General features: G+C 72.5%; 99 protein-coding genes, 1 tRNA gene and 1 pseudogene (1 of these 101 cut by a window edge). 36 read left to right on the top strand and 65 right to left on the bottom strand.

The features are described from left to right. Positions 1-127: 127 nt before the first annotated feature. Entirely contained in the window at positions 128-1012 is an 885-nt protein-coding gene (locus tag ACJ6WD_RS18385) for a DUF4184 family protein (protein ID WP_407616195.1), read from the top strand. 55 nt (positions 1013-1067) lie between these two features. Here the strand turns inward: ACJ6WD_RS18385 and polA are convergent, their stop codons facing one another. After that, the gene (polA, locus tag ACJ6WD_RS18390) at positions 1068-3782 is read right to left on the bottom strand and encodes a DNA polymerase I (RefSeq protein ID WP_407616196.1); all 2715 of its coding nucleotides are present in this window, start codon (positions 3780-3782) and stop codon (positions 1068-1070) included. A gap of 255 nt (positions 3783-4037) precedes the next feature. On the opposite strand from polA, the gene ACJ6WD_RS18395 reads away from it, so the two are divergent. The 7 genes from ACJ6WD_RS18395 (at position 4038) to ACJ6WD_RS18425 (ending at position 13055) form a co-directional block, all read left to right on the top strand. Continuing rightward, positions 4038-6323: an FdhF/YdeP family oxidoreductase gene (locus tag ACJ6WD_RS18395; RefSeq protein WP_407616197.1), complete on the top strand. Its 2286-nt coding sequence runs from the start codon at positions 4038-4040 to the stop codon at positions 6321-6323. A 135-nt stretch (positions 6324-6458) separates the two neighbouring features. After that, a complete protein-coding gene (locus tag ACJ6WD_RS18400; RefSeq protein WP_016571173.1) occupies positions 6459-6932 on the top strand; it encodes a PaaI family thioesterase in 474 nt (157 codons plus the stop codon). A gap of 471 nt (positions 6933-7403) precedes the next feature. Then, positions 7404-8624 (top strand): branched-chain amino acid ABC transporter substrate-binding protein, encoded by a 1221-nt coding sequence (locus tag ACJ6WD_RS18405; protein WP_233658355.1) that lies wholly within the window; start codon positions 7404-7406, stop codon positions 8622-8624. Positions 8625-8730: 106 nt separating this feature from the next. Continuing rightward, positions 8731-9660, top strand: coding sequence for a branched-chain amino acid ABC transporter permease (locus tag ACJ6WD_RS18410; RefSeq protein WP_376441752.1), 930 nt, complete (start codon positions 8731-8733; stop codon positions 9658-9660). Between the two features lie 5 nt (positions 9661-9665). Beyond that, on the top strand, positions 9666-11480 hold the full coding sequence (locus ACJ6WD_RS18415) for a branched-chain amino acid ABC transporter permease (protein WP_407616198.1): 1815 nt from the start codon (positions 9666-9668) through the stop codon (positions 11478-11480). Between the two features lie 4 nt (positions 11481-11484). Then, positions 11485-12342 carry an ABC transporter ATP-binding protein gene (locus ACJ6WD_RS18420; RefSeq protein WP_376441758.1) on the top strand — a complete coding sequence of 286 codons (858 nt, stop codon included), beginning with the start codon at positions 11485-11487 and terminating at the stop codon, positions 12340-12342. After that, positions 12339-13055: an ABC transporter ATP-binding protein gene (locus ACJ6WD_RS18425; RefSeq protein WP_233658177.1), complete on the top strand. Its 717-nt coding sequence runs from the start codon at positions 12339-12341 to the stop codon at positions 13053-13055. Before ACJ6WD_RS18420 ends, ACJ6WD_RS18425 begins: the two co-directional genes overlap by 4 nt. Positions 13056-13150: 95 nt before the next feature. On the opposite strand, the gene ACJ6WD_RS18430 is transcribed toward ACJ6WD_RS18425, so the two are convergent. Beyond that, positions 13151-13840 (bottom strand): ANTAR domain-containing response regulator, encoded by a 690-nt coding sequence (locus ACJ6WD_RS18430; RefSeq protein WP_376554435.1) that lies wholly within the window; start codon positions 13838-13840, stop codon positions 13151-13153. 90 nt (positions 13841-13930) lie between these two features. On the opposite strand from ACJ6WD_RS18430, the gene ACJ6WD_RS18435 reads away from it, so the two are divergent. Both ACJ6WD_RS18435 and ACJ6WD_RS18440 read left to right on the top strand, forming a co-directional pair. Further along, a tRNA-Leu gene (locus ACJ6WD_RS18435) sits at positions 13931-14013 on the top strand. Between the two features lie 85 nt (positions 14014-14098). Further along, a complete protein-coding gene (locus ACJ6WD_RS18440) occupies positions 14099-14887 on the top strand; it encodes a helix-turn-helix domain-containing protein (RefSeq protein WP_407616199.1) in 789 nt (262 codons plus the stop codon). Between the two features lie 70 nt (positions 14888-14957). Here the strand turns inward: ACJ6WD_RS18440 and pyk are convergent, their stop codons facing one another. Then, entirely contained in the window at positions 14958-16400 is a 1443-nt protein-coding gene (pyk, locus tag ACJ6WD_RS18445; RefSeq protein WP_233658175.1) for a pyruvate kinase, read from the bottom strand. Between the two features lie 145 nt (positions 16401-16545). Further along, entirely contained in the window at positions 16546-17292 is a 747-nt protein-coding gene (locus ACJ6WD_RS18450) for an SIMPL domain-containing protein (protein WP_407616200.1), read from the bottom strand. Positions 17293-17520: 228 nt separating this feature from the next. Here ACJ6WD_RS18450 and ACJ6WD_RS18455 point away from each other — a divergent pair, with 228 nt between their 5' ends. Then, positions 17521-19347 (top strand): bifunctional metallophosphatase/5'-nucleotidase, encoded by a 1827-nt coding sequence (locus ACJ6WD_RS18455; protein WP_407616201.1) that lies wholly within the window; start codon positions 17521-17523, stop codon positions 19345-19347. 97 nt (positions 19348-19444) lie between these two features. Here the strand turns inward: ACJ6WD_RS18455 and ACJ6WD_RS18460 are convergent, their stop codons facing one another. From ACJ6WD_RS18460 to ACJ6WD_RS18475, 4 genes are all read right to left on the bottom strand, one after another. Continuing rightward, the gene (locus ACJ6WD_RS18460) at positions 19445-20881 is read right to left on the bottom strand and encodes a lysine N(6)-hydroxylase/L-ornithine N(5)-oxygenase family protein (RefSeq protein ID WP_233658173.1); all 1437 of its coding nucleotides are present in this window, start codon (positions 20879-20881) and stop codon (positions 19445-19447) included. Beyond that, positions 20878-22290, bottom strand: coding sequence for an aminotransferase class V-fold PLP-dependent enzyme (locus ACJ6WD_RS18465; protein ID WP_233658172.1), 1413 nt, complete (start codon positions 22288-22290; stop codon positions 20878-20880). Before ACJ6WD_RS18465 ends, ACJ6WD_RS18460 begins: the two co-directional genes overlap by 4 nt. A gap of 314 nt (positions 22291-22604) precedes the next feature. Next, complete coding sequence (gene pepN, locus ACJ6WD_RS18470; protein ID WP_407616202.1) at positions 22605-25172, bottom strand: aminopeptidase N; 2568 nt, start codon at positions 25170-25172, stop codon at positions 22605-22607. A gap of 79 nt (positions 25173-25251) precedes the next feature. After that, on the bottom strand, positions 25252-26127 hold the full coding sequence (locus ACJ6WD_RS18475; protein WP_233658351.1) for an AraC family transcriptional regulator: 876 nt from the start codon (positions 26125-26127) through the stop codon (positions 25252-25254). A 185-nt stretch (positions 26128-26312) separates the two neighbouring features. Between ACJ6WD_RS18475 and ACJ6WD_RS18480 the strand changes: the two genes are divergently transcribed. After that, positions 26313-28100 (top strand): beta-galactosidase, encoded by a 1788-nt coding sequence (locus tag ACJ6WD_RS18480; protein ID WP_407616203.1) that lies wholly within the window; start codon positions 26313-26315, stop codon positions 28098-28100. Between the two features lie 43 nt (positions 28101-28143). Here the strand turns inward: ACJ6WD_RS18480 and ACJ6WD_RS18485 are convergent, their stop codons facing one another. The 5 genes from ACJ6WD_RS18485 to ACJ6WD_RS18505 all read right to left on the bottom strand — a co-directional run bounded on the left by ACJ6WD_RS18485 (position 28144) and on the right by ACJ6WD_RS18505 (position 34991). Next, entirely contained in the window at positions 28144-31212 is a 3069-nt protein-coding gene (locus tag ACJ6WD_RS18485) for an endo-alpha-N-acetylgalactosaminidase family protein (RefSeq protein WP_407616204.1), read from the bottom strand. Positions 31213-31331: 119 nt separating this feature from the next. Further along, positions 31332-32480 (bottom strand): sensor histidine kinase, encoded by a 1149-nt coding sequence (locus ACJ6WD_RS18490; protein ID WP_407616217.1) that lies wholly within the window; start codon positions 32478-32480, stop codon positions 31332-31334. A 5-nt stretch (positions 32481-32485) separates the two neighbouring features. Next, positions 32486-33160 (bottom strand): response regulator transcription factor, encoded by a 675-nt coding sequence (locus ACJ6WD_RS18495; protein WP_016575689.1) that lies wholly within the window; start codon positions 33158-33160, stop codon positions 32486-32488. 154 nt (positions 33161-33314) lie between these two features. Continuing rightward, the gene (locus ACJ6WD_RS18500) at positions 33315-33791 is read right to left on the bottom strand and encodes a hypothetical protein (protein WP_376446912.1); all 477 of its coding nucleotides are present in this window, start codon (positions 33789-33791) and stop codon (positions 33315-33317) included. A 9-nt stretch (positions 33792-33800) separates the two neighbouring features. Beyond that, the gene (locus ACJ6WD_RS18505; RefSeq protein ID WP_407616205.1) at positions 33801-34991 is read right to left on the bottom strand and encodes a helix-turn-helix domain-containing protein; all 1191 of its coding nucleotides are present in this window, start codon (positions 34989-34991) and stop codon (positions 33801-33803) included. A 299-nt stretch (positions 34992-35290) separates the two neighbouring features. On the opposite strand from ACJ6WD_RS18505, the gene ACJ6WD_RS18510 reads away from it, so the two are divergent. Next, the gene (locus tag ACJ6WD_RS18510; RefSeq protein WP_376446914.1) at positions 35291-35665 is read left to right on the top strand and encodes a hypothetical protein; all 375 of its coding nucleotides are present in this window, start codon (positions 35291-35293) and stop codon (positions 35663-35665) included. Between the two features lie 113 nt (positions 35666-35778). On the opposite strand, the gene ACJ6WD_RS18515 is transcribed toward ACJ6WD_RS18510, so the two are convergent. Continuing rightward, complete coding sequence (locus ACJ6WD_RS18515) at positions 35779-36585, bottom strand: trypsin-like serine protease (protein WP_016575688.1); 807 nt, start codon at positions 36583-36585, stop codon at positions 35779-35781. Positions 36586-36851: 266 nt separating this feature from the next. Here ACJ6WD_RS18515 and ACJ6WD_RS18520 point away from each other — a divergent pair, with 266 nt between their 5' ends. Further along, a complete protein-coding gene (locus tag ACJ6WD_RS18520) occupies positions 36852-37763 on the top strand; it encodes a hypothetical protein (protein WP_376554448.1) in 912 nt (303 codons plus the stop codon). A gap of 54 nt (positions 37764-37817) precedes the next feature. Here the strand turns inward: ACJ6WD_RS18520 and ACJ6WD_RS18525 are convergent, their stop codons facing one another. Continuing rightward, positions 37818-38513 (bottom strand): alpha/beta fold hydrolase, encoded by a 696-nt coding sequence (locus ACJ6WD_RS18525; RefSeq protein WP_233658167.1) that lies wholly within the window; start codon positions 38511-38513, stop codon positions 37818-37820. Between the two features lie 179 nt (positions 38514-38692). On the opposite strand from ACJ6WD_RS18525, the gene ACJ6WD_RS18530 reads away from it, so the two are divergent. Continuing rightward, entirely contained in the window at positions 38693-39736 is a 1044-nt protein-coding gene (locus tag ACJ6WD_RS18530; protein ID WP_376446915.1) for a LacI family DNA-binding transcriptional regulator, read from the top strand. A 263-nt stretch (positions 39737-39999) separates the two neighbouring features. Here the strand turns inward: ACJ6WD_RS18530 and ACJ6WD_RS18535 are convergent. After that, a pseudogene (locus ACJ6WD_RS18535) lies at positions 40000-40401 on the bottom strand (MBL fold metallo-hydrolase); the annotation flags it as partial. 26 nt (positions 40402-40427) lie between these two features. Between ACJ6WD_RS18535 and ACJ6WD_RS18540 the strand changes: the two are divergent. After that, positions 40428-40925, top strand: coding sequence for a hypothetical protein (locus tag ACJ6WD_RS18540; protein ID WP_331248885.1), 498 nt, complete (start codon positions 40428-40430; stop codon positions 40923-40925). A gap of 84 nt (positions 40926-41009) precedes the next feature. After that, entirely contained in the window at positions 41010-41486 is a 477-nt protein-coding gene (locus ACJ6WD_RS18545) for a PPOX class F420-dependent oxidoreductase (protein WP_016573726.1), read from the top strand. A gap of 16 nt (positions 41487-41502) precedes the next feature. Here the strand turns inward: ACJ6WD_RS18545 and ACJ6WD_RS18550 are convergent, their stop codons facing one another. Then, a complete protein-coding gene (locus tag ACJ6WD_RS18550) occupies positions 41503-42225 on the bottom strand; it encodes an SDR family oxidoreductase (protein WP_331248884.1) in 723 nt (240 codons plus the stop codon). 103 nt (positions 42226-42328) lie between these two features. Here ACJ6WD_RS18550 and ACJ6WD_RS18555 point away from each other — a divergent pair, with 103 nt between their 5' ends. Next, the gene (locus ACJ6WD_RS18555) at positions 42329-42910 is read left to right on the top strand and encodes a MarR family winged helix-turn-helix transcriptional regulator (RefSeq protein WP_233658162.1); all 582 of its coding nucleotides are present in this window, start codon (positions 42329-42331) and stop codon (positions 42908-42910) included. Here ACJ6WD_RS18555 and ACJ6WD_RS18560 read toward each other — a convergent pair. Further along, positions 42888-43679, bottom strand: a complete 792-nt coding sequence (locus ACJ6WD_RS18560) for a winged helix-turn-helix domain-containing protein (RefSeq protein ID WP_233658161.1) — start codon at positions 43677-43679, stop codon at positions 42888-42890. The two genes, ACJ6WD_RS18555 and ACJ6WD_RS18560, sit on opposite strands and share 23 nt — an antisense overlap. A 67-nt stretch (positions 43680-43746) precedes the next feature. Between ACJ6WD_RS18560 and ACJ6WD_RS18565 the strand changes: the two genes are divergently transcribed. Continuing rightward, on the top strand, positions 43747-44313 hold the full coding sequence (locus tag ACJ6WD_RS18565; protein WP_233658160.1) for a hypothetical protein: 567 nt from the start codon (positions 43747-43749) through the stop codon (positions 44311-44313). A 160-nt stretch (positions 44314-44473) separates the two neighbouring features. Here the strand turns inward: ACJ6WD_RS18565 and ACJ6WD_RS18570 are convergent, their stop codons facing one another. From ACJ6WD_RS18570 to ACJ6WD_RS18580, 3 genes are all read right to left on the bottom strand, one after another. Continuing rightward, the gene (locus ACJ6WD_RS18570; RefSeq protein WP_233658159.1) at positions 44474-45934 is read right to left on the bottom strand and encodes a glutamate synthase subunit beta; all 1461 of its coding nucleotides are present in this window, start codon (positions 45932-45934) and stop codon (positions 44474-44476) included. Next, positions 45927-50537, bottom strand: coding sequence for a glutamate synthase large subunit (gene gltB / locus ACJ6WD_RS18575; RefSeq protein WP_407616206.1), 4611 nt, complete (start codon positions 50535-50537; stop codon positions 45927-45929). Before gltB ends, ACJ6WD_RS18570 begins: the two co-directional genes overlap by 8 nt. 299 nt (positions 50538-50836) lie before the next feature. Continuing rightward, positions 50837-51568, bottom strand: coding sequence for a VIT1/CCC1 transporter family protein (locus ACJ6WD_RS18580; RefSeq protein ID WP_233658348.1), 732 nt, complete (start codon positions 51566-51568; stop codon positions 50837-50839). A 372-nt stretch (positions 51569-51940) separates the two neighbouring features. Here ACJ6WD_RS18580 and ACJ6WD_RS18585 point away from each other — a divergent pair, with 372 nt between their 5' ends. After that, positions 51941-53227 (top strand): ADP-ribosylglycohydrolase family protein, encoded by a 1287-nt coding sequence (locus ACJ6WD_RS18585; protein WP_233658157.1) that lies wholly within the window; start codon positions 51941-51943, stop codon positions 53225-53227. Positions 53228-53347: 120 nt separating this feature from the next. Here the strand turns inward: ACJ6WD_RS18585 and lgt are convergent, their stop codons facing one another. The 11 genes from lgt to hisI form a co-directional block, all read right to left on the bottom strand. Beyond that, a complete protein-coding gene (gene lgt, locus ACJ6WD_RS18590; RefSeq protein WP_233658156.1) occupies positions 53348-54337 on the bottom strand; it encodes a prolipoprotein diacylglyceryl transferase in 990 nt (329 codons plus the stop codon). Positions 54338-54442: 105 nt separating this feature from the next. After that, positions 54443-55270, bottom strand: a complete 828-nt coding sequence (locus ACJ6WD_RS18595; protein ID WP_233658155.1) for a DsbA family protein — start codon at positions 55268-55270, stop codon at positions 54443-54445. A gap of 78 nt (positions 55271-55348) precedes the next feature. Continuing rightward, complete coding sequence (gene trpA, locus ACJ6WD_RS18600; RefSeq protein WP_331248882.1) at positions 55349-56218, bottom strand: tryptophan synthase subunit alpha; 870 nt, start codon at positions 56216-56218, stop codon at positions 55349-55351. Beyond that, entirely contained in the window at positions 56218-57489 is a 1272-nt protein-coding gene (gene trpB / locus ACJ6WD_RS18605) for a tryptophan synthase subunit beta (RefSeq protein WP_016573043.1), read from the bottom strand. The genes trpA and trpB overlap by 1 nt, the downstream gene beginning before the upstream one ends. Before the next feature lie 106 nt (positions 57490-57595). Beyond that, positions 57596-57766 (bottom strand): tryptophan biosynthesis modulator TrpM, encoded by a 171-nt coding sequence (gene trpM, locus ACJ6WD_RS18610; protein ID WP_233658153.1) that lies wholly within the window; start codon positions 57764-57766, stop codon positions 57596-57598. 30 nt (positions 57767-57796) lie between these two features. Further along, entirely contained in the window at positions 57797-58606 is an 810-nt protein-coding gene (gene trpC / locus ACJ6WD_RS18615) for an indole-3-glycerol phosphate synthase TrpC (RefSeq protein WP_331248881.1), read from the bottom strand. Between the two features lie 199 nt (positions 58607-58805). Beyond that, positions 58806-59252, bottom strand: a complete 447-nt coding sequence (locus ACJ6WD_RS18620) for a DUF2752 domain-containing protein (RefSeq protein WP_233658151.1) — start codon at positions 59250-59252, stop codon at positions 58806-58808. 112 nt (positions 59253-59364) lie between these two features. After that, the gene (locus tag ACJ6WD_RS18625; RefSeq protein ID WP_037632767.1) at positions 59365-59607 is read right to left on the bottom strand and encodes an HGxxPAAW family protein; all 243 of its coding nucleotides are present in this window, start codon (positions 59605-59607) and stop codon (positions 59365-59367) included. Between the two features lie 86 nt (positions 59608-59693). Then, the gene (locus ACJ6WD_RS18630; protein ID WP_233658149.1) at positions 59694-60347 is read right to left on the bottom strand and encodes a TIGR02234 family membrane protein; all 654 of its coding nucleotides are present in this window, start codon (positions 60345-60347) and stop codon (positions 59694-59696) included. 55 nt (positions 60348-60402) lie between these two features. Beyond that, positions 60403-61938 carry an anthranilate synthase component I gene (locus ACJ6WD_RS18635; RefSeq protein WP_233658148.1) on the bottom strand — a complete coding sequence of 512 codons (1536 nt, stop codon included), beginning with the start codon at positions 61936-61938 and terminating at the stop codon, positions 60403-60405. Between the two features lie 11 nt (positions 61939-61949). Beyond that, positions 61950-62330: a phosphoribosyl-AMP cyclohydrolase gene (gene hisI, locus ACJ6WD_RS18640; protein ID WP_233658147.1), complete on the bottom strand. Its 381-nt coding sequence runs from the start codon at positions 62328-62330 to the stop codon at positions 61950-61952. A 32-nt stretch (positions 62331-62362) separates the two neighbouring features. On the opposite strand from hisI, the gene ACJ6WD_RS18645 reads away from it, so the two are divergent. Beyond that, complete coding sequence (locus tag ACJ6WD_RS18645) at positions 62363-62533, top strand: hypothetical protein (RefSeq protein ID WP_233658146.1); 171 nt, start codon at positions 62363-62365, stop codon at positions 62531-62533. Positions 62534-62598: 65 nt separating this feature from the next. Continuing rightward, a complete protein-coding gene (locus ACJ6WD_RS18650) occupies positions 62599-63231 on the top strand; it encodes a TIGR03085 family metal-binding protein (protein WP_233658145.1) in 633 nt (210 codons plus the stop codon). Positions 63232-63271: 40 nt separating this feature from the next. Here ACJ6WD_RS18650 and ACJ6WD_RS18655 read toward each other — a convergent pair whose 3' ends face one another. Continuing rightward, positions 63272-64171, bottom strand: coding sequence for a LysR family transcriptional regulator (locus ACJ6WD_RS18655; RefSeq protein WP_233658144.1), 900 nt, complete (start codon positions 64169-64171; stop codon positions 63272-63274). 94 nt (positions 64172-64265) lie between these two features. On the opposite strand from ACJ6WD_RS18655, the gene ACJ6WD_RS18660 reads away from it, so the two are divergent. From ACJ6WD_RS18660 to ACJ6WD_RS18670, 3 genes are read left to right on the top strand one after another with little or no spacing between them, the layout of a single operon-like run. After that, positions 64266-65015, top strand: a complete 750-nt coding sequence (locus tag ACJ6WD_RS18660; RefSeq protein WP_267952695.1) for a succinate dehydrogenase — start codon at positions 64266-64268, stop codon at positions 65013-65015. Positions 65016-65017: 2 nt separating this feature from the next. After that, positions 65018-66964: a fumarate reductase/succinate dehydrogenase flavoprotein subunit gene (locus ACJ6WD_RS18665; protein ID WP_233658143.1), complete on the top strand. Its 1947-nt coding sequence runs from the start codon at positions 65018-65020 to the stop codon at positions 66962-66964. 29 nt (positions 66965-66993) lie between these two features. Continuing rightward, the gene (locus ACJ6WD_RS18670) at positions 66994-67737 is read left to right on the top strand and encodes a succinate dehydrogenase/fumarate reductase iron-sulfur subunit (protein WP_016573056.1); all 744 of its coding nucleotides are present in this window, start codon (positions 66994-66996) and stop codon (positions 67735-67737) included. A gap of 91 nt (positions 67738-67828) precedes the next feature. Here the strand turns inward: ACJ6WD_RS18670 and hisF are convergent, their stop codons facing one another. The 8 genes from hisF to hisD are packed head-to-tail and all read right to left on the bottom strand — an operon-like array spanning position 67829 to position 73703. Further along, positions 67829-68584 carry an imidazole glycerol phosphate synthase subunit HisF gene (gene hisF / locus ACJ6WD_RS18675; RefSeq protein ID WP_016573057.1) on the bottom strand — a complete coding sequence of 252 codons (756 nt, stop codon included), beginning with the start codon at positions 68582-68584 and terminating at the stop codon, positions 67829-67831. A 5-nt stretch (positions 68585-68589) separates the two neighbouring features. Then, a complete protein-coding gene (locus ACJ6WD_RS18680; protein ID WP_016573058.1) occupies positions 68590-69000 on the bottom strand; it encodes a Rid family hydrolase in 411 nt (136 codons plus the stop codon). Between the two features lie 37 nt (positions 69001-69037). Beyond that, the gene (gene priA / locus ACJ6WD_RS18685) at positions 69038-69760 is read right to left on the bottom strand and encodes a bifunctional 1-(5-phosphoribosyl)-5-((5-phosphoribosylamino)methylideneamino)imidazole-4-carboxamide isomerase/phosphoribosylanthranilate isomerase PriA (RefSeq protein WP_233658142.1); all 723 of its coding nucleotides are present in this window, start codon (positions 69758-69760) and stop codon (positions 69038-69040) included. Positions 69761-69783: 23 nt separating this feature from the next. Continuing rightward, on the bottom strand, positions 69784-70443 hold the full coding sequence (gene hisH, locus ACJ6WD_RS18690) for an imidazole glycerol phosphate synthase subunit HisH (protein WP_376446501.1): 660 nt from the start codon (positions 70441-70443) through the stop codon (positions 69784-69786). Continuing rightward, positions 70434-70598: a hypothetical protein gene (locus tag ACJ6WD_RS18695; protein WP_016573061.1), complete on the bottom strand. Its 165-nt coding sequence runs from the start codon at positions 70596-70598 to the stop codon at positions 70434-70436. Before ACJ6WD_RS18695 ends, hisH begins: the two co-directional genes overlap by 10 nt. Beyond that, positions 70598-71203: an imidazoleglycerol-phosphate dehydratase HisB gene (gene hisB / locus ACJ6WD_RS18700; protein WP_016573062.1), complete on the bottom strand. Its 606-nt coding sequence runs from the start codon at positions 71201-71203 to the stop codon at positions 70598-70600. Before hisB ends, ACJ6WD_RS18695 begins: the two co-directional genes overlap by 1 nt. After that, complete coding sequence (locus ACJ6WD_RS18705; protein ID WP_020929504.1) at positions 71200-72351, bottom strand: histidinol-phosphate transaminase; 1152 nt, start codon at positions 72349-72351, stop codon at positions 71200-71202. The genes hisB and ACJ6WD_RS18705 overlap by 4 nt, the downstream gene beginning before the upstream one ends. 8 nt (positions 72352-72359) lie before the next feature. After that, positions 72360-73703, bottom strand: a complete 1344-nt coding sequence (gene hisD, locus ACJ6WD_RS18710) for a histidinol dehydrogenase (protein WP_233658140.1) — start codon at positions 73701-73703, stop codon at positions 72360-72362. Positions 73704-74095: 392 nt separating this feature from the next. Between hisD and ACJ6WD_RS18715 the strand changes: the two genes are divergently transcribed. From ACJ6WD_RS18715 to ybaK, 3 genes are all read left to right on the top strand, one after another. Beyond that, a complete protein-coding gene (locus ACJ6WD_RS18715; RefSeq protein ID WP_233658139.1) occupies positions 74096-75697 on the top strand; it encodes an oxidoreductase in 1602 nt (533 codons plus the stop codon). A 50-nt stretch (positions 75698-75747) separates the two neighbouring features. Further along, positions 75748-76485, top strand: coding sequence for an LON peptidase substrate-binding domain-containing protein (locus tag ACJ6WD_RS18720; RefSeq protein ID WP_016578160.1), 738 nt, complete (start codon positions 75748-75750; stop codon positions 76483-76485). 69 nt (positions 76486-76554) lie between these two features. Further along, on the top strand, positions 76555-77070 hold the full coding sequence (gene ybaK, locus ACJ6WD_RS18725; RefSeq protein ID WP_233658138.1) for a Cys-tRNA(Pro) deacylase: 516 nt from the start codon (positions 76555-76557) through the stop codon (positions 77068-77070). A gap of 199 nt (positions 77071-77269) precedes the next feature. On the opposite strand, the gene ACJ6WD_RS18730 is transcribed toward ybaK, so the two are convergent. The 4 genes from ACJ6WD_RS18730 to ACJ6WD_RS18745 form a co-directional block, all read right to left on the bottom strand. Then, entirely contained in the window at positions 77270-77926 is a 657-nt protein-coding gene (locus tag ACJ6WD_RS18730) for an ABC transporter permease (RefSeq protein WP_376558316.1), read from the bottom strand. A gap of 68 nt (positions 77927-77994) precedes the next feature. Beyond that, positions 77995-78828, bottom strand: a complete 834-nt coding sequence (locus ACJ6WD_RS18735; protein WP_374206806.1) for an ABC transporter permease — start codon at positions 78826-78828, stop codon at positions 77995-77997. A 115-nt stretch (positions 78829-78943) separates the two neighbouring features. Continuing rightward, positions 78944-79933: an ABC transporter ATP-binding protein gene (locus ACJ6WD_RS18740; RefSeq protein ID WP_233658342.1), complete on the bottom strand. Its 990-nt coding sequence runs from the start codon at positions 79931-79933 to the stop codon at positions 78944-78946. Between the two features lie 116 nt (positions 79934-80049). Then, positions 80050-81318 (bottom strand): NYN domain-containing protein, encoded by a 1269-nt coding sequence (locus ACJ6WD_RS18745; protein WP_376447825.1) that lies wholly within the window; start codon positions 81316-81318, stop codon positions 80050-80052. 268 nt (positions 81319-81586) lie between these two features. Between ACJ6WD_RS18745 and ACJ6WD_RS18750 the strand changes: the two genes are divergently transcribed. Continuing rightward, complete coding sequence (locus ACJ6WD_RS18750) at positions 81587-81751, top strand: hypothetical protein (protein WP_233658135.1); 165 nt, start codon at positions 81587-81589, stop codon at positions 81749-81751. 134 nt (positions 81752-81885) lie between these two features. Here the strand turns inward: ACJ6WD_RS18750 and dnaE are convergent, their stop codons facing one another. After that, entirely contained in the window at positions 81886-85443 is a 3558-nt protein-coding gene (gene dnaE, locus ACJ6WD_RS18755; protein ID WP_233661277.1) for a DNA polymerase III subunit alpha, read from the bottom strand. Between the two features lie 328 nt (positions 85444-85771). On the opposite strand from dnaE, the gene ACJ6WD_RS18760 reads away from it, so the two are divergent. The 5 genes from ACJ6WD_RS18760 (at position 85772) to ACJ6WD_RS18780 (ending at position 90562) form a co-directional block, all read left to right on the top strand. After that, a complete protein-coding gene (locus ACJ6WD_RS18760; RefSeq protein WP_407616207.1) occupies positions 85772-87091 on the top strand; it encodes a DUF2252 family protein in 1320 nt (439 codons plus the stop codon). An 84-nt stretch (positions 87092-87175) separates the two neighbouring features. Next, positions 87176-87832: a hypothetical protein gene (locus ACJ6WD_RS18765; RefSeq protein WP_275465077.1), complete on the top strand. Its 657-nt coding sequence runs from the start codon at positions 87176-87178 to the stop codon at positions 87830-87832. Between the two features lie 106 nt (positions 87833-87938). Next, complete coding sequence (locus ACJ6WD_RS18770) at positions 87939-88784, top strand: thioredoxin domain-containing protein (RefSeq protein ID WP_233661279.1); 846 nt, start codon at positions 87939-87941, stop codon at positions 88782-88784. A gap of 122 nt (positions 88785-88906) precedes the next feature. Then, entirely contained in the window at positions 88907-89602 is a 696-nt protein-coding gene (locus ACJ6WD_RS18775; RefSeq protein WP_407616208.1) for a hypothetical protein, read from the top strand. A 51-nt stretch (positions 89603-89653) separates the two neighbouring features. After that, positions 89654-90562: a thioredoxin domain-containing protein gene (locus ACJ6WD_RS18780; protein WP_407616209.1), complete on the top strand. Its 909-nt coding sequence runs from the start codon at positions 89654-89656 to the stop codon at positions 90560-90562. Between the two features lie 94 nt (positions 90563-90656). On the opposite strand, the gene ACJ6WD_RS18785 is transcribed toward ACJ6WD_RS18780, so the two are convergent. Next, entirely contained in the window at positions 90657-91280 is a 624-nt protein-coding gene (locus tag ACJ6WD_RS18785; RefSeq protein WP_174505021.1) for a dienelactone hydrolase family protein, read from the bottom strand. A 96-nt stretch (positions 91281-91376) separates the two neighbouring features. Here ACJ6WD_RS18785 and ACJ6WD_RS18790 point away from each other — a divergent pair, with 96 nt between their 5' ends. Then, on the top strand, positions 91377-92504 hold the full coding sequence (locus ACJ6WD_RS18790) for a mechanosensitive ion channel family protein (protein WP_078487123.1): 1128 nt from the start codon (positions 91377-91379) through the stop codon (positions 92502-92504). Between the two features lie 32 nt (positions 92505-92536). On the opposite strand, the gene ACJ6WD_RS18795 is transcribed toward ACJ6WD_RS18790, so the two are convergent. From ACJ6WD_RS18795 to ACJ6WD_RS18810, 4 genes are all read right to left on the bottom strand, one after another. Further along, a complete protein-coding gene (locus tag ACJ6WD_RS18795; protein WP_016575135.1) occupies positions 92537-94129 on the bottom strand; it encodes a Na+/H+ antiporter in 1593 nt (530 codons plus the stop codon). Between the two features lie 139 nt (positions 94130-94268). After that, entirely contained in the window at positions 94269-95210 is a 942-nt protein-coding gene (locus ACJ6WD_RS18800) for an RluA family pseudouridine synthase (protein WP_331248556.1), read from the bottom strand. An 85-nt stretch (positions 95211-95295) separates the two neighbouring features. Beyond that, positions 95296-95898 carry a signal peptidase II gene (gene lspA, locus ACJ6WD_RS18805; RefSeq protein ID WP_016575133.1) on the bottom strand — a complete coding sequence of 201 codons (603 nt, stop codon included), beginning with the start codon at positions 95896-95898 and terminating at the stop codon, positions 95296-95298. A 134-nt stretch (positions 95899-96032) separates the two neighbouring features. Next, positions 96033-96836, bottom strand: a complete 804-nt coding sequence (locus tag ACJ6WD_RS18810) for a TraR/DksA C4-type zinc finger protein (RefSeq protein ID WP_233661284.1) — start codon at positions 96834-96836, stop codon at positions 96033-96035. A 577-nt stretch (positions 96837-97413) separates the two neighbouring features. On the opposite strand from ACJ6WD_RS18810, the gene ileS reads away from it, so the two are divergent. Further along, positions 97414-100557 carry an isoleucine--tRNA ligase gene (gene ileS, locus ACJ6WD_RS18815; protein WP_407616210.1) on the top strand — a complete coding sequence of 1048 codons (3144 nt, stop codon included), beginning with the start codon at positions 97414-97416 and terminating at the stop codon, positions 100555-100557. 220 nt (positions 100558-100777) lie between these two features. On the opposite strand, the gene ACJ6WD_RS18820 is transcribed toward ileS, so the two are convergent. The 14 genes from ACJ6WD_RS18820 to ACJ6WD_RS18885 all read right to left on the bottom strand — a co-directional run. Further along, on the bottom strand, positions 100778-101908 hold the full coding sequence (locus tag ACJ6WD_RS18820) for a DivIVA domain-containing protein (RefSeq protein ID WP_233661286.1): 1131 nt from the start codon (positions 101906-101908) through the stop codon (positions 100778-100780). 49 nt (positions 101909-101957) lie between these two features. Next, positions 101958-102251, bottom strand: a complete 294-nt coding sequence (locus tag ACJ6WD_RS18825; protein WP_016575128.1) for a YggT family protein — start codon at positions 102249-102251, stop codon at positions 101958-101960. A gap of 67 nt (positions 102252-102318) precedes the next feature. Next, complete coding sequence (locus ACJ6WD_RS18830; RefSeq protein ID WP_016575127.1) at positions 102319-102939, bottom strand: cell division protein SepF; 621 nt, start codon at positions 102937-102939, stop codon at positions 102319-102321. Between the two features lie 123 nt (positions 102940-103062). Beyond that, entirely contained in the window at positions 103063-103779 is a 717-nt protein-coding gene (locus tag ACJ6WD_RS18835) for a YggS family pyridoxal phosphate-dependent enzyme (RefSeq protein WP_407616218.1), read from the bottom strand. A gap of 14 nt (positions 103780-103793) precedes the next feature. Beyond that, complete coding sequence (gene pgeF / locus ACJ6WD_RS18840; RefSeq protein WP_407616211.1) at positions 103794-104546, bottom strand: peptidoglycan editing factor PgeF; 753 nt, start codon at positions 104544-104546, stop codon at positions 103794-103796. 14 nt (positions 104547-104560) lie between these two features. Next, positions 104561-105802, bottom strand: coding sequence for a cell division protein FtsZ (ftsZ, locus tag ACJ6WD_RS18845; protein ID WP_233661288.1), 1242 nt, complete (start codon positions 105800-105802; stop codon positions 104561-104563). Between the two features lie 281 nt (positions 105803-106083). Next, a complete protein-coding gene (locus ACJ6WD_RS18850) occupies positions 106084-106899 on the bottom strand; it encodes a cell division protein FtsQ/DivIB (protein WP_233661289.1) in 816 nt (271 codons plus the stop codon). Between the two features lie 22 nt (positions 106900-106921). Further along, positions 106922-108013 (bottom strand): undecaprenyldiphospho-muramoylpentapeptide beta-N-acetylglucosaminyltransferase, encoded by a 1092-nt coding sequence (gene murG / locus ACJ6WD_RS18855; RefSeq protein WP_016574591.1) that lies wholly within the window; start codon positions 108011-108013, stop codon positions 106922-106924. Positions 108014-108019: 6 nt separating this feature from the next. After that, complete coding sequence (gene ftsW / locus ACJ6WD_RS18860; protein ID WP_331248564.1) at positions 108020-109372, bottom strand: putative lipid II flippase FtsW; 1353 nt, start codon at positions 109370-109372, stop codon at positions 108020-108022. 59 nt (positions 109373-109431) lie between these two features. Beyond that, positions 109432-110943: a UDP-N-acetylmuramoyl-L-alanine--D-glutamate ligase gene (gene murD, locus ACJ6WD_RS18865; RefSeq protein WP_233661291.1), complete on the bottom strand. Its 1512-nt coding sequence runs from the start codon at positions 110941-110943 to the stop codon at positions 109432-109434. Next, a complete protein-coding gene (gene mraY, locus ACJ6WD_RS18870; RefSeq protein WP_016574588.1) occupies positions 110940-112004 on the bottom strand; it encodes a phospho-N-acetylmuramoyl-pentapeptide-transferase in 1065 nt (354 codons plus the stop codon). The genes murD and mraY overlap by 4 nt, the downstream gene beginning before the upstream one ends. A gap of 5 nt (positions 112005-112009) precedes the next feature. Continuing rightward, on the bottom strand, positions 112010-113452 hold the full coding sequence (gene murF, locus ACJ6WD_RS18875; protein WP_233661292.1) for a UDP-N-acetylmuramoyl-tripeptide--D-alanyl-D-alanine ligase: 1443 nt from the start codon (positions 113450-113452) through the stop codon (positions 112010-112012). A 62-nt stretch (positions 113453-113514) separates the two neighbouring features. Then, positions 113515-115281: a UDP-N-acetylmuramoyl-L-alanyl-D-glutamate--2,6-diaminopimelate ligase gene (locus ACJ6WD_RS18880; protein ID WP_233661293.1), complete on the bottom strand. Its 1767-nt coding sequence runs from the start codon at positions 115279-115281 to the stop codon at positions 113515-113517. A gap of 18 nt (positions 115282-115299) precedes the next feature. Next, positions 115300-115343: the 3' portion of a peptidoglycan D,D-transpeptidase FtsI family protein gene (locus tag ACJ6WD_RS18885; protein WP_376446061.1), read on the bottom strand. It continues 1900 nt past the right edge of the window; 44 of the gene's 1944 nt are visible here — the last part of the coding sequence; the start codon falls outside the window, past its right edge — the gene reads right to left on this strand; it ends in the stop codon at positions 115300-115302.

Consider the following 115343-nt stretch of genomic DNA (forward strand, 5'->3'; position numbering starts at 1 on the left):
CACTTCGTGCGTGCCGCCGTAGGGCGCTCCCCAGCGCCTCAACTGCGGCGACACTACGGCAACTCGGGCCGCACAGCCACTACTCCCATCGGCCACATAATGAACCGAATCGATCGAGGAGGGGCAGATGCCGTTCACCCTGAGCCATGCCGCCGCGGTCCTGCCGCTCGTCCGTCGAACCGGCGCGGCGCGCGGTCCCCTGGTCGCCTCGGCGCTGGTCGCCGGCTCGTTCGCCCCGGATGTGACGTACTACGCCGGCACCGTGGTTCCCGGCGGTATGGCGTTCGGCGCGGCCACCCACGCCCCGGTCGGGGTGGTGACGGTGGACGTGCTGCTCACCGCGGTGTTGGTCGGCGGTTGGCTGCTGGTGCGCGCGCCGCTGCTGGCGCTGCTGCCGCCGGGCGGGTGGGAGCGGCTCGGGGCGTTCGTCGGGGGCGGGGTGCGGCGGCCGCGGCCGCTGCGCGAACGGGCGGCGCTGGTGGGGTGGTTCGCGGTGTCGGCGGTGCTCGGCTCGGCGTCCCACGTGGTGTGGGACGCCTTCACCCATCCCGGCCGCTGGGGCACCCGGCTGGTCCCCGCGCTCAACACGGTGGTGGGCGACCGTCCGCTGGCCATGTACGTGCAGTACGGGACCTCGGCGCTGGCGCTGGTGGGGATCGGGTGGTTCCTGTGGACGGCGCTGCGGCGGCGCCCCGCGGCAGGTGCGGGCGGCACGGGGCGCGCGGCTCCCGAACTGTCGCTGCGACTGCGGCTGTTGCTCGCCGCCCCGGTCGTCCTGGGGGTGCTGCTGGGCGCCGGCTACCGCACGGTGCGGGCGTACGCCGTCCACGGGGCGGCGGTGGGGTGGTTCGACTACCTGCCGGACCTGCTCTTCGGGGCGGGCGCCGGGCTCGTACCGGGGCTGCTGGCCTGTGCGGCGGCGTTCCGGCTGGTGGACCGCAGGGTCCGGCTACGCGGCGCCGCGGCGGACGGGACCGCGCCCGGGCGTCCGGCGGGCGCCGGGGCCGCCTGACGCGGCGGCCCGGGACGGGGCGTACGGCGCGGGCACCGTACGCCCCGGGCGGCGGTCAGTGCGCCGCCGACTCCCAGTCCGCGCCGGAGCCGACCGAGACGTCGAGCGGGGCGCGGAGTTCGACGGCGGCGGCCATCTCCCTGCGGACCAGCTCTTCGACCGCGGCGCGCTCGCCGGGGGCCACCTCGACCACGATTTCGTCGTGGACCTGGAGCAGCATCCGGGAAGACAGCTCCGCCGCGCGCAGCGCCACGTCGACCCGCAGCATCGCGATCTTGACGATGTCGGCTGCGGTGCCCTGGATCGGGGCGTTCAGCGCCATCCGCTCGGCCATCTCGCGACGCTGGCGGTTGTCGCTGTTGAGGTCGGGCAGGTAGCGGCGGCGGCCCAGGATCGTCTCGGTGTAGCCGGTGGCGCGGGCCTCCTCGACGACCCGCTGGAGGTACTCGCGCACCCCGCCGAACCGCTCGAAGAAGGTGTCCATCAGCTTGCGGGCCTCGTCGGGTTGGATGCCCAGCTGCTGGGAGAGTCCGAACGCGGAGAGTCCGTAGGCCAGGCCGTACGACATCGCCTTGATCTTGCGGCGCATCTCCGGGTCGACCGCGGTCTTGTCGACCGAGAAGACCTGCGAGGCGACGGTGGTGTGGAGGTCCTCGCCGGAGGTGAACGCCTCGATCAGGCCCTCGTCCTCGGAGAGGTGCGCCATCACCCGCAGCTCGATCTGGCTGTAGTCGGCGGTCAGCAGCGACTCGAAGCCCTCGCCGACGACGAAGCCGCGGCGGATCGCCCGGCCCTCGTCCGTCCGCACCGGGATGTTCTGCAGGTTGGGGTCGGTGGAGGACAGGCGGCCGGTGGCGGCGACGGTCTGGTTGAAGGTGGTGTGGATCCGGCCGTCCGCGGCGATGGTCTTGATCAGGCCCTCGACCGTGGTGCGCAGCTTGGCCTGCTCCCGGTGCCGGAGCATGATCACCGGGAGTTCGTTGTCGGTCTGGCCGGCCAGCCAGGCCAGTGCGTCGGCGTCGGTGGTGTAGCCGGTCTTGGTCTTCTTGGTCTTGGGCAGGGCCAGCTCGCCGAAGAGGACCTCCTGGAGCTGCTTGGGCGAGCCGAGGTTGAACTCGTGGCCGGCGGCGGCGTGCGCCTCCTTGACGGCCTGCTGCACGGCGCCCGCGAACTGCTGCTCCATGCGCTCCAGCCAGCCGCGGTCGGCGGCGATGCCGGCCCGCTCCATCCGGGCGAGCAGCTCGCTGGTGGGCAGCTCGACGTCGCGCAGCAGGTCGGTGGCGCCGACCTCGGCCAGCTTCGCACCGAAGGCCGTCCCGAGGTCCAGGACCGTGCGGGCCTGCGCCATCAGGGCCTCCGCCTCGGCCTGCTCGTCCGCGCCGAACGCCAACTGCCCGTCGCCGGCGGCGGCCGGGGCGAGGTCGCGACCGAGGTACTCGATGGAGAGGGCGTCCAGCGCGAAGGAGCGGCGGCCGGGCGTGACCAGGTAGGCGGCGAGTGCGGTGTCCATGGCGACGCCGTCGATGCGCCAGCCGTGCTCGCCGAAGACCCGCATCAGGCCCTTGGCGTTGTGCATCACCTTGGGGCGGGCCGCATCGGCGCTCCAGGCGGCGAAGGCCCGCTCGTCGGCCTCGTCCAGCTGGGACGGGTCGAACCAGGCGGCCGGGCCGTGCCCGGTGGCCAGCGCCACCTCGGCGACGCTGCCGCTGCCCAGCGTCCACACGTCGACGGTGGCCACGCCCAGCGGTCCGGTGCCGTGCTCGGCCAGCCACGGGGCGAGCTGGCCGGTGCCGAGGACCGTGCCGTCCACCTCGACGCCGGCGGCCGGCTCGACCGGCTCGGCGCTCTCGGCGGCGCCCGGGTCCACGGCCAGGAGGCGGTCCCGCAGGCCCTGGTTGCGGATCTCCAGGGCGTTGAGGAAGACCTTGAGGGCCTCGCGGTCGTAGGGCGCGCGGGTCAGCTCGGCGGGGCCGCAGGACAGCTCGACGTCGCGGACCATCTCGGTCAGCCGGCGGTTGAGCTTGACCGACTCCAGGTGGTCGCGGAGGTTCTGCCCGGCCTTGCCCTTGACCTCGTCGACGCGCGCCACCAGCTCGGCGAACGAACCGAACTGGTTGATCCACTTGGTGGCGGTCTTCTCGCCGACGCCCGGGATGCCCGGGAGGTTGTCCGACGGGTCGCCGCGCAGGGCCGCGAAGTCCGGGTACTGGGCGGGGGTCAGGCCGTACTTCTCGGCGACCTTCTCCGGGGTGAAGCGCGTCAGCTCCGAGACGCCCTTGGTCGGATAGAGGACCGTGACGTCCTCGGAGACCAGCTGGAAGGAGTCGCGGTCGCCGGTGACGATGGCGACCTCGAAGCCCTGGGCGGTGGCCTGGGTGGCCAGCGTGGCGATCACGTCGTCGGCCTCGAAGCCGTCCACCGCGAAGCGCTTGACGTGCATCGCGTCGAGGAGCTCGCCGATCAGCTCGACCTGGCCCTTGAACTCGTCGGGCGTCTTGGAGCGGTTCGCCTTGTACTCGGGGAACTCCTCGGAGCGCCAGGTCTTGCGGGAGACGTCGAACGCCACCGCGAAGTGCGTGGGCGCCTCGTCACGCAGGGTGTTCGCGAGCATCGACGCGAAGCCGTAGATCGCGTTGGTCGGTTGCCCGGTCGCGGTGGTGAAATTCTCCACGGGCAGGGCGAAGAACGCCCGGTACGCCATGGAATGCCCGTCCATCAGGAGCAGGCGTGGACGGCTGCACGCCGCCTCGGTGCCGGTCGCTTCGCTCATCTTCGCTGCCTTTCCTGCCACGCCCCCGATCCTGCCACGGTCCACTGACAATCCCCGCCGCGGCGGGATCCGCCGGGCCGACGGACCGCCCCGCAGAGCGCCCGGGGCCCCTGCCGCGCCGCGCCCACCGCCGCGCGGTCCCCTTACTCGCCCCGGCCCGTCCATGACAGGATCGGAGGCGCACGAATCAGATGTGTACGGCAACGATCCGCCGCGACCCGGCGGCCCCCGGCACACGACCCCAGGGAGAGCGCCATGGCAGGCAAGCCGCCCGCTTCGGACCCGGTCCAAGACGCGCCCGAGGTCAGCGCGCCCCAGCACTCGGCGGTCGGCGTCCCGGCCATCACCCACGCGCTGAAGATCTCCCAGCAGCAGATGGGCGTGCGCCGCACCGCCCTCACCCTGCTGCGGGTCAATCAGAAGAACGGCTTCGACTGCCCCGGCTGCGCCTGGCCCGAGGGCGACAAGCGGCATGCCGCCGAATTCTGCGAGAACGGCGCCAAGGCCGTCGCCGAGGAAGCCACCCTGCGGCGGGTCACCCCCGACTTCTTCGCCGCCCACCCGGTCGCGGACCTCGCCACCCGCAGCGGCTACTGGCTCGGCCAGCAGGGCCGCCTCACCCACCCCATGTACCTCCCCGAGGGCGCCGAGCGCTACGAGCCGGTCACCTGGGAGCGCGCCTTCGACCTCATCGCCGAGGAGCTCACCGCCCTCGACTCCCCCGACGAGGCCGTCTTCTACACCTCCGGCCGGACCAGCAACGAAGCCGCCTTCCTCTACCAGCTCTTCGCCCGCGAGTTCGGCACCAACAACCTCCCCGACTGCTCCAACATGTGCCACGAGTCCTCGGGCTCGGCACTGACCGACACCCTCGGCGTCGGCAAGGGCAGCGTCCTGCTGGAGGACCTCTACAAGGCCGACCTGATCATCGTCGCCGGCCAGAACCCGGGCACCAACCACCCCCGGATGCTCAGCGCGCTGGAGAAGGCCAAGGCCGGCGGCGCCAAGATCATCTCGATCAACCCGCTGCCCGAGGCCGGCCTGGAGCGGTTCAAGAACCCCCAGACCCCGCGCGGCCTGGCCGGCGGCGGCACCGCCCTGACCGACCTCTTCCTCCAGGTGCGGCTCGGCGGCGACCAGGCCCTCTTCCGCGCCCTCAACCGGCGCATCCTGGAGACGGACGGCGCCCTCGACGAGGACTTCCTGCGCGAACACACCCACGGCTTCGAGGAGTTCGCGGCCCTGGCCCGCGCCGGCGAGGACGCCGACGACACGCTGCGCGCCACCGGCCTCACCCACGACGAGATCGAGCGCGCCCTCGCCATGGTCCTCGCCTCCGAACGCACCATCGTGTGCTGGGCGATGGGCCTGACCCAGCACAAGCACTCCGTGCCCACCATCCAGGAAGTCGTCAACTTCCTCCTGCTGCGCGGCAACATCGGCCGCCCCGGAGCCGGCGTCTGCCCCGTACGGGGACACAGCAACGTCCAGGGCGACCGCACCATGGGCATCTTCGAACGGCCCGCCCCGGCCTTCCTCGACGCCCTGGAGGAGGAGTTCGGCTTCGCCCCGCCCCGCGAGCACGGCTACGACGTCGTCCGCGCCATCCGCGCCCTGCGCGACGGACACGCGAAGGTCTTCTTCGCCATGGGCGGCAACTTCGTCTCCGCCACCCCCGACACGGACGTCACCGAGGCCGCCGTCCGCCGCGCCCGCCTCACCGTGCACGTCTCCACCAAGCTCAACCGCTCCCACGCGGTGACCGGCGCCCGCGCCCTGATCCTGCCGACCCTGGGCCGCACCGAACGCGACCGCCAGGCGAGCGGCGACCAGTTCGTGACCGTCGAGGACTCCATGGGCATGGTGCACGCCTCCCGCGGCCGCCTGGAGCCCGCCGGCCCCCGACTGCTCTCCGAGCCGGCCATCGTCGCCCGCCTCGCCCGCCGCGTCCTGGGCGACCGCAGCAGCACCCCCTGGGAGGACTTCGAGCAGGACTACGCCACGATCCGCGACCGGATCGCCCGCGTCATCCCCGGCTTCGAGGACTTCAACGCCAAGGTCGCCCACCCCGGAGGCTTCGCCCTGCCGCACGCCCCCCGGGACAGCCGCAGCTTCCCCACCGCCACCGGGAAGGCCAACTTCACCGCCGCCCCGGTGGAGTTCCCCACCGCCCCCGAAGGCCGGCTGCTCCTGCAGACGCTGCGCTCGCACGACCAGTACAACACCACCATCTACGGCCTCGACGACCGCTACCGCGGCATCAAGAACGGCCGCCGGGTCGTCCTCGTCAACCCCGACGACGCCGACCGACTGGGCTTCGCCGACGGCGCCTACGCCGACCTGGTCAGCGAGTGGACCGACGGCAGCGAACGGCGCGCCCCCGGCTTCCGGGTGGTGCACTACCCCACCGCCCGCGGCTGCGCGGCCGCCTACTACCCGGAGACCAACGTCCTGGTCCCGCTGGACCACACCGCGGACACCAGCAACACCCCCGCCTCGAAGTCGGTGGTCGTCCGGCTGGAGGCAGCGCCGGAGGGCTGAGCGCCGGGGGCGGCACGCGACCCCTGCCGCCAAGGGGCACCCCGCCACGGGTGCCCGCCCGAAGACCTGATAGGAACGGGCCCAGATCCGCGACGATCAAGGGCACGTTCGAGGGCGAGCGAAACGGAGCAGTCCATGGGTGAGCAGAGCACGACCACGTTCCCGCAGGAGATCCTCGACCAGTGGGCCGGCATCGGGGTCGACCTGCCCGCCCTGTTCTCCGCCGGACACCTGGGCGAGCGGATGAGCATCCGGGTCACCGAGGCCGGCCCCGAGCGCGTCGTCGGCACCATGCCCGTCGAGGGCAACACCCAGCCCTACGGACTGCTGCACGGCGGCGCCTCCGCGGTGCTGGCCGAGACCCTCGGCTCGGTGGGCGCGATGTTGCACGGCGGCCCGACCAAGGCGGCCGTCGGCGTCGACCTCAACTGCACCCACCACCGCGGCGTCCGCTCGGGACTGATCACCGGCGTGGCCACGCCCGTGCACCGCGGCCGGTCCACCACCACCTACGAGGTCACCCTCACCGACGAAGCCGGCAAGCGGGTCTGCAGCGCCCGCCTGACCTGCCTGCTGCGCGACGCCGACCCCGGCATGTACCGCGCCTGACGTCGGATACCGGCCAACCGGCCGGCGCCCCGACGCCGGCCGTCACGGCCCCGTCCCGGACCCCCGGGGCGGGGCCGTTCGCCGTCCCGTGACCCTGCGTGACGCGCGCGCCGGTCGGTCGCCCGGCCGAACATCCACCCCCGAGCCGCGTCCCGCGGTTCCCGGACGTCACGGCGGCGCCACCGGCCCAACTCCGCGCCAGAAGTGCGAGTTGGCCCTCCGCTCCACCGACCCACCCGGTAAGGAGCGTGACGGCAAAACGCTCATAGAAGGTCATAACAAGAGCGTCACAAGCTCGACAGCGTCAGTTCCGGCCAGCCGCGGCGCACTCTAGAGTTCACCGCCAGTCACTGCGCCGCCGGGCGCCCCGCGCACGCCCCTCGCACCGCCCCGTACGGCCCGGCGCGCGATCCGGCCAGGCGTCAGCCGTGGCCGCGGCCAAGGAAAGGACTGATCGTGCGTCACCGTTCCTTGCTCTTCCTCACCACCGCACTGACCACCGGCGCCCTCACCCTCACCGCCTGCGGATCCCGCGGCGACGGCAACGCCGCCGACGACGGGAAGACCAGCGTCGTCATCGGCCTCGACGCCCCGACCACCGGCGAACTCTCCGCCCTCGGCCTCGGCATCCGCAACTCCGCCCAACTCGCCGTCAATATCGCCAACAAGACGGGCGAGGTCAAAGGCGTCACCTTCAAGCTCGAACCCCTCGACGACAAGGCGCTGCCCAACGTCGGCCAGCAGAACGCCACCAAACTCGCCGGCGACACCGCCGTCCTCGGCATCGTCGGCCCGCTCAACTCCGGCGTCGCCCAGTCCATGCAACAGGTCTCCCAGCAAAACGGCGTCACCCTGATATCCCCCGCCAACACCACCCCCGACCTCACCCAGGGCAAGGACTGGAAGAAGAACAAGCGCACCCGCCAATTCCCCACCTACTTCCGCACCGCCACCACCGACGAGGTGCAGGGCGCCTTCGACGGCCAGTACGCCTGGGAGAAGATGAAGGCCAAGACGGCCTACGTCATCGACGACCAGAAGACCTACGGCACCGGACTGGCCTCCTCCTTCAAGGACCAGTTCACCAAACTCGGCGGCACCGTCGTCGGCACCGACCACATCAGCCCCGACGACCGCGACTTCAAGGCCGTCGTCTCCAAGGCCAAGACCGCCGCCCCCGACATGGTCTTCTACGGCGGTGAGTACCCCGCCTCCGGCCCGCTCAGCCAGCAGCTGAAGGACGGCGGCGTCACCGTCCCCCTCATGGGCGGCGACGGCATGTACAGCGCCGACTACATCAAACTCAACAAGCGGGCCCAGGGCGACTACGCGTCCTCCGTCGGCAAGCCCGTCGAACAGCTCGCCTCCGCCAAGAAGTTCATCGCCGACTACAAGGCCGCCGGCTTCAAGGAGTCCTACGAGGCGTACGGCGGCTCCACCTACGACGCCACCTGGGCCCTCATCCAGGCCGTCAAGAAGGCAGTCGCCGACAACAACGGCAAACTCCCCGACGACGCCCGCAAGAAGGTCACCGCCGCCATGAACACCGTCACCTTCGACGGCGTCACCGGCCACATCGCCTTCGACGCGTACGGCGACACCACCAACACCATGATCACCGCGTACCAGGTCGAGAAGAACGCCTGGGTCTCCCGCTTCAGCGCGGAATTCAAGAAGTTCGACAAGAGCTGACCGACCGGCACCGGCCCCCACCGGGCCGCGCCCGGCCCCTCCCCGCCCCGGCGCGGCCCCCGGCACCACGGAAACGCACACCTTCCCACCCCACGGAGGCCCTGCGGTGACCGAACTGCCGCAACAGCTGGCCAACGGACTCATCCTCGGCGCGATGTACGGCCTCATCGCGATCGGGTACACGATGGTCTACGGCATCGTCCAGCTCATCAACTTCGCCCACGGCGAGATCTTCATGGTCGGCGGATTCGGCTCCCTCACCGTCTACCTCGCCCTCCCCACCGGCACCGCCCTCACCCTCGCCCTGCCCGCCATGCTCCTCGGCGGCGTCGCGGTGTCCGTCCTCATCGCCGTCGCGGCGGAACGATTCGCCTACCGCCCGCTCCGCCGCGCCCCCCGCCTCGCCCCCCTCATCACCGCCATCGGCCTGTCCATCGCCCTGCAACAAGCCGTCTGGAAGTGGTACCCCGACGGCAAACAAGCCCGCGTCTTCCCGCAGTTCAAGGGCCACGCCCTCGACCTCCTCGGCGCCACCGTCCAGCGCGGCGACCTCTTCGTCCTCATCGCCGCCCCCCTGTGCATGACCGCCCTCGGCCTCTACGTCGCCCGCACCCGCACCGGCCGCGCCATGCAGGCGACCGCCCAAGACCCCGACACCGCCCGCCTCATGGGCATCAACACCGACCGCATCATCGTCCTCGCCTTCGCAATCGGCGCCGCCTTCGCCGGCGTCGCCGCCGTCGCCTACGGACTGCGCACCGGCGAAGTGCAGTTCCGCATGGGCTTCATCATGGGCCTCAAAGCCTTCACCGCCGCCGTCCTCGGAGGCATCGGCAACATCTACGGCGCCATGCTCGGCGGCCTCGTCCTCGGCATCGCCGAATCCCTCGCCACCGCCTACGTCGAACACCTCCCCGGCATGGCGCAGTTCGGCGGCGGCGCCTGGAAAGACGTCTGGGCCTTCGTCCTCCTCATCCTCGTACTCCTCCTGCGGCCCCAGGGCCTCCTGGGCGAACGCGTCGCGGATCGGGCGTGATACCGATGACCACCCTCCCCAACGCCGCCCCCCGGGGCCTCCTCCCCCTGCCCGCCCGCACCGCCCGCCTCACCACCGCGACCGGCGCCCTCGCCACCGCCGCCACCACCGGCCTCCCCTGGACCTGGACCCACGACTTCCCCGGCGACCTGACCTCCTACGGCTCGCCCGCCGGCCTCCAACTCGTCACCCTCACCGGCGCCCTCCTCACCCTGCTCCTCGCCGCCTCCGCCCACGGCCTCCCCGGCCTGCGCTGGCTCACCCCCGCCGGCCGCACCGCCCCCGTACTGCTCGCCGCCCTCGCCACCTCCGCCGCCACCGCCTTCACCCTCACCGCCATCGCCTTCCAACTCGGCGGCCTGGTCAACCTCGAACCCGGCGGCTACCTCGCCGGCGCCACCGCCCTCGTCACCCTCCTCGGCGCCCTCGCCCTGCCCCCCGACCACCCCACCGGTCCACCCCCCGCCAACCTCCGACACCGCCTGACCGCCGCCCTCACCCCCGGCCCCCTCAGACCGCCCGAACGCCCCCTGCCCGCCTGGGGCGAGCACCTGGCCCTCGCCGGCGCCACCGCCACCGCCCTGCTCGCCTTCACCTACGGCATCGACACCGACGACGGCGCCCCCTTCATCGGCTACCTCCTGCTCGTCGCCCTCGCCGTCCCCGCCCTCCACCGCGCCGGACTCCTCGCCCGGCTCACCGCGCTCGCCCACCGGCACCGCGGGACCGCCCTCGGCGCGGCCTTCCTCGCCGCCGCGCTCTTCCCGTTCACCCAGGACACCGACCAGTACACCCTCATCGGCGCCAACATCCTGATCTTCGCCACCGTCGCCCTGGGCCTCAACGTCGTCGTCGGACTCGCCGGACTCCTCGACCTCGGCTACGTCGCCTTCCTCGGCGTCGGCGCCTACGCGGCCGCCCTCGTCTCCGGCTCCCCCGAATCCGCCCTCGGCCTGCACTTCCCCTTCTGGGCCGCCCTGCTCACCGGCGCCGCCGCCTCACTCGTCTTCGGCGTCCTCATCGGCGCGCCCACCCTGCGCCTGCGCGGCGACTACCTCGCCATCGTCACCCTCGGCTTCGGCGAGATCTTCCGCATCGCCATGCTCAACCTCAACGGCACCACCGGCCCCGACATCACCAACGGCGCCATGGGCATCCCGAACATCCCCAACCTGGAGATCCTCGGCTTCAACTTCGGCGAACCCCACCACCTCCTCGGCCTCCCCCTCGCCCCCTACGGCAACTACTACCTGCTGATGATCCTCGTCACGGCCTTCGTCGTCCTCGTCTTCCGACGCGCCGCCGCCTCCCGCATCGGCCGCGCCTGGATCGCCATCCGCGAGGACGAGACCGCGGCCGTCGCCATGGGCATCAACAGCTTCCGCCTCCGCCTCCTCGCCTTCGCCCTCGGCGCCGCCCTCGCCGGACTCGCCGGAACCGTCCATGCACACGTAGTAACCACCGCCACCCCCGAACAATTCCAGTTCGCCGGCCCCCAACCCCCCAACTCCGCCTTCCTCCTCGCCGCCGTCATCCTCGGCGGCATGGGCACCCTCAGCGGCCCGCTCGTCGGCGCCGCCCTGCTCTTCCTCATCCCCGCCAAACTCGACTTCCTCCAGGACTACCAACTCCTCCTCTTCGGCATCGCCCTCGTCCTCCTCATGCGCTACCGCCCCGAAGGACTCGTCCCCGACCGCCGCAAGCGCCTCGAATTCCACGACACCGACCCACCCCGCGCCACGGGGGCACCCACGGACGCCGCCCGGGACGGCCTCACCGACCCCACCGGCACCCTCGGCACCCCCCAGGCAAAGGCGTGACCCCATGACCACACCCACCACCGCCCCCACCCCGGACCCCGCCGCCGACACCCTCCTCCGCGCCACCGACGTCACCATGCGCTTCGGCGGCCTCACCGCCGTCCGCGACGTCGACCTCACCGTCCGCACCGGCGAAATCGTCGGCCTCATCGGCCCCAACGGCGCCGGAAAAACCACCTTCTTCAACTGCCTCACCGGGCTCTACACCCCCACCGACGGCACCGTCAGCTACCGAGGCACCCGCCTCTCCCGCAAACCCCACCTCGTCACCCAAGCCGGCATCGCCCGCACCTTCCAGAACATCCGCCTCTTCGCCAACATGACCGTCCTGGAAAACGTCCTCGTAGGACGCCACACCCGCACCCGGGAAGGACTCTGGTCCGCACTCCTGCGCACCCCCGCCTTCACCCGCGCCGAACACCACAGCACCCAACGCGCCATGGAACTCCTCGACTTCACCGGGCTCGCCGCCAAACGCGACCACCTGGCCCGCAACCTCCCCTACGGCGAACAGCGCAAGCTCGAAATCGCCCGCGCCCTCGCCAGCGAACCCGGACTCCTCCTCCTCGACGAACCCACCGCCGGCATGAACCCCCAGGAGACCCGCGCCACCCAGGAACTCGTCCACGCCATCCGCGACCGCGGCACCGCCGTCCTCGTCATCGAACACGACATGCGGTTCATCTTCGGCCTCTGCGACCGGGTCGCCGTCCTCGTCCAGGGCCGCAAACTCACCGAAGGCACCCCCCGCACCGTCCAGGCCGACACCCGCGTCATCGCCGCCTACCTGGGCACCACGGACACCCCACCCACCGACCTCACCCCCGACACCACCGGAGACGCCACCGGAGACGCCCCATGACCCCGCTGCTCGAAGTCGAGGACCTGCACGTCGCCTACGGCAAGATCGAAGCCGTCAAGGGCATCTCCTTCACCGTCCATGCCGGCCAGGTCGTCACCCTCATCGGCACCAACGGCGCCGGCAAGACCACCACCCTGCGCACCCTCTCCGGCCTGCTCACCCCGCACACCGGAAAGATCACCTTCGACGGACGCCCACTCGACGACGTCCCCGCCCACAAGATCGTCCAACGCGGCCTCGCCCACTCCCCCGAAGGCCGCCGCCTCTTCCCCCGCCTCACCATCGCCGAGAACCTCCAACTCGGCGCCTTCCTGCGCACCGACACCGCCGGCATCGCCACCGACGTGCAACGCGTCTACGACCTCTTCCCCGTCCTCGGCGAACGCCGCCGCCAACCCGCCGGCACCCTCTCCGGCGGCGAACAACAGATGCTCGCCATGGGCCGCGCCCTGATGTCCCGCCCCAAGCTCCTCATGCTCGACGAGCCCTCCATGGGCCTCTCACCGATCATGATGCGCACCATCACGGACACCATCCGCGCGCTCCGCGACCAGGGCACCACCATCCTCCTCGTCGAACAGAACGCCCACGCCGCGCTCTCCCTCGCCGACGAGGCCCACGTCATGGAAACCGGCCGCATCGCCCTCTCCGGAACCGGCGCCCGCCTCCTGGGCGACGCCTCCGTCCGCAAGACCTACCTCGGCGAGGACTGAACGCCGCCGGCCCGCACCCGCGACCACCCCGCACACGCGAAATCGCCGGCGGCGTCCCTGAGGACACCGCCGGCGACCGACGAACCGAACCGGGCCTACTCGCCCTTGTCCTGCTCCTTCGGCTGCTCCTTGGACTGCTCCTTGGACTGCTGGCGCTCCGCCGCGTCCTGGATGACCGCCTCGGCCACCTGGTGCATCGACAGCCGGCGGTCCATCGACGTCTTCTGGATCCACCGGAACGCGGCCGGCTCCGTCAGCCCGTACTGGGTCTGGAGGATGCTCTTCGCCCGGTCAACCAGCTTCCGCGTCTCCAGCCGCTGGGTGAGGTCGACGACCTCCTTCTCCAGCGCCCGCAGCTCCGTGAACCGCGACACCGCCATCTCGATGGCCGGCACGACATCGCTCTTGCTGAACGGCTTGACCAGGTACGCCATGGCGCCCGCGTCCCGGGCCCGCTCCACCAGCTCGCGCTGCGAGAAGGCGGTCAGCATCAGGACCGGCGCGATGCTCTCCTCGGCGATCTTCTCGGCCGCCGAGATGCCGTCCAGGACCGGCATCTTCACGTCCAGGATCACCAGATCGGGGCGGTGCTCCCGGGCCAGTTCCACGGCCGTCTGACCGTCTCCGGCCTCACCGACGACGGAGTAGCCCTCTTCCTCCAGCATCTCCTTGAGGTCGAGGCGGATCAGCGCCTCGTCCTCGGCGATCACGACGCGCGTGGTCAGCGGCGGGACGTGCGACTGGTCGTCATCGGCGACGGGCTGCTGGGGCTCGGCGGCGCTCAAGGGGACTCCTCGTTCCAGGCAGGTGGTGCCCTTGCAGCCTACCTAGAGGCGGCCGCCGTCACTCACACGGTATGGTGTCTCGTGCCGCCGGCCGGGTTGGTGGAATGGCATACACGGATGTCTCAAACACATCTGCCCGAAAGGGCTTGCGGGTTCGAATCCCGCACCCGGCACTCACAGATCAAGCGGAATTTCACCTTCTCGTGAAGTTCTCCCTGAATCATTTCTTCCGCACATCCTGTCACGCACAGTGACGGTATGCGAATTCACGACACACACGTACGTCAGCAGGCAGTCGCCAGGCTCCGCGCGGGGGCGAGCAACGCAGACGTCGCCCGCGCTCTGGACGTCCCTCTCGGCACCATCGGCTACTGGCGACACATGGATCGCGCCAAACGCGGCGAGTGCCCAGGGCGCCATGACCCGCCGTGCCCTCGCTGTGACGGCCGCGAGGTCGACGAAGCGGCCTACTCCTACCTCCTGGCGCTCTACCTCGGCGACGGCCACATCATCCGTTACTCGGGGCACCGCGTGCCGAGCCTCATGATCACGTGCGACGACAACTGGCCCGGCCTCATGGACGACTGCGAGACCGCCATGCGGACGGTCTTCCCGGACAACTCGGTGTGCCGGGTGCGCAAGCAGGGCTGCCACAACGTGAAGATCTACTCCAAGCACTTACCGTGCATGTTTCCTCAGCACGGCCCCGGCAAGAAGCACGAGCGGCCGATCGCCCTCGAAGGGTGGCAGCAGGGGATCGTTCACGACCATCCCTGGGAGTTCATCCGAGGGCTCGTCCACTCCGACGGATGCCGCATCACCAACTGGACGACGCGGACGGTCGGCGGCGAGCGCAAACGCTACGCGTACCCGAGGTACTTCTTCACCAATACGTCCACCGACATATTGCGGCTCTACACCGACGCCCTGGACAGGACCGGAGTCGCCTGGAAGCACACCCGTCAGTCCCGCGCGGCGAAGACCGTCTCCGTCGCCAAGCGCGATTCCGTGGCCCTCATGGACCAACACATCGGGCCGAAGTACTGACAGGGACGGCAGTCAGGTACCTCGGCCCAGCTCTTCGTGGTGCGGTGGTGCGGTGTGTGCGGCGGGACGGTTACCGCGGCGGGTGGATGTCGTCCTCGCCGATGTGGTGGACGCGGACGAGGTTGGTGGAGCCCGGGACGCCGGGCGGGGAGCCGGCGGTGATGATGACGACGTCGCCCTTCTCGCAGCGCCCGATCTTCAGCAGCTGCTCGTCGACCTGGGCGACCATCTCGTCGGTGGAGTTGACGGTGGGGCCGAGGAAGGTCTCCACGCCCCAGGTGAGGTTGAGCTGGGAGCGGGTGGCGGGGTCGGGGGTGAAGGCGAGGAGGGGGATGGGCGAGCGGTAGCGGGAGAGGCGGCGGACGGTGTCGCCGGACTGGGTGAAGGCGACGAGGAACTTCGCGCCGAGGAAGTCACCCATCTCGGCGGCGGCGCGGGCGACGGCGCCGCCCTGGGTACGCGGCTTGCTGCGTTCGGTCAGCGGCGGGAGCCCCTTGGCGAGGATGTCCTCCTCGGCGGCCTCGACGATGCGGCTCATGGTGCGGACCGTCTCGGTGGGGTACTTGCCGACGCTGGTCTCGCCGGAGAGCATCACGGCGTCGGTGCCGTCGATGATCGCGTTGGCCACGTCGCTCGCCTCGGCCCTCGTGGGGCGGGAGTTGTCGATCATCGAGTCGAGCATCTGGGTGGCGACGATGACCGGCTTGGCGTTGCGTCGGGCGAGTTTGACGGCGCGCTTCTGGACGATCGGGACCGTTTCCAGGGGCATTTCGACGCCGAGGTCGCCGCGGGCGACCATGATGCCGTCGAAGGCGGCGACGATGTCGTCGACGTTCTCGACGGCCTGGGGCTTCTCGACCTTCGCGATGACGGGGAGGAAGCGGTTCTCCTCGCGCATGATGCGGTGGACGTCCTGGATGTCGCGGCCGCTGCGGACGAAGGAGAGGGCGATGACGTCGGCGCCGTAGCGCAGGGCCCAGCGGAGGTCGTCCTGGTCCTTCTCCGAGAGGGCGGGGACGGAGACGGCCACGCCGGGGAGGTTGAGCCCCTTGTGGTCGGAGACCATGCCGCCTTCGATGACCTTGGTGTGGACGCGGGGTCCTTCGACGGCGGTCACTTCGAGGGTGACCTTGCCGTCGTCGACGAGGATCCGCTCGCCGGGGGTGACGTCACCGGCGAGGCCGGGGTAGGTGGTGCCGCAGGTGTGCCGGTCGCCCTCGATGCCGTCCTCGACGGTGATGGTGAAGACGTCGTCGCGTTCAAGGAGTACGGGACCTTCGCGGAATCGGCCCAGGCGGATCTTCGGGCCTTGAAGGTCGGCGAGGATTCCGACGCTGCGGTGGGATTCTTCGGATGCTTTGCGGACCCGGTCGAACCGCGCTTCGTGGTCGGCGTAGGTGCCGTGGCTGAGGTTGAAGCGGGCGATGTCCATTCCGGCGTCGACGAGGGCTTTGATCTGCTCGTACGAGTCGGTGGCGGGTCCTAGTGTGCAGACGATCTTTGCTCGGCGCATGTTTCGACCCTATGACTTACCCGGCGGTAGGGAACTGTGGGGACATGACTGCTCAACGACCGCTTGGTGAAAGGCTGTTGACAAGTAATGGAATGGGCGCTCAGCCGCTCCGATGAGCAGAATTACGGCTTCGCGCGCAGTGGTCTCACAGTGCGGGACGGGTCATGGTGAAGCGTGCGTTGACGCTGGCGTAGACGGTCTGGCGCTGGGGTTCGAGGTCGAGGACGGGGCTGGCGTCGTGGCCGGCGCTGCGGGCGCCGCCGGGGGCTGCGAAGCCGTAGCCCTGTTGCTGAGGGTGGCCTTCGGCGCCGAGGTCGGCGATTTCGAGGACGGCGTCGAGGTGGGCGCCGAGGGCTTCGGCGTATTCGCGGGCGCGTTGGACGGCTTCGTGGACGGCCTGGGTGCGGGCGCTGCGGTGGGCGGGCGAGTCAGGGCGGAGGGCCCACCAGGGGCCGTCGACGCGGGTGAGTTCGAGGTCGGCGAGGCGGGTGGCGAGTTCGCCGAGGGCGGTGAAGTCGTTGAGGGTGGCGGTGACGGTGACGCGGCCCTGGTAGGCGCGGATGCGTTCGTGGCGGCCCTTGTCGGTGAGTTGGGGGGTGAGGGTGAAGCTGCCGGTTTCCAGCTTCTCGACGGCGTCGCCGTAGCTCTTGATGAGGGTGAGGGCGTGTTCGTTGCGGCGGGTGAGGTCGGTGAGGGCGGTTTTGCGGTCGGTGCCGCGGGCGGTGACGGTGACGGTGATGCGGGCGGTTTCGGGGTCGACTTCGAGGCGGGCTTCGCCGCGGACGGCGAGACGGGGAGCGTCGGGGGTGCCGTAGGGCAGGGCCGGATTGGAGGGGCTGGTGGGGCTGGTGGGGCTGGTGGGGGTGGTGGGGGTGGTGAAGTCGTCGGTCATGGGGGTGGGTGCCCTTCTGGTGCGGGGGTGGGGGTCTGGAGTTGCAGGGTTGCACAGTGGGGGCGGGGTGCGGTTGGTCATCGGATCGCAACCTGTGGGGGGTGTTGCGCCGGGGGCGGCTGCGCCAGAATCTACGCGCGTTGCCCGGGTCGTTGCGTCCGGGCTTGCCGTGCGGTGCCGGGCGTGCACCGCGGGCTGTCAGGCACCGTGTTCTTTCTGGGAGTTGCGATGACGTTCGACCGGAGGAAGTTCCTGGGTGGTTCCGTGGTGGCGGGGGCGGGGGTGGTGCTCGCGGGGGCGGGCGCGCCGGCTGCCGCCGCGGCGCCGGTCGGGACGGCCGGCGGGGGCGGTGCGAACGGTCCGGGCCGCGGGCGGGACCGCTACGCGTTCACGGTGATGGGGACGACGGATCTGCACGGGAACGTCTTCAACTGGGACTACGCCACCGACGCGGAGTTCGACGACAAGGACCACAACGACGTCGGCCTGGCGAAGATCTCCACGCTGGTGCACGACGTCCGCCGCGCGAAGGGGCGGGAGAACACCCTGCTGATCGACGCGGGCGACACCATCCAGGGCACGCAGTTGGCGTACTACTACGCGAAGGTGGATCCGATCACGGGTCCGCGCGGTCCGGTGCATCCGATGGCGCGGGCGATGAATGCGATCGGCTACGACGCGGCGGCGCTGGGGAATCACGAATTCAATTACGGGATTCCGGTGTTGCGGAAGTTCGAGGAGAGTTGCCGCTTTCCGCTGTTGGGGGCGAATGCGGTGGATGCGAAGACGCTGCGGCCGGCGTTCCGGCCGTATGTGATCAAGCGGATGCGGACGGCGCGCGGCCGGGACGTGCGGGTGGCGGTGCTGGGTCTGACGAATCCGGGCATCGCGATCTGGGACAAGGCGAACGTGCAGGGGAAGCTGGCGTTTCCTGGGCTGGTGGAGCAGGCCGCGAAGTGGGTGCCCAAGCTGCGGTCGATGGGTGCCGACGTGGTGGTGGTGGCGGCGCATTCGGGGACCAGCGGCACGTCGTCGTACGGGGATCAGTTGCCGTACGTGGAGAACGCGGCGGTGTTGGTGGCGGAGCAGGTGCCGGGGATCGACGCGATCCTGGTGGGGCACGCGCATGTGGAGATCCCGGAGCGGCGGGTGGTGAACAAGGCGACGGGCCGGGAGGTGGTGCTGTCGGAGCCGTTGAAGTGGGGGCAGCGGCTGACGTGCTTCGACGTGGAGGTGGAGTGGCGTCGGGGGCGGTGGGCGGTGGCGTCGGTGGCGTCGAAGGTGCTCAACACCAACGCGGTGGTGGAGGATCCGCGGATCACGCAGATGCTGCGGTCGGCGCACGCCAAGGTCGTGACGTACGTGAACCGGGTGATCGGGAAGTCGACGGTCGCGATGTCGGCGGCCGAGGCGCCGGTGAAGGACGCGCCGGTGCTGGACTTCATCGCGTTCGTGCAGGCGGAGGCGGTGCGCAAGGCGCTCGCCGGGTCGGCGCACGCGGGGCTGCCGGTGGTGTCGCAGGCGTCGTGCTTCTCGCGGACGGCGAACGTGCCGGCGGGGGAGGTGTCGATCCGGTCGATGGCGGCGCTGTATCCGTTCGACAACACCCTGGAGGCACGGGTGCTGACGGGGAAGCAGTTGCGCGAGTACCTGGAGTTCTCGGCGCGGTACTACGTGCGGACTGCGCCGGGCGGTCCGGTGGATCCGGCGCGGATCACCAATGCGGACGGGACGCCGGACTACAACTACGACGCGGTGCGCGGGGTCGGGTACGAGATCGACATCGCGAAGCCGGCGGGTCAGCGGATCGGGAAGCTGACGTTCGACGGGAAGCCGGTGGCGGATGCGGCGCGGTTCGTGTTGGCGGTGAACAACTACCGGGCGAGTGGGGGTGGCGGCTTCCCGCACGTGGCGTCGGCCGAGCAGGTGTGGTCGACGTCGGAGGAGATCCGGAATCTGATCATCGCGTGGGTGGAGGCGAGCGGGGTGATCGATCCGGCGGCGTTCGCTTCGGTGGAGTGGAGGCTGACGCGGGACGGGGTGCCGGTGTTCTAGGCCCGTGGCCGGTGTGCGCGCGGTCCGCGGGCCGTGCGCCGCGGTGCCGGTGGGCCGCCCCTCTCCCCCGGTCCCGGGGTGGGAGGGGCGGTGGCGTTCAGTGGCGGGGGACGAGCGTGGAGCCCTGGCGGGGGACGGTGCCGGTGCGGCGGGTCGGGGGGTGGCTGAGGCCGAAGGTGGTGAAGGAGGTGCGGGTGGGGAGGGAGTAAGTGGGTGTGTTGGTGAGGGAGTTGAGGATGGTGGCGCTGCGCCAGGCGGCGAGGCCGAGGTCGGGGGTGCCGACGCCGTGGGTGTGGCGTTCGGCGTTTTGGACGTAGAGGGAGCCGGTGATGGCGGGGTCGAGGACGAGGCGGTGGTGCTCGTCGACGCGGGGGCGTTCGGAGGCGTCGCGGCGGAGGTAGGGGTCGAGGGCGGCGAGCAGGGTGTCGAGGCGGCGTTCGCGGTAGCCGGTGGCGAGGACGACGGCGTCGGTGGTGAGGCGGGAGCGGCTGCCCTGTTGGGCGTGTTCGAGGTGGAGCTCGACCTTGGTGGTGCCGACCCGGCCGGCGGTGCGGACCTGGACTCCGGGGGTGAGGACGGCGTTGGGCCAGCCGCCGTCGAGGGTGCGGCGGTAGAGCTCGTCGTGGAGGGCGGCGAGGGTGTCGTGGTCGATGCCCTTGTAGAGCTGCCATTGGGCCGGGAGGAGCTCGTCGCGGACGCGTTCGGGCAGGGCGTGGAAGTAGCGGGTGTAGTCGGGGGTGAAGTGCTCCAGGCCGAGCTTGCTGTACTCCATGGGCGCGAAGGCCGGGGTGCGGGCGAGCCAGTGGAGGTTCTCGCGGCCGGCGGGGCGGGCGCGCAGTTGGTCGAGGAAGATCTCCGCGCCTGACTGGCCGGCGCCGATGACGGTGAGGTGGTCGGCGGCGAGGAGCCGGTCGCGGTGGTCGAGGTAGTCGGCGGCGTGGATGACGGGGACGGTGGGGGCCTCGGCGAGCGGGCGCAGCGGGACGGGGATGTGGGGGGCGGTGCCGATGCCGAGGACGAGGTTGCGGGCGTAGGTGCGGCCGAGGGCTTCGGCCTCGCCGTCGGCGTCGAGTTGGGTGAAGTCGACTTCGAAGAGGCTGCGTTCGTGGTTCCAGCGGACGGCGTCGATGTGGTGGCCGAAGTGGAGGGAGGGGAGGTTCTCGCTGACCCATCGGCAGTAGGCGTCGTATTCGGCGCGGTGGATGTGGAAGCGCTCGGCGAAGTAGAAGGGGAAGAGGCGTTCGCGGGTCTTGAGGTAGTTGAGGAAGGTCCAGGGGCTGGCGGGGTCGGCGAGGGTGACGAGGTCGGCGAGGAAGGGGACTTGAAGGGTGGCGCCGTCGATCAGGAGGCCGGGGTGCCAGTGGAAGGCGGGGTGCTGGTCGTAGAAGGCGGTGCGGAGCTCGGTCAGCGGGTGGGCGAGGGCGGCGAGGGAGAGGTTGAACGGGCCGATGCCGATGCCGACGAGGTCGAGGGGTTCGTCGGGGCCGGGGGTGTCGGTGGCGGTGCCGGGCTCGGTGTGCGGTGGGGTGTTCATCGCGGGGTGTGGCCTTCCACGAGCTTGAGGAGGTGGGTGAGGTCTCCGGGTTGGGTGTGGGGGTTGAGGAGGGTGGCTTTGAGCCAGAGGCCGGTGGGGGTGGTCGCGCGGCCGAGGACGGCGTGGCCTTCGATGAGCAGGGAGCGGCGGATGGCGGCGAGGGCGGTGTCGTCGGCTCCGATGGGGCGGAAGAGGACGGTGGTGAGGGTGGGCTGGGAGTGGAGTTCGTAGCGGGGGTGGGCGTCGACGAGGTCGGCGAAGGTGCGGGCGGCGGCCAGGGTGCGGTCGACGAGGTCGCCGAGGCCCTGGCGGCCCAGGGCCTTGAGGGTGACGGCGATCTTGAGGATGTCGGGGCGGCGGGTGGTGCGCAGCGAGCGACCGAGGAGGTCGGGGAGGCCGGCTTCGGTGTCGTCGTCGGCGTTGAGGTAGTCGGCCTGGTGGGCGAGGGGGGTGAGGGTGGCCGGGGCGGGGACCGCGAGGAGGCCCGCTGCGACGGGTTGCCAGCCGAGTTTGTGCAGGTCGAGGGTGACGGTGTGGGCGCGGGTGAGGCCGGTGAGGGCGCTGCGGTGGGTGTCGCTGAAGAGGAGCGGGCCGCCGTAGGAGGCGTCGACGTGGAAGCGGGCGCCGTGCTGGTCGGCGAGGTCGGCGAGGGCCGGGAGGGGGTCGATGGTGCCGGCGTCGGTGGTGCCGGCGGTGGCGGTGAGGAGGATCGGCCCGGTGCGTCCGGTGAGTTCGGCGAGGCAGGTGTGGACGGTGGCGGGGTCGAGGGTGCCGTCGGGGGTGGGGAGGGTGACGGGTTCGGGGAGCCCGAGGAGCCAGGCGGCGCGGTGGATGCTGTGGTGGGCGTTGGCGCCGCAGACGATCCGTAGGGGGTCGGTGGGGTGCGGGGGGCGGGGTGCCTCGCGGGCCAGGAGGACGGCGAGTTGGTTGGATTCGGTGCCGCCGGTGGTGACCAGGGCGTCGGGTGCGGTGGCCGCGGGGTAGACGAGGCCGGCGAGCGCGCGGGCGGTGAGGACTTCGAGTTCGGAGGCGGCGGGGGCCTGGTCCCAGGAGTCCATCGAGGGGTTGAGGGCGCCGGCGGCGAGGTCGGCGGCGGTGGCCAGGGCCAGCGGGGGGCAGTGCAGGTGCGCGGCGCAGTGCGGGTCCGCGGGGTCGGCGGCACCGGCGGCGAGGGTGTGGACGAGGGTGCGCAGGGCGGCGTGCGGGCCGGCGCCCTGCTCGGGGAGGAGGGGGAGGCAGGCGTCGCGGACGGTGCGCGCGACGGCGTCGGGGCCGCCGGGCGGGAGGGGGCCGGAGCGGTCCTGGGCGCCGGTGGTGAGGGCGTCGAGGACGATGTCAAGGAGGGGGCGGAGCGCGCGGGGGCCGTCGGTGCCGCCTGCAAGGGCGGTGCCGGCAGGGGCGACTGGCATCAAGGGGCTCTTCTTCAACGGGAGTTGGGTGCACGGGCACCGGGTCTTAGGCCGCCCTAAGTTACTGGTCCGGTACGGCGGGTATCCACCCGTTGCGCCGGGACCACCCGTTCGTGGGACGGATGTCCCGCAGGTGTTCGGTTGCCTGCGGTCTTGCGTCCCGTCGAAGGGCGGGGGTGCGGCCGGTGGCGCGCATGCGGCGCGGGTGCCGCCGGCGGTCCGCGTTCCGCCGGGCGACACCCGCGTCGTCGGGGTCCGCTGCGCCGTGGCTGCCGGCGGCCGCGTCTCCCGTGTGGGGTGGGGCTGCGGGCCGGCTACCGCACGGCGGCCGCCCGCACTCGCAACGCCCGTCGCAGGTCGGCCAGTTGGTCGTCGAGGGTGCGCCGCAGGGCCGGGGTAGGGTCGCCCTCGGCCAGGCACTGCTCGCCGCGGCGGAGGGTCTCCTCCTCGACGAGGACGGCGGGGAACGCCCACCGGCCGGCGGCCTTGGCGAGGGCGGGGCCGCGGCGGACGGCGAGGGCGGGCACCTCGGTGAAGTAGCGGGCGACGTAGGGGCGGAGCAGGTCCTGCTGTTCGGCCGCCCAGAAGCCGGTGGCGGTGGCGGTGAAGAGGTAGTTGGAGAGTTCGGAGCCGGCATCGGTGCCGAACAGGGCCTGCCACGCGGCCTGTTTGGCTTCCGGGTCGGGGAGGGCGGCGCGGCAGCGGGCCGCGCCCTCCTGGCCGGTGGCGCTCTGGTCACGGGCGAGTTCGGCGTCGATGAGGTCGTGGAGTTCGGGCAGGGGGGCGGCGCCGAGCGTGGCGAGTCGGGTGAGGATCCGCCAGCGCAGTTCGTGATCCAGGGTGGGGCCGCCGGGGATGCTGCCGTCGGCGAGCCATTCCTGGATGCCCTCGGGGGTGGTGGCGCTGTCGATGAAGGCGCGGACGGCGGTCAGCCGCAGGCCGGCTTCGGGGCCGTGGCCGGGGCCTTCGGTGCGGCGCAGGATGTCGCGGCTGAGGGCGGTGAGGGTGGTCAGCGCGGTGTGGCGGGTGGTGGCGGCCGGCTGTCCCGGGGACGACGGGGCGGAGGGGAGGTAGCGGTCGGCGAGTTGGGTGCGGGCGAAGGCCAGTACGCCCTGGACGACGGCGAGCTCGGTCTCGTGCGGGAGGTGGGCGCGGGCCGCTTCGAGGTAGGCGGTGGGCGCCAGTTCGCCGTCGCGGACCAGGTCGCGGGCGGCGTTCCAGACGACCGCGCGGGTCAGCGGGTCGGGCAGCCCGGACAGCGTGCGGGCGGCGGTCTCCCAGGAGGCGGCGTCGAAGCGGACCTTGGCGTAGGTGAGGTCGCCGTCGTTGAGGACGACGAGGGCGGGGGCGGCCTTGGGGAAGGTGTGCCGGGCGGGGGCGCCGTCCGCCGGGACGTCCACGTCGAAGCGGTCGCGCAGCGCGAGCCGGTCGGGGTGGCCCGGGTCGGGGTCGTAGGCGCCGACGGCGATGCGGTGCGGGCGGCTGCCGGTGTGGGCGACGTCCAGGTGCCAGGTGCCGGCGTCCTCGGTGACGGTGGGGGTGAGGGTGTCGACGCCGGTGGTGCGCAGCCAGCGGGCGGCCCAGGCGTGGACGTTGCGGTCGGTGGCGCGGGCCAGGGAGTCGAGGAAGTCGGCGAGGGTGGCGTTGCCGAAGCGGTGCCGGGCGAAGTGGTCGTTGATGCCGGCGAGGAAGTCCTTCTCGCCCATCCAGGCGACGAGTTGGCGCAGTGCGGAGGCGCCCTTGGCGTAGGAGATGCCGTCGAAGTTGAGGAGGGCGGAGGCGGTGTCCGGGACGTCCTCGGGGGCGGGGGCGACGGGGTGGGTGGAGGGGCGCTGGTCGGCGTCGTAGCCCCAGCCCTTGCGGGCGATCGCGAAGTCGGTCCAGGTGTCGCGGAAGCGGGTGGCTTCGGAGAGGACCTGGTAGCCCATGTACTCGGCGAAGGACTCGTTCAGCCAGATGTCGTCCCACCACCGGAGGGTGACGAGGTCGCCGAACCACATGTGGGCCATCTCGTGGGCGATGACCATGCCGCGGGTCTGCCGCTCGGTGTCGGTGACGGCGGAGCGGAAGACGAATTCGTCGCGGAAGGTGACCAGTCCGGGGTTCTCCATCGCGCCGGCGTTGAACTCGGGGACGAACGCCTGGTCGTAGGAGTCGAAGGGGTACGGCTCCTCGAAGATCTCGTGGTAGCGGTCGTAGCAGCGGCGGGTGAGGTCGAGGAGTTCCTCGACGTCGGCGTCGAGGTGCGGGGCGAGCGAGCGGCGGCAGTGCAGGCCGAAGGGCAGGCCGGCGTGCTCGGTGTGGACGGAGTGCCAGGGACCGGCGGCGACGGCGACGAGGTAGGTGCTGATGCGGGGGGTGGCGGCGGCCCGCCAGGTGCCGTCGGGGAGCTGCTCGGTGCGGCCGTTGGCGAGGACGGTCCAGGTGGGCGGTGCGGTGACGGTCAGCTCGAAGGCGGCCTTGAGGTCGGGCTGGTCGAAGGCGCCGAAGACCCGTTGGATGTCGTCCATGAAGAGCTGGGTGTAGACGTAGTCCTCGCCGTCGGCGGGGTCGGTGAAGCGGTGCATGCCCTCGCCGGTGCGGGAGTAGCGCATGGTGGCGTCGAGGCGGAGTTCGTGGGGGCCGGCGGCCAGGCCGGTGAGCGGCAGGCGGTTGTCGTCCAGCGCGGCCGGGTCCAGGGGGTGGCCGTCGAGGGTGGCGGCGTGGAGCGTGGCGGGCCGGATCTCGACGAAGGTGTCGCCCGGTTCGCGGGCGGTGAAGTGGATGACGGTGCGGGAGGTGAACTCCTCGTCGCCGTGGGTGAGGTCGAGGGCGACCTCGTACCGGTGGACGTCGAGCAGGTGGGCACGGGCCTCGGCCTCAGGGCGCTGCAATACGGGCATGCCCGGCAGCTTGCCACGTCGGGGGCGCGCGGGTGCGGGGAGTTTCGCCGTCCCGTCGGCCGTGGGGCGGGCGGTGGCGTCACTCCACCCTCGGGGGGTCCGCGGGGTCCGGCACCTGCGTCGACCATCCCCCGGGCACCCGGCGGACCTGGCGGTCGCGGAAGCGGGCCGGGGCGAGGCCGACGCGGCGGGTGAAGAGGCGGCTGAAGTAGGCGGGGTCGTCGTAGCCGACGCGGCGGGCGACGGCCGCGATGGGGAGTTCGGTGGCGATCAGGAGTTCCTTGGCGCGGCCCAGGCGGATGCCGAGGAGGTAGTCCTTGGGGCTGCATCCCGCGCCGCGGCGGACCGCGGTGCGCAGTGCGGCGGGGGTCATGCCGTGCCGGGCGGCGTGCTCGACGACCGAGAGCGGGAGGAAGGCGTCGCGGGCGAGGGCGGCGAGCACCGGTTCGCCGTCGGCGTCGGTGTCGGCGCGGGCGCGGCGCAGGGCGACGAGGAGTTCGTGGACGGCGGCGGCGGTCTCGACCTCCAGCAGCGGGTTGCCGCGGCGGGCGGCGCGGGCGATGCGGCCGATCGCGGTGCGGGCCGGGCCGGCGTCGGCGAGCGGGACGACGGGTTGCTGCGGCTCGATGTAGCCGAGTTCGGTGTAGGTGTCGGCGGCGGGTCCGGTGAAGTCGACGAAGCTCTCGTCCCAGCCGGTGGCGGGGTCGGCGCCGTAGTGGTGGGGGACGCCGGGCAGGAGCCAGAGCAGGGCGGGGGCGGTGACGGTGCGGCGCCGGCCGTCGGGGGTGGTGCACCAGCCGCGGCCGGCGCTGATGACGACGGCGACGTGGTGGTCGAGGGTGCGGGGTCCGACGGGCGGCAGGGTGCCGTGTTGCAGGCCGACGCCCAGGCAGACCAGGCCGAGGCGGTGGTGGAGCGGGCTGGGGGTGAAGTAGCGCATCCAGGTGTGGTACATGCCGCCCGGCCTCCCGTCCTCGTGCGCCGCCGCTCCGTCGGCCGCGCGCGCCGGAACGCCGGACGCCGAACCGTCGAACCATCCAAGCACCGTCGATCTTTGTCCATGGACCGGCCGGCCGCCAGAGGGCGAGGGTGTGGGCGGCCGGGGAACGACCAGTCGGGAGGCGTCAGGTGCGGTTTGCCGTGGGGGAACGGGACTTCGAGGCGGACGGGCGGCCGGTGCGGCTGCTGTCGGGGGCGTTGCACTACTTCCGGGTGCACGAGGCGCAGTGGGGGCACCGGTTGGCGATGCTGCGGGCGATGGGGCTGAACTGCGTGGAGACGTACGTGCCGTGGAACTGGCACGAGCCGCGCCCGGGTGAACTGCGGGACGTCGCGGCGTTGGGCCGGTTCCTCGACGCGGTGCGGGCGGCGGGGCTGCTGGCGATCGTGCGGCCGGGGCCGTACATCTGTGCCGAATGGGAGAACGGCGGACTGCCGTCGTGGCTGACGGGGGCGTTGGGGCGGCGGGTGCGGACCAGGGACGCGGCGTTCCTGCGGGCCGTGGACGGGTGGTGGCGGGCGCTGCTGCCGCAGGTGGTGGCGCGGCAGTGCGACCGGGGCGGGCCGGTGGTGCTGGTGCAGGTGGAGAACGAGTACGGGTCGTACGGCTCGGACGCCGAGTACCTGGGTCATCTCACGCGGCGGTTGCGGGAGTTGGGGGTGACCGTCCCGCTGTGCACCTCGGACGGGGCGGAGGACCACATGTTGACCGGCGGGAGCGTGCCGGGGGTGTTGGCGACGGTGAACTTCGGGTCGGGGGCGCGGGGCGCGTTCGCGGCGTTGCGGCGGCACCGGGGGCGGGGGCCGTTGATGTGCATGGAGTTCTGGTGCGGGTGGTTCGCGCATTGGGGGCGGGCGGCGGACGGGCGGGGTGCGGCGGACGCGGCCGCGGCGCTGCGGGAGGTGCTGGAGTGCGGCGCGTCGGTGAACGTGTACATGGCGCACGGGGGGACGAGCTTCGGCGGGTGGGCGGGGGCCAACCGGGCGGGTGAGCTCCAGGACGGGGCGTTGCTGCCGACGGTGACGTCGTACGACTACGGGGCTCCGGTGGACGAGCGGGGGCGGCCGACGGAGAAGTTCTGGCGCATGCGGGAGGTGTTGGCGCCGTACGCGCAGGGGCCGGTGCCGGAGCTGCCGGAGCCGGAGCCGGTGTTGGCGGGGCCGGTGGGGGTGGTGTTGTCGGGGTGGCTGCCGCTGGACGCGGTGGTGGAGGCGTTGGGGGAGGCGGAGGTGTGCGCGGGGCAGCCGCCGACCTTCGAGGAGTTGGGGGTGGACCGGGGCCTGGTCCGCTACCGGCTGGCGGTGCCGGGGCCGCGGCGCCCGTACACCCTGAAGGTCGTGGGGCTGCGGGACCGGGCGGTGACGGTGCTGGACGGGGTGCGGGGGCCGGTGCTGGAGGAGGGGGACGCCGGGGACGCGGTGCTGGGCACGGTGCCGGGACCGGCGGTGGTGGAGCTGTGGGTGGAGTCGCTTGGGCGGGTCAACTACGGGCCGCGGTTGGGCGAGCCGAAGGGCATCACGGGTGGGGTGCTGCACGAGCGGCAGTACCTGCACGGGGTGCGGGCGCGGGGGCTGCGGCTGGACGCGGTGGACGGCGCGGCGGGCGCCGCGGCGGTGGCCGGGTTGGCGTTCGGCACCCCGGTGGCGGGGGCGCGCGGGCTGCACCGGGGCACGGTGACGGTGCCGGCGGGCGGCGTGGGCGACGCGGTGCTGGAGTTGCCGGGGTGGACGCGGGGCTTCGCGTGGGTGGGCGGCTTTCCGGTGGGACGGTACTGGTCGGTGGGGCCGCAGCGCGGGCTGTTCGTACCGGGTCCGGTGCTGCGGGAGGGGGAGAACGAGGTGTTGGTGTTGGAACTGGAAGGCCCAGACAGCCCAGACGGCGCGGACGGCGCGGACGGCGCGGCGGGGCCGCCGCGGCTGGTGCCGTGAGGCGGGCGGGCCGGGGCGGGCGCCGCCCCGGCCCGCCGGCTCCTCACGCCTCGGTGATCTGGAAGGAGTCGAGGACGAGTTCGGCGGTGCCGTCGGTGCCGGTCTTGCGCAGCCCGACCCAGGCTTCGCCGCGTTCGGGTGCGGTGAACTCGTAGCTGAGCGTGGTGGGTTCGACGGCCACGGGCAGGGGTTGACGGGTGAGTTCGCGGGCCGCGGGCTCGTCGACGGCGGTGATCCACGCGTACTGGCCGGCCTGCTCGTTCTCGTAGCGGAAGGTGACGCGGTAGCGGCGGCCGGGGACGAAGCGGGCGGTGTGCGGGACGGTGCGGTAGACGAGACCGGTGTTCTCGCCGCGCGACTTGAGGGACTGGCCGCCGTCGACGACGTCGTCGATCGCCTTGCCGTTCCAGCCGCGCTGGGTGTACGGGGCGTGGCGTTGGGCGAGGTGGGTGCGCGGGTCGGTGGAGCCGCCGGCGTCGCCCTTGACGAAGGGGCCCCAGCCCTGCGGGACGTGCTCGAAGTCCTCGAAGAGGAGGGCGCCCGGCCGGGCGGTGCGGGGCGCGGGCACGACGCGGACGTTGTCGAAGCGGACCCGGGCCGCGCCGGCGGCGGCGCTGAGGGTGAGGGTGGCCGGGCCGCCGCCGTCGGGGACGGTGAAGCGGGTGGTCATGCGCTGGAAGCGGGTGCCGGTCTTGCGGTCGGCGGCGACGTAATTGCCGGCGGTGGAGGTCTCGGTCCAGTTGGTGGCGGTGACGCCGTCCGCGGTGCGGACCGTGAGGGCGGCGCGGCGCCGCTCCCCCGCCGTGGCGCCGACCTCGACCTGGACGGAGGCGGCGTAGTCGCCGGGGGCGAGCCGGGCCAGCCGCTGGGCGACGGTGGCGGCGGCGCCGGCGTCGATGACGAGTTCGTGGTCACCGCGGTCGTTGCGTCGGACGGCGGCCGGGCCGGTGGTCTCCCAGGCGGCGAGGTCGCCGGCGTGGAATCCGGGGTCGACCAGGGGCGTGCCCTCCCCCCAGTGGGGGTCGGGCTGGGCGGGGGCCTTGGTGCGGTAGACGACGTAGGCGGTGGCGGGGCGGGCGGTGAGGGTGATCCGGCCGCCGGTGACGGGGATCCGCGTCTCGTCGGCGCGGCCCTGGTCGGTGAGCCGGTAGGCGTGGACCGCGGACGCGCCGGACCAGCCGCGCGGCAGCTGCCAACTGCTCTGCCCGCCGCGGGGGTTGTAGTGGTAGAGCTTGTCGGGGTCGGTGGCACGGCGGGGTTCCCAGGGCAGGAGGTAGCTGCCGCCGTCGTAGACCGGACGGCCGTCGGTGGTGATCCTGCGAACCCCGTCGGCGTCGGTGACCACGGTGCGGGTCGGGCCTTCGAAGGTGATCTCGTGGTCGGTCCAGGTGCGGATGGGGTACGCCTGGAGGTACTTGGCGGGCAGGGCGTCGTTCCAGACGATGGCGTGGAAGGCGTGCCAGTCGTTCTTGCCGGTCCAGCCCTCGAAGTTGCCCATCCGGGGGGCGCCGAGGAGGGTGGGCCACTTGTCGGCGAAGACGTCCTTCTGGTGGTTGCGCAGGAAGCGGATGAGCCGGGAGTTGATGCCGCGGGAGGTGTCGGGGCCGTAGTCGGTCTCGTTGGCCCAGTGGGACCACAGGGCGGAGCGTTCCAGGCCGTGGCCCCACTCGGTGGCGACCTGCCAGCCCTGCTCGCGCAGGTGGCGTTGGAGCCGGTCGGAGTTCCAGCCGGATTCGCGGAAGACGTCGAGGTAGACGGTGTTCAGGGCGGGGTCGGTCTCGCGGCGGAGCTGGGCGAAGCGGGCCGCGATGGTGCCCGCGGTCAGGTCGCGGCGGGCGTCGATGCGGTAGGACTGGTCGAGCCAGTCCCACTGCTTGTCGTCCTTGTTGACCAGGGTGTCGGAGAAGGCGTGCGCGACGGGGTAGGACTCGGTGGCGTTAACGTGGACGGCGAAGTCGCTGGACCACTTCTTCCCGGCCCGCAGCAGGGTGTTGAGGTCCGCCAGGCCGCCGGCGCGCTGGTTGTAGTTGCCGCCGTAGTCGGGGTGGGCGGAGTCGTGGCCTTCGGACTGGTAGCCCTTCAGCAGCGTGAACTGGCGCAGGCCGTCGGTGGCCAGCGCGATCCGCTTGACGTCGTCGAGGGTGGCGAGGAACGGGTTGGTGGCCTGGCTGGCGAAGTTGAAGGGGATGTGCGGGACGACGCGCAGGTGCTGGGCGTCGGCGCCGAGCGGGTTGACCATCACGTCGCGCAGCGCGACGGCGGCGTCCTGCCAGTCGGTGCGGCCGTCGCCGTTGCGGTCGCGGGTGAGGACGACGGTGGCGTACGGCAGGGGCTCGGTGGCGTCGACGGGTTGGCCGGCGGCGCGGTGGGTCCACTGGCCGGGGGCGAGTTGGGCCTCGACGAGGCCGTCGCGGTGCCGGGTCCGGCGCCAGAGGCGGCCGTTCTCCCACGTGGTGGCGCCGGTGGGGGTGTCGTAGACGGTGTTGGTCTCGATGGCCGCGGCGAGTTGGTCGGTGGCGACGACGGCGTAGGCGCAGCCGGTGGGGGCGGGGTCGGCGGGGGTGTCCGCGGTGACCTCGATCAGGGTGTCGCCGCTGGTGGCCTTGTCGAGTTGGAGGCGGGCGGCGAGGAGGTGGGCGCCGGGTTGGTCGCTGCGGACGCTGAGCAGGGCGAGGTCGGGGATCTGGAGGGTGCCGACGCGCAGGGCGGGGGTGTCGTGGACGGCGGTGACGCGCCAGGTGACCTGCCAGCCGTCGACGGCGATCTCGACGGTCAGGGTGGTGCCGCCGTCGAGGGCGAGGGTGTAGGCGGCGCGGTCGGCGCGGGCCCGGTGGGTGACGCGGGGGGTGTGTGCGGTGCCGTCGACGAGGATCTGGGTGACGGGGGTTTCCTGGCCGTGCAGGACGGCGCCGGTGGCGCGGTCGGTGTAGCCGAGGACGCGGGGGAAGGCCGGGTCGACGCGGACGTCCAGCGCGGTGGAGCGCAGGACCGTTGCGTCGGTGCGGGGCGCGGCGGCCGCGGTGCGGGTGCCGAGCGGGAGGGCGGTGGCGACGCCGGCGAGTGCGGTGGCGGCGACGAGTTGTCTGCGGCTGGGCCCTGGCTGTGCGGTCACGCGCGTCCTCCTCGGTGGCGGTGCGGCCTGTCGGCGGACAGCGTGCGCGGCGGGCGGGGCGCAGGCCCATGGACTAAGGGGCGGGAGGTGTTGGACAGATGTGGCCGGCGAGCGCGGGGTCAGTCGCCGGCCGGGTCGCTCGCGGGCAGGACGGCGGTGACCTCCCAGCCGCCTTCGGGTGCCGGGCCGGCGGTGAGCGTGCCGCCCAGGGCCTCGGCCCGCTCGGTGAGGCCGGCCAGCCCGAAGCCTCCGCCGCGGGCCGCTTCGGCCAGGCGGGCCGGCGTGCCGCCGTCGTTGGCGATGCGCAGTTCGGTGCCGCGGGGCACGGTGTGCACGGTGATGCGGACCGCGGTGGCGTCGGCGGCGTGCTTGCGGACGTTGGTGAGCGCCTCGCGGACGATGCGGTGGACGGCGGCGGCCACTTCGGGGGGCAGGGCGCGGTCCAGGCCGGGTTCGAGGTCCAGGGTGACCGGCGGGCCGGTGCGGGTGAACGCCTCGGCCAGCGCCCGGACCTCGGCGAGGCCGGCGACCGGGGTGGTGCGGGCCTCGCCCTCGCGCAGTACCCGCACCAGCCGGCGCATGGCGCCGAGCGCCTCACCGCCGGAGGTCTCGATCCGGGCGAAGGCGTCGACGGCCCGCGGACCGTCGAGGGCGGTGAAGCGGGCGGCCCGGGCCTGCACGACGATGCCGGTGACGTGGTGGGCGACGAGGTCGTGGAGTTCCCTGGCCAGTTCGAGGCGTTCGGCGTCCCGCACCGCGGCCAGGTCGCGCAGCCGGCCGGCGTCCTGCCAGCGCAGGATCAGCGAGTAGGCGGTGACGACGACGGTCAGCACGCCGTAGACCACGGTGAAGACGCCCATCCGGATGTCCCGCATGGGCGCCAGGACGCAGGACAGGCCGAGCAGCGGGCCGAGGACGGCGGCGGTGCGACCGGGGGCCCGCCGCACCACGGCGGTGAGCAGGACCAGCAGGGCGATGCCCTCGCCCAGGCCCCAGACCCGCAGGGCGTGCTGGCCGGCGATCAGCACGGCGGAGGCGGTGAGCGAGACCGCGACGGCGATCCGGGCCCGGAGGGTCAGCGGGATCCGGCGGTACGGCACGGCGCACAGGCAGACCACGACGGCCGCGGCGACGACGATGGCGTGCGGCCGGGTGGGCTGTTGGGTGAGCACCACCGACTCGACGCCGACGAGGAAGAGCAGGACCGCGGCGAGGGCGGTCTTGGCGGCGGCGGCCTTGCGGGGGTGGGCGCGGGCCCACCCGGACATCGGGCTCATCCGCCGCTGGCCAGCCCGGTCTCCCAGGCCCAGGCGGCGATCTCGACGCGGTTGCGGGCGGCCAGTTTGGCCTGCACGTTGGCCAGGTGCGTCTTGACCGTGGAGAGCGAGACGAAGAGTTCGTCGGCGATCTCGGCGTTGGTGCGGCCGGTGGCCAGGGCGCGGACGACCTGTTCCTCGCGCTCGGTGAGCGGTTCGCCGGGCGTACGGGCGGTGGCGCGGCCGGCGGTGGGGGCCATGGTGCGCAGCAGCCGCAGGGTGATGGCGGGTGAGACCAGGGCGTCGCCGGCGGCCGCGGCGCGGACCCCCTCGACGAGCAGCGCGGGGCTGGCGTCCTTCAGGAGGAAGCCGCAGGCGCCGCCGTGCAGCGCGGCGTGCACGTACTCGTCCAGGTCGAAGGTGGTGACGATGACGATCCTGGGGCGGTCGTGGAACTCGGGGTGGGTGGCGGCACGCTCGGCGAGCCGGCGGGTGACCTCCAGGCCGTCCAGCTCCGGCATCCGGATGTCGAGCAGCAGCACGTCGGGCTGGAGCCGCTCGACGGCCTCCAATGCGGCGGCGCCGTCGGTGACGTCGTCCAGCACCTCGATGTCGGGCTGGCTCTCCAGGATCATCCGGAAGCCCGTCCGGACCATCTCCTGGTCGTCGGCGATGACCACGCTGATCGGCATGGCTCCATCGGACCCGGGGCCCCCGGCGCCCGCAAGCCACGGCGGCGGATGGCGGTACGGGCCGGGGCGGCGGACCCGCCCGGGGCGGGTCCGCCGCCCTGGCCCGCACGCTCCGGCCGACCGCCCCTGCAGGGGCGTCTACCAGCTGCGCGACCTAGTCACGCGTAGCCCCCTTCGGCCACAACACCCGCACCGGAACTCCCGTCCGCCGCGCGTAGGCGACCACATCGGCGGTGCCGCCGTAGCCGCGTGCCGGCCGCCCGTCCCACACGGCCAGCAGTTCGTCGACGAGGCCGACGAGGGCCTCTGAGCCGGCCATGTGCGCGGCGGAATCGGAAGCCGTCAGCCCGGTCTGATGCACATCGGCGGCACGGCTGAGCAACTCGTCGTAGGTCGCGTGGTGCCACGCGGGGAGACCGGCACGGTACTCCGCGGCCGGGACGACGACGTCCAGTCGCCCCCCGGCCCCCAGGGCGGCTTCGGCGAACCACGCGTCCGGCCCGTCCGCGATACACGAGACCGCCACCAGTTTCGTCGGGTCGTACCCGCTGACCACGTGCGTCAGTTGTTCCCGCACCAGCAGCTCCACCTCGGCACTCAGGCCGCGGTGTCCGGTGATCCCCACGCGCATTCCGTCCTCCTACAGATAGACGCCGTGCAGCCGCTCATCGAATGCGCGCACCGACTTGGGCGGTGAGCCGGTGGTCAGCTTCCGGCGCACGGCACGCGCCCGTTCCACGATCCGGCCGGAACGGTAGCGAAGTCCGGTCTCCACTGCCCGGGCAGCGAGCGAGAAGGCGCCGTCCACGCGTCCGGCCGCGAGATGACCGGTCGCGATGTCCAGCATCAGCAAGGCGCGTTGCTTTTCGTGTCCGGTCGCAAGGACTTCCGCGTCCGCGGACAGAACCCAGTCCGCCCGCCCGAGCCGGGCGCCACATGCCACGCGCGCGGCGGCGACCTTGGACGGGGTGAAAGTGAACACCCACGGCCACGGGGGCGTCTCCTCCGGCTGTTTCTCAGCGCCGGTGCGGGCCGCGGTCAGCGCTTTGTCAGCGGACCGTCGGTCACCTGCGACGGCGTGTGCGAGCGCTTCGACGGTGGCCAGCCACGTGTCAGCGACAGCCGGGAAATCGCCCTCCACGGCACGGCGGGCGCGCTGCGCGAGGTTGAGGGCCTCCGTGCTGTTACCGGCATGGGCTTCGAATTGGGCCAGACTTCCGGACTGGTAGGCGGTCAGCAAGGGGTCACCGGCGGTGCGCGCGGCCTTGATCGCCGATCCGTACCAGGAGCGCGCCGACCCGTTGTCGCCCATGTCCCACGCGAGCCATCCGGCGAGGCTGGCCGCCTCGCTGCCGACTGCGGCCAGCCGACGTCGGTCACGGTCGCCCTTCGCGGTGTGCGCAATGGTCTGGATGAGGGTCAGGTGCGAGCGCACGGCCTCTGAGAGCGCCCTGCTGGGCGTGGTTCCGTCGAGTCTGCGGTAGGCCGAGGTGGACAGCCGCAGAGCGGCCGCCTGCTCTCCGATCGCGTCCGCCGTAGGGGGCAGGACAGCCAGAGCGGGAGCGGCCGCGGTCACGGCCACCCCGCCGAGGAAACGCCGTCGGTTCACTTCTTCACCGTCGTTCCCGTTCCCCGTCAGGTGGCGGTCGGCAAGTCCCAGCAGCGCCGGCGGGACTTCCAGGTACGCCGCTGCCGTTGCGAGGGTGTGTGTGCGGTACGCGCCTGTGCCCTTCTTCTTCTCCAAGCGGGAGACGGCGGATTGGCTTATCCCCAGAGCCTGGCCGAGCGCGGTTTGCGTGATCCGCTTGTGGACGCGGGCGAGTTCGATCACTTGGCCGTAGTCCCCCGCCTGTGACGCCTCTCTTACGGGCCCACTCCAGAAGTCCACGGCGTACCTCCACGCTACGACTCCACGCGACACCGAGACCGTACTCGTACCCGCTACGCGCATGTCCGTATGCGGATGCCGCATGCGCGATGGTCGCACGTCGACATGGGCCCGTTGACTGTGCGCAAGTGCCCAACTGCCGCTGACAGGGCGGGTCTCGGCACTGCGGCGATCGGTCTCTGGGGTCCCACCAGCGGGCTGCCGGCGCGCTTTTTTCCCCATTGCTGACGGGACGAGGCTCCATGACCATCCAAAAGAAGACCCCCGCCGTCCTCTACATCTGCGCGGAGCGCAGCCCCGCCGCACCGGGGCTGGCGCAGCAGCGCGCCGAGGCCGAGGGGCGCGCACTCGCCCGTGGGCACAGGCTGACGATCGTCGCGACGATCACTGATGTCTTCGGCGAGCCGGACCCGCGTCGGCGTGCCGGCTGGATGCGGGTGCGGGAGCTGGCCGAGTTGGGCGCCGCAGAAGTGGCGATCATGCGCTGGCCGAGCGCGCTCAGTCCACGTCATGAGCTGCGGTACCCCGAGATCGAGTACCTCGGTGGCTACGGCTGTCAGGTCCGGTTCTCCTGGGAGCCGCTGACCGTCATGGCCGGCCGTGGGGCGACTCGGTGAACGACGCCCGCGCCCGACCGGCCCGAGAGCCGCCGGGGTGACCACGGCGGCGGATGGCGGTACGGGCCGGGGCCCGGGGGGTGGCCGGGCCCCGGCCGTCTGGGGTGGGTCGGTCAGCCGAGTTCGGCGGCGGCCTTCTTGATGTCCGCCGCGAAGGTGCTCACCTCGCTGTAGACGCCGGGCTTGCCGGGCCGGGCGCAGCCCTCGCCCCAGGAGACGATGCCGACCTGGATCCACTCGCCGGCGTCGTCCTTGCGGAACATCGGGCCGCCGGAGTCGCCCTGGCAGGTGTCGACGCCACCGGTGTCGAGCTTGCCGGCGCATATCTCGTCGCCGGGCGTGAGGGAGTCCCCGTACGCCTTCTGGCAGGTGGCGTCGTCGACGAACGGGACGGACGCCTTGAGGAGGTAGCGCTGTTGGTCGCCGCCCTCCTTGTCGGCGCCCCAGCCGGCGATGGTGAAGTCGCCCTTGTTGTAGGTGTCGTTCTCGGCGATCTTCAAGGTGGGCTGGTCGATGGGCTTGGCGAGCTTGATCAGGGCCCAGTCCTTGCCCTTGCCGTTGTAGCCGGGGGCCTGGAGGACCTGGGTGGAGTTGACCTTGACGGCCGCCGAGTCCTCCAGGTCGGCCACGCCACCAGTGACGGTGATGGAGGTGTCGGGGCCGCTGCCGTCGACGCAGTGCGCGGCGGTGAGCACGATGTCCTTGGTGTAGAGGGCGCCGCCGCAGCCCATCGACAGCCGGACCATGAAGGGGAATTCGCCCTGGTCGGCGCGGGTGCCGCCGACGACGTGGGAGTGCACGGAGCCGCCGGGGTCGGGGGCGGGGGCGGCCTGCGCCGCGGCGGGCTGGAGGCTGAACGCGGCGAGGGCGATCGCACCGGCGGCGGTGGTTCTCTTCAGGTGCTTCAGGGAGGTGCGCACGGGCTTTCCTTTCGTGGGGGGTCGAAAGCGTCATGACAGGCCCATGCCAAACCCGGCGCCGGGTACGGCCACCGCAAAATCCGCGCGGACGGCGGCAGCACACCGCAAAGCCTCCGGGCATCTGGGCAATGAACCCGTAAAGCGCCCTGTGATTATGTGGAGTCCGGGAACAGAGTGACAAGGGTCAACATCCGGCCAACTCCCTTACCCCCTACGCCCCGTACGCCCTGGTACCCGCCGGACCACCCCGGTCGTACAGTGTCCGGATGACCACCGGCGGCGGCGCGATCGCACACGGCTTCCCGCACCTCGACACGGTCCGCGCGGCCCTCACGGCGCTCTTCCGGCGCCTGTCCCACGACACCGTGAGCACCTTCCCCACCAGCGTGCTGCCGGTGGACGTCGCCTTCGACGACGACGAGGACCTGCACCTGGGCGCCCAGCGCGTCGCCCGCGCCATGGTCCGCCAACTGCACCTGCCGGACGCCCGGATCGTGATCACCTTCCGCGAGATGGAGCACGCCGCGACCGTGGAACTGACCGCCGGGCCGGAGTACTTCGTCGAACTCAACGACCGCTTCCGACGACACCGCAAGGACATCGGCGCCGCCCTCGCCCACGAGGTCACCCACGTCTGGCTGCACCGGCTGGACCTGTCCTTCCCCGGCACCCGCGACAACGAGATCCTCACCGACACCGCCGCCACCTACCTCGGCGCCGGCTGGCTGCTGCTGGACGCGTACCGCGAACACGGCCCGTTCTCGCAGAAGCTGGGCTACCTGACGCCCGAGGAGTTCGGCTACGTGCTGGCCAAGCGCGCGGCCTTCTTCGGCGAGGACCCGTCGCCGTGGTTCACCAGCCCGCAGGCGTACGACGCGTACACCGCCGGGCGGACGCGGGCCGAGCAGGACGCCCGCCGCCCGCCGCTCGCCGGCGCCGGCTGGGCCGCCCGGCTCCGCTACGCCAAGGACCGCCGCGCGGCCGGGACCGCGCACCGCACCGCGCCCGCCGCCGACCCCGGCGGCGGATACGCCTTCGAGACCGCCCCCGGCACCGGCACGCCCCTGCGGGTGTCCTTCCCCTGCCCGGTCTGCTGCCAGCGGATCCGCGTCCCGGTCCGCGGACGCCTCCAGGCCCGCTGCGGCCTGTGCAAGACCCTGCTGGACTGCGACACCTGACGTTGCATCACCCTTGCGGGCCGCCGGGCCGGACGGCCCCGCGGCCCGGCCGGCTCAGATCCACCCCTCCAGCCCGGCCAGGAAGCCGTCGAAGTCGTCGCGGTGGATGGTGTGCCCGGCGCCCCGCACCGTGCGCACCTCGAAGCCGCGCCGGGCCAGCTCCTTGCCCGCCTCCCGCGTGAAGAGGAACCCCTCCCCCGCGATCTGCACCAACGACGGCACCAACGGCCGCTCCGGCGTCCGGTCCTGGAGGTGGCCACCGGAGAGCGCCAGCGCCGTCCCGGTGTCCCAGTCCGCGATCGTGGCCAGCTCGACCGCGACGTCGACGTCGTCCCAGCGCGGGTTGAAGGCGCGCACCCGGGACGCGTCGGCGTTCTTGAACGTCACGAACACCGCCGGGTCGACGGCCTGCCCGACGCCGGCCAACGACCACGCCGGATCGCAGTAGACCGCGCGCCGCGGCCGCAGCCGCTCGACCGCCAGTGACAGCGCGAGCCCGCCCAGCGAGTGCCCGAGGACGACGTCGGCGCCGACCGGCAGGGTGTCCACCAGGTCGTCGGCGAACAGTTCGGCGCCGTAGTCGCCGCGCGGACTGCGGCCGTGGCCGCGCAGGTCGACGCCGATGACGCGGTATCCGCGGGCGGCGAGGGCCGGCCCGACCCGGTGCCAGGTGCGGTGGTCGGACATGATCCCGTGGATCAGCACCGCGGTCCGGTCGCCGTCGCCCCACTCGTGGGTGTGCAGCTGCATCCGTGCCTCTCTCCCGCTCGTCTCCCGCCCGCTCGCGGGCGCCGGTGCGTCGCGCGCGGGGCCCGCCAGGGCCGTCCGGCACGGCCGCACGGTCGAAGTTACACGTGTAAGTTGTCGGCAGGGCGTAAGCGGCGCCGTGCTCCGGCGCCCAGCACCCCTGTGCGAGGATGCCCACCAGCATGACCGATCCCACCGGCCGCGAGGCCGTGCCAACACCCGCGACCAGCGCGGCCGTTGCCCGCCGCGCCGGAGTCTCGCGCGCGACCGTCTCGTACGTGCTCAACGGCCGGGCCGCCGGGCGCGTCGGAGCCGGCGCCCAGGCCCGGGTGCGGGCCGCCGCCGAGGAGTTGGGGTACGTCCCGCACGCGGCCGCGCGCAGCCTGCGGGCCGGTCGGGGCCGGATCGTGCTGCTGGCCGCGCCGGCGGACACCGCACCCGTCTTCGGCCCGCTGTTCACCGACTTCCTGGCCGGTTTCCAGAGTGCGCTGCACCGCCTCGGCTACACCGGCGTGCTGCACGGCGCACCCGCCGACTCCCCGCTGGCCGCCGCCCGCGCCTGGGCCGAACTCCGCCCCGCCGCCGTACTGACCCTGCACGACCCGCCGTTGGACGCACCCGCCGTGGAACTGCTCAGGCGGGCCGGCACCGCGGCGGTGCTCACCCCCGGCCCCCAGGCACCGCCCGGCGCCCACGCCCTCCTGCTGGACCAGTCCGAGGCCGGCCGCCGGGCCGGGGCGCACCTGCTCGCCGCGGGCCGCCGCCGGATCGGCGTGGTGCTGCCGGCCGAACCGGGCCTGGCCGCCCTGGCCGATCCGCGGCTGGCCGGCGTGCGCGCGGTGGCCGCCGGCCACCCCGACGCCGCGGTGCACCCCCTGGACCTGGCGCTCACCGAGGAGTCCGCCGCCCGGCTCGTCGCCCGGTGGCCGGCGCTCGGCCTGGACGCGGTCTTCGCCTACAACGACGCGTACGCGATGCTCCTGATGCGCGCCCTCCAGGACGCCGGTCACACGATCGGGACCGGCCCGGGGCGGATCGCGGTGGTCGGCGCGGACGACCTGCTGCTGGCCCGGCTGCTGCGCCCCCGGCTGACCAGCGTCCGCACCGAGGCCGTCGCCCCGGACCGGCTCGCCCTCCTGGTCGACGCCCTCGTCCGGGCCCCGTCGACGCCGCCGGCCACCCACCGGCTCGGGACCTTCCGCGTCGTGCCCCGCGAATCCGGCTGACGCGACGTCACATGTGCCCGCACGCAAAGGACTTGGAGTGCCTCATCGCCAGTCCGCCTCCGGGGTCGCCGCCGCCGGGGCCGCGTGTCCGTCGGAGCGGACCGGCACGCCGTGCGGCACGCAGACGGTGTCGACCTCGGCGAGGGCGGCCAGCCGGCGGCGATGCCGGCCAGCACCCGCTCGTGCAGGGCCCGTTCGACGGGGGTGAGGTCCGTCGGCGGCTCGGGCCGGGTGCCGTCGACGTACGGGACCTTTGGCGCACCGGCCAGGCCCCGGGCCCCGGTGGCGGCCACCAGGTCGGCGGCCGAGCCCATGTGGTCCACGTAGCAGTGGGTGAGGACGCTCTGGCGCAGCGCTCCGGGGCGGCCGCCGAGCCGGGTGATCGCGTCGAGGTTCGCGGGGGCCGAGCCGGGCAGTCCGGTGTCGACCGCGGCGTAGGCGTCGTCGGACAGTGCGACGAGATGGACGTGGCCCACGGGGAAGGGCAGTTGCCAGACGTGCGGGGCGAGCTGTCGGAGGTCCATGGTCGCGACGCTCATCGTCGGCGGGGTCGGGCAGCGGCGCTTTCTGCCGTGGGCAGATGGAGCGAACGGCGCACCGGACGGCGGTGGTCCGGACCGTTCCGTCCGCCGGACGGAACCCGTCGTGCCCCTGACACGTCCCATCCGCGACCGACCCGAGGAGGCACGTCATGCAGCACCCCGTCCACCCCACCCGCCCGCGCACCCGTGTGACCGCCCTGGTCGTCGCCCTCGCCTCGGCCGGCGCCGTCGCGCTCACCGGGTGCGGCAAGGGCACGCAGACCGTGGGCGCCGCACCGCCGCCGCGCGCCAAGGACGCCTTCGAGACGCGGGCCGCGCAGATAGTGCGGGACTGGCCGAAGGTCGCCCCGGTGTCCGGGCGGCAGGAGGCGCTGCTGCCGCTGGCCGGCGCGGACCACCCCACGCGCCCGGACGCCAAGGAACTCACGGTGACCGTCGGCCACAGCGCCTGCGACGCCGGCTACGGCGCCCGCGTCCTGGAGTCCAGGGAACTGGTCGTGGTGTCCGGATGGGGCAAGAAGAAGAACCCCGCGGGGATGTGCACCGAGCAGTTGGCGACCGACAAGACAAAGGTGCGGTTGGAGGGCCCGTTGGCGGGCCGCAAGGTGGTGGACGCGGCCACCGGCAGGCAACTGCTGAAGGGCTGAACCGACCGCCGGGCCGCGGCGAACGGGCGGCGGGAGCCGTGTGGGTTCGCCCCGGAGCGCACCGGACGCCCTAGGCTCGCGTGCATGAGCCCTTCCATCGCCACCACCACCCGTGTCGACCTGTCCGAGCTGCTGGAGTTCGTCCGCCCGCGGCACCGCGCGATCCTGCTCACCCGCCGCGCCGACGGCACCCCGCAGGGTTCGCCGCTGACCTGCGGGGTGGACGACTCCGGTCGGCTGGTGATGTCGACGTACCCGGAGCGGGCCAAGGTCCGCAACGTCCGCCGGGTCGCGTCGGTCAGCGTGCTCGTGCTGTCCGACGAGTGGACCGGCCCGTGGGTGCAGGTCGACGGCGAGGCCGAGGTGATCGACTCCCCGGATTCCCTGGAGCCGTTGGTCGAGTACTACCGCAACATCGCCGGCGAGCACCCGGACTGGGACGAGTACCGCGCGGCGATGCGCAAGCAGGGCAAGTCCCTGATCCGCGTCACGCCCCGGCGCTGGGGCCCCATCGCGACCGGCGGCTTCCCGGCCCGTCTGGTGGCGGGCGACGCCGGCTGAGGGACGGGGCGCGGCGTCAACGGGTGGTGTGGGCGCCCCCGTTGACGTTCAGCACCTGCCCGGTGACGTGCCGGGCCGCCGGCGACGCCAGGAACGCCACCGCGCCGGTGACGTCGTCCACGGAGCCGGGGCGGCCGGTGGCAGTGTCCGCGACCAGCCGCTCCCGGCGCGCGTCGGCGAGCCGGTCCCGGAAGAACTCGGTGTCGGCGATGTAGCCGGGCGCGACCACGTTGGCGGTGATCCCGCGCGGGCCGAGCAGTCGGGCGAGTTCGACGTTCCAGGAGGCGAGTCCGGCCTTGGCCGCCCCGTAGGAGCCGGAACCCTGGTCGGCGGCGATGGACCCGATGTGGATGACCGCCCCGCCGTCCGCCAGCCGGTCCTCCAGGGCCCGGGTGGTCAGGGCGGCGCCGAGCAGGTTGGCGTCGAGGTTGGCGCGGAAGTCCCGGGCGTAGGAGGCCAGGTCGGTGCCGCCGTCGGCGTCGAAGTCGGTCTGTCCGCCGGCGTTGTTGACGAGGACGTCGAGGCGTTCGGGCAGTTGCGCGGCGAGCCGGAGCAGCGCCGCGGGGTCGGTGTGGTCGCAGACCAGGGCGGTCACCCCGGCGACGGCGTCCGCGACCGCTCGGAGCGGGCCGGGGCGCCGGCCGGTGATGACGACGTGGTCGCCGTGGCCCGCGAAGTGCGCGGCGAGGGCGCGGCCGATGCCGGTGCCGCCGCCGGTGATCAGGAGGGTGCGTGCCATATGCTGAGCTCCGTCCGTGATTTTTAGATCTAAATGCATAACGCGCGACGCCCTCCGTTGAGGGCTAAATTTAGACCTGAACATAACACTCCCAGGAGGTCCGGTGGCAAGCGAAACCGCGACACAGGACGGCGCCGACCACCCCGAGGCCCGCACCGCCGGCTATCCCGTCGAGGAGATCGCCGCCGCCTGGCGCCGCGAGCGCCCGGGCACGCCGGTCTCCTCCATCGGGATCGTCACGCCCATCTGGCGGCTGGCCAAGCTCCTGGGCGACGACCGGCGCCGGGTGCTGAGCGGCGCCGGGATGGACCCGGCCACCCTCGACCTCCTGAGCGTGCTGCGCCGCGGCGGCCCGCCGTACACCCTGACCACCCGGGAGCTGGGCCAACGCTCCATGATCACCGCCGGGGCGGTCTCCCAACGGGTGGCCCGCGCCGAACGCGACGGCCTGGTCACCCGGCGCCCCGGCGAGGGCCGCCCCCGCACCGTCCTGGTCGAACTGACCCCAGCCGGCCACCACCTCGTCGAGTCCACCGTCGACCGCGTACTGGGCCGCGAGGCCGAGCTGATCGAGGCGCTCGCCCCCGCACAGCAGGAGCAGTTGGCCGGGCTGCTGCGGGTGCTCCTCCAGGACGTCCAGCACCGCCTCGGCGACGACCGGATCACCCAGGTCGGCGAGGACTGACCTCCGCCCGGTCCCGCGCCGGCGGCGCCGCCGGCGTGGGCGTGAGCACCTCGTCGGACAACCCCAGCCGGGCCCGGAAGGCGACCCGGCCGGCCTCGGTGACCGCGAGGATCCGGCTGGCCGGGGCCCTGATGACCCAGCGGTGCTCCAGCGCGTGCCGGTAGAGGGCGGCCCCGACCGCACCGGAGAGGTGCTGGCGCCGCGAGGTCCAGTCGAGGCAGGTGCGCACGTGCGCCCGGTGCGTCGACGCATGGCCGCCGCCCTCGATACCCAGCGCGACCAGCCACGCGGTACCGGCGTCGGTCAGCTCCAGTCCGTGCTCCCGCCCCAGCAGGCCGCGTTCGGTCATCGCCTCGGCGATGGCCACCCCGAGGGCCCCGGCGATGTGGTCGTAGCAGGTGCGGGCGTGATGCAGGGCCCGGCGGTGGTTGGCCTCGGCCAGCGAACGGATCCGCACCCGGCGGTAGGGGGCGAGCCCGGCGAGGTTCTCCAGGATCTCGGCGGTGTCCGACCCGGCCAGTCTGACGTGGCGCCGTCGCCCCCGCCGTTCCTCGGCCAGCAGGCCGCCGGCGACCAGGAGGTTGAGGTGCTCGGTCGCGGTGGACGGCGCCACCCCGGCGTACTCGGCCAGCTCGCCGGCGGTCCATGTGCCGCCGTCGAGCAGGGCGATGCAGATGGCGGCGCGGGTCCGGTCCGCGAGCAGCGCCGCGAGGGCTGCCACATCGGGGGTTTCCGCGGTGCTTTCGTGATCGGCGTCCCATCGAATCATGTGCAGAGCGTAATCACATATAACACTTCGGTGAGCGCCGAATCGTCCGGCTTCTATCCTCAAGAACATGAAATCCGCGCTGGAGAAGAGCAGTTCGGTCGTGCCGGCGCTGCTGTCAACGGAGAACGACGACGGGACGTTCGTGCTGGTCGCGCTACAGGTCCGGTGGGACCTCGGCCCCGTGGTGAGCGTCTGGTTGCCCGCCCGGGGGTGCACCGCACAGAACCTCGCGGTGCGCCCCGACGTTGTCTTCAACCTGCCGCCCGGGGGGACGGCCACCCAGGAAGGAACGGGCGGCGGCCCCGACGGGGAGGTGCCGTGGACGGAGCCCTCCGAGCTCGTCCGCCCGCCCCGACTGGCGCACTGCCCCGTGCAGTTGGAGGCCCGGCGGGTCGGCGAGCGGACGGTGACCGACGGCGCCTGGACCCAGATCGAGGCGCAGGTGCTGCGGGTGCACGCGGACCCGCGCTGGGTGCTGCCGCTGGGCGACGGGGCCATCGACGTGTCGGCCTGGCGCGCGCCGGTGCACGACTTCCGACCGCCGGACGCTCCCCCGCAGCAGGCCGTGCCCGCGCCCGCCCGGGAACTCGCCCAGCAGTTGGGACGGCGCTTCCCCGCGCAGCGGGACGGCTAGCACGGGCGGGCCGGCGGGCACCCGCACGGCCCGGGAACGACAGTGCGGCGCCTGCCCTCCGGTCGGGGTGGAGGAGCAGGCGCCGCCGTACGGGGGCCGGGCTCTCACCCGGTCCCCGTGCCTCCGTACGACGCTGTACGGGACATTCGGGGACGGACGCTCACGCCGTCAGGGCGCGGTCCGTCGGCTTGATCGGGGCCGGCAGGGCGCTGGCTCCGGTCAGGAAGCGGTCCACGCCGCGGGCGGCCGAGCGGCCCTCGGCGATGGCCCACACGATCAGCGACTGGCCGCGGCCGGCGTCACCTGCGACGAAGACGCCGGGGACGTTGGTGGCGAAGTCCGCGTCGCGGGCGACGTTGCCGCGCTCGTCCAGCTCCACCCCGAACTGCTCGACCAGGCCGTTCTTCTGGTCGGTGCCGGTGAAGCCCATCGCGAGGGTGACCAGTTGGGCCGGGATCCTCCGCTCGGTGCCGGGCTTCTGCTCCAGCTTGCCGTCCTTGAACTCCACCTCGATCAGGTGCAGCCACTGGACGTTGCCGTCCTCGTCGCCCTCGAAATGGGTGGTGGAGACCGAGTAGATCCGCTCGCCGCCCTCCTCGTGCGCGGAGGTGACCTTGTAGAGCATCGGGAAGGTCGGCCAGGGCTGGTGCGCGGCCCGCTCCTCGCCCGGCCTCGGCATGATCTCCAGCTGGGTCACCGACAGGGCGCCCTGGCGGTGCGCGGTGCCGACGCAGTCCGCGCCGGTGTCGCCGCCGCCGATGACGACCACGTGCTTGCCCTCGGCGCTGATCGGGGCGACGGTCAGGTCGCCCTCCTGCACCTTGTTGGCCAGCGGCAGGTACTCCATCGCGAAGTGGATGCCGTTCAGCTCGCGGCCGGGCGCCGGCAGGTCGCGGGAGGTGGTGGCGCCGGCCGCGATGACCACCGCGTCGTACCGCTTGCGCAGCTTGCGGGCGTCGAGGTCGCGGCCGATCTCCACCTCCGTGCGGAACTTGGTGCCCTCCGCGCGCATCTGCTCGATGCGGCGGTTGATGTGCCGCTTCTCCATCTTGAACTCGGGGATGCCGTAGCGGAGCAGGCCGCCGATGCGGTCCGCGCGCTCGTACACCGCCACCGTGTGGCCGGCGCGGGTCAGCTGCTGGGCGGCGGCCAGACCGGCCGGGCCGGAGCCGATGACGGCGACGGTCTTGCCCGAGAGCCGCTCGGGCGGCTGCGGGGTGACGTCACCGTGGTCCCACGCCTGGTCGATGATGGAGACCTCGACGTTCTTGATGGTGACCGGCTGCTGGTTGATGCCCAGCACGCAGGCCGCCTCGCAGGGGGCGGGGCACAGCCGACCGGTGAACTCCGGGAAGTTGTTGGTCGCGTGCAGCCGCTCGCTGGCCGCGGTCCAGTCCTCGCGGTAGGCGTAGTCGTTCCACTCGGGGATGAGGTTGCCCAGCGGACAGCCGTTGTGGCAGAAGGGGATGCCGCAGTCCATGCAGCGCGACGCCTGCTTGGTGATGATCGGCAGCAGGGAGCCGGGCTGGTAGACCTCGTTCCAGTCCTTGACGCGCTCCTCGACGGGGCGGGTCCGGGCGTGCTCGCGCTCGTGGGTCAGGAAGCCCTTGGGGTCAGCCATTGGTCGCCGCCTCCATCATCTTCTCGTGGGTCTCGGACTCGGAGAGCCCGGCCTGCTCGGCGGCTTCCTTGGCGGCGAGCACTGCCTGGTACGTCGACGGGATGACCTTGCTGAAGCGCGCGGCCGCGGCATCCCAATCGGCGAGGAGCTTCTCGGCGACGGTGGAGCCGGTCTCCTCCTGGTGGCGGCGCACCACGTCGTGCAACCACTGCCTGTCGGCGTCGTCCAACGGACCGACCGCGTCGACGAGTTCCTTGTTGACGTTGGCCGGGTCCAGGTCGATGACGTAGGCGGAGCCGCCGGACATGCCGGCCGCGAAGTTGCGGCCCGTCTCGCCCAGGACGACGGCGCTGCCCCCGGTCATGTACTCGCAGCCGTGGTCGCCGACGCCCTCGGAGACCACCGTGGCACCGGAGTTGCGGACGCAGAACCGCTCGCCGACCCGGCCGCGCAGGAACAGTTCGCCGCCGGTGGCGCCGTAGGCGAGGGTGTTGCCGGCGATGGTGGAGTACTCCGCGAGGTGGTCGGCGCCGCGGTCCGGGCGGACCACGATCCGGCCGCCGGACAGGCCCTTGCCGACGTAGTCGTTGGCGTCGCCCTCCAGGCGGAGGGTGACGCCGCGCGGCAGGAAGGCGCCGAACGACTGGCCGGCCGACCCGGTGAAGGTGAGGTCGATGGTGTCCTCGGGCAGGCCCGCACCGCCGAACTTCTTGGTGACCTCGTGGCCGAGCATGGTGCCGACGGTGCGGTTGATGTTGCGGATCGCGACCTGGGCGCGCACCGGCTGGGCGGCCTCCGCACTGTCCGCGGACAGTGCGTCGGAGGCCAGCTCGATCAGCTCGTTGTCCAGCGCCTTCGCCAGGCCGTGGTCCTGGACGGTGACCTGGTGGCGGACCGCGCCCTCGGCCAGGTCGGGGACGTGCAGCAGCGGGGCGAGGTCCAGGCCCTGGGCCTTCCAGTGGTCCACCGCCCGCGCGACGTTGAGGACCTCGGCGTGCCCGATGGCCTCGTCCAGCGTGCGGAAGCCCAGCTCGGCGAGGAGTTCGCGGACCTCCTCGGCGATGAACTCGAAGAAGTTGACGACGAACTCGGCCTTGCCGCTGAACCGCTCGCGCAGCACCGGGTTCTGGGTGGCGATGCCGACCGGACAGGTGTCCAGGTGGCAGACACGCATCATCACGCAGCCGGAGACCACCAGCGGGGCGGTGGCGAAGCCGAACTCCTCGGCGCCCAGCAGGGCCGCGATGACCACGTCGCGGCCGGTCTTGAGCTGGCCGTCGGTCTGCACCACGATGCGGTCGCGCAGGCCGTTGAGCAGCAGCGTCTGCTGCGTCTCGGCCAGGCCCAGCTCCCAGGGGCCACCGGCGTGCTTCAGCGACGTCAGGGGCGAGGCGCCGGTGCCGCCGTCGTGGCCGGAGATCAGGACGACGTCCGCGTGCGCCTTGGAGACGCCCGCCGCGACCGTGCCGACGCCGACCTCGGAGACCAGCTTCACGTGGATGCGGGCGGCCGGGTTGGCGTTCTTGAGGTCGTGGATCAGCTGGGCCAGGTCCTCGATGGAGTAGATGTCGTGGTGCGGCGGCGGCGAGATCAGGCCGACGCCCGGGGTGGAGTGCCGGGTCTTCGCGACCCACGGGTAGACCTTGTGGCCGGGCAGCTGGCCGCCCTCGCCGGGCTTGGCGCCCTGGGCCATCTTGATCTGGATGTCGTCGGCGTTGACGAGGTACTCGGAGGTCACGCCGAACCGGCCGGACGCCACCTGCTTGATGCTGGAGCGGCGCGCCGGGTCGTAGAGGCGGTCCGGGTCCTCGCCGCCCTCGCCGGTGTTGGACTTGGCCCCGAGCTGGTTCATGGCGATGGCCAGCGTCTCGTGGGCCTCACGGGAGATCGAGCCGTAGGACATGGCACCGGTGGAGAACCGCTTGACGATCTCGGACGCCGGCTCCACCTCGTCCAGCGGGATGGCCTGGCGGTCGGACCCGAAGGAGAACAGGCCGCGCAGCGTCATCAGCCGCTCCGCCTGCTCATTCACCCGTTCGGTGTACTGCTTGAAGATGTCGTAGCGGCGCGCACGGGTGGCGTGCTGGAGCCGGAAGACGGTGTCCGGGTCGAAGAGGTGCGGCTCGCCCTCGCGACGCCACTGGTACTCGCCGCCGATCTCCAGGGCGCGGTGGGTGGCGGCGATGCCGGAGGCCGGGTACGCCTTGGCGTGCCGGGCCGCGACCTCGCGGGCGATGACGTCCAGACCGGCGCCGCCGATCTTGGTGGTGGTGCCGTGGAAGTACTGCGCGACGAATTCCTCGTCCAGGCCGATCGCCTCGAAGACCTGCGCGCCGCGGTAGGAGGCGACGGTGGAGATGCCCATCTTGGACATCACCTTCAGCACGCCCTTGCCGAGCGCCTTGATGAGGTTCTTCAGGGCGGTGTCGGTCTCCACGCCGGGCAGGAAGGTGCCGGCCCGGACCAGGTCCTCGACGGACTCCATGGCCAGGTACGGGTTGACCGCGGCGGCGCCGAAGCCGATCAGCAGCGCGACGTGGTGCACCTCGCGGACGTCACCGGCCTCGACCAGCAGCCCGACCTGGGTGCGGGTCTTGGTGGCGATGAGGTGGTGGTGGACCGCGGCGGTGAGCAGCAGCGACGGGATCGGCGCGTGCTCGGCGTCCGAGTGGCGGTCGGAGAGGACGATCAGCCGGGCGCCGTCGGCGATGGCGGCGTCGGCCTCGGTGCAGATCTGCTCGATGCGGTCGGCCAGCGCCTCGCCGCCGCCGGAGACCCGGTAGAGGCCGGAGAGGGTCACGGCCTTCATGCCCGGCATGTCGCCGTCGGCGTTGATGTGGACGAGCTTGGCCAGCTCGTCGTTGTCGATGACCGGGAACGGCAGGGTCACGCTGCGGCAGGAGCCCGCGGTGGGTGCGAGGAGGTTGCCCTGGGGGCCGAGGGAGGAGATCAGGGAGGTGACCAGCTCCTCCCGGATCGCGTCCAGCGGCGGGTTGGTGACCTGCGCGAACAGCTGGGTGAAGTAGTCGAAGAGCAGCCGGGGGCGCTCGGAGAGCGCGGCGATCGGCGAGTCGGTGCCCATGGAGCCGATCGGCTCGGCGCCGGTCTTGGCCATCGGCGCGAGGATGACCCGCAGCTCCTCCTCGGTGTAGCCGAAGGTCTGCTGGCGGCGGGTGACCGAGGCGTGGGTGTGCACGATGTGCTCGCGCTCGGGCAGGTCGGCGAGGTCGATCAGGCCGGCGTCGAGCCACTCCTGGTAGGGCTGCTCGGCGGCGAGCTGCGCCTTGATCTCGTCGTCCTCGATGATGCGGTGCTCGGCGGTGTCCACGAGGAACATCCGGCCCGGCTGGAGGCGGCCCTTGCGGACGACCTTGGCGGGGTCGATGTCCAGGACGCCGACCTCGGAGGAGAGCACGACCAGGCCGTCGTCGGTGACCCAGTAGCGGCCCGGGCGCAGACCGTTGCGGTCCAGGACCGCGCCGACCTGGACGCCGTCGGTGAAGGTGACGCAGGCCGGACCGTCCCAGGGCTCCATCATCGTGGAGTGGTACTGGTAGAAGGCCCGTCGGGCCGGGTCCATGGCGGTGGCGTTCTCCCACGCCTCGGGGACCATCATCAGCACCGCGTGCGGCAGCGAGCGCCCGCCGAGGTGGAGCAGCTCCAGGACCTCGTCGAAGGAGGCGGAGTCGGAGGCGTCCGGGGTGCAGACGGGGAACAGCCGGTCGAGGTTCCCGGGGTCCCCGTTGCCGAAGAGCGCGCTGGCCAGCTGGGACTCGCGGGCGCGCATCCAGTTGCGGTTGCCCTTGACCGTGTTGATCTCGCCGTTGTGGGCGACGAAGCGGTACGGGTGGGCGAGCGGCCAGCTCGGGAAGGTGTTGGTGGAGAACCGCGAGTGGACCAGTGCGATGGCGGTGGCGAACCGGCGGTCGGACAGGTCCGGGAAGAAGGGCTCCAGCTGGCCGGTGGTGAGCATGCCCTTGTAGACCAGGGTGCGGGCGGACAGCGAGGGGAAGTAGACCCCGGCCTCCCGCTCGGCGCGCTTGCGCAGCGCGAACGCCTTGCGGTCCAGCGCCAGACCGGTGTTCTTCCGGTCGGCGACGAACAGCTGGGAGAAGGCCGGCATGGTGGCGCGGGCGCCGTTGCCCAGCAGCTGCGGGGCGACCGGGACGACCCGCCAGCCGAGGACCTCCAGGCCCTCCTCACCCGCGAGCGTCTCGATCTTCGAGACGGCGGCGGCCGCATCGTGCGCATCGGAGGGCAGGAAGGCGATGCCGACCGCGTAGGAGCCGGCCGCGGGGAGCTCGAAGGTGACGTTCTCGCGAAGGAACGCGTCCGGAACCTGGAGCAGGATGCCCGCGCCGTCGCCCGAGTCGGGCTCGGAGCCGGTGGCACCGCGGTGCTCCAGATTCGTCAGCACGGTCAGGGCCCGTTCGACCAGGGCGTGGCTGGCCTCGCCGGTGAGCGTGGCCACGAAGCCGACGCCGCAGGCGTCGTGCTCGTTGCGCGGGTCGTACATGCCCTGCTGGGCGGGGCGGCCGTCCATGGGCGACCAAGCGGCGGCGGCGCTGCTGGTGGTCGCGGAGTGCGTGGACGCGTAGCGCATCGGCTCTCCCAACGTCGTCGTGGCATTTGCATTGCCGAGGGACGACGTTGGCCCTCCGCGAAATTTCGTGCAGGTTACAGGATGGCTCGCTTCTCAAAAAGCGGAAGATGCCTTCCAACATGCGGACACCGCACCGGCGGTGAAACGGAATTTCTCAGGAATACGGACGGAAACGAGCCGCCCTCTGCGGCGGCGTTCGGCGAGCGACATTGCCCGCGACGCCAGGGCCTTATGCCCGGTCGTCAACAAACCGAAACCGCTGGGTAACGCGGCCATCATGCGGTCACCCGAATGGGACGTCAACCCACCACCGTTCCGAACAGCGCGCCGAGGGCGTACGTCACGCCCGCCGCGGCGCCACCCAGGGCCAACTGCCGCAGCCCGCTGAACAACCAGGAACGCGCCGTCACCCGCGCGACCACGGCACCGCAACCGAAGAGCCCGAACAGCGCCAGGAGCACCGCCGGCCAGAGCGCACTGGCACCCAGCAGATAAGGAAGAAGAGGCAAAAGGGCGCCCAAGGCAAACGATCCGAAGGAAGAAACGGCCGCAATTGCCGGAGAAGGAAGGTCGGACGGATCGATGCCCAATTCCTCGCGGGCGTGGATCTCCAGCGCCTGCTCGGGGTCGCGGGAAAGCTGCTCGGCGACCTTCCTGGCGAGCTCCGGCTCGACCCCGCGGGACACGTAGAGCGCCGCCAGCTCCTCCTGCTCGTCCTTCGGGTACTTGCGCAGCTGGGTCCGCTCGGCGTCCAGCTCCGCGACCACCAGCTCACGCTGCGAAGCCACCGAGGTGTACTCCCCCGCCGCCATCGAGAACGCGCCGGCCGCCAGCCCCGCCAGCCCGGTGATCACGATCGTCTGCTGCGACACCGCGCCACCGGCCACACCCGTCATGAGGGCGAGATTGGACACCAGGCCGTCCATCGCGCCGAACACGGCGGGTCGCAGCCAGCCGCCGTTGACGTCGCGGTGGGTGTGGTTGTCGCGGTGCGCCACGTGGGTCGGCGCGGCGGCGTCCATGATCTCCATGACCGACATGTCTGGACCTGCTCCCTGCTCTGCGAGGTGTGGGCCGCTGACGGCACTTCCCCCTCCAACACCTCGAAGCTATGCGCGAATTACCTTCCTCCGCTAGCAAGGAAGGCCGAACTTACCGCGCTGACCTGCGGCTTTACCGAGAAGTCGAGCTTGTGATCCCGATCACGAGCACTTTTCGCGGCCCGCGGCCCCCCATGCCGGCCGGTCGACCGGGTGACCCTGCCGGCCCGCGGAGCACAGTCGGCCCACCGCGGGGGACGGATACCGCGCCGGGACGACCGCGCACGGGCCCCGCCGACCGCCACCCGCCCCGGCCGCCACCCGCCCCGCGACCATGGCCCCCAGCGAAAGGACGCCCCGCAGATGACGGACGCCACCACCGCCACCACGACGCCGCCGGACCCGGAACCGGCCGCCCCCGCAGGGCCCCTGACGACCCGCGCCGCCGCCCCGGAGCCCGGACCGACCGGTGCGCCGCCCGAGATCGCCCCGTTGGAGGACCGGGCGAGCGGCGCGCTCGTCGGGGCCGCGGTCGGCGACGCCCTCGGCGGGCCGGTCGAGGGCCTGACGCCGGAACAGATCGTGGCCCGGCACGGCGGCCGGATCGAGGGCATCGTCGGGCCGTTCCACGCCGACTGGCGCACCGCCAGACCGCTCACGCCGTACCACAAGGGCGACGGCCACGTCACCGACGACACCCTGATGACCCACGCACTGGTCCGCGTCTACGAGACGGTCCGCGACCACCTCGACGCCTACGACGTCGCCGACCACCTCGTCCCCGACCTGATCGGCACCCCGCGCTGGATCCCCGAACTGGAGGCCGAGGCGCTGCCGTTGCAGCGGATCTTCCTCGCCGAGAAGTGGATCGTGGCACGGCTGCACTACGGGCACGCCGATCCACGCGAGGCCGGCGTCGGAAACATCGTCAACTCCGGTGCCGCGATGTACATGACGCCGGTCGGCGTCGTCAACGCTGGCAATCCCGACCGGGCTTACGCCGAGGCATTGGACATCTCCGCCGCCCACCAGGCTTCTTACGGGCGTGAGGCGGCCGGGGTGTTCGCCGCCGCGGTGGCCGCCGCGTTCCTCCCGGACGCCACCCCGGCCTCGGTGGCCGGGCACGCGCTGCGGCTGGCGAAGGACGGCACCCGGGCCGCGATCGAGGCGGTCTGCGACGTCGCCGCGCCGCACACCGACTACGAGTCCGCGCTGGTGCCGCTGCGGGCCGCGGTCGCGCCGTTCGACACCGTGGGCCCGGACCACCGCCAGCCGTCGCTGGGCGCCCGCCGGCCCTCCCGACTGCACGCCGTCGAGGAACTGCCCATCGCCCTGGGCATGCTGCTGGTCACCGACGGCGACTACCGGGCCAGCGTCCTCGGCGCGGTCAACTACGGACGCGACAGCGCCGCCACCGCCACGATGGCCGGTGCCCTGGCCGGCGCCCTGAACGGTGCGGCGGCGGTGCCCGCCGACTGGCAGTCCGAGGTCGCCCGGGCCAGCCGGCTCGACCTGCACGCGCCGGCCGCCGCCCTCGCCGCCGTCACCCGTGAGGTGTTCGCCCGCGACCGCGCCCGCCGCCTCCGCCACGAGCAGGCGTTCGGCGCCATCGCGGCGCGGCTCACGGTGACCGAGGCCAGCGGGCGGTGACGGTCCGGGCGGCGGGGCGCCCCGCCGCCCGGACCACGGCGCGAACGCCGGAGCGCCGGGCGGTCCCGCGGTGAACGGGTCCGCCCGGCGCTCCGGTCGGAAGGGGGATCGACGGTCGCGTCAGGTCTTCGCGCCGCCCTGGCTCCCGGCGGCCTCGGCCGGATCCGGCTTCCCCTCGGCCGCTCCCTCGACGACCTCGGCGTCCTTGGTGAGCTTCACCTCGGCCGCTCCGTCGGCGGCCTCGGCGTGCGCGGTGCCCGCGGCGTCGTCCCGGGGGCCCTCGGCGAGCTGCCACTCCGGCTCGACGATCTCCTCGCGCCCCGGGGCCTTCTTGGCGGAGACGATCATGTAGACGACCGCCAGGACGAAGACGACCAGCGAGGTCCAGTCGTTCAGCCGCAGGCCGAGGATGTGGTGTGCCTCGTCGACGCGCATGTACTCGATCCAGGCGCGGCCGACGCAGTAGGCGGCGACGTAGAGCGCGAAGACCCGGCCGTGGCCGAGGCGGAAGCGCTTGTCCGCCCAGATCACCAGCGCCGCGACGCCCAGGCACCACAGACACTCGTAGAGGAAGGTCGGGTGGTAGGTGCCGCCGATGCGGCCGATGGCCGGATCAGGGTCGATCCTGAGCGCCCACGGCAGGTCGGTCGGCTTCCCGTAGAGCTCCTGGTTGAACCAGTTGCCCCAGCGGCCGATCGCCTGTCCGATCGCGAGGCCCGGGGCCAGCGCATCGGCGTAGGCGGGCATCGGGATGCCGCGGCGACGGCAGCCGATCCAGGCGCCGAGGGCACCCAGCGCGACCGCGCCCCAGATGCCGAGGCCGCCCTGCCACACCTTGAAGGCGTCGAGCGGATGACCGTTCTCGCCGAAGTACGGCTCGTACGTCGTGATGACGTGGTAGAGGCGCCCGCCGACCAGGCCGAAGGGCACCGCCCACACGGCGATGTCGGCGACGGTGCCGGAGCGGCCGCCGCGCTGCACCCAGCGGCGGTTGCCGAGCCAGACGCCGACGAACACGCCGATGATGATGCAGAACGCGTAGCCGCGCAGCGGGATCGGGCCGAGATGGACGACACCGGTCGGCGGGCTGGGAATGAATGCGAGGTCCATGGCAGGACCGACGCTACCGCGCCGGGCGGGGTTGGCGACAACCCGCCCGGCAACGGCTGCGTAACGACCCCGCCGGGGTGGCGGGCCGTACCGCCGCCCGGCGGATCAGCCCCGGACCGGCGCCTTCTTGCCCTTGTTGGCCGCGAGCACCAGCTTCTTCAGCTCGGCGGGGGTGACCTGGCCGCCCTGGACCTGCGCGAGGTCCTTGCCGTTGAGGATGACGGTCGGCGTGCCGCGGAACCCGCCCTGGGCGAACGCCTCGTTCGACTTGCGCACGAAGCCGTCGTAGCGGCCGGTGCGGACACAGGTGGTGAACGCGTCCGACACCAGGCCGTCGACCTTCCCGGCCAGCTGGATCAGGTACTTCTTGTCGCTGAAGCGGTCCTGCTGCTCCGGCGGCTGGTGGGAGTAGAGGACGTCGTGGTACTCGCGGAACTTCCCGGCGTCCTGGGCGCACAGCGCGGCGTTGGCGGCGTTCAGCGAACCGGTGCCGCCGGCGTTGCCGTCGATCAGGGTGGCGAGGTGGTACTCGGTCTTGAGCTGGCCGGAGTCCTGGAGTTCGTGGATCACCGGGCGGAAGCCGGTCTCGAACTGCTGGCAGGCCGGGCAGCGGAAGTCCTCCCAGACCACGAGGGTGGAGGGGGCGCCGGCCATGCCCACCGGGACCGCCGGCTTGTCACCGTCGCTGGCCTTCTTGGGGAGGGCGAAGGCGGTGTCGCCGGTGCTGCCGGACCCGCCGCCGGAGGACACCCAGACGGCGACCCCGCCGGCCACCGCGAGCGCCGCCACCACCGCGCCGCCGACGACCGCCTGGCGGATCCGCCGGGCGCGCGTCTTGTCCTTGGTGCGCTGTGCCTGCAGCCGCTCGCGGGCGCTGCTCGTTCGGTCACGGTCCTGGCCGTCATGGTTCTGGCCGTCATGGTTCTGGTTCACGCCCGTGGACAACGAGGCGGAGGGGCGCGGTCGCACCCCTCCGCCGCGAAGTTCGCCCCATCGGGCGATCCGCCCGGGTCAGTCGCGGGCCGCGCCGTCCCGTCGCACGCCCTCGCCCAACTGGCCGGCGAGGCCGCGCACCGCGGCGAGTCCGGCGTCAAGGTCGTCGTCCGCGGCCAGCAGGCACTTGACGAACGCCGAGCCGACGATCACACCGTCGGCGAACCGGGCCACCTCACGGGCCTGCTCGGCGTTGGAGACCCCGAGCCCGACGCAGACCGGGAGCCCGCGGCGGGCGCCGGCGGTGGCGCGGGTGCGGGCCACCAGGTCCTCGGCCTCCCGGCCGACGGACTCGCGGGTGCCGGTGACGCCCATCAGGGAGGCGGCGTAGACGAAGCCGCTGCCGGCCTCGGTGATCTTGGCCAGCCGCTCGTCCCGGCTGCTCGGCGCGACCACGAAGACGGTGGCCAGGCCGTGCTGCTCGGCGGCCTTGCGCCAGCCCTCGGACTCCTCGACCGGGAGGTCCGGCAGGATGCAGCCGGCGCCGCCCGCCTCCGCGAGGTCGGCCGCGAACCGCTCGACGCCATAGCGGTCGACCGGGTTCCAGTAGGTCATGCAGAGCACCGGCGCCCCGGTGGCGGCGTGCACCTCGCGGACCGTGCGGATCACGTCGGTGATCTTGACGCCGCCGCGCAGTGCGATGTCGTCGGCCGTCTGGATCACCGGCCCGTCCAGCACCGGGTCGCTGTGCGGCAACCCGACCTCGACGACGTCGCAGCCGCCGTCGAGCATCTCGATCATCGCGCGGATGCCGCCGTCGACGGTGGGGAAACCGGCCGGCAGGTAGCCGACCAGCGCCGCCCGGTCCTCCGCCTTGGCCTGCGCCAGCACGGACGACAGGAGTTCGATGTTGCCCGCGTTGGCCGCGTTGGCCGCGTTGCCCGCCATCAGTGGTCCCCCTCGCCGGTCCGGGACGCCTCGTCCGCGGTGTCGTACAGCCCGAAGTAGCGGGCGGCGGTGTCCATGTCCTTGTCGCCGCGGCCCGAGAGGTTCACCAGCAGCAGGCCGTCGGGGCCCAGCTCCCGGCCGATCTCCAGGGCGCCGGCCAGCGCGTGCGCGCTCTCGATGGCCGGGATGATGCCCTCGGTCTGCGACAGCAGCCGCAGCGCCTGCATCGCCGCGTCGTCGGTCACCGCGCGGTACTCGGCGCGGCCGACGTCCTTGAGGTAGGCGTGCTCGGGACCGATGCCCGGGTAGTCCAGTCCGGCCGAGATCGAGTACGGCTCGGTGATCTGACCGTCCTCGTCCTGGAGAACGTAGGAGCGGGAGCCGTGCAGGATGCCGGGGGTGCCCTCGGTGAGGGTGGCGGCGTGCTCACCCGTCTCGATGCCGTGGCCACCGGGCTCGCAGCCGATCAGGCGGACGTCGGCGTCGGGCAGGAAGGCGTGGAAGAGGCCGATGGCGTTGGAGCCACCGCCGACGCAGGCGACGGCGGCGTCCGGCAGCCGGCCGGCGCGCTCGATGATCTGGCGGCGGGCCTCGACGCCGATGACCCGGTGGAAGTCGCGGACCAGGGCCGGGAAGGGGTGCGGGCCGGCGACCGTGCCGAAGAGGTAGTGGGTGCGGTCGACGTTGGCGACCCAGTCGCGGAACGCCTCGTTGATGGCGTCCTTGAGGGTGCGGCTGCCGGACTTCACGGCGATGACCTCGGCGCCGAGCATCCGCATCCGGGCGACGTTGAGCGCCTGGCGCTTGGTGTCGACCTCGCCCATGTAGATGGTGCATTCGAGGCCGAAGAGGGCGCAGGCGGTGGCGGTGGCGACGCCGTGCTGGCCGGCGCCGGTCTCGGCGATGACCCGGGTCTTGCCCATGCGCTTGGTGAGCAGCGCCTGGCCCAACACGTTGTTGATCTTGTGCGAGCCGGTGTGGTTGAGGTCCTCGCGCTTGAGGAACACCCGCGCCCCGCCGGCGTGTTCGGCGAACCGCGACACCTCGGTGAGCGCGCTGGGCCGCCCGGTGTAGTTGACCATCAGGTCGTCGAGCTCGGCGGCGAACGACGGGTCCGCCTTGGCCTTCTCGTACTCGGCGGCGACCTCGTCCACCGCGGCGACCAGCGCCTCGGGGATGAACTTGCCGCCGAACGCGCCGAAGTAGCCCTCGGCGCTGGGCACTTGGCCTTCCGGGTCGGGAAGGAAGAAACGGGAACTTTCGGAGGACATCTGAGCACTCCTCGACCGGGGCGCACTGCCCCGGAGGTCCGGTGAGAGGGGATGACGTGACGACTGCTGCGCGCAGTGGTGCGCCGCCGTTACGGGGACGGGCGCGTCAGCGCGCGGTCCCCGGGCGCCATCGCATCCCGTTGATCTGACCCGGTTCGGAGCCGATGTGGTACCGGACCCGGCGCCCGTGGACCCGCCGGGCGGGGGCCCGGCAGCCGCGGTGCCACGAGGGCAGCGCGGAGCGGCTGGCCTCGGGGCGGCGGGGTACGGCGGTCATCTCGGAGTGTCCTGCCTTCGGCGACCGGGGTCAGTCCCGGCCGTGCCGGATCGCCGGGTGGGAGCCCGCCGCGACCAGGTCGGCGACCGCGGTCCTGGGGTCCTTGCCGGTCACCAGCGACTCGCCCACCAGGACGGCGTCGGCACCGTCGTTGGCGTACGCGATCAGGTCGTGCGGGCCGCGCACGCCGGACTCGGCGACCTTGACGATGTGGTCCGGGATCTCCGGGGCGACCCGGGTGAAGGTGCCCCGGTCGACCTCCAGGGTCTTGAGGTTGCGGGCGTTGACCCCGATGATCCGGGCGCCGGCGTCGACCGCGCGGGCGACCTCGTCCTCGTCGTGCGCCTCGACCAGCGGCGTCAGCCCGATCGACTCGGCCCGCTCGATCAGCGACACCAGCGCCTCCTGCTCCAGCGCGGCGACGATCAGCAGCGCGAGGTCGGCGCCATAGGCCCGGGCCTCCCACAGCTGGTAGGCGGTGACGATGAAGTCCTTGCGCAGGACCGGGATGTCGACCTTGGCGCGGACGGCCTCCAGGTCGGCCAGCGAACCGCCGAAGCGGCGCTGCTCGGTGAGCACGGAGATGACCGCGGCACCGCCCGCCTCGTAGTCGGCGGCCAGGCCCGCGGGGTCGGCGATCGCGGCCAGCGCGCCCTTGGAGGGGCTGGAGCGCTTGACCTCGCAGATCACCCGGACGCCCTCGCCCTTCAGGGCGGCGACACCGTCCTTCGCGGGGCGCGCCTTGCGGGCCCGCTCCTTGAGCTCGTCGAGGCTGACGCGCGCCTGCCGCTCGGCGAGGTCGGCGCGGACTCCTTCGATGATCTCATCGAGCACGCTCACGCGAGCGGCCTCCTTCTTGAACGGTGGAGGTGGACAGTGACCTGTGGGACCGGACGACTGTCCCAACCGGTCCTCTGATGGTATCCGCCTGCGGGAGCAGGTCCCGCATCCGGTGGACCGTGGTCCCACACCCTGGACACCTCCGGGACGCGGGGAGGGGCGTCCGCGGCGGGGCGGCGGGGTCCCGGCGCGGTGCGGGTCACGGGCGCAGCCCAGCGCCGAGGGGGAGGTTGCGGACGACCGTGAAGGCCAGCAGCAGCGTGCCGAGCGCCCACCAGTGGACCGGTCGGGGACGCGGGCCGGCGGTGGGCAGGCCGCGGGCCGCCCGGGCCAGCCAGACCAGCCAGAAGAGCGCGAACGCGGCGTAGCCGGCGACCGCCGGGGCGTTGGCGCCGAGTGCCGTGACGAGGTCGCCGTGCGCGACGGCGTGGGCGCTGCGCAGTCCGCCGCAGGCCGGGCAGAGCAGGCCGGTGAGGTGCAGCAGCGGGCAGACCGGGTAGTGGCCCGGTTCGTTCGGGTCGACGGCGCCCACCCAGGCGAAGGCGGCGGTCACGGCCGCGAGGGTGCCGACCGGTGCCGCGAGGCGGCGCAGCGGACGGGCGGGCCGGGAGCCGTCCGGCCCGAGCGGTACCACGGGATCGCTCACGGTGCCGATGCTGCTACCGGAAGCGGAAAGGCGCAGCTTCTCGGCCGCCGTACGGGGCGCGGGCCGTACGGGACGCGGGAAGCGGCGCCTTCGGGTTGCTGCCGGGCGGGGCTCAGCCCTCCTGCGGCTGGACCTTGGCCGGGGCGACCTTGGCGGAGCGCTTCGGCTCCTTGCCCATGCCGGCGGCGCGCATCAGGCCACCCACGACGGCACCGGCGGCGATCAGCACCATGCCCGCCCAGAAGCCGGCCACGTTGGCCATCACGATGAAGACACCGGCCACACAGAAGCCGATGAACGCGATGATGACGCCGGTCCAGGCGGCGGGGGTGTGTCCGTGGCCACTGCTCGACATGGGGTGCTCCTCTTTGCTGAAGTCGCGCCGGGGTCCGGGCGCGGAACCGTCGTCGTCCATTGTCACCGATGCCGGACGGAACCCTTTTACCGGGTGGGGTCCTCGCCGCGGTCCAGGGACTTCCAGATCTCCTCGGGGCGCTCCAGGTCCGGCGCCGCCGGGGCGCGCCGGGGACCGCGGGCGCCGCCCGGGGTGCGCTCGTAACGGCCCGACATCGCGGGCCAGGAGCGGCCGTACACCAGGGCCAGCAGCCCGGCGAGGAGCAGCAGCACGCCACCGGCGGCGGCCACCCAGGGCCAGACGGTGTGCGTGACGTGATGCACATCGGCGCCGGCCAGGCCGACCGCGTCGGCGGCCTTCTCGCGCAGCGCCGAGGTGTCGCCGTAGCCGAGTGCGGCGGCGGCGGTGACGCCCAGGCCGCTGAGCGCCAGCAGTGCGGCGACCACGATCCGGCCGACCCGGCGGACCGCGAAGACGGCGACCAGGGCGGCCAGGCCGACCACCGCCAGCGCGCCGGGCACGCCGGTCACGTCGGCGCCGGTCACGGTGCGCGGCAGTTCGCCCTGGGCGAGCACCGCGGTGCCCCGGGCCCAGGTGCGGCCGGCGGCCAGCAGCGCCAGGCTGGCGCCGGCTGCGCCGAGCAGCAGGGCCGGGGCGAGGGAGCGCTTGGCGCTGCGCGCGGGCCGGGCCGGGGACGGCGACGGCTCGGTGTCGGTACGGGGCTGGGGTGCGGCACTCACGCGTACCACTATCGCCCACCGGCCCCGGTGCGCCGGTGGGCGGGGGTGCGCCGGGTCATTTCCCCAGGTGGTTGGCGGTGTGGACGGCGCGCAGGACGGCCGCGGCCTTGTTGCGGCACTCGGTGTCCTCGGCGGCCGGGTCGGAGTCGGCGACGATTCCGGCGCCGGCCTGGACGTAGGCGGTGCCGTCGCGCAGCAGGGCGGTGCGGATGGCGATGGCGGTGTCGGAGTCGCCGGCGAAGTCCAGGTAGCCCACGCAGCCGCCGTAGATGCCGCGCCGGGTCGGTTCCAGCTCGTCGATGATCTGCAGGGCGCGCGGCTTGGGGGCGCCGGAGAGGGTGCCGGCGGGGAAGCAGGCGGTGAGCACGTCGAAGGCGGTGCGGCCGGCGGCGACCGTGCCGGTGACCGTGGAGACGATGTGCATGACGTGGCTGTAGCGCTCGACGGACATGAAGTCGACCACCTCCACGCTGCCGGGCTCGCAGACCCGGCCCAGGTCGTTGCGGCCCAGGTCGACCAGCATCAGGTGCTCGGCGCGCTCCTTGGGGTCGGCCATCAGCTCGTCGGCGAGCGCCTGGTCCTCCTGGACGGTCGCGCCGCGCGGGCGGGTGCCGGCGATGGGGTGCACCATGGCCCGGCCGTCCTCGACCTTGACCAGCGCCTCGGGGCTGGAGCCGACCACGTCGAAGGCGCGGCCGTCGTCGCCCTCGAAGCGGAAGAGGTACATGTACGGGCTGGGGTTGGTGGCCCGCAGCACGCGGTAGACGTCCAACGCGCTGGCCGTGCAGGGGGTTTCGAACCGCTGCGAGGGCACCACCTGGAACGCCTCGCCGGCGCGGATGCGCTCCTTGACGTCCTCGACGGCGGCCATGAACGCCTCGCCGCCCCACTTGCCGGTGTAGGTGGGCACGGAGGTCGGCGGGAGCGCGGCGGCGCTCGCGGGCGCGGGGCGGGAGAGGTCGTCGGCCATGGCGTCCAGACGGGCCACCGCGTCCGCGTACGCCTCGTCGATGCCGGTTTCCAGGTCGTTGTGGTTGATCGCGTTGGCGATCAGCAGGACCGTGCCGCTCCAGTGGTCCAGGACCGCGAGGTCGGAGGTGAGCAGCATGGTGAGCTCGGGCAGGCCGAGGTCGTCGGTGGCGTGGTCGCCGACCTTCTCCAGGCGGCGCACGATGTCGTAGCCGAGGTAGCCGACCATGCCGCCGGTGAAGGGCGGCAGGCCCTCGCCCTCGATGAGGTCGCGGGGCGTGTGCAGGGTCTCGACGGTGGCGCGCAGCGCGTCGAGCGGGTCACCGCCGGTGGGGACGCCGACGGGCGGGGTGCCGAGCCAGTGCGCCTGCCCGTCGCGGGTGGTGAGCGTCGCGGCGCTGCGGACGCCGATGAACGAGTACCGCGACCACGTGCGGCCGTTCTCGGCGGATTCGAGGAGGAAGGTGCCGGGGCGCTCGGCGGCGAGCTTGCGGTAGAGGCCGACCGGGGTGTCGCCGTCCGCCAGGAGGCGCCGGGTGACGGGGATGACCCGTCGGTCCTTGGCGAGCGTGCGGAAGGTGTCGAGGTCCGGTGCGGCGGTGCCGGTGGTTCCCGTGGTCATGGCAGCGGAGCCTACTGGTCGGCGGTGGGTGCGTCGGCCAGCACGTCGGCGTCGAAGCAGGTGCGGGCGCCGGTGTGGCAGGCCGCCCCGACCTGGTCGACCTTGACCAGCACGGTGTCGGCGTCGCAGTCGAGGGCGACGGACTTCACGTACTGGACGTGCCCGGAGGTGTCGCCCTTGACCCAGTATTCGCGGCGGCTGCGGGACCAGTACGTGCAGCGGCCGGTGGTGAGGGTGCGGTGCAGCGCCTCGTCGTCCATCCAGCCGAGCATGAGCACTTCCCCGGTGTCGTACTGCTGGGCGATGGCCGGGAAGAGGCCGTCGGCGTCGCGCTTGAGGCGGGCGGCGACGGCGGGGTCCAGGGCGGGGGCGGTGGCGCGACTGCTGGTCATGGGTCCATTGTGCCGTGCGGCATCCTGCTGGAATGGACCAGCAGCCCCCGGACGCACGCGCCGGCTCCACCGCCGCGCCCCCCGCTGCGCCGCCGCCGGATCCGGACCGGACGGCGAAGGTCGCGGTGCGGGTGTTGGCGGCGGTGTTCGCGGCGTCGCTGGTGGCGGCCGTGGTGGTGGCGGTGGTCGTGCTGCACTGGTGACGGCGGCGCCGGGCCGGGGCGGGTGCGCCGTGGCAGGGGACGCGCAGCGGTCGTAGGCTGGCGGTATGTCGACCCATGCGAAGCGTGAACGGCTCCTTCTGGCCGACTTGTTGGAGAGCGCGGGCCCGGAGGCGCCGACGCTCTGCGACGACTGGACGACGCGGGATCTGGCCGCGCACCTGGTGGTCCGCGAGCGGCGCACGGACGCGTCCGCGGGGATCGTGCTGAAGCCGCTGGCGGCGCGGCTGGAGCGGGTGCAGGCGGAGTTCGCGGCGAAGCCGTACGAGGAACTGATCGGCCTGATCAGGACGGGTCCGCCGAAGATGTCCCCGTTCGCACTCAAGCAGATCGACGAGGCGTCGAACACCGTCGAGTTCTACGTGCACGCCGAGGACGTGCGGCGGGCCCAGCCGGACTGGACGCCGCGCGAGCTGGACCCGGTCTTCGCGGACGCGCTGTGGACGCGGCTGGAGCGGGCGGCCCGGGTGCTGGGCCGGAAGGCGCCGGTCGGCGTGGTGCTGCGGCGGCCGGACGGGCAGACCGTGGTGGCGCACCGGGGCGCTCCGGTGGTGACGGTCACCGGCGAGCCGGGTGAGCTGACGATGTTCGCCTTCGGCCGGCTGGACGCGGCGAAGGTGGAGCTGGACGGCGAGCAGGACGCGGTGGCGAAGCTGCGGGCGGCGAAGCTGGGGGTCTGACGGGGCGCGGGCCGGGGCCTTCCCCGGCGGGCGCCGCCCCTCAGGGCGCGTCGTCGGCCAGGTGCGCGCGCAGGATGCGGTCCAGTTCGCGGGCGGCGCGCGGCGGTGAGACGTCGCCGCGGTGGGCCACGGAGATCACGCGGTGCATGCCGGGGGTGGCGAACGGCGTGATGCGCAGGCCGGAGCGTTCGGCGACCATGCTGGGGACGACGGCGATGCCGAGCCCGGCCCGGACGAAGCCGAGGACCGCGTCCATCTCGCCGCCCTCGACGGTGAAGGTGGGTTCGAAGCCGGCCGCGCGGCACGCGGCGGTGGTGAATTCCCGCAGGTCGTAGCCGCGGCGGAACATCGCGAGGGGGCGGCCGCGGAGGTCCTCGACGCGGATCCGGGTGCGCCGGCCGGTCACCGGTGCCGGGCGGCCGGGGGCGGAGACCACCACCAGTTCCTCGCGCAGCAGCTCCGCGGTGGCCAGGGCCGGGGCCTGGCCGGGCAGCGGCGTGATGATCAGCGCCAGGTCCAGGTCGCCGTCGGCCAGGGCCCGGACCAGGTCCTGGGAGCCGTCCTCGCTGACGATCAGGTCGACGCCCGGGTAGGCGGCGTGGAAGGCGCTGAGCACATCGGGGACGAGGCTGGCGCAGAGGCTGGGCGGGGCGCCGAGGCGGAGCCGGCCGCGGCGCAGTTGGGCGACCTCCTGGACCTCGCGGCGGGCGGTCTCGGTGTCGGCGAGGATCCGGCGGGCGAGCGGCAGCAGGGTTTCGCCGGCGTCGGTGAGGGTGATGTGGCCGCGGGCGCGGTGGAAGAGCTCGGCCCCCAACTCCCGTTCCAGGGACCGGATCTGCTGGGAGAGCGAGGGCTGGGCGACGTGTTCGCGTTCGGCGGCGCGGGTGAAGTGGCGGGTGTCGGCCACGGCCGTGAAGTAGCGGAGCTGCTGTAGCTGCATAAGGGGAATATAAGGCAACGATAGGGCCAGCCTATCGAGATCAGCTGGACCATGTCTTGGACTGATGGCGGACGCGTCCCTACCGTCGGGACTCATGGCACTGGCAACACGGACGGACCAACGGCCGCCGAAGAAGAACCCCGCGCCACGGCGCCCCGGCGGTCGGCCGACGGGCGGGCGCGCACTGTGGGACTCCACCGTCGGCAAGAAGACAGTGATGGCCGTCAGCGGCCTGATCATGCTCGGCTACCTCGTCGTCCACATGTTCGGCAACCTGAAGATCTTCTTCGGGCCCGCCACCTTCAACGGATACGCGCACTGGCTGCGCACCCTCGGCGAGCCGTTCATGCACTACGAGTGGACGCTCTGGGTGTTCCGCGTGGTCCTCGTGGCCGCCGTCGTCGCGCACGCCACCTCCGCGTACCAGCTCAGCAGGCGCGACATCAAGGCCCGCCCGACCAAGTACGTGCACAAGAAGCCGCGGGCCAGCTACGCCACCCGCACGATGCGGTGGGGCGGGATCATCCTCGGCCTGTTCATCGTCTGGCACGTGCTCGACCTGACCACCGGCACCGTGCACGCCGGCGGCTTCCAGCCGGGCCACCCGTACCAGAACGTCGTGGACACCTTCTCCACCTGGTACGGCAACGTCATCTACCTCGTCGCGATGCTCGCGCTGGGCCTGCACGTCCGGCACGGCTTCTGGAGCGCCGCGCAGACCCTCGGCGCCGGCAGCCGGAGCCGCGACCGCCTCCTGAAGACCCTGGCCGACGTGCTCGCGCTGGTGCTGACCCTGGGCTTCATCGCCGTCCCCGTGGGCGTCATGACCGGATTGGTGAGCTGACCATGACCTACACCGACTTCACGACCGGGGAACCGGTCGTCGACAGCAAGGCCCCCGCCGGCCCCATAGCCGAGCGCTGGGACACCCGCCGCTTCGAGGCCAAGCTGGTCAACCCGGCCAACCGCCGCAAGCACACGGTCATCGTCGTCGGCACCGGCCTGGCCGGCGGCTCGGCCGGCGCCACCCTCGCCGAACAGGGCTACCACGTCGTCCAGTTCTGCTACCAGGACTCGCCGCGCCGGGCCCACTCCATCGCCGCGCAGGGCGGCATCAACGCCGCGAAGAACTACCGCAACGACGGCGACTCCGTCCACCGCCTCTTCTACGACACCGTCAAGGGCGGCGACTTCCGGGCCCGGGAGTCCAACGTCCACCGGCTGGCCCAGATCTCGGTGGAGATCATCGACCAGTGCGTGGCGCAGGGCGTGCCGTTCGCCCGCGAGTACGGCGGTCTGCTGGACACCCGGTCCTTCGGCGGCGTCCAGGTCTCCCGGACGTTCTACGCCCGCGGCCAGACGGGCCAGCAGCTGCTGCTCGGCGCCTACCAGGCGCTGTCCCGGCAGATCGCCGCGGGCAACGTCGAGATGCACCCGCGCACCGAGATGCTCGACGTGATCGTCGTCGACGGCCGGGCCCGCGGCATCGTCGCCCGCGACCTGATCACCGGGAAGATCTCCACCTACTTCGCGGACGCGGTGGTGCTCGCCTCCGGCGGCTACGGCAACGTCTTCTACCTCTCGACGAACGCCATGAACTCCAACGCCACCGCGGTGTGGCGGGCCCACCGGCGCGGCGCGTACTTCGCCAACCCCTGCTTCACCCAGATCCACCCGACCTGCATCCCGCGCACCGGCGACCACCAGTCGAAGCTGACGCTGATGAGCGAGTCGCTGCGCAACGACGGCCGGATCTGGGTGCCGAAGGCCAAGGGCGACACCCGGCCGGCGCACGAGATCCCCGAGGACGAGCGGGACTACTACCTGGAGCGGATCTACCCCTCGTTCGGCAACCTCGTGCCGCGCGACATCGCCTCCCGGGCCGCGAAGAACGTCTGCGACGAGGGCCGCGGCGTCGGCCCCGGCGGCCAGGGCGTGTACCTGGACTTCGCGGACGCGATCCAGCGGATGGGCCGCGCGGCCGTCGAGGCCAAGTACGGCAACCTCTTCGACATGTACCAGCGGATCACCGACGAGGATCCGTACCAGGTGCCCATGCGGATCTACCCGGCCGTGCACTACACGATGGGCGGCCTGTGGGTCGACTACGACCTGCAGACCACGATCCCGGGCCTGTTCGCCGTCGGCGAGGCCAACTTCTCCGACCACGGCGCCAACCGCCTGGGCGCCTCGGCACTGATGCAGGGCCTGGCCGACGGCTACTTCGTGCTCCCCGCCACCATCAACGACTACCTGGCGAAGCACCCGCACGGCGACGAGGTGGCGGCCGACCACCCGGACGTGCAGGAGGTGCTGGCCGACACCGAGGACCGGCTGAACCTGCTGCTCGCCGTCGACGGCGACCGCACCCCCGACTCCTTCCACCGCGAGCTCGGCGAACTCATGTGGGAGTACTGCGGGATGGCCCGCACCGAAGAGGGCCTGCGCAAGGCCCTGGACCGGATCCCGCAGATCCGCGAGGAGTTCTGGCGGCGCATCAAGGTGCCCGGCACCGGCGAGGAGTTCAACCAGTCGCTGGAGAAGGCCAACCGCATCGTCGACTACCTGGAGCTCGCCGAGCTGATGTGCCTCGACGCGCTGCACCGCGGCGAGTCCTGCGGCGGCCACTTCCGCGAGGAGTCGCAGACGCCCGACGGCGAGGCCGCCCGCCGGGACGAGGCGTTCTCCTACGCCGCCGCCTGGGAGTTCACCGGCACCGGCACCGCCCCCACCCTGCACCGGGAAGACCTGGTGTTCGAGTACGTCCACCCCACCCAGCGGAGCTACGCATGACCGCCGCCCCCCGGGGGACGACCCCCGCGATGTCCCTCACCCTGCGCGTCTGGCGCCAGAAGAACGCCGACGCACCGGGCACCATGTCCACGTACGAAGTGGACGGCATCTCCCCGGACATGTCGTTCCTGGAGATGCTCGACACCCTCAACGAGGAACTCATCCTCAAGGGCGAGGACCCGGTCGCCTTCGACCACGACTGCCGCGAGGGCATCTGCGGCGCGTGCTCGCTCGTCATCAACGGCGATGCGCACGGCCCGGAGCGGACCACCACGTGCCAGCTCCACATGCGCTCCTTCCAGGACGGCGACACCATCGACATCGAGCCGTGGCGGGCGGCGGCGTTCCCGGTGGTGAAGGACCTGGTCGTGGACCGCTCGGCCTTCGACCGGATCATCCAGGCCGGCGGCTACGTCACCGCGCCGACCGGCGCCGCCCCCGAGGCGCACGCCACGCCGGTGCCCAAGCCGGACGCCGACTTCGCCTTCGAACACGCCGAGTGCATCGGCTGCGGCGCCTGCGTCGCGGCCTGCCCCAACGGCGCGGCGATGCTCTTCACCTCCGCCAAGGTCAACCACCTCAACGTGCTGCCGCAGGGCGCCCCGGAGCGCGAGACCCGGGTGCTGGACATGGTGGCCCAGATGGACGACGAGGGGTTCGGCGGCTGCACCCTGGCCGGCGAGTGCGCCACGGCCTGCCCCAAGGGCATCCCGCTGTTCAGCATCACCAAGATGAACCGGGAGTTCGTCCGGGCGGTCCGCAAGAAGCGCTGACCCGGCGCGGGCCTCGAACGCACGGGGCCCCCACCGCGAGGACGCGGCGGGGGCCCCGTGCGGTGCGGGCACCGGGCCCGCACGCGGGACGTCACCGCACCGGGTGTCCCGCCTCCCGCAGCGCGCCCTTGACCTCGCCGATGCGCAGGTCGCCGAAGTGGAAGACGGAGGCGGCCAGGACCGCGTCGGCGCCGGCCGCCACCGCGGGGGCGAAGTCGGTGAGCTTGCCGGCACCGCCGGAGGCGATCACCGGGACGCTGACGTGCCGGCGCACCGCCTCGATCATCTCCACGTCGTAGCCGTCCTTGGTGCCGTCGGCGTCCATGGAGTTCAACAGGATCTCGCCGGCGCCCAACTCCGCGGCCCGGTGCGCCCATTCGACGGCGTCGATCCCGGCCGAACGGCGCCCGCCGTGGGTGGTGACCTCGAAGGACCCCGACGCGGTGCGGCGGGCGTCGACGGAGAGCACCAGCACCTGACTGCCGAACCGCTCGGCGATCTCCTTGATCAGCTCCGGGCGGGCGATCGCCGCGGTGTTGACGCCCACCTTGTCGGCGCCGGCCCGCAGCAGCTTGTCGACGTCCTGTGCGGTGCGCACCCCGCCGCCGACGGTGAGCGGGATGAAGACCTGCTCGGCGGTGCGGCGGACCACGTCGTAGGTGGTCTCGCGGTTGCCGGAGGAGGCGGTGATGTCGAGGAAGGTCAGTTCGTCGGCGCCCTCGTCGCCGTAGACCTTCGCCATCTCCACCGGGTCCCCGGCGTCACGGAGGTTCTGGAAGTTGACGCCCTTGACGACACGGCCGTTGTCGACGTCCAGGCAGGGAATGACGCGGACCGCCAGGGTCATGTCGTTCAGCCCTCTCGCTCGGTTTCCGGGGACAGGTCCCGGAACGCTTCTAGTTCTACTTCCACCAGGACGCGGGAGTCGACGAAGCCGGAGACCACGACCAGGGTCGTGGCGGGTGGGGCGGCTTCGAACAGTTCGCGGTGGGCGCGGGCGGCGGCGTCCGCGTCCCGCAGGTGGGTCAGGTACATCCGGGTGCGCAGGACGTCGGCGGCGCCCAGCCCGAAGGGTTTGAGCGCCGCCAGCGCGTTCCCGAAGGCGACCTTGGTCTGGACGTAGGGGTCACCCTCGCCCTGGAGGACGCCGCCGACCAGCGGCATGGTGCCGGCGACCAGGACCCGGTCGCCGGCGGCCACCGCGCGCGCGAAGCCGATGGTCTCTTCCCACGGACTGTCGGTCCGTACGCGCTCGATGCTCATCACGCCGCCTCCCATGTGGTCGGTTGCGCACCCGCGGCTACGACACCGCCGCCAGTGCCTCTTCGAGGGTGAACGCCTTCGCGTAGAGCGCCTTGCCGACGATGGAGCCCTCGACGCCCTCGGGCACCAGCGCGGCGATCGCCCGCAGGTCGTCGAGGGAGGAGACGCCGCCGGAGGCGACGACGGGGCGGTCGGTGGCCGCGCAGACGTTCTTGAGCAGTTCCAGGTTGGGGCCCTGGAGCGTGCCGTCCTTGTTGATGTCGGTGACGACGTAGCGGGCGCAGCCCTCGGAGTCCAGGCGGGTCAGCGTCTCGTAGAGGTCGCCGCCGTCCCGGGTCCAGCCGCGGCCGCGCAGGGTGGTGCCGCGGACGTCCAGGCCGACCGCGATCTTGTCACCGTGCTCGGCGATGATCTTGGCGACCCATTCCGGGTCCTCCAGCGCCGCGGTGCCGATGTTGACCCGGGTGCAGCCGGTGGCCAGCGCGGCGGCCAGCGAGTCGTCGTCGCGGATGCCGCCGGACAGCTCGACCTTGATGTCCATGGAGCGGGCGACCTCGGCGATCTGCGCGCGGTTGTCACCGGTGCCGAAGGCGGCGTCCAGGTCGACCAGGTGCAGCCACTCGGCGCCGGCCCGCTGCCAGGTCAGGGCGGCCTGCAACGGGTCGCCGTAGGACGTCTCGGAGCCGGACTCGCCGTGCACCAGGCGGACGGCCTGGCCGTCGCGGACGTCGACGGCGGGCAGCAGTTCAAGCTTCTTCACAGCGTTCACGGGGTTCACGGGGTTCACAGGGTTCTGATCCAGTTGGTGAGGAGCTGGGCACCGGCGTCGCCGGACTTCTCGGGGTGGAACTGGGTGGCCCACAGCGCGCCGTTCTCGACCGCGGCCACGAACGGCTCGCCGTGCGTGGCCCAGGTGACCTTGGGCGGCGCGAGGTGCTCGTTGCCGATCTCCAGCTCCCAGTCGTGGACCGCGTAGGAGTGCACGAAGTAGTAGCGGGCGTCGGCGGGCTGCCCGGCGAAGAGCTGGGAGTCCGCGGCGGCGCGGACGGTGTTCCAGCCCATGTGCGGGACCACCTCGGCCTTGAGCGGGCCGACCGTGCCGGGCCACTCGTCCAGGCCGGCGGTCTCCACGCCGTGCTCGATGCCCCGGCCGAAGAGGACCTGCATGCCGACGCAGATGCCCAGCACCGGACGGCCACCGGCCAGTCGACGGCCGACGATCCAGTCGCCGCGGGCTTCTCGCAGACCGCGCATGCAGGCGGCGAACGCGCCGACGCCGGGCACCAGCAGCCCGTCGGCGTTCATCGCGGTGTCGTAGTCACGGGTGATCTCCACGTCCGCGCCGACGTGCGCCAGGGCGCGCTCGGCGGAGCGGACGTTGCCGAAGCCGTAGTCGAAGACGACGACCTTCTTGGCCGGCGACTGCGCGGCGCTCAATTCCACACCTCCAGTCGCATCACACCCGCCACCAGGCACATCGCCGAGGCGATGGCCATCAGGACGATCACGGACTTGGGGATCTTCTGCTTCCAGAACGAGTACACCCCGCCGAGCAGGAAGAGCCCCACCAGGATGAAGACGGTGGACAGACCGTTCATTACAGCGCGCCCTTCGTGGACGGCAGGATGCCGGCCGCCCGCGGGTCGCGCTCGCTGGCGTAGCGCAGCGCCCGGGCGAGTGCCTTGAACTGGCACTCCACGATGTGGTGGGCGTTGCGGCCGTAGGGCACGTGGACGTGCAGGGCGATCTGCGCCTGGGCGACGAACGACTCCAGGATGTGCCGGGTCATCGTGGTGTCGTAGGTGCCGATCATCGGCGCCATGGTCTCCGGCTCGGTGTGCACCAGGTACGGGCGGCCGGAGAGGTCGACGGTCACCTGGGCGAGCGACTCGTCCAGCGGGACGGTGCAGTTGCCGAAGCGGTAGATGCCGACCTTGTCGCCGAGCGCCTGCTTGAAGGCGGCGCCCAGCGCGAGGGCGGTGTCCTCGATGGTGTGGTGGGTGTCGATGTGCAGATCGCCGTCGGTCTTGACCTTGAGGTCGAAGAGGCCGTGCCGGCCGAGCTGGTCGAGCATGTGGTCGTAGAAGCCGACGCCGGTCGAGACGTCGACCTGGCCGGTGCCGTCGAGATCGATCTCGACCAGCACCGTCGTCTCCTTGGTGGTGCGCTCCACGCGCCCCACCCGGGCGGTCGCCCCGCTCATCGCTTGTTCTCCTTCAGGCTGCGTTCTTTGAGCACCGCGCGCACCGCGTCGAGGAACGCGTCGTTCTCGGCCGGGGTGCCGGCGGTGACCCGCAGCCAGCCCGGTACGCCGTTGTCGCGGACCAGCACGCCGTGGTCGAGGATGGCCTGCCAGATGGCGTGCGCGTCGTCGAAGAGGCCGAACTGGACGAAGTTGGCGTCCGAGGCGACGACCTGGCAGCCGATCGCGCGCAGTTCGGTCACCAGGCGGTCGCGCTCCTCCTTGAGCTGTGCCACGTACTTCAGGAGCGTATCGGTGTGCTCCAGTGCGGCGAGCGCGGTGGCCTGGGTGACGGACGAGAGGTGGTAGGGCAGCCGGACCAGCTGCACCGCGTCGACCACGGCCGGGTCGGCGGCGAGGTAGCCCAGGCGGAGCCCGGCGGCGCCGAACGCCTTGGACATGGTCCGGGAGAGCACCAGGTTGGGCCGGCCCTCGATCAGCGGCAGCAGCGAGGGGTGGTGGCTGAACTCGCCGTACGCCTCGTCGAGGACCACCAGCGCACCGGCGGCGTCGGCGCGGGCGGCCTGGGCCGCCTCGTACAGCGCGAGGACGGTGTCGGCCTCGACGGCGGTGCCGGTGGGGTTGTTCGGCGAGCAGACGAAGACCACGTCGGGCCGGTGCTCGGCGATGGCCGCCCGGGCCGCCGCCAGGTCGATGGTGAAGTCGTCGTTGCGCGGGCCGGAGAGCCAGCCGGTGCCGGTGCCGCGCGAGATCAGCGCGTGCATGGAGTACGACGGCTCGAAGCCGAGGGCGGTGCGGCCGGGGCCGCCGAAGGTCTGCAGCAGCTGCTGGATGACCTCGTTGGAGCCGTTGGCGGCCCAGACCTGGTCGGCGGCGACGGCGTGGCCCGCGGTGCGGGTGAGGTAGGCGGCCAGCGCGGTGCGCAGCTCGACCGCGTCCCGGTCGGGATAGCGGTTGAGCTGGCGGGCGGCCTCGGTGACCCGCTCGGCGATCCGCTGCACCAGCGGTTCGGGGAGCGGGTAGGGGTTCTCGTTGGTGTTGAGGCGCACCGGGACGTCCAGCTGCGGCGCGCCGTAGGGGGACTTGCCGCGCAGCTCGTCCCGGATCGGGAGCTGGTCCATGCGGGACACGGGGGCGTTCTTGGTCATCTGGCTGCTCACTTGCTCTGCGGAACCGTCCAGTCGAACCGGGCCTTGAGTGCCGCGCCGTGGGCCGGGAGGTCCTCGGCCTCGGCGAGGGTCACCACGTGGTGGGCGACCTCGGCCAGTGCCTCCCGCGAGTAGTCCACGACGTGGATGCCACGCAGGAACGACTGGACGGACAGGCCCGAGGAGTGGCAGGCGCAACCGCCGGTGGGCAGGACGTGGTTGGAGCCGGCGCAGTAGTCGCCGAGGGAGACCGGGGCGTAGGGGCCGACGAAGATCGCGCCGGCGTTGCGGACCCGGGCGGCGACCGCGGCGGCGTCGGCCGTCTGGATCTCCAGGTGCTCGGCGCCGTAGGCGTCCACCACCGTCAGGCCCTCGTCGAGGCCGTCGACCAGGACGATCGCGGACTGCCGGCCGGACAGCGCCGGCACGATCCGGTCCTCGACGTGCTTGGTGGCCTCGATCTGCGGGGCCAGCTCCTTCTCGGTGCGGTCGGCCAGCTCCACGGAGTCGGTGACCAGGACCGCGGCGGCCATCGGGTCGTGCTCGGCCTGGCTGATCAGGTCGGCGGCGACGTGCACCGGGTCGGCGGTGCGGTCGGCGAGGACCGCGATCTCGGTCGGGCCGGCCTCGGAGTCGATGCCGATCCGGCCCTTGAGGAGGCGCTTGGCGGCGGCCACGTAGATGTTGCCGGGGCCGGTGACCAGGTTGACGGGGGCGCACTCCGCGGTGCCGTACGCGAACATCGCGACGGCCTGGGCGCCGCCCGCGGCGTAGACCTCGTCGACGCCGAGCAGGGCGCAGGCGGCGAGGATCGTGGGGTGCGGCAGCCCGTGGAAGGACGGCTGCGACGGGGAGGACACCTGCGGCGGGGAGGCGACGGCGAGCGAGGTGACGCCGGCCTCCTGCGCGGGGACCACGTTCATGACGACGGAGGACGGGTAGACCGACCGGCCGCCGGGGACGTAGAGGCCGACCCGCTCGACCGGTACCCAGCGCTCGGTGACCGTGCCGCCGGGCACGACCTTGGTGGTGACGTCGGTGCGGCGCTGCTCGCGGTGGACGATCCGGGCGCGCCGGATGGACTCCTCCAGGGCGGCGCGGACCTTCGGGTCCAGCGCGTCGAGGGCCTCGGTGAGGGCCTCGGCGGGGACCCGGACCCGCTCGATCTCGACACCGTCGAACCGCCGCGCGTACTCGATCAGCGCCGCCGTGCCGCGATGGCGTACGTCCTCGCAGATGGGCCGCACCTTCTCCAGGGCGGCTTCCACGTCGAACTCGGCACGGGGCAGCAGGTCGCGGAGCGCGGCGCCCTCGGGGAGGGCGGCACCACGCAGATCGATTCGGGAGATCACTCCCCCAGTGTCTCAGACCGCTCGTCGGGCCCGAGCGGCCGTATCACTGGGTGATACGCAGTGACGCACGGGCCGGACGGCCGTCGGACCGGCCCCCGAAGTTGACCGGAGTTGGCCCTGACCACGCGTGTTCAACCGGTCACCGGGCGGGCAAGGGGTCGGTGCGGGCACACGGGGACGACCGCGGCGCGGGCGCAAGAGCGCCCGCCGGGATGCATCCGAACAGGTATCGCGACCGCGTACCGGCCCGACCGCCGGCACCGCCCCGGACGGGCGGCCGCCGCACCACCGCGCCCGCACGGCGACGGCCGGACCACGGAAGACGACCGACGACCGACGACCACCAGACAGGGCCTGCCGGCAGGCACCGCTGAGAGCAAGGGGGAGCCACAGTGACCGGAGCCAGGGACGGCGATGCACCCGCCGACCTGCGACTGACGTCCGCGGAATGGAGCATGTGGCAGGCGTTCCGCAACGGCAGCACCTGCAACCTGCACACCGGCGAGCCGTCCCGGGACGACCCGCACGGGCAGCACCTGTGGGGCCCGGAGCGCCGGGTCCGGGCGCGGGTGGTGGCCCTGCTGCTGCTCGACGGACCGCCGGCGCAGCCCGGCCGGGTGTCCGGGCTGCACCTGACCGGCGCGTACATCACGGACACTCTCGACCTTGCGGGCGGCACGATCAAGCCATTCGTGGAGCTGCGGGACTGCCGCTTCGAGGCCGAGGTGCTGCTGCCGGAGAGCCGGTTCACCACCCTGCGCATGGTCAACTGCGCGATACCCCGGCTGGAGGCGGCCCGGCTGCACACCGAGGGCGACCTGCACCTGCCGCGCTGCGTGGTGCACTCCGGCGTCCGCCTCACCGACGCGCACATCGGCACCGACCTGATGCTCAATCAGGTGGTGGTGCACAAGGACCGGCAGGGCCGGTCGATCATGGCGGACGGGCTCACCGTCGCCCAGGACCTCCAGGCCGAGATGCTGGAGTCCTACGGCGAGCTGTCGCTGCGCGGCGCCACCGTCGGGGTGTCGCTGAGCCTGCGCGGCAGTCACCTGAGCAATCCGTTCGGCCGCCGGGCACTGAACGCCCCCCAGCTGACCGTCGAGCGGACCCTCTACCTCACCGCCGCGGGCCTGGCCAACTCCCCGTTCTCCAGCGGCGCCACGCCCCCGTACGGCATCACCCACACCCCGGCCCGCGGCACCCGGATGCAGCGCTTCGAGTGCGAGGGCGGGGTGCGGCTGGACGACGGGCGGTTCGGGGACGCGGTGGACCTGGAGCACGCCCGGTTCATCATGGAGTCCGACCAGGAGCTGTCGCTGCGCCGGATCCAGACGCCGGAGCTGCGGTTCCTGGGCGAGCGTCCGCAGCGCGGCCGGGTGATCCTCTCCGGCGCCCGGGTCGTCAACCTCGTCGACAAGTCGGCGAGCTGGCCGGGCCTGGGCGGGCTGATGATGGCCGGCTTCTCCTACGAGACGCTGATCCCGCGGGGCCACTTCCCGCTGGCGTCGCGGCTGCAGTGGGTGGCCGCGGCGACCCCGGAGTACGCGCCCGAGCCGTACGAGATGCTGGCCGCCTCGCTGCGCGCCATGGGCGAGGACGCGGACGCCCGGGAGGTGCTGCTGGCCAAGCAGCGGCGCCGGCGCGAGACGCTGCCGCTGGCCGCGAAGGCGTGGGGCTTCCTCCAGGACTGGACGGTGGCCTACGGCTACCGCCCCGGTCGGGCCGCGGTGTGGATGGTGATCCTCTGGGCGATCGGCACGGCCTACTTCTCCTCGTACCCGCCGCCGCCCCTCAAGCACGACGAGTCGCCGACGTGGAACCCGTACCTGTACTCCCTCGACCTGCTGCTGCCGGTGATAGACCTCTACCAGGGCAGCGCCTGGAAGCCGGCGGGCGCCGCGCAGTGGGTGTCGGCCGTGATGATCATGACGGGTTGGGTGCTGGCGACGACGGTCGCGGCCGGCGCTTCCCGGCTGCTGCGACGGGCTTAGGGCCCGTCCGGTGGCGGCCGTCCCGGGTACAGGCTCTAGGCTTACCCACTGTGTCCTCCGTGCGTCTGCCGCTGTTCCCGCTCAACTCGGTGCTCTTCCCGGGCCTGGTGCTGCCGCTGAACGTCTTCGAGGCGCGCTACCGGGCGATGATGGGCGACCTCCTCGACCGCCCGGAGGACGACCGGCGGTTCGCGGTGGTCGCCATCCGGGACGGCCGGGAGGTCGCCCCCACCGCGCCGGGGCTGCCGGACGCCACCGCGCCGACCGCCACCGGCCCGGCTGCGGGCTTCGGCGACGATCCGCTCGTCGCCTTCCACACCGTCGGCTGCATCGCGGACGCGGCGACCATCCGTGAGAAGTCGGGCGGCGGCTACGAGGTCCTGGCCACCGGCACCACGCGCTTCCAACTGCTGTCGGTGGACGCCTCCGGGCCGTACCTGACCGCCGAGCTGGCCCCCCTGGAGGAGGAGCAGGGCGAGGGCGCGGGCGCGCTGGCCTCCGGCGTGGTGCGGACCTTTCGCACCTACCAGAAGCGGCTGGCCTGGGCGAACGAGCGGACCCTCGCCAGCGACCAGGACCTGCCCGCCGACCCCTCGGTGCTGTCGTACCTGGTCGCGGCGGCGGCGGTGCTGGACGTGCCCGCCAAGCAGGAGCTGCTGGCGGCGCCGGACACCGCGGCCCGGCTGCAGCAGGAGCTGGATCTGCTGCGCCGGGAGTCCGCGGTGATCGGTAAGCTCCCGTCGCTGCCGGCGGTGGATCTGACCCGGCAGCCGACCAGCCCCAACTGACGCACCGCACCCCGGGCGTCTCCGTTCCCGGGGCCGGGGGACTTTCGCGTTCGAACGAGGCGAGGCACGGTGGCGAAGAAGCCGAAGCAGGGGAAGAAGGGCGCGGCGCAGTCCGGCGGCACGCCCGCGACGGTGGCGCTGACCGCGGCCGGCGTCCCGTTCACGGTCCACGCATACACGCACGACCCGGCGGCCGCCTCCTACGGCGAGGAGGCCGCCGAGGCGCTCGGGGTCTCCCCCGACCAGGTGTTCAAGACGCTGCTGGCGGACGTGGACGGCGCGCTCACGGTGGCCGTGGTGCCGGTGTCCGGCTCGTTGGACCTCAAGGCGCTGGCCGCCGCGGTGGGCGGCAAGCGGGCCGCGATGGCCGATCCGGCGGCGGCCGAGCGCAGCACCGGTTACGTCGTCGGCGGGATCTCGCCGCTGGGGCAGCGCAAGCGGCTGCGGACGGTGGTGGACGCCTCGGCGCAGACCCGACCGACGGTCTGCGTCTCGGCGGGCCGGCGCGGTCTGGAGGTCGAGCTCGCCCCCGCCGACCTGGCCGCGCTGACCGGCGCGCGGTTCGCGCCGATCGCGCGGGGCTGACCCCGACCGGCGCCGCCACGCGCCCCCGGTTGCCCCCGCCCGCACCGCACCGCGGCTACCGCACGCACCTCCTGCCCGGTTACCTCCGGAGGGGAGGTGCGTCCATGTCGAAGAGGACCCGCAAGCGGAAGTGGCGCGTGCGCAAGGGCCGGGCCAACCACGGTCGCCGGCCGTCCTGAGCGGACGGCCGGCGCGGCGGTCAGCCGACCGGCGGCTGGTGGTGTCCGGACCAGTCCGGCACCACCGGCCCGTCCAGTTCCGGATCGCGCGGCCCGAACAGCCCGGTCAGCACGATCTGGGTGAGCATCGCGGCGATCGGCCAGGCGAGTAGGGCGCCCTTGGCCTGGAGCCGCAGCGGGCCGTCGAAGACGACCCCGGCACCGACCTGCTTGGCGTGCGCGACCACGTCCGGCGTGGGGCCCAGCCACATGCCCGTCACCCAGGCCAGCACGGCGCCCAGCAGCCCGCCCACGGCCAGCGAGACCACCAGCGGGATGCCGCCGCGCCGCCGGACGAGGAAGACCACCGCCGCGGTGACCACGCCGAAGCCGAACGCCAGGAGGGCGAAGGTGCCGTCGGCGCCGATCGCCTCCTCGCCCTCGGTGTTCTTCAGGTAGACGTTGCGGGTGTCCGCGATCAGCGGGACGCGCGGGGCCAGCCAGGCCCACAGCACGCCCAGCACCACCCCGCTCACGGCGACCGCAAGGGCGATCAGCACGCCCTCCCGCAGCTCGCGGGCGAACTCGGGGGCGCCGCCGGGTTCGGCGGTGGCGCCGGTTGCCTCGACGGGGGCGGCCTGCGGCTGGTGCGGCTCTTCGGGCGGTTGGTTCTCGGAGGGCGTCTGTGGTGCGGTCACCCCGTCATCGTGCCAGGCCGGCGCCGCGGTGCCGGCAGCAGGACGCCCGCGCGGGTCGGCGGCCCCGCTCACCGGACCGCCGCCCGGCGGTACGCCCAGGTCGCGACGGCCAGGGAGAGCACCCCGACGGCCGCGCAGATGCCCAGGTCGGCGGCGACCGCCAGCCAGTCGGGGTGCGGGGCGAAGGTCCGCGCCAACGCCTCCACCCCGTAGGTGGAGGGCAGCAGGTCGCGGGCCCAGGTGACCGGCGCGGGCATCCCCGCGGCCGGCAGCACGCCCAGCAGCAGCGCCGCGGACATGCCCAACTGGCCGCCGAGGGTGGCCAGTTCCTGGCGCGGGGCGAGCAGCCCGAGGGCCGCACCGAGACCGGACAGCGCCGCTCCCGACAGCGGGACCACGGCCACCAGCACCCACAGGTGGGCCATCGGCAGGTGGAAGAGGAGACAGCCGGTGACCGCGGTGACCACCGCGCCCGGCACCGTGAACGAGGCGTACGCGGCGGCCGCGCCGAGCACCACCGCGGCCGGCGGCACCGGCAGCGTCGCGTAGTGGTCGAGACCGCCGCCGGCCCGCAGCTGGCCGAAGTACTGCGCGAGCAGGTTCAGCGCGACGAAGGCGACGACCAGCACCGCGGAGCCGGAGACCACCGACCACGCCGGGTCGCCACCGCTGACCACCCCGCGCAGCAGGACCATGATCCCGACGGACTGGAAGGTGGCGACGAACAGCAGCGGTATCCGGGCCACCCGGGCCCGGGAGAGCTGGGCGCGGTAGACGGCGCCGAGCGCGGGCAGCAGACGGGCGCGGGGCGCCAGCGGCGCGGCCCCGTCGCCGCCGTCCGCCGCGCCCTCCTCGGCGGGCGTTCCGGAACCGGTCGCCGCCCGCGCGGACACCACACTCACGCCGTCACCCAGCTTTCTTCGACAGGCCGTCGGTCCGTTGTACGGGCGAGCGGCCGCAGGCCCTCGCCGATGCCCCCGGCCCTTCCGGCCGGCGGCACCCGCACGCCGTGCCCGGTCACGCCTTCACCAGCCCCTCCGCGCGCCCGCCGAGGGAGACGTAGACGTCCTCCAGGCTCGGCGTGGCCAGCGTGAAGTCGTCCAGGGCCGCGAAGGCAGGGCCGGCGGTGACCGCGGTGACCGCCGAGCGGGCCCGGTCCGCGGGCAGGCGCAGGGTCCAGCGGCGGCCGGCGGTGCGGGCGTCGGCGGCGAGCGCGGCGACCTCGGGGACGTCGAGCGGTGGCCGGTCCCGCCAGACCAGTTCCAGCCGGACCTCCTCCCCCACCAGTTCCTTCAGCCGGCCGGGCGTGTCGCAGGCGATCACCCGTCCGCGGTCGATCACCGCGACCCGGTCGAGCACGCTCTCGGCCTCCAGGACGTTGTGGGTGACCAGGACGACGGTGGCGCCCCGCTCGGCGCGGCGGCGGTCCACGGCGGCCCACACGGCGCGCCGGGCGACCGGGTCCATGCCGGTGGTCGGCTCGTCCAGCACCAGCAGCGGGCGTTCGCCGATCAGCGCGGTGGCGAAGCAGGCCAGTCGTCGCTGGCCGCCGGAGAGCTTCTTCAGCGCCCGCCCGGCGAGCGGGCCCAGGTCGAGTTCGTCGAGGACCGCGTCGCGCTCGGCGCGGGCGGACCGGGTGTCCAGGCCGCGCAGCCGGCCGGTGGTCTCCACGGCGAGGGAGACGGTCAGCTCGTCCAGCGCGGTCGACTCCTGGCCGAGGTAGGCCAGCAGCCGGGCGGCCCGCTCGGGGTGCCGCACCAGGTCGTGGCCGAGGACCTCGATGCGGCCGGAGTCCGGTCGCAGCAGTCCGGTCAGCTGGCGGACCAGGGTGGACTTGCCGGCGCCGTTGGGCCCGAGCAGCCCGAAGATCTCGCCGCGCCGGACGTCGAGGCTGATGCCGTCGCTGGCGCGTACCGCCGGCGCCCGGTCCGCTCCGCGCCGCCCGCGCAGCGCGGGATAGGTCTTGACCAGGTCCTGCACCACACACACCGGCGTGCCCTGCGCCACCTGTTTTGCGCCCGTCTTCACGAGCTACGAGGGTACGCGGCCCCGGGCGGCCGCCGGTCCCGGGGGCTGCGCGCGGCCGGGCGCGCACAGCCCGGGCACAGCTGCCCGCACGCCGGTCAGTCCCCGGTCGGGGAGTGTTCGGCGGCGGTGCGCAGATCGACCTCGCGCCAGAAGCCGGCCCGGATGGCGTACCGGTCGTGCTCGTCGATCTGGTCGTCCTTGTGGGCGAGCAGGCCGAAGCGGGCGGCGTAGCGGAGCAGTTCGCCGTCGATGCGGTGCGGGATGCGGGGGTACTCCGTCGAGAGCTGCTGGAGGTGGGTGGTGTCGGAGAGCCGCTCGGTCCAGCGGCGGGCGAAGACCTGGCCGACCTCGAAGGGGTCGCCGCTGACCGCGGTGATGTCCTCCTCGCGGTCGGCCCAGCGCTGTTCGGCGCTGGTCAGCAGGGCGAGGGTGGGCAGCGAGGCGGTCTCGGCGGGCTCGCCGAGCGGGCCGCCGCGCTCGATCCAGCCCTTGTCGGAGGACCAGCGCAGGGTGGCGGCGGGCTGGCTGCCGTTGACGGTGGGGCTCTGGGTGACCTGCGGGCGGCCCAGGCCGGCGAGGTCCTTGGGGGTGGGGACGCCGCGGGCGGCGGCGGAGCCGGGTTCGCCGGGCGGTTCGTCGCGTTCGCCGGTGGGGGCCTGGCGGTCGGCGCCGTTGGCGCGGGGGCGGCCGTCGGTGTCCGGTCCGGTGCCGGCCGCGGCGGCCGCGGCGGCGACCGCGGTCTCCGGGAGCGGGGCGGAGAGGATCGCGGCGATCTCCGGGCGGGGGGCCGGCGGCGGGGCGCACGGGCCGCCGAGTTCCTTGGCGCGGACCGCGCCGGTGATCCAGGCGCGGTCCAGCACGCGCCGCTCGTCGGCCTCGGCGACCAGGTCCTCGGACTGGTTGTAGTCGCCGTCGGCGGCCTGCACGGCCCACAGGTGGACGGCGACGCCGTGCTCCTTCGCGGACATCAGGCCGGGCAGCAGGTCGCCGTCGCCGGTGACCAGCACGATGTCGGAGCAGGCGCGGTTGCGGGCGAGTTCGGTGAGTTCGGCGTGCATGGCGGCGTCCACGCCCTTCTGCGCCCACCGGCCGTCGCTGCGGGTCAGGGCGCCCAGCCGGACGGTGACCCGGGGCATGACCCGCAGTCGGCGGTGCTCGGGCTGCGGGACGCGGTCGGGCGCGCCGTCGAACCAGTAGATGCGCAACAGCGGTCGTTCGGTGTCGGCCTCGGCGCGCTGGCGCAGTCCTTGGATGAGGGCGGTGTGGTCGACGGTGATCCGGGAACGGGCGGGTTCTCCGGCGAGCAGGCTCGCGGCGGCACCGAGCAGATACCCGGCGTCCACCAGGACGACGCAGCGGTCCACGTTCCACCCTCTTCCCTGAGGTGCTGAAGTCCGGTCGCCCCCCGGCTCGGCCCGTGGCACGAGTGCTCTTCGGCTTCCTTCGAGTCTGCCCGACCGAACGGGGGTTATCTGTACGAACTCGATCTTCGGCGTGGCGGATGCGGTTTCGGTCGGCCACACGGCGCGTAACTGGCGTTATCACCTACGGTAATTGCCCGAAATGCAGCGATGTGCCCGGCGTGTAAGGCTGATGTCGGCCGAGCCGAAGACCCCCTCAGGAGGCACGATCATGGCCAAGAACAAGAAGGACCGAAAGCAGCCCAAGGCCAACGAGTCCGAGCGCGGCCAGCAGCAGTCCGAGAAGGCGACCCTCGACGCGATCTCCCACTCGCAGGCCCCGGGCAGCCCGGCGGACGTCGCGCGCAAGCACCAGCGCCGCTTCGGCCACAACTGACGCCTCGGCGGGGCCGCCCGACGGCGTCCCCCAACTGACGTGCTCCACCGATGACTTGAGGGGCGCGCCCGCATCGTGCGGGCGCGCCCCTCGTGGCATGACGGGCCGGGGCGCACACCGCCCCGGCCGGTGGCTCAGCCGGCCAGGCAGGACGGGCCGAGCAGCACCTTCAGATCGCCGAACAACGACGGGTCGGCGGTGACCCGGTGGCGGTCCAGGCGCAGCACCGTGGTCTTGCGCACGCCCTGGAGCCGGATGCGGACCTCGGTCGAGCCGCGGTGGCTGCTGAGCACCTCGCCGAGCTTCTCGACCATCGGCGGGGTGACCTTGAGGGCCGGGATGGTGATCGTCACCGGGGCGTTGGCGCCCGCCTCCGAGAGGTCGGGGACCATCATCTCCATGGCGACCAGCCGCGGCACGTCCTCGCGCTTGTCGAGCCGGCCCTTGACGAACACCACGGCGTCCTCGACGAGTTGGGTGGACACCAACTGGTAGGTCGCCGGGAAGAACATGCAGTCGATGGAGCCCGCGAGGTCCTCGACGGTCGCGATCGCCCAGGCGTTGCCCTGCTTGGTCATCTTGCGCTGGAGGCCGGAGATGATGCCGCCGATGGTGACGATCGAGCCGTCCGCGTAGTCGCCGCCGGTCAGCTGGGCGATGGCGGCGTCCGCCTTGTCGCTCAGCACGTGCTCCAGCCCGAAGAGCGGGTGGTCGGAGACGTAGAGACCGAGCATCTCGCGCTCCTGGGCGAGCAGATAGGTCTTGTCCCACTCGTCCTCGGAGAACACCACGTCCAGCCCGAAGCCGGGACCGTCGGCAGCGCCGTCGGCGGAGTCGCCCATCCCGCCGAAGAGGTCGAACTGGCCCTCGGCCTCCTTGCGCTTGACCTGCACGACGTTGTCGATCATCGGCTCGTAGTGCGCGGTCAGGCCCTTGCGGGTGTGCCCCATCTCGTCGAAGGCGCCGGCCTTGATCAGCGATTCGGTGGTCCGCTTGTTGCAGACCACCGCGTCGACCTTGTCGAGGTAGTCGGGGAAGGAGGAGTACTTCCCCTTGGCCTTGCGGCAGCGGATGATCGAGTCGACGACGTTCTGGCCGACGTTCCGGACGGCGGTGAGGCCGAAGAGGATGACGTCGTCGCCCTGGGCGGCGAAGTTCGCCTCGGACTCGTTGACGTTCGGCGGGAGCACCTTGATGCCCATCCGCCGGCACTCGTTCAGATAGACCGCGGACTTGTCCTTGTCGTCGCGCACGGACGTCAGCAGCGCGGACATGTACTCGGCCGGGTAGTTGGCCTTGAGGTAGGCGGTCCAGTAGGTGACCAGGCCGTACGCGGAGGAGTGCGCCTTGTTGAAGGCGTAGCCGGCGAACGGGACCAGGACGTCCCACAGCGCCTGGATGGCTTCGTCGGAGTAGCCGTTCTTCTTGGCGCCGGCCTGGAAGATCGTGAAGTTCTTGGCGAGTTCCTCGGGCTTCTTCTTGCCCATCACGCGGCGCAGGATGTCGGCCTCGCCGAGCGAGTAGCCGGCGATGATCTGGGCGGCCTTCTGCACCTGCTCCTGGTAGACGATCAGGCCGTAGGTCAGACCCAGGGTCTCCTTGAGCGGCTCCTCCAGCTCCGGGTGGATCGGGGTGATCTCCTGGCGGCCGTTCTTGCGCTCGGCGTAGTTGATGTGCGAGTTCATGCCCATCGGGCCCGGCCGGTACAGGGCCGAGACGGCGGAAATGTCCTCGAAGTTGTCGGGCTGCATCTGGCGCAGCAGCGAACGCATCGGGCCGCCGTCGAACTGGAAGACGCCCAGGGTGTCGCCGCGGCAGAGGAGTTCGAAGGTCTTGGGGTCGTCGAGCGGGACGGAGAGCAGCTCCAGGTCGATGCCCTTGTTGGCCTTCACCATCTTGAGGGCGTCGTCCATGATGGTGAGGTTGCGCAGGCCCAGGAAGTCCATCTTCAACAGGCCGAGCGACTCGCACTGCGGGTAGTCCCACTGCGTGATGGTGACGCCGTCGGTGTGCCGCACCCAGACCGGGGCGTGGTCGATGATGGGCTCGCTGGACATGATCACGCCGGCCGCGTGCACGCCCATCTGCCGGACCAGGCCCTCGACGCCCTTGGCGGTGTCGATGACCTTCTTGACGTCCGGCTCGTTCTCGTACATCCCCCGGATCTCGCCGGCTTCGTTGTAGCGCGGGTGCGTGGGGTTGGTGATGCCGTCGAGGTCGATGCCCTTGCCGAGGACGTCGGCGGGCATCGCCTTGGTGAGGCGGTCGCCCATGGCGTACGGGTAGCCGAGGACCCGGGCGGAGTCCTTGATGGCGTTCTTGGCCTTGATCTTGCCGTAGGTGCCGATCATGGCGACCTTGTCGGCGCCGTACTTCTCGGTGACGTACCTGATCACTTCGACGCGCCTGCGCTCGTCGAAGTCGATGTCGACGTCGGGCATGGAGACGCGCTCGGGGTTGAGGAACCGCTCGAAGATCAGGCCGTGCTCGATCGGGTCGAGGTCGGTGATGCCCATGGCGTAGGCGACGATCGAACCGGCCGCGGAGCCACGGCCGGGGCCGACCGCGATGCCGTTGTTCTTCGCCCACATGATGAAGTCGGCGACCACGAGGAAGTAGCCCGGGAACCCCATCTGGAGGATGACGTCCATCTCGTACTCGGCCTGCTTCTGGCGGTCCTCGGGGACGCCGCCCGGGTACCGGCGCTCCATGCCGCGCCGGACCTCGTTCTGGAACCAGGTGATCTCGGTGTAGCCGTCCGGGATGTCGAACTTCGGCATCAGGTCGCGCTTTTCGAACATGCCGGTGGTGTCGACCTGTTCGGCGACCAGGAGGGTGTTGCGGCAGCCCTCCTGCCAGGCGTCCGAGGAGTCGATGGCGTACATCTCGTCCGTGGACTTGAGGTAGTAGCCGGTGCCGTCGAACTTGAAGCGGTCGGGGTCGGAGAGGTTCTTGCCGGTCTGGATGCACAGCAGCGCGTCGTGCGCGGTCGCCTCGTGGGCGTAGGTGTAGTGCGAGTCGTTGGTGACCAGCGGGGGGATGCCGAGCTTCTTGCCGATCTCCAGCAGGCCGTCGCGGACCCGGCGCTCGATCTCGATGCCGTGGTCCATCAGCTCCAGGAAGTACCGGTCCCGGCCGAAGATGTCCTGGTACTCGGAGGCCGCCTTCAGCGCCTCGTCGAACTGGCCCAGGCGCAGCCGGGTCTGGAGCTCGCCCGAGGGGCAGCCGGTGGACGCGATCAGCCCCTGCGACCACTGCGAGAGGGTCTCCTTGTCCATCCGCGGCCACTTCTGGAGCCAGCCCTCCTTGTACGCGTCCGAGGAGAGCCGGAAGAGGTTGTGCAGGCCGGTCCGGTCGGCCGCCCAGATCGTCTTGTGGGTGTAACCACCCGAACCGGAGACGTCGTCGCGCTTCTGGTGCGGCTGGCCCCACTGGATCTTGCGCTTGTTGCGCCGCGACTCCGGTGCGACGTACGCCTCGATCCCGATGATCGGCGTGACCCCGGCCTTCTGCGCGGAGTGGAAGAAGTCGTAGGCGCCGTGGAGGTTGCCGTGGTCGGACATGGCGATGTGCGTCATGCCCATCTCCTTGCACGCCTTGAACATGTCGGACAGCCGCGCGGCTCCGTCCAGCAGCGAGTACTGGGTGTGGACGTGCAGGTGCGTGAAGGGGGGCCTGGACGAGGGGGCCACGGCGCTGAACCTCCGGTAGCGGCAGTTGTCAGGACTGATCGGGCGGGCCCGTCGGGACGGGCGGGAAGCGCCGGTCGGGACGGACGGGACGGACGGGAGGGGCCCGTCGGAACGGGCGGGGGATGCCTGTCGGAACGGGCGGGAACGGTCGGGAGGGATGGGTGGGGACGGTGTCGAAGTCTACGTCCCGGGAGTGACAGCCGCGGTCCCGTCGGGGGCGCCCGGCCCGCGGACCCGGCGTGCGGCGGTCGGGCACTCACGGGCCGTCCCGCCCGTTGTCCGGCTGATCTCCGAAACCGCTTTCCCGGCCCCCAGGAGGCAGCCAGCGATGCCGATCCCCCATGCCCCCGCGCGCGACGCCGCGCGGCCCGGCCAGGACGCCGCGCGGCGCGACGGGCAGATCCTCGCCGCCCTCGACAGCGCGTCCGGGCCGGCCCTGCGCCGGATGGCCGCCTCCCCCGCCGCGTTTTTCCGGGGCGCCGCGGCGCTGTTCCACCGCGACCTGGCGGCGGCCGGCGCGGGCGCGCCCGGCGCACCGTACCTGGACGAGCGGACCGGCCGGATCTGGATCCACGGCGACCTGCACGCCGGCAGCTTCGGCACGTACCTGGACGCCACCGGCCGGCTGGTGTTCGGCGTCACCGGTTCCGGTGAGGCGTACGTCGGCCCGTTCACGTGGGACCTGCTGCGGTGCGCGACCTCGGTGGCGCTGCTCGGCCACGCCCGGGGGCTGGGCGACGCCGCGATCACCGAGTTGGTGCGGTCCTTCGCCGGTGCCTACCGGGAGCACGTGCGCGCCCTGGCCGCTGGTGCGGACGCGGTGCCGCCGGCCACCCTGGACACCGCCGACGGCCCGTTGCTCGCCGCGCTGCGGACGGCCCGCGCCCGGACCCGGGCCGGGCTGCTGGCGCCGCTGACCGAGCTGTGTGCCGGCGAGCGGCGGTTCGCCGTCGGCAGCGGCACCGTCGAGCTGGACGCCGCGGCCCGCTACACGGTCCTGGCGGCGTTCGACGGCTATCTGGAGACGCTGGCGGAGACCGGTCCGAGCCGCCCCGAGGCGTACCGGGTCAAGGACGTGGTGGGCCGGCGCGGCCCCGGCCCGGCCGACGCGATCGCGTACGACCTGCTGCTGGAGGGCGCCAGCGACGTCCTGGAGAGCGACGTGGTGCTCACCGTGCGGCCGGTGCCGCCCCCGGCCCTCGCCCGGCACCGGCCGGTCCCGGAGGTCGCCGCGCACGTGCGGCACGAGGGGCACCGGGCGGTGCTGGCCCGGCGCGCCCTCCAGGCGCACGCCGATCCCTGGCTCGGCTGGACCGCGCTGGCCGACACCGGCCTCCTGGTCGGCGAGGAGTCGCCGTACGCGGTCGGGCTGGACTGGTCGGCGCTGGACGACCCGGCGGAGTTCGCCGCCGCGGTCGCCGGGCTGGGCCGCGTAACCGCCGCGGCGCACGCCGCCGGGGACGGCAAGGAGCGGCACCCGCTGGTGCCGTTCCGCCCCGAGCGGGCCGTCGACGCGGCGATCGCCGCCGACGAGGACGGCTTCGGCCCGCTGCTCGCGGACGCCGCGCACGCCGCCGCGTCCCGCGTCCACGCGGACCACCGGATCTTCGTGGAGCTCCTGAGGGAGGACCGGTTCCCGGGCCGGTAGCGCGGGTCCCGGGCCCCTTCTCCCCCGTTCCCCGCGCTGCCCCTTAGTGCCGCTTTAGCGCGTCCCGTGGCACACTCGCTGGCGATGGACATCTCGGCGGCACACCTGCGGGCACTGCGCGCAGCGCTCTTCGCGGCGCTGTGCGTGACGCTGTCCTCGGCGTCCCACGTGCTGCTCTCCCGCATGCCGCTGCCGCCGGTCACCGTCGTGGCGACCGGCGCCGCGGTGTTCGTGCTCGCCTACGCGCTGGCCGGCCGCGAGCGCGGCTACTGGCGGATCGCCGGCCTGCTGCTCCCCCTGGAGCTCGCCGCCGACGCGGTCTTCAGCCTCGGCCAGCACACCTGTTACGGCCCGGACGGGGCACTGGCCGCGCCCGTGCACTCGCTGGGCACGATGCTGCTGTGCGGCGGCGGTCCGGTCGGCGGCCCGTTGGCCGAGCTGGTGCGCGAGGACGGCGCCCCGGCCTCCGTCTGGCTGCTGCTGCTCGCCGCGCACCTCGGGGTCGGTCTGCTGGCCGCCGGCTGGCTGCGCCGCGGCGAGGCCGCGGTGGTGCGGCTGCTGGGCGCGGTGGCCGGCTTCGCGTTCCGTCCGTTGCTGATCGCGGCGGCGGTCCTGGGGCGCGCCGCCGCACCGCGCCGCCCGGTGCCCGCCCCCGTGCGGACCGGGCCGCCCGCCCGCTCCGCCCCCCTGCTCGTGCACTCCGTGGTGCGCCGCGGTCCGCCGTGCGCGCTCGCCGCCTGACGGCCCCTTCGGCCCGGCGGCCGGCGTACGCCCGTCCTCGCGGGTACGCCGCTTCACGGCACGCACCCCGTCCCACGGACCACGAAACCCACGGAGCAGAACAGTCATGAGCAACCGCAACAGCCAGGCCAACAAGCAGGCAGCCCGCGAGCGGCTGCGCGCCGAGCGCGAGCGGCAGGCCAAGAAGGAGCGCACCCGCCGGCAGTTGATCGTCGCCGGCTCGGTGGTCGCGGTGCTGGCGGTGGCCGGTGGCATCGGCCTGGCGGTCGCCAACTCCGGCGGCAGCGGCAGCGGCGGCTCGGGCGCCGACGTCTGGGCCAAGGCCGCCAAGGCGAAGCCGGTTCCGCCCGCCAACACCAGCGGCCCCAACGGCACCACCGTCGTCGTCGGCAAGTCCGACGCCAAGAACTCCCTCGAACTCTTCGAGGACCCCCGCTGCCCCGGCTGCGCCGCCTTCGAGCAGAACGTCGGCGCGACGGTGGAGAAGGACATCAGCGACGGCACGTACAAGGCGACGTACCACCTCGGCACGTTCCTGGACAACAACCTCCAGGGCACCGGCTCCAAGAACGCGCTGAGCGCCCTGGGCGCCGCGCTGAACGTCTCCCCGGACGCCTTCTTGAAGTACAAGTACGCGCTGTACTCCAAGGAGTTCCACCCGGACGAGACCGGCCCGGACAAGTTCGCCGACGACAGCTACCTGATCAAGGTCGCCGACACCGTCCCGGCGCTCAAGGGCAACGCCGCCTTCCAGAAGGCGGTCAAGGACGGCACGTACAACGCCTGGGCGATGGCGATGTCCAAGGAGTTCGACTCGCACAAGGACGTCCGCAGCACCCCGACCATCAAGCTGAACGGCAAGGTCCTGGGCACCGAGACCGCGCAGGGCCCGGTCGCGCCGTCCTCGGCCGCGGACTTCAGCGCCCAGGTGGAGAAGAACCTCAAGAAGTGACCCCAGGGTCCTGACGGCCGGGCCCGCCCCCGGCACCGGCATCGGCCGGCGTGCTCCGCGCACGCCGGCCGATGCCAAATCTTGACCCGGATTCTGGTCGTGCCCATGGCAGACTCCCGGCCATGCAGGGGAGGGGAGTCCGCCCGGCGGCCCGGACCGGGGCCCCGCCCGGGGAGCGGCTGAGGGCGGTCCGGGCGGCGCTGTTCACCGCACTGTGCGTCACCCTGTCCGCCGCCTCGCACGTCCTGCTCTCGCACGCCCCGCTGCCGCCGGCGACGCTCGCCGCGGTCTGCGCCGCGGTCTTCACCGCGGCCTACGCGCACGCCGGCCGGGAGCGCGGCTACGGCCGGACCGCCGCCCTGCTGGTCCCCCTGGAGCTCGCCGCCGACACCGTCTTCACCACAGGGCAGCAGGCGTGCTACGGCCCGGCCGGCGGCCCGCTCGCCGGCCCGCTGCACACCGTCGGGGTGGACCTGCTGTGCCGGGGCGGCGCCGGCCCGGCGGCACCCGCCGCCCTCCCGCACGGCCTGCCCGCGGTCCAGCCGGCCGCCGGCTGGCTGCTGCTCGCCGCACACCTGACCGTCGGCCTGCTCGCGGCCGGCTGGCTGCACCGCGGGCAGGCGGCGCTCGGGGCCCTGCTGCGGGCGGCCGGGGCCGGTGCCGGCCGGCCGCTGCGGACCGCGGCCGCGGTGGCTCGCGCCGCCGTGGCGCCCCGCGCCCGTCGCCCGCCGCCGCGCCCGCCGGCGCCGGCCCGCCCGCTCCCCTTCCTCGCGCACTGCGTACGCCGCCGCGGTCCCCCGTTCTCGGCCGCCGTCTGACACCCGTTCCGCACGTCAACCAGCGCAGCACCGAAGGATCGGACACCCCCCATGAGCAACCGGAACACCCAGGAGAACAAGCAGGCCGCCCGCGAGCGGATCCGCGCCCAGCGGGACAAGGAGAAGAAGAAGGAGCGGCTGCGCCGGCAACTCGTCGTGGCGGCCTCGGTCGTCGGCGTCCTGGTGATCGCCGGCGGCATCGGCTTCGCCGTGCTGAAGGCCAACGAGCCGACCGGCTGGGAGGCCGCCAAGGAGGCCAAGCTGGTCACCCCGGCGCACACCCAGGGCAAGAACGGCACCGAGATCCTGATCGGCGACAAGGGCGCCAAGGACACCCTGGAGGTCTTCGAGGACGTCCGCTGCCCGGCCTGCGCGGCCTTCGAGCAGAGCACCGGCGAGGAGCTGGCCAAGGACATCCAGGACGGCCGCTTCAAGGTCCGCTTCACCATGTACGCGTTCATCGACGACATGCAGGGCGGCGAGGGCTCCAAGAACGCCCTGAGCGCGCTGGGCGCGGCGCTGAACGTCAGCCCCGAGGCGTTCTTGAAGTACAAGTCGGCGCTGTACTCGACGAAGTTCCACCCCGACGAGCGCGAGGACCTCTACGCCAAGGACGCCGAGCTGCTGAAGGTCGCCGCGGACGTGCCGGGGCTGAAGGGCAACAAGGCGTTCGAGAAGCAGGTCACGGACGGCACCTACGACCGCTGGGCGATGGAGATGTCGGCGCTGTTCGGCCGCAAGGGCGTACGCGGCACCCCGACCTTCATGCACGGCGACAAGAAGCTGGCGATGGCGGAGATCCCGCAGCAGCAGATGACGCAGGCGCAGTACAACGAGCTCGCGCGGGCCAACTTCCGCAAGATGATCGACAAGGAGTTCGGCCCGGCCAAGGGCGGGGACGCCGGCAAGGGCGGCGAGGGCATCGCCAAGGGCGAGAAGGACCCGACCAAGGGGAACTGACCGCCGCCGCAACGCCGGTGACGGGGCCCGGGCGGGCGCTCCGGGAGTCTCGAACCCTCCGGAATCCGCCCGCCCGGGCCCGCCCGGCCGCCGCTCAGCCCCGCTCGGGCAGGTCCGCCAGGAAGCCCAGCGCCACCTTCCAGGCGCGCTCGGCGGCCTCCGCGTCGTGGTCCGGCAGGTCGGGGTCGGTGAAGAGGTGGCCGGCGCCGGCGTAGCGGTACACCTCGACGTCGGCACCGGCCCGGCGCATCCGCAGGTACCAGGCGTTCAGCCAGTCGTGCGGCTCGAACGGGTCGGGGTCGGCCACGTGCAGTTGCACCGGCAGGTCGTCGGCGCTGGCGCCGTCGGCGATGTCGGAGGTGCCGTGCATCAGCAGCAGCCCGCGGGCCTTCTCGTCGCCGAGGGCGAGGTTCTGCGCGACGGCACCGCCGAAGGAGTACCCGGCGTAGACCAGCCCGCGGTCGGAGTGCGGTGCGGCCGCCGCGACGGCGCGCCGGAGCAACTCCTCCTTGCCGATCTCGTCCTTGATCACGATGCCGTCGGCGACCGAGTCCGCGGTCCGCCCGCCGAACAGGTCCGGCACGATCACCTCGTGGCCGGCGGCCCGCAACCGGTCCGCGTCGGCGTGCACGGCGGGGCGCAGCCCGCACACCGAATGGAACAGCACGATGGTGGAGGAACCGCTGGTCGCGGGCTCGGCGGAGGCGGGCACAGACATCACTTCCCTGGGGTTGGATCGCTCTGCCCCCATCGTGCCAGCTACCGTCGTCGGGACTGGCAGGAGCACACCGCACCAAGGAGGAGTCACGTGTCCCTGGAGGCCGTGCTGCGCCCGATCGTCGTCATCGGCGGCTCGCTCGTGGTCACCCTCGTCGTGGTCTGGTTGATCGACCGGACCCTGCAACGGATCGACACCCGCCACCCGGAGACCCCCCTGTGGGGACTGCTGCGGCGCTGTCGGATACCGCTCCAACTGATGCTCGCCGCGGCCCTGTTGCTCGGGTCCTACCTCCAGACCGAGATCCCCGTCGTGGTGCACCACGCGGCGGGCATAGGCCAGGCCCTGACCCTGGTGCTGATAGCGGCCACCGCCTGGCTGCTGGTGCGGGCCGCGGCGGCGATCGTGGAGTCGTCGTACGCGCGCTACGCGGCCGGTGCCCGGGACGCGGCGCGGGTGCGCCGGGTGCGGACGCAGGTGACGCTGATCCAGCGGGTGGTCACCGCGGTGGTGATCGTGGTCGCGGCGGCCTCGATGCTGCTGACGTTCCCGCAGATGCGGGCGGTCGGCACGTCCGTCCTGGCGTCGGCCGGACTGCTGGGCATCGTCGCCGGCATCGCCGCCCAGTCCACCCTGGGCAACCTCTTCGCCGGGCTGCAGATCGCGTTCGGCGACATGGTGCGCATCGGCGACACCGTGGTCGTGGACGGCCAGTGGGGCACGGTCGAGGAGATCACGCTGACGTTCCTGAGCGTGCGGACCTGGGACGAGCGCCGGATCACGATGCCGGTGTCGTACTTCACCAGCAAGCCGTTCGAGAACTGGTCGCGCGGCGGCGCCCAGATGACCGGCGCGGTCTTCTTCCACCTGGACCACTCCGCGCCGGTGGAGAAGATGCGCCAGCACCTGCACGAACTGCTCCAGGAGTCCCCGGACTGGGACGGCCGGTCCTGGAGCCTGGTGGTCACCGACACCACCCCGTCCACCATCGTGGTGCGCGCGCTGGCCACCGCCCGGGACGCGGACGCCGTGTGGGCGGTGCGCTGCCAGGTGCGCGAGCGCATGATCGAGTGGTTGCGGACCGAGCACGCCTACGCGCTGCCGCGGATCGCCACCGCGGCGGCCCCGGTGCCCCACGAGACGCTGCGCGTGCCCCCGCCCGGCCCGGTGGATCCCACCGGCGGCGCGGACCCCAGGGGCGGCGCGGACCCCGGGGAGCGCTGACCGGCCGCCGCCCCGTAGGCCCGCCCCCGGGCCTACGGGGTGGCCCGCAGGCTCCGCACGTCCAGGTGGCGCAGCACCCGGTCGACGATCTCCGGGTCGGCGCCCGGCTCGCTGCGCGCCGCCAGCACCTCGTGCCGGGCGGCCGAGAGCATCTCGTTCTGAATCCGCTGCACCTTCTTCACCCGGGAGATGCGCTGGTCGAACAGCTCGCGCCGCTCGTCGTCGACGATGTCCGGCGCGATCCGGGCCCCGATGTCGTACGCCCGGCGGGCCAGTTGGTCGGCGACCTCGTCGGAGACCTCCTCGACCTCCAGGACCTCCTTCAGCCGCCGCTTGGACGCCTTGATCACCCGGAGCGCCAGCTCGCGCTCCAGCGCGTCCGCGGCGTCGGTGTCGGCCCGCACCCGCAGCTTGCGCACCAGCCAGGGCAGCGTCAGCCCCTGGATGATCAGGGTGGCGAGCACCACCGCGAAGGCGATGAAGAGGATCTCGTCGCGGGCCGGGAAGGGCCCGCCGTCCACCCCGAAGGGGATGGCCAGCGCCAGCGCCACCGAGGCCACCCCGCGCATCCCCGACCACCACATGATGACGGTCTCGCGCCAACTCATCGGGATGTCCTCGTCGATGTCCCGGCGCTTGTGCATCCGCTTGGCGAGCCAGGCGGCGGGCAGCAGCCACACCAGGCGCACCGCGACGACCACTCCGACCACCGCGGCGCCGGCGCCGAGCATCTCGGCCCAGCGGCCGGACGCGGCGCCGATGATGTTGTGCAGCTCCAGGCCGATCAGTCCGAACGCGACCCCGGTGACGAGGGTGTCGACCACCTCCCAGAAGGTGTAGCCGGCCAGCCGCCCCAGCACGTCGTCCGCGTCGACCGCGTACTCCGCGAGGAACAGCCCGCAGGTCAGCACCGCGAGCACGCCGGAGCCCTTGAACTCCTCGGCCAGCACGTAGGACACGAACGGCACCAGCAGCGTCAGGCCGATCTGCAACGTCGGGTCGCCCAACCGCCCCATCAGCTGGTTCGCGACCCAGCCGAGCACCAGACCGACCGCTATGGCGACGACGGCGGAGAGCACCAGCGACCCCACCGCGCCGGGCACCGAGAAGCTGCCGCTGATCACCGCGGCCAGCGCGACGTGGTACAGCACGATCGCGGTGACGTCGTTGAAGAGCCCCTCGCCCTCCAGGATGGAGACCATGCGGCGGGGCAGGCCGAGCTTGCCGGCCACCGCGGTGGCCGCCACCGGGTCGGGCGGGGCGACCAGCGCGCCCAGCACCACCGCGGCGGCCACCGGCATCCCGGGCACCACCGCCTGCGCGACCGCCGCGACCGCCGCGGTGGTGGCGAACACCAGCAGCACGGCGAGCAGGAAGATCGGCCGGAGGTTGGCGGTGAACTGCCGCCAGGAGGTGCGCTGGACCGCCGCGTACAGCAGCGGTGGCAGCACGATCGGCAGGATGTACTCGGGCGGCACCTGGACGTTGGGCACGAACGGCAGCAACGCCAGCACCGCCCCGGCGAGCGTCATCAGCACGGGCGAGGGCAGGCCCAGCCGATCGCCGAGCGGAACCATCACCACCGCTCCGAGGAGCAGGACGAACAGCAGGGCCAACTGATCCACGGTGACTACGCTCCGGGACGGTCGATTTCGATCACTTTCCGCCCCAAGCCTGCCATGAAGTGATCAGATGCCCACTTTCACGGAACGAGTTGTTCCGCGCTTGTTCGCCGACCGCCCCGAGCCGTTCGCCCCGACGACGTCAGTGGCTCTCGTCGCGCACGGTGTCCAGCGCGTGCTGGAGGTCCGCCGGATAAGCGCTCTCGAACTCGACCCAGCGCCCGTCCGAGGGGTGCTCGAACCCCAGCCGGACCGCGTGCAGCCACTGCCGGGCGATGCCCAGCCGCTTGGCGAGCGTCGGGTCCGCGCCGTAGGTCAGGTCGCCGACGCAGGGGTGCCGGTGCGCGGACATGTGGACCCGGATCTGGTGCGTGCGCCCCGTCTCCAGCTTGATGTCCAGCAGACTGGCCGCCCGGAACGCCTCGATCAGGTCGTAATGGGTGACCGACGCCTTGCCGTCGGCGGTGACCGCCCACTTGTAGTCGTGGTTCGGATGCCGCCCGATGGGGGCGTCGATGGTGCCGCTCATCGGGTCCGGGTGCCCCTGCACCAGCGCGTGGTACCGCTTGTCCGGCACCCGCTCCTTGAACTGGCGCTTCAGCGAGGTGTAGGCCCGCTCCGACTTGGCGACCACCATCAGCCCGGAGGTGCCGACGTCGAGGCGGTGCACGATGCCCTGCCGCTCGGCCGCCCCGGACGTGGAGATCCGGTAGCCGGCCGCGGCCAGGCCACCGATGACCGTGGTGCCGGTCCAACCGGGGCTGGGGTGCGCGGCGACGCCCACGGGCTTGCTGATCACCACGACGTCCTCGTCGTCGTGCACGATCTCCATGCCCTCGACCGGCTCCGCGACGATCTCCACCGGCGCGGCGGCCGCCGGCATCTCGACCTCCAGCCAGGCACCCCCGTGCACCCGCTCGGACTTCATCACCTCGGAGCCGTCGACCCGGACCTTGCCGGCCGAGGCGAGCTCGGCCGCCTTCGTCCGGGAGAAGCCGAACATGCGGGCCAGCGCGGCGTCCACGCGCTCGCCCTCCAGGCCATCCGGTACGGGCAGGGTGCGGATCTCGGGAAGCGTGCTCACCCCACGAGTATGGCAGTCCCGCGGCACTGCCCCGCCCGGCGGAGGGCTCCGGCCCCCGGGACCTACGTGCTCCGGGGCCGGGCCGTCAGTCCTTGTGGACCGTGCCGTCGGGGTCCAGGCCCCGGAAGGACAGCAGCACGATCAGCACGCCGCCGCAGACGATCGCGGAGTCCGCGAGGTTGAAGACCGCGAAGTGCGCGGGGGCGATGAAGTCCACCACCGCGCCCCGGAAGACGCCCGGCGAACGGAAGATCCGGTCGGTGAGGTTGCCGAACGCACCGCCCAGCAGCAGCCCCAGCGCGATCGCCCACGGCAGGCTGTAGAGCTTGCGGGCGATCCGGGCGATCACCACGATCACCACCGCGGCGATCACGGTCAGGAGGACGGTCAGCGCCTCGCCGAACCCGAACGCGGCGCCGCGGTTGCGGATCACGCTGAACTGCAACAGCGTCCCGATCACCTCGACCGGAGCGTGGTGCTCCAGCTTGGCGACCACCGCGAGCTTGCTGCCCAGATCGAGCAGGTAGACGATCGCGGCCACCAGCAGCAGGGCGGTGATCCGCCGCTTGCCGCGCCCGGTGGGCCGCGCACCCTCCGCAGTCCCTCCCCCTTCGGATCCCGCCGCGTGATCCGCCCCGGAACCCGGCTCGGATTCCGGCGTACCGGTGATGCGTTCCGCCTCTGCCACGTGTGCGTCCCTCAGCCCGTCGACTCATCCGCCGGGCCCCGGCCCGGCTGACCACGAGAGTACGGCACGTGCCCGCGGCGGCGGGCCGGACGGGTACCGCCCCGCAACGCGCCGCCGCGGCACCGGCGATCGGCTCAGCGCCGCTCCTGCTTCTGCTTGCACTCCACGCAGAGGGTCGCCCTCGGGAACGCCTGCATCCGCGCCTTGCCGATCGGCCGGCCGCAGTTCTCGCACAGGCCGTACGTACCGGCGTCCAGCCGGCCGAGGGCGCGCTCGGTCTGGTGCAGCATCTCCCGGGCGTTGGAGGCCAGCGCCAGCTCGTGTTCGCGGGTGATGTTCTTGGTCCCGGTGTCCGCCTCGTCGTCGCCCGCGCCGTCCCCCGAGTCCCGCATCAGGCCGGCGATGGCGTCCTCGGCGGACACGATCTCGGCCCGCAGCCGGCCCACCTCCGCCATCAGGTCGGACCGCGCCTCGGCGACCTCCTGCGGCGTCCAGGGGTCCTCACCGGGACGCACCGCGAGTTCCTGGGGAGTCGTGGCCGGGCTGGCCGGCCGCACCGCGGAGCCCGTGCCGTGCGGGGCGGACGCGGCCGCCGTCTTCTTCGCCACCACCGTCTTGGCTCCCGTCTTCTCCGCTTCCGACGCGGCCGCCGTCGGCGCCGCCCCGGCCGCCTTCGGGGCGGTCGCCTTCTTCGCCGCCTTCTTGGCGGCCGTCTTCCTCGGAGCCGCCTTCTTGGCCGCGTCCCCGGCGGCAGCCGCCTTCTTCGCCGGCACCTTCTTGGCCGGCGCCTTCCGCGCCGCCGCGTTCTTCGGCGCGGCCTTCTTCGGGGCCGCCGGGTGCCCGGCCGCCTCCTCGTGGGTGGACTGCTGCGCGACGTCCTCGTCAGCGGGCCCGGCGGACGTCGTGCCCTTCTCCGCGGCGGTCTTCTTCGCCACCATGGCCGCGACCCCTTCACATATGTGATCTTGTGCACGAATCGTGACGGGAACGATAAATCGCCGCGCGACGCGCGGCAACGGGACGCACCGCCCGGCCACCCCCGCCGCCGGGACCGTACGTCCGGTCTGCCTCGGTTGTGCCCCGCCGCGGCCGCGGTAATCCGCCCGGAATGAGCCGGTCTGCCGACTTTGCCATTCGGGTCACCCGCCGGCCGGCTGGACGTGCCGCAACCGCCCCGTCCGACCGGCCCGAGCCGGCGGCCCGTAAACCGGTCGGCCCCCGTCGGCACGGCCCTTTACACTGGGCGCAGCGAAAGGCATTGATGGGACGAGTAGCGTCGTACGCAGCCAGCAGCGACCCGGGGACGGTGCGAGCCCGGGGGCGTGCATGACGTGAAGATCACCCCGGAGCCGCCGGAAGAAAGCCCACGGATCGCCCCGGGGCCACTAGAACCGGCAGCGCGACCCCAATGAGGGGACGGTGCGCGAAGCGCCGTCAAGGAGGGTGGTACCGCGGGAGCCCGTGCTCTCGTCCCTCCGGTCGGAGAACGCACCCAGGTGTCCGCCGGAGGAACCGATGAGTCCCACACCCCAGTACCGCCCGGTACCAGCCCAGGTAGACCTGCCCGCCCTGGAGCACGCGGTGCTCGACTTCTGGCAGGAGCGGAAGGTCTTCGCCCGCACCCTCCAGCAGTCCGAGGGCCGCCCCGAGTGGGTCTTCTACGAGGGCCCCCCGACGGCCAACGGCATGCCCGGCGCCCACCACATCGAGGCCCGCGTCTTCAAGGACGTCTTCCCCCGGTTCCGCACGATGCAGGGCTACCACGTCGACCGCAAGGCCGGCTGGGACTGCCACGGCCTCCCGGTCGAGCTGGCCGTGGAGAAGGAGCTGGGCTTCAACGGCAAGAAGGACATCGAGGCGTACGGCATCGCCGAGTTCAACGCCAAGTGCCGCGAGTCGGTGACCCGGCACACCGACGCCTTCGGCGAGCTGACCACGCGGATGGGCTACTGGACGGACCTGGACGCCCCGTACCGCACGATGGACCCCGACTACATCGAGTCGGTGTGGTGGTCCCTGAAGGAGATCTTCTCCAAGGGCCTGCTGGTCCAGGACCACCGCGTCGCCCCCTGGTGCCCGCGCTGCGGCACCGGTCTGTCGGACCACGAGCTGGCGCAGGGCTACGAGACGGTCGTCGACCCCTCGGTCTTCGTCCGCCTCCCGCTGACCTCCGGCCCGCTCGCCGGCCGCGCCGCGCTGCTGATCTGGACGACCACCCCCTGGACCCTGGTCTCCAACACCGCCGTCGCCACGCACCCCGACGTCACCTACGTCGTCGCCACCGACGGCACCGAACAGCTGGTCGTCGCCGAGCCGCTGCTGGAGAAGGCGCTGGGCGAAGGCTGGACGGCCACCGGCGAGTCCTTCACCGGCCGCGAGATGGAGCGCTGGGCCTACGAGCGCCCCTTCCAGCTCGTCGACCTCGACGGCGCCAACTTCGTCGTCAACGCCGAGTACGTCACCACCGACGACGGCACCGGCCTGGTCCACCAGGCCCCCGCGTTCGGTGAGGACGACCTGAGGACCTGCCGCGCGTACGGCCTCCCGGTGATCAACCCGGTCCGTCCGGACGGCACCTTCGAGGAGCAGCTGGCGCTCGTCGGCGGCCAGTTCTTCAAGAAGGCCGACGAGGCGCTGGTCGCCGACCTCGACGCCCGCGGCCTGCTCTTCCGCCACCTCGCCTACGAGCACAGCTACCCGCACTGCTGGCGCTGCCACACGGCGCTGCTCTACTACGCCCAGCCGTCCTGGTACATCCGCACCACCGCGGTCAAGGACGCCCTCCTGCGGGAGAACGAGAACACCAACTGGTTCCCGGAGTCGGTCAAGCACGGCCGGTTCGGCGACTGGCTGAACAACAACATCGACTGGGCACTGTCCCGCAACCGCTACTGGGGCACCCCGCTGCCCATCTGGCGCTGCGAGGAGGGCCACCTCACCTGCGTCGGCTCGCTCACCGAGCTGTCCGAACTGACCGGCACCGACCAGTCCGGCCTGGACCCGCACCGCCCGTTCATCGACGCGGTCACCTTCGGCTGCACCCACGAGGGCTGCACGCTGACCGCGGTCCGCGTCCCGGAGGTCATCGACGCCTGGTACGACTCCGGCTCGATGCCGTTCGCGCAGTGGGGCTACCCGTACCGCAACAAGGAGCTCTTCGAGAAGCGCTACCCGGCGCAGTTCATCTCCGAGGCCATCGACCAGACCCGCGGCTGGTTCTACACCCTGATGGCCGTCGGCACGCTCGTCTTCGACAAGTCCTCGTACGAGAACGTGGTCTGCCTGGGCCACATCCTCGCCGAGGACGGCCGGAAGATGTCCAAGCACCTGGGCAACACCCTCCAGCCGATCCCGCTGATGGACCGGCACGGCGCCGACGCGGTCCGCTGGTTCATGGCCGCCGGCGGCTCCCCCTGGTCGGCCCGCCGGGTCGGCCACGGCACCATCCAGGAAGTCGTCCGCAAGACACTGCTGACGTACTGGAACACCGTCGCCTTCCAGGCGCTCTACGCCCGCACCGCCCAGTGGGCGCCGTCCGCGGCCGACCCGGCCCCGGCGGAGCGCCCGCTGCTGGACCGTTGGCTGCTCGGCGAGCTCAACAGCCTGGTGGAGGGGGTGACCGACGCCCTGGAGGGCTTCGACACCCAGCGCGCCGGCAAGCTGCTCTCCGCCTTCGTCGACGACCTCTCCAACTGGTACGTGCGCCGCTCCCGCCGCCGCTTCTGGCAGGGCGACGCCGCCGCGCTGCGCACCCTCCACGACGTCATCGAGACCGTCACCCGGCTGATGGCCCCGCTCGTCCCGTTCATCACCGAACGGGTCTGGCAGGACCTGGTCGTTCCGGTCAGCCCGGACGCCCCGGACTCGGTGCACCTCACCACCTGGCCGGTCGCCGACCGCACGCTGATCGACCCGGCGCTCTCCGCGCAGATGCAGCTCGTGCGCCGCCTGGTCGAACTGGGCCGCGCCACCCGCGCCGAGTCCGGGGTGAAGACCCGCCAGCCGCTGTCCCGCGCGCTGGTCGGCGCGCACGGCTTCGCGGACCTCTCCGCCGACCTGCGCGACCAGATCGCCGAGGAGCTGAACGTCAGCTCGCTGGCCTCCCTCTCCGAGGTGGGCGGCTCCCTGGTGGACACCACCGCCAAGGCCAACTTCCGGGCCCTGGGCAAGCGGTTCGGCAAGGGCGTCCAGGCGGTCGCCAAGGCCGTCGCCACCGCGGACGCCGCCGCTCTCTCGCTCGCGCTGCGCGACGGCACGGCGAGCGTCGAGGTGGACGGCGAGACCGTCGCCCTCACCCCGGAAGAGGTCATCATCACCGAAACCCCGCGCGAGGGTTGGTCGGTGGCCTCCGACGCGGGGGCGACGGTCGCGCTGGACCTGGAGATCACCCCGGAGCTGCGCCGCGCCGGCCTGGCCCGCGACGCGATCCGGCTGATCCAGGAGGCCCGCAAGAACAGCGGCCTGGACGTCGCCGACCGGATCGCGCTGCGCTGGACGGCCGACGACGACGAGGTGCGGACGGCCCTGGCCGACCACACCGCCCTGATCTCCGACGAGGTGCTGGCCACCGACTTCGCCGCCGGCGAACCGGACGGGTCCTACGGCCCGGCCTTCACCGACGAGGCGCTGTCCCTGACTTTCCACCTCCGCAAGGCGTAACGGAGCACGGAAGCACGGCAAGCACGACCGGGCCGCACGGCCCGCCCGCAGGCCCCGGCGCACTCCGCGCCGGGGCCTGCACTCTTGTCCGCCCCCTGCGCGCCACCGGCCGCGCCCCCCACAAGGGGGAGGGCAGCAAAAGGGCCGGGCCCCGAGGGAACTCCCTCGGGGCCCGGCCCTGATTGCCGACTCTGTGCGCCGTACCGGCGTCAGCCGTGCGTCAGTTGTCGTCCTCGTCGATGAGGAAGCCGCGCATCGGCGACGGCGTCTGCTGCATCGGCGACGGGCCCTGCGGCCGCACCGGCGCCATCGGCTGGGTCATCGCCGGCGACATCTGCTGCTGGCCGCCGTAGGACGGACCGCCGCTGGACGGGCTGCTCATGGAGTGGTTGCCGCCCATCGACGGGCCGCCACCCATGGTGTGGTTGCCGCCCATGGTGCCCGCACCGGCCGACGCCATCGACGGCGACGGCGGCAGCGAGGCGGCAGCCGGGGTCCGCGGCGGGGCCAGCGAGTCGTCGGACTGGTTCTCCAGCTGACGCAGCTGGCTCTCCAGGTACGACTTCAGACGGGTGCGGTACTCGCGCTCGAAGCCCCGCAGGTCCTCGACCTTGCGCTCCAGCGTCGCGCGGGCCGACTCCAGCGAGCCCATCGCCACGCGGTGCTTCTCCTGCGCGTCCCGCTCCAGCGCGTCGGCCTTGGCGCGGGCGTCCCGCTCCAGGCCCTCGGCACGGCTGCGCGCCTCGCCGACGATCTTGTTGGCCTCGGAACGGGCCTCCGCGATCGCCTGGTCGGCGGTCTGCTGTGCCAGCGACAGCACGCGGGCCGCGCTGTCACCGCCGGGGCCGCCCTGCTGCGGGGCCGGCTGCGGCAGTTGCTGTCCGGGACCGCCGAGCGGACCGCCCATGGGGCCGCCCTGGCCCATCGGGCCGGGGCCGTGCGGGCCCTGCGGACCGTGGCCACCAGGACCGTGGCCACCGGGACCGTGGCCACTGGGACCGGGGGGCAGCTGCGGTGCACCACCGGGCAGTTGGGGCGGGCCACCCATCCCCTGCTGCTGCGGCGGAACCGGCTGCGGACCGGATATGGCGGCGGGCACCGGAGCCCCCGGCCGCTGCTGCTGCTCCTGCTGCTGGTCGGGACCCTTGCGCAGACCCTGCTGCTGGTTCTGCGCGGCGGCACGAGTGGCGGCGGCCAGCTTGGCGCGCAGGTCCTCGTTCTCCCGGAGCAGGCGGGTCAGTTCGCCCTCGACCTCGTCGAGGAAGGCATCGACCTCGTCCTCGTCATAGCCTTCTCGGAGGCGGACGGTCGTGAACTGCTTGTTCCGCACGTCCTCGGGGGTCAACGGCATCTCTACTTCACCTCAACGTAGTCGTCGGCAATCGGCAAGACCGTATCGTTCACACCAACAACACCGTTCTCACGACGGTGATCAGGATGTAGACGATGATCATCAATACGAAGAAGGACAGGTCGAGCGCCACGCCCCCGAGACGCAGCGGCGGGATGACCCGCCGCAGAAGCTTGAGTGGCGGATCGGTGACAGTGTAGGTGGCCTCAAGAATCACCACCATCGCCTTGCCGGGTTGCCATGAACGGGCGAACTGGAACACGTAGTCCATCACCAGTCGGAAGATCAGGAGGATCAGGAAGCAGTACAGCGCGATGTAGATCACCTGACCAGCGACACTCATCTCGCGCTTCCCTCTCCCCTTGGTTCTCCGTCAGACCTTACGGCCCTGGTGTGCCCGGTGTTGCGTCTCAGCTTTGGTTGAAGAACCCGCCCTCTGCGATACGGGCCTTGTCCTCCGCCGTGACATCGACGTTAGCAGGCGACAACAGGAACACCTTCTGCGTCACCCGCTCAATGCTGCCGTGCAGTCCGAAGACCAGACCGGCCGCAAAGTCGACAAGTCGCTTCGCGTCCGTGTCGTCCATCTCCGTGAGATTCATGATCACCGGAGTGCCCTCACGGAAGTGTTCCCCGATGGTACGGGCTTCGTTGTAGGTCCGGGGGTGAAGTGTGGTGATGCGGTAAGGCTCCCGCTCGGACACAACTTTGGGCATGATCACCGGTGCGTTCTTCTCCAGGTTCGGACGTTCGGGTGTGATGGATGCCACGGGGGCGATACGCGCGGGTCGTCCGCTTTCCGCGGCGAGCGGGGCGGGTTCACGCGGAGCGGGGGGCGTTACGGCGCGGACCGGTTCCTCCCGTTCCGGGCGTGTTTCGGGCTGCACTTGATGCTGTTGCCGCCGCCCGCGATCGGGCTCCGGGTCAAGCTCGGGCTCGAACTCGTCGTCGGGGTCGAACCCCCGGCCGTCGTACCCATCGTCCTCCACGAGGCCGAGGTAGACCGCCATCTTGCGCATCGCGCCGGCCATTCTCTGCGTCCTCCGCTCTGTGGTGGATCGGCTCCGTCACCGGGGGCCTTGGATCCACTCGGCCTGCCCGCTTCCTGCGGGAATGACCATATTTTGTGCTGTGGTCCGACTTGCTTGGCGACGTTACCCGAGCCGTGGTCGGACTCCGAGTACCGCGGTACCGATGCGCACATGTGTCGCCCCGGCAGCCACCGCGTCCTCAAGGTCCGCACTCATCCCTGCCGACACCATGGTGGCAGCAGGATGGTTCGCGCGCAGGTCGGATGAGATTTCCATGAGCCGCTCGAAAGCGGCGCGTTGACGTCCCGCGTACGGCCCGGCCAGCGGCGCGACGGTCATCAGGCCGTCCAGTCGCAGCCCTTGGGAACCGGCGATCGCGTCGGCGAGTTCGGCGACGCCCTCCGGCGCCACCCCGCCGCGGTCCCCGGTGGTCCGCCCCGTTTCGCCTGAGTCGACGTCAAGCGCCACCTGGATCAGGCAACCCAGCTCGCGCCCGGAACGCACCGCCTCCTTGGACAGTGCGGTGGCGAGCCGCGGTCGGTCGATCGACTGCACGATCCCGGCATAACGGGCCACGGACCGCACCTTGTTGGTCTGCAATTGACCGACGAAGTGCCAAGTGAGCGACAAATCAGCACATTCGGCCGCCTTGGGCGCCGCCTCCTGGTCGCGGTTCTCGGCGACCTGACGGACCCCCAGCTCCGCGAGCAGACGGACGTCGCTCGCGGGGTAGGTCTTGGTGACGACGATCAGCGTGACCTCGTCACGCGCCCGGCCGGCCTTGGCGCAGGCTGCGGAGATACGATCCTCCACCCGCGCCAGATTGTCGGCCAGTTGCATTTTGCGAACGTCGCTCACGGCGCAGCCTCTCCGGGGACGCCCCCGAGCCAGACGTAGCTCGCGAGCCGCCCGGTCGTGCGGTCGCGACGGTACGAGAAGTGGTCCGCCGACTCACGGGTGCAGAGGGGTGATTGCGTGCGCAACTGCACACCGGCCGCGGCGAGTTGGGCCCGCACCCCGGCGGTGACGTCCACCGAAGGGGTGCCCCAGGAGGTGGTCGCCCACGCCTCGGGCACCACCGCGGCGACGTCGGCACGCATCGCCTCGGGCACCTCGTAGCAGCGCCCGCAGACCGCGGGGCCGACGTGCGCGAGGATCCGGGACGGCTCCGCGCCCCGTGCGGTCATCGCCGCGACGACCGCCGGCACGACCCCGGCGACCAGGCCGGGGCGCCCGGCGTGCGCGGCTCCCGCGACCCCGGCGACCGGGTCGGCGAGCAGGACCGGGGTGCAGTCGGCGGTCAGTACGGCCAGCGCCAGTCCCCGACGGGTGGTCACCAGCGCGTCCACGGACGGGACGTCGCCCTCCCCCCAGGGTCCGTCGACCACGGCCACGTCCCGGCCGTGGACCTGGTTCATCCAGACCACCGCGGCCGGGTCGAGGCCCAGCTCCCGGGCCGCCAGCTCGCGGTTGGTGCGGACGGCCGCGGGGTCGTCGCCCACCGCGCCGCCCAGGTTGAGCTGCTCATACGGAGCGGCGCTCACCCCGCCCCACCTGTCGGTGAAGGCGAAGTGCGCGCCGCTCTCGTGGTGCTGTTGCCCTATCACGTCGGTGCTTTACATCACTTCAGGAAGTCGGGGACGTCCAGCTCCTCGGCCGCGGAGTCCGAGTACGGACGGGCCGGGGGAACCGAAGGACCGCCGGTCGGCGGGGCGGAGACCTCGCCCAGCGAGGAGGACTCGGACGACACCGAGGACTCGTCCCGGACCGGCGGGACGGCACCGAGGCCGCCGAACGCCGGCGCCGTGCGCGGCGGGTCGACCGGGGGCACCGTCGGGCGGACCGGCGCCGGGGTGGGCTCCTCGCGCTTCGGGGCGGGCATGCCGGCCTGCTGCGCTTCCCGGCGGGCCGGCGGCTGACCGCCGTCGAACCCGGCGGCGATGACGGTGACCCGGACCTCGTCGCCCAGCGCGTCGTCGATGACCGCACCGAAGATGATGTTGGCCTCGGGGTGCGCGGCCTCGCTGACCAGCTGGGCTGCCTCGTTGATCTCGAAGAGGCCGAGGTCGGACCCGCCGGAGATGGAGAGCAGCACGCCGCGGGCACCGTCGATGGACGCCTCCAGCAGCGGCGAGGAGATCGCCATCTCCGCGGCGGCCACCGCACGGTCGTCGCCGCGCGCCGAGCCGATGCCCATGAGCGCGGAGCCGGCCTCCGACATCACGGACTTGACGTCGGCGAAGTCGAGGTTGATCAGGCCCGGGGTCGTGATGAGGTCGGTGATGCCCTGGACACCCGAGAGCAGCACCTGGTCCGCGGACTTGAACGCGTCCAGCACGCTCACCTGACGGTCCGAGATGGACAGCAGGCGGTCGTTGGGGATCACGATGAGGGTGTCGACCTCTTCGCGAAGGCTCGCGATGCCGTCCTCGGCCTGGTTGGCGCGGCGGCGGCCCTCGAAGGTGAACGGCCGGGTGACCACACCGATCGTCAGGGCCCCCAGCGAGCGGGCGATGTTGGCGACGACCGGGGCACCGCCGGTGCCGGTGCCGCCGCCCTCACCCGCGGTCACGAAGACCATGTCGGCCCCCTTGAGGACCTCCTCGATCTCCTCGCGGTGGTCCTCGGCCGCCTTGCGGCCCACGTCCGGGTTGGCGCCGGCGCCGAGTCCGCGCGTCATCTCGCGGCCGACGTCGAGCTTGACGTCGGCGTCGCTCATGAGCAACGCCTGCGCATCGGTGTTGATCGCGATGAACTCGACGCCCTTGAGCCCGACCTCGATCATCCGGTTGATGGCGTTCACGCCACCGCCGCCGATGCCGACGACCTTGATGACTGCGAGGTAGTTCTGCGGTGCTGCCACGTCGAAGGCCTCTCGCCTCGATTTACGTGTCGTCGCCGCACATTGCGTGTGGACGCCGACTGATGCCGAAGGGATGGTCCGCTCTGCCGACCCAAACCCTAACCCTGAAGTTTAGGGTTACTGTGCCTGTGTTCCTGGTCCCACGGTCCCTTTGGAACGAGACACTAAGTCGACAAGGCGCGCGCGTTCAACGAACACGCCGAACCTCCCGTTTTTCTTTTCACCCTATGTGATCACCCATAGTCGTAGCCATCCAGGGTGCTGGCCTGCGGCGCGGTACGTCAACTCCCGGACACCGCGGGCGCGCTGGGGACCGAGATGTCGAAGTGGTGCGCGTCACGCGCGGCCTTCAACAGCCCGGCCAGCACCTTCGCCTTTTCCGCTCCCTGTTCGCGGCTGCCCCACATCACCGTGCGACCACCTGCGAGTTCGAGGGTGATGGAGTCGTAGGAGCGGACCCGGAGGGTGCGGACGTCCTTGCGGACCGCGGCGGGGAGGTCCCCGGCGACGGTGACCGCGGCGCGCAGCAATCGACCGGTTCCGAAACGGCGCGAACTCGGGGAGTCGGAAACCGACAGATTCAGAAGCGGAACGCCCTTGGGCGCGCGGCTCACCGTGGCGAACCGGATGCCTTCGGCGTCCACTTCTTCGAACTTCCCGTTCGTTTGCAGCAGCAGTTCCGGCGTCCTTTCGGTCACTTCCAGACCGAGGGTGTGCGGCCATGAACGGGTGACTTCAACACTCTTGAGGCGCGGGAGCCGGGCGAGCAGTCGGCGCCGCACCGCGTCGGTGTCCACCGAGGCGAGCGGCGCGTTGACGGGGGCGGCCGCGGCGGCGACCACCTCCGCCGGCGTGAGCACGTCGGTGCCGGTCGCTCGGACCTGCTCCAACCGGAGCCAGTCCGAGCCGTAGAGCGCCCAGGTGGCGAACCCCCCGAGCAGCGCCGCGAGCACCGCGATGATGATCACACCGCGGCGGCTCGGACGGCGCAGCCGGGGCGTCGGAAGCCGGAAGCGCAGGCCGCCGGAGGGCGGCGAAGAGCGCGGGCCGGCCGGTGACTTCTTCGCTCCGCGTCTGGCGGTGGTCGGTCCGGCCACGCTCTCCGCCTTCTCTCGTCCGCTACTTGCGGTGCTGCTCGATCGCGTCGTAGACCATGCCGACCAGCAACTCGTCGGCGTCCCGGCGGCCGAACTCCGAGGCCGAGCGGGACATCTCGTACAGCCGGTGCGGATCACCGAGGACCGGGAGCACGTTGTTCTGCACCCAGTCCGGGGTCAGCTGGGCGTCGTCGACCAGCAGGCCGCCGCCGGCGTTGACCAGCGGCTGGGCGTTGAGCCGCTGTTCGCCGTTGCCGATCGGCAGCGGGACGAAGGCGGCCGGCAGCCCGACGGCGGACAGCTCGGCGACGGTCATCGCGCCCGCGCGGCACAGCATCATGTCGGCCGCGGCGTACGCGAGATCCATCCGGTCCACGTACGGTACCGGGACGTAGGGGGGCATCCCCGGCATGTTGTCGACGTGCGGCAGTTCGTTCTTCGGTCCCACCGCGTGCAGCACCTGGATGCCGGAGCGCTGGAGCGCGGGCACGGCCGCCTGGACGACCTCGTTCAGGCGGCGGGCGCCCTGGGAGCCGCCGGACACCAACAGGGTCGGCAGGTTGGGGTCGAGGCCGAACGCGGCACGCGCCTCGGGCCGCATCGCGGCCCGGTCCAGGGTGGCGATGGAACGGCGCAGCGGAATGCCCACGTAACGGGCGCCGCGCAGCTTGCTGTCCGGCGTGCTGACGGCGACGTACGTGGCGTACCGCGAGCCGATCTTGTTGGCCAGGCCGGGGCGGGCGTTGGCCTCGTGGACGACGATCGGCACCCCGAGCCGCTTGGCCGCCAGGTAGCCGGGCAGCGCCACGTAGCCGCCGAAGCCGACGACGCAGTCCGCCTTGGTGCGCTCCAGGATCTGCTCGGCGGCCTTGATCGTGCCGCGCAGCCGCCCGGGGACGGTGATCAGTTCAGGGGTGGGCTTGCGGGGCAGCGGCACGGCCGGGATCAGGCCCAGCTCATAGCCGCGCTCGGGGACCAGTCGGGTCTCCAGGCCGCGCTCCGTGCCGAGTGCCGTGATCCCCACGGTCGGGTCCTGCCTCCGCAGGGCGTCCGCGAGGGCGAGCGCGGGCTCGATGTGGCCGGCGGTCCCCCCACCGGCGAGTACGACATGCACCGAAATTCACCGCTCTCCGGACGGCCGCCTCTTAACGCGCCGTCTCATCGTCTTCCATCTCACCCCAGCCGGTCTCCTTCCGGACACCGGCTTCCGCGCCGACCGGGCCGTCAACGCCGCTCGTGCGGCGGGCTCGTCACGCGCGAAGGCGATCAGCAGCCCGACGGCGAACATCGTCGGCAGCAGGGCGGAGCCCCCGTAGGAGAACAGCGGCAGCGGGACACCGGCGATCGGCAACAGACCGAGCACCGCACCGATGTTGATCACGGCCTGAGCCATGATCCAGGTGGTCACGCCTCCCGCTGCGTACCGTACGAAGGGGTCCTCCGTGCGTCCGGCCACGCGGATACCCGCATAGCCTAGAGCCGCGAAGAGGGCGAGCACCGACAGCGTCCCCGCCAGTCCCAGTTCCTCCCCGGTGATGGCGAAGATGAAGTCGGTGTGCGGTTCAGGGAGTTCTCCCCATTTTTCCATACTCGCCCCGAGCCCGGAACCGAAGAGTCCGCCCGAGGCCAGTGCGTAGATGCCGTGCACGGCCTGCCAGCACTGGTCACCGGGGCCCGGATCGGTCGCGCCGAGGCAGGCGAGCCGGGACATCCGGTGGGCGCTGGTCTTGATCAGCAGTACGCCGAGCACCGTGGCCGAGCCCAGCACCGCCGCGAAGAGGCGGGTCGGGGCGCCGGCCAACCACAGGAGTCCGAAGAGGATCGCGGTGAGGATGATCGTGGTGCCCATGTCACCGCCGAGCATGATCAGCCCGAGCAGGAGAAACGTCACCGGCGTCAGCGGAACCAACAGCTGCCTCCACTGCGTCAGCAGCTTCTTCTCCTCCTTGCGGGCGAGCAGGTCGGCGGCCCACAGGACGAGCGCGAGCTTGCCGAACTCGCTCGGTTGCACTTGGAAAGGGCCGCCCAGGCTGAGCCAGTTCTGGTTGCCGTTGACCGAGACCCCGATACCCGGGATCTGCACCAGGCAGAGCAGGAACACCGAGCCGGCCAGCAGCGGGTACGCCAGCATCCGGTGCCGTCGCACGGGCATCCGGGAGGCGAGCAGCAGCAGCCCGGCGCCGATGGCGGCCGCCAGGAGCTGTTTGCGGAAGAAGTACGACGGCGCCAGCCCGGACTGGAGGGCCTTGATCTGTGACGCCGAGTAGACCATCACCAGCCCCAGGACGATGACCAGCAGGGGGGCGCCGAGGATGAGGTAGTAGGCCGTCAACGGGCGGTCCCAGGCCCGCTTGGCCCGGGTGTAGAGCCCGCGCGGGCCGGCCGGGGTCCGGCCGGCCCGCGGCGGGCGCACCTTCGCGGGGGTCCGACGCACCGGGCTCGGCCGGGCCGGCTTCGCCGATCGGGCGGTCATCCTCGTCCCCTCCACGGGTGCGCTCGCCGCCGGCGACGACGGCAGCGGGGAGAACCGGGCTAGTGACCCGCGGCGGCCAGTTCGCCCACCGCGTCGGCGAACGCCTCGCCCCGCTTGTTGTAATTGACGAACATGTCCATCGAGGCGCAGGCCGGGGCCAACAGGACGGTGTCGCCGGCCTCGGCCAGCCGGGCCGCCTCCCGGACCGCCTCGGACATCGCCCCAGTGTCGGTCCGGTCGAGGTCGACGACCGGGACATCGGGCGCGTGTCGCCCGAGCGCTTCGCGGATCAGCGCCCGGTCGGCGCCGATCAGGACCACTGCGCGCAGCCGCCCGGCGGCGGTGCGCACCAGCTCGTCGAAGGTGGCGCCCTTCGCCAGCCCGCCGGCGACCCACACGATGTTCTCGTACGCCGCCAACGACGCCTCGGCGGCGTGGGTGTTGGTGGCCTTGGAGTCGTCGACGTAGGAGACCCCGGCGACATCCGCGATGTGCTGGATGCGGTGCGGGTCCGGGTGGAAGGAGCGCAGTCCCTCGCGGACCGCGGCGGCCGGGACGCCGAAGGCGCGGGCCAGCGCCGCGGCGGCCAGCGCGTTGGCGACGTTGTGCGGGGCCGGCTTGCCGGAGGCGGGCGCGATGTCCGCGATCTCGGCCAGCTCCTGGGCCTGCTGCTGGCGGTTCTCCACGAAGGCGCGGTCGACGAGGATGCCGTCGACGACGCCCACTTGGGAGGGGCCGGGGGTGCCGAGGGTGAAGCCGATCGCCCGGCAGCCCTCCTCGACGTCGGCGGCCCGGACCAGGTCCTCGGTCGCCGGGTCGGCGGCGTTGTAGACGCAGGCGACGGTGTTGCCCTCGTAGATCCGCCCCTTGTCGGCGGCGTACGCCGTCATGGAGCCGTGCCAGTCGAGGTGGTCCGGGGCGAGGTTGAGGACGGCCGCGGAGTGCGCCCGCACCGACGGGGCCCAGTGCAGCTGGTAGCTGGAGAGCTCGACGGCCAGGACGTCGTAGGTCGCCCCCTCCGCCCGGCCCTCGCCGAGCACCACGTCGACCAGCGGAACGCCGATGTTGCCGACCGCGGCGGTGCGCAGACCGGCCGCGGCGAGGATCGAGGCCAGCATCCGGACGGTGGTGGTCTTGCCGTTGGTGCCGGTGACCGCCAGCCAGGGCGCCGCGTCGGGACCGCGCAGCCGCCAGGCGAGTTCGACGTCGCCCCAGACGGGGACGCCGGCCTCCGCGGCCGCCAGGAAGAGCGGGCTGGTGGGCTTCCACCCGGGGGAGGTCACGACCACGTCGGTGCCCTCGGGCAGGGTCTCCCCGTCGCCGAGCCGGACCGTGACGCCCGCCCGTCGCCCACCGCCCCCCTCCCCGGAGGCGCTTCGTGCCGCGGCCCATTGCTCCAGTTCGGCCGCCTGGGCCCGCTCCCGTTCGCCGTCGCTGCCGTTGACGACGGTGACGCGGGCGCCGAGGCCGGCCAGGGCGCGGGCGGCGGGGACGCCGCTCACGCCGAGGCCGGCAACGGTGACGTGCCTGCCGGCGAAGTCCTGGGGGGCGCGCGGGTCGTACCCGGTCACTTCGCCGCCTGCCAACCGCCGTAGAAGATGCCCAGACCGACGATCACGCACATGCCCTGGATGATCCAGAAGCGGACCACCACAAGGACTTCGGACCACCCCTTTAGTTCGAAGTGGTGCTGTAGTGGCGCCATCCGGAAGACCCGCTTGCCGGTCATCCGGAACGAGCCGACCTGGATGACCACGGACATGGTGATCAGGACGAACAGACCGCCGAGGACGGCCAGCAGCAGCTCGGTGCGGGAGCAGATCGCGAGGCCGGCGAGGGCACCGCCCAGCGCCAGCGAACCGGTGTCACCCATGAAGATCTTGGCGGGCGAGGTGTTCCACCACAGGAAGCCGAAGCAGGCGCCCATCAGGGCGGAGGCGACGACGGCCAGGTCGAGCGGATCGCGCACCTCGTAGCAGCCGGGTCCGGCGGTGATCTGGTTGGCGCAGGACTCCTGGTACTGCCAGATGCCGATGAAGGTGTACGCGCCGAAGACCATCACCGAGGCGCCGGTGGCCAGACCGTCGAGGCCGTCGGTGAGGTTCACGCCGTTGGACATCGCCAGGATCATGAACAGCGCCCAGATGACGAACAGCACCGGGCCGATCTGCCAGCCGAAGTCCTGGGTGAACGAGAGCCGGTCGGACCCCGGGGTCGCCCCCCGCAGGTCGGCGAACTGGAGCGAGAGCACCGCGAAGGCGATGCCGACGATCAGCTGGCCGGCCATCTTCGCCTTGGCCCGCAGGCCCAGCGACCGCTGCTTGACGATCTTGATGTAGTCGTCGAGGAAGCCGACCAGGCCCATGCCCGCGAAGAGGAAGAGCACCAGGATGCCCGAGAAGGTCGGGTCGCTGGAGGTGATCACCTTCGTCAGGGCGTAGGCGATGATCGTGGCCAGGATGAAGGAGATGCCGCCCATGGTGGGCGTGCCCTTCTTGCTGCCGTGGGTGCGGGGGCCGTCATCGCGGATGAACTGCCCGTAGCCCTTCTTGGCCAGCAGTTTGATCAGCAGCGGGGTGCCGATCAGGGTCAGGAAGAGCCCGATCGTCCCGGAGAAGAGGATCTGCTTCATGGAGTTCATCGGGACGCGGCCCCGCCCTCAACACCGGAACCGATCTCGCCGTCCAGCAATGCCGCGGCGACCCGCTCCAGGCCGATCGACCTGGACGCCTTCACCAGCACGACGTCTCCCCCTCGCAGCTCCCTGCGCAACAGGTCGATCGCCGCCCGCGCGTCGGACACGTGCACCGACTCCTCACCCCACGAACCCTCGTTCTTGGCGCCCATGTCGAGCCAGGCCGCTTCCCTGCCGCCGACCGCCACGAGCTTGCTGACGTTGAGCCGGACGACCAGCCGTCCGACCGCGTCGTGTTCGGCGAGTGACTCCTCGCCCAGCTCGGCCATCTCACCGAGCACCGCCCACGTCCGGCCCCCCTGCGCCCTGGCGGCGGTGCCCATGGCGACCAGCGCACGCAGCGCCGCTCGCATGGACTCGGGGTTCGCGTTGTAGGCGTCGTTGACGACCGTCACGCCGTCCGCGCGCTCGGTGACCTCCATGCGCCAGCGGGAGAGCGTGCCGGCTTCGGAGAGCGCGGTGGCGATCTCGTCTACGGGCATGCCCAACTCATGGGCGACGGCGGCCGCGGCGAGCGCGTTCGACACGTGGTGCTCACCGTACAGCCGCATCGTCACATCACTGCACCCGGAGGGTGTGTGAAGCGTGAAGGCGGGCTGTCCGAGGCCGCTGAGCCGGACATTCTCGGCACGGACGGCGGCCTCCGGGGACTCGCCGAACAGGACGGTGCGGGCCTTCGTGCGGGACGCCATGGCCCGGACGTACGGGTCGTCCGCGTTGAGCACCGCCACGCCGCCGTCCTCGGCCGCGGGCAGCGACTCGACGAGCTCGCCCTTGGCCTGGGCGATCTGCTCGCGGCCGCCGAACTCGCCGAGGTGCGCGGTGCCGACGTTGAGGACCACCCCGATCCGGGGCGGGGTCAGCCCGGCGAGGTAGCGGATGTGGCCGATGCCGCGGGCGCCCATCTCCAGGACGAGGTGCCGGGTGGTGGCGTCGGCGCGCAGCGCGGTGAGCGGCAGCCCGATCTCGTTGTTGAGGTTGCCTTCCGGCCACACCGTCGGCCCGTGCCGCTGGAGCAGCTGGGCGATCAGGTCCTTGGTGCTGGTCTTGCCGGCCGAGCCGGTCAGCCCCACGACGGTGGTGCCCAACCGGTCCACGACGGCCCGGGCAAGTGCGCCGAGGGCTGCGACGACGTCGTCGACGACGATCGCCGGGACGCCGACCGGGCGGGACGCGAGAACGGCCGTCGCACCGGCTTCGACGGCGCCGACGGCGAACTCGTGACCGTCGACGCGCTCACCGGCGAACGCAACGAACAGGCCACCCGGGCGGACGGCCCGGGAGTCCGACACGACCGGCCCGGTGACCTCGCGGTCCGGGTCCGGTATGTCGTGCTGCTGCCCGCCGACGATGCTCGCGATCTCGGCGAGGGACAGGGAGATCACAGGTCACCCCCGGGGCCGTGCAGAAGGTGCCAACAAGAGGATTGTGCGCGCATGGCGGTGTGTCATCCCTGGTGGTTCGGCTGCTGTGACTGCTGCGGCTGCCGTGACTTCAGCGAATCCTCGATGGAAGCGCGCAGCACCTGACGGTCGTCGAAGGGGCGTACCACTCCGGCGATGTCCTGACCCTGTTCGTGACCCTTGCCCGCGATGATCACGGTGTCCCCGGGCTCGGCGCGGGCGACGACGGCGGCGATGGCGGCGGCCCGGTCCTCTTCGACGAGGACCGTGCCGCGCTCGTGGACGGGCACCTCGGCGGCGCCCGCAAGCATGGTGGCGAGGATCGCCAGCGGATCCTCGGAGCGCGGGTTGTCGGACGTCAGCACCGCGGTGTCGGCGAGCCGGGCGACCGCGGCACCCATCGGCATCCGCTTGTGCGGGTCGCGGTCGCCGCCGCAGCCGAGGACGGCGTGCAGCTTGCCGGTGGTGACCTTGCGCAGCGCCCGCAGAACCGATTCGACGGCGTCGGTCTTGTGGGCGTAGTCGACGACCGCCAGGTAGGGCTGGCCGACGTCCACCCGCTCCAGGCGGCCGGGGACGCCGGGGATCGCGGCGACGCCGTCGGCCGCGGTCTGCGGGTCGATGCCGGCGACGGCCAGCGCGGTGATGGCGGCCAGCGCGTTGGAGACGTTGAACGGGCCGGCGATCGGGGAGGCGGCGCGCAGCGTCACGCCCCCGGGGCCGTGCACGGTGAAGGTCGAGCCGAGCGCGCTCACCTCGACGTCGGCGGCGCGCCAGTCCGCGTCCGGGTGGCCCTCGGCGGAGAACGTGGTGACCGGGACCTCGGACTCGCCAGCGGCGAGCCGGCGGCCGTACTCGTCGTCGAGGTTGACCACGCCGGCCCTGCTGCGGGCCCTGGTGAACAGCTGGGCCTTGGCCTGGAAGTAGTCCTCCATGCCGGAGTGGAACTCCATGTGCTCCGGGCTGAGGTTGTTGAAGATCGCGACGTCGAAGACGCAGCCGTCGACCCGCCCGAGCACCAGGGCGTGGCTGGAGACCTCCATGGCGACCGAGCGGACGCCGCGCTCGCGCATCACCGCGAACAGCGCCTGTAGGTCGGTGGCCTCGGGGGTGGTCCGCTCGGACTTCAGGCGCTCGTCGCCGATCCGGGACTCGACGGTGCCGATCAGGCCGGTCAGTCCGCCCGCCTGGCGCCCGTCGCCCTCGTCCTCCTTGGCCGCGGCGGCCCGCAGCCCGCCCTCGATGAGGTACGCGGTGGTGGTCTTGCCGGAGGTGCCGGTGATGCCGATCTGGAGGAGGTCCTCGCCGGGCGCGCCGTAGATCGAGACGGCCAGGGCGCCCATCCGACCGCGCGGATGGTCGACGACCAGGACCGGCAGGCCGGTCGCGGCGGCCCGCTCGGCGCCCGACGGGTCGGTCAGGATCGCGGCGGCACCGAGGTCGGCGGCCTGGGCGACGAAGTCGGCGCCGTGCAGACGGGCACCGGGCAGCGCGGCGTAGACGTCGCCGGGGCGGACCGCACGGGAGTCGTGGGTGATGCCGGTGACCCGGACGGCGTCCGATCCGTCGGGAACCGGGATCGCCAGCTGCCGCGCGAGGTCGGCCAGGGGGGTGGGGCGGACCTCCTCAGGGCGCGGCGCGCCCGGATATCCGCCGGCGCCGCCCTTCTCCGCTTGCTGGGGTTTCGGGGACTGATCAGCTTGTGACACGGCGGTGAGCGTACCGGGCAGAACGGGCTCGGGGCGAAGCGAGGGCTTCGCCGGGGTTCTGTCGCCGGGCAGCTGCGGGCCGTCGGGAGTGATCGTCGTCACGGCGGTGTTGCCTCGATTTCATTCGCCTGGCTTGAAGGTGACCGGCAGCCGCGGCGGCTGCG

It is taken from the genome of Streptomyces sp. VTCC 41912, assembly GCF_045799175.1.
In the GTDB taxonomy this organism is placed as follows: Bacteria; Actinomycetota; Actinomycetes; order Streptomycetales; family Streptomycetaceae; genus Streptomyces; species Streptomyces albulus_C.

Excerpts from the sequence above, each read along its gene's own strand:
- ACJ6WD_RS18385 (WP_407616195.1), top strand. The coding sequence starts at position 128 with ATGCCGTTCACCCTGAGCCATGCCGCCGCGGTCCTGCCGCTCGTCCGT.
- polA (WP_407616196.1), bottom strand. The coding sequence starts at position 3,782 with ATGAGCGAAGCGACCGGCACCGAGGCGGCGTGCAGCCGTCCACGCCTG.
- ACJ6WD_RS18395 (WP_407616197.1), top strand. The coding sequence starts at position 4,038 with ATGGCAGGCAAGCCGCCCGCTTCGGACCCGGTCCAAGACGCGCCCGAG.
- ACJ6WD_RS18400 (WP_016571173.1), top strand. The coding sequence starts at position 6,459 with ATGGGTGAGCAGAGCACGACCACGTTCCCGCAGGAGATCCTCGACCAG.
- ACJ6WD_RS18415 (WP_407616198.1), top strand. The coding sequence starts at position 9,666 with ATGACCACCCTCCCCAACGCCGCCCCCCGGGGCCTCCTCCCCCTGCCC.
- ACJ6WD_RS18420 (WP_376441758.1), top strand. The coding sequence starts at position 11,485 with ATGACCACACCCACCACCGCCCCCACCCCGGACCCCGCCGCCGACACC.
- ACJ6WD_RS18425 (WP_233658177.1), top strand. The coding sequence starts at position 12,339 with ATGACCCCGCTGCTCGAAGTCGAGGACCTGCACGTCGCCTACGGCAAG.
- ACJ6WD_RS18440 (WP_407616199.1), top strand. The coding sequence starts at position 14,099 with ATGCGAATTCACGACACACACGTACGTCAGCAGGCAGTCGCCAGGCTC.
- pyk (WP_233658175.1), bottom strand. The coding sequence starts at position 16,400 with ATGCGCCGAGCAAAGATCGTCTGCACACTAGGACCCGCCACCGACTCG.
- ACJ6WD_RS18450 (WP_407616200.1), bottom strand. The coding sequence starts at position 17,292 with ATGACCGACGACTTCACCACCCCCACCACCCCCACCAGCCCCACCAGC.
- ACJ6WD_RS18455 (WP_407616201.1), top strand. The coding sequence starts at position 17,521 with ATGACGTTCGACCGGAGGAAGTTCCTGGGTGGTTCCGTGGTGGCGGGG.
- ACJ6WD_RS18460 (WP_233658173.1), bottom strand. The coding sequence starts at position 20,881 with ATGAACACCCCACCGCACACCGAGCCCGGCACCGCCACCGACACCCCC.
- ACJ6WD_RS18465 (WP_233658172.1), bottom strand. The coding sequence starts at position 22,290 with ATGCCAGTCGCCCCTGCCGGCACCGCCCTTGCAGGCGGCACCGACGGC.
- pepN (WP_407616202.1), bottom strand. The coding sequence starts at position 25,172 with ATGCCCGTATTGCAGCGCCCTGAGGCCGAGGCCCGTGCCCACCTGCTC.
- ACJ6WD_RS18475 (WP_233658351.1), bottom strand. The coding sequence starts at position 26,127 with ATGTACCACACCTGGATGCGCTACTTCACCCCCAGCCCGCTCCACCAC.
- ACJ6WD_RS18490 (WP_407616217.1), bottom strand. The coding sequence starts at position 32,480 with ATGTCCGGGTGGGCCCGCGCCCACCCCCGCAAGGCCGCCGCCGCCAAG.
- ACJ6WD_RS18495 (WP_016575689.1), bottom strand. The coding sequence starts at position 33,160 with ATGCCGATCAGCGTGGTCATCGCCGACGACCAGGAGATGGTCCGGACG.
- ACJ6WD_RS18500 (WP_376446912.1), bottom strand. The coding sequence starts at position 33,791 with ATGCGCGTGGGGATCACCGGACACCGCGGCCTGAGTGCCGAGGTGGAG.
- ACJ6WD_RS18510 (WP_376446914.1), top strand. The coding sequence starts at position 35,291 with ATGACCATCCAAAAGAAGACCCCCGCCGTCCTCTACATCTGCGCGGAG.
- ACJ6WD_RS18520 (WP_376554448.1), top strand. The coding sequence starts at position 36,852 with ATGACCACCGGCGGCGGCGCGATCGCACACGGCTTCCCGCACCTCGAC.
- ACJ6WD_RS18525 (WP_233658167.1), bottom strand. The coding sequence starts at position 38,513 with ATGCAGCTGCACACCCACGAGTGGGGCGACGGCGACCGGACCGCGGTG.
- ACJ6WD_RS18530 (WP_376446915.1), top strand. The coding sequence starts at position 38,693 with ATGACCGATCCCACCGGCCGCGAGGCCGTGCCAACACCCGCGACCAGC.
- ACJ6WD_RS18540 (WP_331248885.1), top strand. The coding sequence starts at position 40,428 with ATGCAGCACCCCGTCCACCCCACCCGCCCGCGCACCCGTGTGACCGCC.
- ACJ6WD_RS18545 (WP_016573726.1), top strand. The coding sequence starts at position 41,010 with ATGAGCCCTTCCATCGCCACCACCACCCGTGTCGACCTGTCCGAGCTG.
- ACJ6WD_RS18550 (WP_331248884.1), bottom strand. The coding sequence starts at position 42,225 with ATGGCACGCACCCTCCTGATCACCGGCGGCGGCACCGGCATCGGCCGC.
- ACJ6WD_RS18560 (WP_233658161.1), bottom strand. The coding sequence starts at position 43,679 with ATGATTCGATGGGACGCCGATCACGAAAGCACCGCGGAAACCCCCGAT.
- ACJ6WD_RS18565 (WP_233658160.1), top strand. The coding sequence starts at position 43,747 with ATGAAATCCGCGCTGGAGAAGAGCAGTTCGGTCGTGCCGGCGCTGCTG.
- ACJ6WD_RS18570 (WP_233658159.1), bottom strand. The coding sequence starts at position 45,934 with ATGGCTGACCCCAAGGGCTTCCTGACCCACGAGCGCGAGCACGCCCGG.
- gltB (WP_407616206.1), bottom strand. The coding sequence starts at position 50,537 with ATGCGCTACGCGTCCACGCACTCCGCGACCACCAGCAGCGCCGCCGCC.
- ACJ6WD_RS18580 (WP_233658348.1), bottom strand. The coding sequence starts at position 51,568 with ATGGAGATCATGGACGCCGCCGCGCCGACCCACGTGGCGCACCGCGAC.
- ACJ6WD_RS18585 (WP_233658157.1), top strand. The coding sequence starts at position 51,941 with ATGACGGACGCCACCACCGCCACCACGACGCCGCCGGACCCGGAACCG.
- lgt (WP_233658156.1), bottom strand. The coding sequence starts at position 54,337 with ATGGACCTCGCATTCATTCCCAGCCCGCCGACCGGTGTCGTCCATCTC.
- trpA (WP_331248882.1), bottom strand. The coding sequence starts at position 56,218 with ATGGCGGGCAACGCGGCCAACGCGGCCAACGCGGGCAACATCGAACTC.
- trpB (WP_016573043.1), bottom strand. The coding sequence starts at position 57,489 with ATGTCCTCCGAAAGTTCCCGTTTCTTCCTTCCCGACCCGGAAGGCCAA.
- trpM (WP_233658153.1), bottom strand. The coding sequence starts at position 57,766 with ATGACCGCCGTACCCCGCCGCCCCGAGGCCAGCCGCTCCGCGCTGCCC.
- ACJ6WD_RS18625 (WP_037632767.1), bottom strand. The coding sequence starts at position 59,607 with ATGTCGAGCAGTGGCCACGGACACACCCCCGCCGCCTGGACCGGCGTC.
- ACJ6WD_RS18635 (WP_233658148.1), bottom strand. The coding sequence starts at position 61,938 with ATGACCACGGGAACCACCGGCACCGCCGCACCGGACCTCGACACCTTC.
- hisI (WP_233658147.1), bottom strand. The coding sequence starts at position 62,330 with ATGACCAGCAGTCGCGCCACCGCCCCCGCCCTGGACCCCGCCGTCGCC.
- ACJ6WD_RS18645 (WP_233658146.1), top strand. The coding sequence starts at position 62,363 with ATGGACCAGCAGCCCCCGGACGCACGCGCCGGCTCCACCGCCGCGCCC.
- ACJ6WD_RS18650 (WP_233658145.1), top strand. The coding sequence starts at position 62,599 with ATGTCGACCCATGCGAAGCGTGAACGGCTCCTTCTGGCCGACTTGTTG.
- ACJ6WD_RS18655 (WP_233658144.1), bottom strand. The coding sequence starts at position 64,171 with ATGCAGCTACAGCAGCTCCGCTACTTCACGGCCGTGGCCGACACCCGC.
- ACJ6WD_RS18660 (WP_267952695.1), top strand. The coding sequence starts at position 64,266 with ATGGCACTGGCAACACGGACGGACCAACGGCCGCCGAAGAAGAACCCC.
- ACJ6WD_RS18665 (WP_233658143.1), top strand. The coding sequence starts at position 65,018 with ATGACCTACACCGACTTCACGACCGGGGAACCGGTCGTCGACAGCAAG.
- ACJ6WD_RS18670 (WP_016573056.1), top strand. The coding sequence starts at position 66,994 with ATGTCCCTCACCCTGCGCGTCTGGCGCCAGAAGAACGCCGACGCACCG.
- hisF (WP_016573057.1), bottom strand. The coding sequence starts at position 68,584 with ATGACCCTGGCGGTCCGCGTCATTCCCTGCCTGGACGTCGACAACGGC.
- ACJ6WD_RS18680 (WP_016573058.1), bottom strand. The coding sequence starts at position 69,000 with ATGAGCATCGAGCGCGTACGGACCGACAGTCCGTGGGAAGAGACCATC.
- ACJ6WD_RS18695 (WP_016573061.1), bottom strand. The coding sequence starts at position 70,598 with ATGAACGGTCTGTCCACCGTCTTCATCCTGGTGGGGCTCTTCCTGCTC.
- hisB (WP_016573062.1), bottom strand. The coding sequence starts at position 71,203 with ATGAGCGGGGCGACCGCCCGGGTGGGGCGCGTGGAGCGCACCACCAAG.
- ACJ6WD_RS18705 (WP_020929504.1), bottom strand. The coding sequence starts at position 72,351 with ATGACCAAGAACGCCCCCGTGTCCCGCATGGACCAGCTCCCGATCCGG.
- ACJ6WD_RS18750 (WP_233658135.1), top strand. The coding sequence starts at position 81,587 with ATGGCCAAGAACAAGAAGGACCGAAAGCAGCCCAAGGCCAACGAGTCC.
- ACJ6WD_RS18760 (WP_407616207.1), top strand. The coding sequence starts at position 85,772 with ATGCCGATCCCCCATGCCCCCGCGCGCGACGCCGCGCGGCCCGGCCAG.
- ACJ6WD_RS18765 (WP_275465077.1), top strand. The coding sequence starts at position 87,176 with ATGGACATCTCGGCGGCACACCTGCGGGCACTGCGCGCAGCGCTCTTC.
- ACJ6WD_RS18770 (WP_233661279.1), top strand. The coding sequence starts at position 87,939 with ATGAGCAACCGCAACAGCCAGGCCAACAAGCAGGCAGCCCGCGAGCGG.
- ACJ6WD_RS18775 (WP_407616208.1), top strand. The coding sequence starts at position 88,907 with ATGCAGGGGAGGGGAGTCCGCCCGGCGGCCCGGACCGGGGCCCCGCCC.
- ACJ6WD_RS18780 (WP_407616209.1), top strand. The coding sequence starts at position 89,654 with ATGAGCAACCGGAACACCCAGGAGAACAAGCAGGCCGCCCGCGAGCGG.
- ACJ6WD_RS18785 (WP_174505021.1), bottom strand. The coding sequence starts at position 91,280 with ATGTCTGTGCCCGCCTCCGCCGAGCCCGCGACCAGCGGTTCCTCCACC.
- ACJ6WD_RS18810 (WP_233661284.1), bottom strand. The coding sequence starts at position 96,836 with ATGGTGGCGAAGAAGACCGCCGCGGAGAAGGGCACGACGTCCGCCGGG.
- ileS (WP_407616210.1), top strand. The coding sequence starts at position 97,414 with ATGAGTCCCACACCCCAGTACCGCCCGGTACCAGCCCAGGTAGACCTG.
- ACJ6WD_RS18820 (WP_233661286.1), bottom strand. The coding sequence starts at position 101,908 with ATGCCGTTGACCCCCGAGGACGTGCGGAACAAGCAGTTCACGACCGTC.
- ACJ6WD_RS18825 (WP_016575128.1), bottom strand. The coding sequence starts at position 102,251 with ATGAGTGTCGCTGGTCAGGTGATCTACATCGCGCTGTACTGCTTCCTG.
- ACJ6WD_RS18830 (WP_016575127.1), bottom strand. The coding sequence starts at position 102,939 with ATGGCCGGCGCGATGCGCAAGATGGCGGTCTACCTCGGCCTCGTGGAG.
- ACJ6WD_RS18835 (WP_407616218.1), bottom strand. The coding sequence starts at position 103,779 with ATGCAACTGGCCGACAATCTGGCGCGGGTGGAGGATCGTATCTCCGCA.
- ftsW (WP_331248564.1), bottom strand. The coding sequence starts at position 109,372 with ATGACCGCCCGATCGGCGAAGCCGGCCCGGCCGAGCCCGGTGCGTCGG.
- mraY (WP_016574588.1), bottom strand. The coding sequence starts at position 112,004 with ATGAAGCAGATCCTCTTCTCCGGGACGATCGGGCTCTTCCTGACCCTG.